Annotated in this window: 105 protein-coding genes and 1 tRNA gene (2 of these 106 running past the window's edge); 68 read left to right on the top strand and 38 right to left on the bottom strand. The window is 73.1% G+C overall.

Features of this window, described 5'->3' with window-relative positions:
• Both ACSSS0_RS04795 and ACSSS0_RS04790 read right to left on the bottom strand, forming a co-directional pair.
• Positions 1–95: the beginning of a hypothetical protein gene (locus ACSSS0_RS04795; protein ID WP_487230250.1), read on the bottom strand. Its footprint begins 1,036 nt before the window's first position; the window shows 95 of its 1,131 coding nt (coding positions 1–95); its start codon is at positions 93–95; its stop codon lies off the left edge, out of view.
• The gene (locus tag ACSSS0_RS04790; protein ID WP_487230249.1) at positions 92–724 is read right to left on the bottom strand and encodes a SigE family RNA polymerase sigma factor; all 633 of its coding nucleotides are present in this window, start codon (positions 722–724) and stop codon (positions 92–94) included. Before ACSSS0_RS04790 ends, ACSSS0_RS04795 begins: the two co-directional genes overlap by 4 nt.
• 138 nt (positions 725–862) lie before the next feature.
• Between ACSSS0_RS04790 and ACSSS0_RS04785 the strand changes: the two genes are divergently transcribed.
• The gene (locus ACSSS0_RS04785; RefSeq protein WP_487230248.1) at positions 863–1,753 is read left to right on the top strand and encodes a PHP domain-containing protein; all 891 of its coding nucleotides are present in this window, start codon (positions 863–865) and stop codon (positions 1,751–1,753) included.
• Positions 1,750–2,364 (top strand): MarC family protein, encoded by a 615-nt coding sequence (locus ACSSS0_RS04780; RefSeq protein ID WP_435985064.1) that lies wholly within the window; start codon positions 1,750–1,752, stop codon positions 2,362–2,364. The genes ACSSS0_RS04785 and ACSSS0_RS04780 overlap by 4 nt, the downstream gene beginning before the upstream one ends.
• Positions 2,365–2,385: 21 nt before the next feature.
• Here the strand turns inward: ACSSS0_RS04780 and ACSSS0_RS04775 are convergent, their stop codons facing one another.
• Positions 2,386–3,615, bottom strand: a complete 1,230-nt coding sequence (locus tag ACSSS0_RS04775; protein ID WP_487230247.1) for an acetyl-CoA C-acyltransferase — start codon at positions 3,613–3,615, stop codon at positions 2,386–2,388.
• Positions 3,616–3,785: 170 nt separating this feature from the next.
• On the opposite strand from ACSSS0_RS04775, the gene ACSSS0_RS04770 reads away from it, so the two are divergent.
• From ACSSS0_RS04770 to ACSSS0_RS04725, 10 genes are all read left to right on the top strand, one after another.
• Positions 3,786–5,036, top strand: coding sequence for an acetyl-CoA acetyltransferase (locus ACSSS0_RS04770; RefSeq protein ID WP_487230246.1), 1,251 nt, complete (start codon positions 3,786–3,788; stop codon positions 5,034–5,036).
• Positions 5,037–5,095: 59 nt separating this feature from the next.
• Positions 5,096–6,613 (top strand): carotenoid oxygenase family protein, encoded by a 1,518-nt coding sequence (locus tag ACSSS0_RS04765; protein ID WP_487230245.1) that lies wholly within the window; start codon positions 5,096–5,098, stop codon positions 6,611–6,613.
• Positions 6,597–7,601, top strand: a complete 1,005-nt coding sequence (locus ACSSS0_RS04760) for a winged helix-turn-helix transcriptional regulator (RefSeq protein ID WP_487230244.1) — start codon at positions 6,597–6,599, stop codon at positions 7,599–7,601. Before ACSSS0_RS04765 ends, ACSSS0_RS04760 begins: the two co-directional genes overlap by 17 nt.
• 109 nt (positions 7,602–7,710) lie before the next feature.
• The gene (locus ACSSS0_RS04755; RefSeq protein WP_487230243.1) at positions 7,711–9,486 is read left to right on the top strand and encodes a class I adenylate-forming enzyme family protein; all 1,776 of its coding nucleotides are present in this window, start codon (positions 7,711–7,713) and stop codon (positions 9,484–9,486) included.
• Entirely contained in the window at positions 9,483–10,508 is a 1,026-nt protein-coding gene (locus ACSSS0_RS04750) for an NAD(P)H-dependent flavin oxidoreductase (protein ID WP_487230242.1), read from the top strand. Before ACSSS0_RS04755 ends, ACSSS0_RS04750 begins: the two co-directional genes overlap by 4 nt.
• A gap of 364 nt (positions 10,509–10,872) precedes the next feature.
• The gene (locus tag ACSSS0_RS04745) at positions 10,873–11,118 is read left to right on the top strand and encodes a hypothetical protein (RefSeq protein ID WP_487230241.1); all 246 of its coding nucleotides are present in this window, start codon (positions 10,873–10,875) and stop codon (positions 11,116–11,118) included.
• 55 nt (positions 11,119–11,173) lie between these two features.
• Positions 11,174–12,058, top strand: coding sequence for a RecB family exonuclease (locus ACSSS0_RS04740; RefSeq protein ID WP_487230240.1), 885 nt, complete (start codon positions 11,174–11,176; stop codon positions 12,056–12,058).
• Positions 12,051–12,728: a maleylpyruvate isomerase N-terminal domain-containing protein gene (locus tag ACSSS0_RS04735; protein ID WP_487230239.1), complete on the top strand. Its 678-nt coding sequence runs from the start codon at positions 12,051–12,053 to the stop codon at positions 12,726–12,728. Before ACSSS0_RS04740 ends, ACSSS0_RS04735 begins: the two co-directional genes overlap by 8 nt.
• Before the next feature lie 26 nt (positions 12,729–12,754).
• Complete coding sequence (locus ACSSS0_RS04730; RefSeq protein ID WP_487230238.1) at positions 12,755–13,585, top strand: ParA family protein; 831 nt, start codon at positions 12,755–12,757, stop codon at positions 13,583–13,585.
• 103 nt (positions 13,586–13,688) lie between these two features.
• Positions 13,689–14,735: an NAD(P)-dependent alcohol dehydrogenase gene (locus ACSSS0_RS04725; protein ID WP_487230237.1), complete on the top strand. Its 1,047-nt coding sequence runs from the start codon at positions 13,689–13,691 to the stop codon at positions 14,733–14,735.
• Between the two features lie 90 nt (positions 14,736–14,825).
• Here ACSSS0_RS04725 and ACSSS0_RS04720 read toward each other — a convergent pair whose 3' ends face one another.
• Positions 14,826–15,392, bottom strand: coding sequence for a pyridoxamine 5'-phosphate oxidase family protein (locus tag ACSSS0_RS04720; RefSeq protein WP_487230236.1), 567 nt, complete (start codon positions 15,390–15,392; stop codon positions 14,826–14,828).
• 203 nt (positions 15,393–15,595) lie between these two features.
• Entirely contained in the window at positions 15,596–17,452 is a 1,857-nt protein-coding gene (locus ACSSS0_RS04715) for a DEAD/DEAH box helicase (protein WP_487230235.1), read from the bottom strand.
• Positions 17,453–17,690: 238 nt separating this feature from the next.
• Here ACSSS0_RS04715 and ACSSS0_RS04710 point away from each other — a divergent pair, with 238 nt between their 5' ends.
• Entirely contained in the window at positions 17,691–18,479 is a 789-nt protein-coding gene (locus ACSSS0_RS04710; protein WP_487230234.1) for a ferritin-like fold-containing protein, read from the top strand.
• A 168-nt stretch (positions 18,480–18,647) separates the two neighbouring features.
• Here ACSSS0_RS04710 and ACSSS0_RS04705 read toward each other — a convergent pair whose 3' ends face one another.
• From ACSSS0_RS04705 to ACSSS0_RS04690, 4 genes are all read right to left on the bottom strand, one after another.
• Entirely contained in the window at positions 18,648–18,911 is a 264-nt protein-coding gene (locus ACSSS0_RS04705; protein ID WP_487230233.1) for a GlsB/YeaQ/YmgE family stress response membrane protein, read from the bottom strand.
• A 192-nt stretch (positions 18,912–19,103) separates the two neighbouring features.
• A complete protein-coding gene (locus tag ACSSS0_RS04700) occupies positions 19,104–19,376 on the bottom strand; it encodes a GlsB/YeaQ/YmgE family stress response membrane protein (protein ID WP_487230232.1) in 273 nt (90 codons plus the stop codon).
• A gap of 286 nt (positions 19,377–19,662) precedes the next feature.
• Positions 19,663–19,884: a DUF3107 domain-containing protein gene (locus ACSSS0_RS04695; RefSeq protein WP_026864027.1), complete on the bottom strand. Its 222-nt coding sequence runs from the start codon at positions 19,882–19,884 to the stop codon at positions 19,663–19,665.
• Between the two features lie 56 nt (positions 19,885–19,940).
• Positions 19,941–20,633 carry a TetR/AcrR family transcriptional regulator gene (locus ACSSS0_RS04690; RefSeq protein ID WP_435985080.1) on the bottom strand — a complete coding sequence of 231 codons (693 nt, stop codon included), beginning with the start codon at positions 20,631–20,633 and terminating at the stop codon, positions 19,941–19,943.
• A 112-nt stretch (positions 20,634–20,745) separates the two neighbouring features.
• Between ACSSS0_RS04690 and moeB the strand changes: the two genes are divergently transcribed.
• The 6 genes from moeB (at position 20,746) to ACSSS0_RS04660 (ending at position 32,523) form a co-directional block, all read left to right on the top strand.
• Positions 20,746–21,924, top strand: a complete 1,179-nt coding sequence (gene moeB, locus ACSSS0_RS04685; protein WP_487230231.1) for a molybdopterin-synthase adenylyltransferase MoeB — start codon at positions 20,746–20,748, stop codon at positions 21,922–21,924.
• A 10-nt stretch (positions 21,925–21,934) separates the two neighbouring features.
• Positions 21,935–22,675: an MGMT family protein gene (locus tag ACSSS0_RS04680; protein ID WP_487230230.1), complete on the top strand. Its 741-nt coding sequence runs from the start codon at positions 21,935–21,937 to the stop codon at positions 22,673–22,675.
• Positions 22,676–22,902: 227 nt separating this feature from the next.
• A complete protein-coding gene (locus ACSSS0_RS04675; RefSeq protein WP_487230229.1) occupies positions 22,903–23,331 on the top strand; it encodes a Fur family transcriptional regulator in 429 nt (142 codons plus the stop codon).
• A gap of 72 nt (positions 23,332–23,403) precedes the next feature.
• Complete coding sequence (gene katG, locus ACSSS0_RS04670; RefSeq protein ID WP_487231186.1) at positions 23,404–25,587, top strand: catalase/peroxidase HPI; 2,184 nt, start codon at positions 23,404–23,406, stop codon at positions 25,585–25,587.
• Between the two features lie 202 nt (positions 25,588–25,789).
• Positions 25,790–29,026, top strand: coding sequence for an ATP-dependent helicase (locus ACSSS0_RS04665; protein WP_487230228.1), 3,237 nt, complete (start codon positions 25,790–25,792; stop codon positions 29,024–29,026).
• Positions 29,023–32,523, top strand: coding sequence for an ATP-dependent helicase (locus tag ACSSS0_RS04660; protein ID WP_487230227.1), 3,501 nt, complete (start codon positions 29,023–29,025; stop codon positions 32,521–32,523). The genes ACSSS0_RS04665 and ACSSS0_RS04660 overlap by 4 nt, the downstream gene beginning before the upstream one ends.
• A 385-nt stretch (positions 32,524–32,908) precedes the next feature.
• Here ACSSS0_RS04660 and ACSSS0_RS04655 read toward each other — a convergent pair whose 3' ends face one another.
• Positions 32,909–34,366: a phosphotransferase gene (locus ACSSS0_RS04655; RefSeq protein ID WP_487230226.1), complete on the bottom strand. Its 1,458-nt coding sequence runs from the start codon at positions 34,364–34,366 to the stop codon at positions 32,909–32,911.
• 118 nt (positions 34,367–34,484) lie between these two features.
• On the opposite strand from ACSSS0_RS04655, the gene nudC reads away from it, so the two are divergent.
• Complete coding sequence (gene nudC, locus ACSSS0_RS04650) at positions 34,485–35,504, top strand: NAD(+) diphosphatase (protein ID WP_487230225.1); 1,020 nt, start codon at positions 34,485–34,487, stop codon at positions 35,502–35,504.
• An 18-nt stretch (positions 35,505–35,522) separates the two neighbouring features.
• On the opposite strand, the gene ACSSS0_RS04645 is transcribed toward nudC, so the two are convergent.
• Entirely contained in the window at positions 35,523–35,792 is a 270-nt protein-coding gene (locus tag ACSSS0_RS04645; RefSeq protein ID WP_435985089.1) for a mycoredoxin, read from the bottom strand.
• 117 nt (positions 35,793–35,909) lie between these two features.
• Between ACSSS0_RS04645 and ppk2 the strand changes: the two genes are divergently transcribed.
• From ppk2 to ACSSS0_RS04615, 6 genes are all read left to right on the top strand, one after another.
• Positions 35,910–36,716, top strand: a complete 807-nt coding sequence (gene ppk2, locus ACSSS0_RS04640) for a polyphosphate kinase 2 (protein ID WP_487230224.1) — start codon at positions 35,910–35,912, stop codon at positions 36,714–36,716.
• A gap of 23 nt (positions 36,717–36,739) precedes the next feature.
• Positions 36,740–38,854 (top strand): ATP-dependent DNA helicase UvrD2, encoded by a 2,115-nt coding sequence (locus ACSSS0_RS04635; RefSeq protein WP_487231185.1) that lies wholly within the window; start codon positions 36,740–36,742, stop codon positions 38,852–38,854.
• Between the two features lie 143 nt (positions 38,855–38,997).
• The gene (locus tag ACSSS0_RS04630; protein WP_435985091.1) at positions 38,998–39,261 is read left to right on the top strand and encodes a hypothetical protein; all 264 of its coding nucleotides are present in this window, start codon (positions 38,998–39,000) and stop codon (positions 39,259–39,261) included.
• Positions 39,262–39,549: 288 nt separating this feature from the next.
• Positions 39,550–39,837, top strand: a complete 288-nt coding sequence (locus ACSSS0_RS04625; protein WP_020143058.1) for a WhiB family transcriptional regulator — start codon at positions 39,550–39,552, stop codon at positions 39,835–39,837.
• Positions 39,838–39,911: 74 nt separating this feature from the next.
• Complete coding sequence (locus ACSSS0_RS04620; protein ID WP_020143057.1) at positions 39,912–40,046, top strand: hypothetical protein; 135 nt, start codon at positions 39,912–39,914, stop codon at positions 40,044–40,046.
• Between the two features lie 215 nt (positions 40,047–40,261).
• A complete protein-coding gene (locus ACSSS0_RS04615; protein ID WP_487230223.1) occupies positions 40,262–40,492 on the top strand; it encodes a hypothetical protein in 231 nt (76 codons plus the stop codon).
• A 58-nt stretch (positions 40,493–40,550) separates the two neighbouring features.
• Here ACSSS0_RS04615 and ACSSS0_RS04610 read toward each other — a convergent pair whose 3' ends face one another.
• The 3 genes from ACSSS0_RS04610 to ACSSS0_RS04600 form a co-directional block, all read right to left on the bottom strand.
• A complete protein-coding gene (locus ACSSS0_RS04610) occupies positions 40,551–41,882 on the bottom strand; it encodes an ABC1 kinase family protein (protein ID WP_487230222.1) in 1,332 nt (443 codons plus the stop codon).
• A 176-nt stretch (positions 41,883–42,058) separates the two neighbouring features.
• Positions 42,059–43,033, bottom strand: a complete 975-nt coding sequence (locus ACSSS0_RS04605; RefSeq protein ID WP_487230221.1) for a hypothetical protein — start codon at positions 43,031–43,033, stop codon at positions 42,059–42,061.
• Positions 43,034–43,236: 203 nt separating this feature from the next.
• On the bottom strand, positions 43,237–43,398 hold the full coding sequence (locus ACSSS0_RS04600) for a DUF5679 domain-containing protein (protein ID WP_020143053.1): 162 nt from the start codon (positions 43,396–43,398) through the stop codon (positions 43,237–43,239).
• Positions 43,399–43,587: 189 nt separating this feature from the next.
• On the opposite strand from ACSSS0_RS04600, the gene ACSSS0_RS04595 reads away from it, so the two are divergent.
• Positions 43,588–44,139 (top strand): YgjP-like metallopeptidase domain-containing protein, encoded by a 552-nt coding sequence (locus ACSSS0_RS04595; RefSeq protein WP_487230220.1) that lies wholly within the window; start codon positions 43,588–43,590, stop codon positions 44,137–44,139.
• Positions 44,140–44,213: 74 nt separating this feature from the next.
• On the opposite strand, the gene ACSSS0_RS04590 is transcribed toward ACSSS0_RS04595, so the two are convergent.
• Both ACSSS0_RS04590 and ACSSS0_RS04585 read right to left on the bottom strand, forming a co-directional pair.
• Positions 44,214–44,837 carry an NUDIX hydrolase gene (locus ACSSS0_RS04590; RefSeq protein WP_487230219.1) on the bottom strand — a complete coding sequence of 208 codons (624 nt, stop codon included), beginning with the start codon at positions 44,835–44,837 and terminating at the stop codon, positions 44,214–44,216.
• Positions 44,834–46,678 carry a zinc-dependent metalloprotease gene (locus tag ACSSS0_RS04585; RefSeq protein ID WP_487230218.1) on the bottom strand — a complete coding sequence of 615 codons (1,845 nt, stop codon included), beginning with the start codon at positions 46,676–46,678 and terminating at the stop codon, positions 44,834–44,836. The genes ACSSS0_RS04590 and ACSSS0_RS04585 overlap by 4 nt, the downstream gene beginning before the upstream one ends.
• Before the next feature lie 149 nt (positions 46,679–46,827).
• On the opposite strand from ACSSS0_RS04585, the gene ACSSS0_RS04580 reads away from it, so the two are divergent.
• Together ACSSS0_RS04580 and ACSSS0_RS04575 are read left to right on the top strand one after the other, a co-directional pair.
• Entirely contained in the window at positions 46,828–47,289 is a 462-nt protein-coding gene (locus ACSSS0_RS04580; protein WP_435985098.1) for a molybdenum cofactor biosynthesis protein MoaE, read from the top strand.
• A gap of 14 nt (positions 47,290–47,303) precedes the next feature.
• Positions 47,304–48,422: a YlbL family protein gene (locus ACSSS0_RS04575; protein WP_487230217.1), complete on the top strand. Its 1,119-nt coding sequence runs from the start codon at positions 47,304–47,306 to the stop codon at positions 48,420–48,422.
• 75 nt (positions 48,423–48,497) lie between these two features.
• On the opposite strand, the gene ACSSS0_RS04570 is transcribed toward ACSSS0_RS04575, so the two are convergent.
• The gene (locus ACSSS0_RS04570; RefSeq protein ID WP_487230216.1) at positions 48,498–49,028 is read right to left on the bottom strand and encodes a PPA1309 family protein; all 531 of its coding nucleotides are present in this window, start codon (positions 49,026–49,028) and stop codon (positions 48,498–48,500) included.
• Between the two features lie 264 nt (positions 49,029–49,292).
• Between ACSSS0_RS04570 and ACSSS0_RS04565 the strand changes: the two genes are divergently transcribed.
• The 3 genes from ACSSS0_RS04565 (at position 49,293) to ACSSS0_RS04555 (ending at position 53,185) form a co-directional block, all read left to right on the top strand.
• Positions 49,293–52,310: a UPF0182 family membrane protein gene (locus ACSSS0_RS04565; protein WP_487230215.1), complete on the top strand. Its 3,018-nt coding sequence runs from the start codon at positions 49,293–49,295 to the stop codon at positions 52,308–52,310.
• Between the two features lie 143 nt (positions 52,311–52,453).
• Positions 52,454–52,527 (top strand) — tRNA-Met (locus ACSSS0_RS04560).
• Between the two features lie 151 nt (positions 52,528–52,678).
• Positions 52,679–53,185: a hypothetical protein gene (locus tag ACSSS0_RS04555; protein WP_435985102.1), complete on the top strand. Its 507-nt coding sequence runs from the start codon at positions 52,679–52,681 to the stop codon at positions 53,183–53,185.
• A gap of 61 nt (positions 53,186–53,246) precedes the next feature.
• On the opposite strand, the gene ACSSS0_RS04550 is transcribed toward ACSSS0_RS04555, so the two are convergent.
• A complete protein-coding gene (locus ACSSS0_RS04550; RefSeq protein ID WP_487230214.1) occupies positions 53,247–53,804 on the bottom strand; it encodes a DUF1990 domain-containing protein in 558 nt (185 codons plus the stop codon).
• Positions 53,805–53,952: 148 nt separating this feature from the next.
• Between ACSSS0_RS04550 and ACSSS0_RS04545 the strand changes: the two genes are divergently transcribed.
• Both ACSSS0_RS04545 and ACSSS0_RS04540 read left to right on the top strand, forming a co-directional pair.
• Positions 53,953–54,885 carry a hypothetical protein gene (locus ACSSS0_RS04545; RefSeq protein WP_487230213.1) on the top strand — a complete coding sequence of 311 codons (933 nt, stop codon included), beginning with the start codon at positions 53,953–53,955 and terminating at the stop codon, positions 54,883–54,885.
• Between the two features lie 112 nt (positions 54,886–54,997).
• On the top strand, positions 54,998–55,897 hold the full coding sequence (locus ACSSS0_RS04540) for an NADP-dependent oxidoreductase (RefSeq protein WP_487230212.1): 900 nt from the start codon (positions 54,998–55,000) through the stop codon (positions 55,895–55,897).
• Positions 55,898–55,915: 18 nt separating this feature from the next.
• On the opposite strand, the gene ACSSS0_RS04535 is transcribed toward ACSSS0_RS04540, so the two are convergent.
• Together ACSSS0_RS04535 and ACSSS0_RS04530 are read right to left on the bottom strand one after the other, a co-directional pair.
• A complete protein-coding gene (locus tag ACSSS0_RS04535; RefSeq protein WP_487230211.1) occupies positions 55,916–57,613 on the bottom strand; it encodes an aminotransferase class V-fold PLP-dependent enzyme in 1,698 nt (565 codons plus the stop codon).
• A gap of 81 nt (positions 57,614–57,694) precedes the next feature.
• Positions 57,695–58,060, bottom strand: a complete 366-nt coding sequence (locus tag ACSSS0_RS04530) for a hypothetical protein (RefSeq protein ID WP_435985107.1) — start codon at positions 58,058–58,060, stop codon at positions 57,695–57,697.
• Positions 58,061–58,217: 157 nt separating this feature from the next.
• On the opposite strand from ACSSS0_RS04530, the gene ACSSS0_RS04525 reads away from it, so the two are divergent.
• Together ACSSS0_RS04525 and ACSSS0_RS04520 are read left to right on the top strand one after the other, a co-directional pair.
• Complete coding sequence (locus ACSSS0_RS04525; RefSeq protein WP_487230210.1) at positions 58,218–59,561, top strand: M16 family metallopeptidase; 1,344 nt, start codon at positions 58,218–58,220, stop codon at positions 59,559–59,561.
• Positions 59,558–60,946 (top strand): M16 family metallopeptidase, encoded by a 1,389-nt coding sequence (locus ACSSS0_RS04520; RefSeq protein ID WP_487230209.1) that lies wholly within the window; start codon positions 59,558–59,560, stop codon positions 60,944–60,946. Before ACSSS0_RS04525 ends, ACSSS0_RS04520 begins: the two co-directional genes overlap by 4 nt.
• A 131-nt stretch (positions 60,947–61,077) precedes the next feature.
• Here ACSSS0_RS04520 and ACSSS0_RS04515 read toward each other — a convergent pair whose 3' ends face one another.
• From ACSSS0_RS04515 to ACSSS0_RS04495, 5 genes are all read right to left on the bottom strand, one after another.
• Positions 61,078–61,662, bottom strand: a complete 585-nt coding sequence (locus tag ACSSS0_RS04515) for a GNAT family N-acetyltransferase (protein WP_487230208.1) — start codon at positions 61,660–61,662, stop codon at positions 61,078–61,080.
• 43 nt (positions 61,663–61,705) lie between these two features.
• A complete protein-coding gene (hisN, locus tag ACSSS0_RS04510) occupies positions 61,706–62,497 on the bottom strand; it encodes a histidinol-phosphatase (RefSeq protein WP_435985111.1) in 792 nt (263 codons plus the stop codon).
• 85 nt (positions 62,498–62,582) lie between these two features.
• A complete protein-coding gene (gene rsgA, locus ACSSS0_RS04505; RefSeq protein ID WP_487230207.1) occupies positions 62,583–63,629 on the bottom strand; it encodes a ribosome small subunit-dependent GTPase A in 1,047 nt (348 codons plus the stop codon).
• On the bottom strand, positions 63,626–64,993 hold the full coding sequence (gene aroA, locus ACSSS0_RS04500; protein WP_487230206.1) for a 3-phosphoshikimate 1-carboxyvinyltransferase: 1,368 nt from the start codon (positions 64,991–64,993) through the stop codon (positions 63,626–63,628). The genes rsgA and aroA overlap by 4 nt, the downstream gene beginning before the upstream one ends.
• A 37-nt stretch (positions 64,994–65,030) precedes the next feature.
• Positions 65,031–65,561 (bottom strand): DoxX family membrane protein, encoded by a 531-nt coding sequence (locus tag ACSSS0_RS04495; RefSeq protein WP_487230205.1) that lies wholly within the window; start codon positions 65,559–65,561, stop codon positions 65,031–65,033.
• A gap of 204 nt (positions 65,562–65,765) precedes the next feature.
• Between ACSSS0_RS04495 and ACSSS0_RS04490 the strand changes: the two genes are divergently transcribed.
• From ACSSS0_RS04490 to rsrA, 4 genes are read left to right on the top strand one after another with little or no spacing between them, the layout of a single operon-like run.
• A complete protein-coding gene (locus ACSSS0_RS04490) occupies positions 65,766–66,611 on the top strand; it encodes an SOS response-associated peptidase (protein ID WP_487230204.1) in 846 nt (281 codons plus the stop codon).
• Positions 66,608–67,249: an alpha/beta hydrolase family protein gene (locus ACSSS0_RS04485; RefSeq protein ID WP_487230203.1), complete on the top strand. Its 642-nt coding sequence runs from the start codon at positions 66,608–66,610 to the stop codon at positions 67,247–67,249. The genes ACSSS0_RS04490 and ACSSS0_RS04485 overlap by 4 nt, the downstream gene beginning before the upstream one ends.
• A 17-nt stretch (positions 67,250–67,266) precedes the next feature.
• Positions 67,267–68,151: a sigma-70 family RNA polymerase sigma factor gene (locus ACSSS0_RS04480; protein WP_435985117.1), complete on the top strand. Its 885-nt coding sequence runs from the start codon at positions 67,267–67,269 to the stop codon at positions 68,149–68,151.
• Positions 68,148–68,447 carry a mycothiol system anti-sigma-R factor gene (gene rsrA, locus ACSSS0_RS04475; RefSeq protein ID WP_435985118.1) on the top strand — a complete coding sequence of 100 codons (300 nt, stop codon included), beginning with the start codon at positions 68,148–68,150 and terminating at the stop codon, positions 68,445–68,447. Before ACSSS0_RS04480 ends, rsrA begins: the two co-directional genes overlap by 4 nt.
• A 101-nt stretch (positions 68,448–68,548) precedes the next feature.
• Here rsrA and ACSSS0_RS04470 read toward each other — a convergent pair whose 3' ends face one another.
• Positions 68,549–68,623: a 50S ribosomal protein bL37 gene (locus ACSSS0_RS04470; protein WP_369791897.1), complete on the bottom strand. Its 75-nt coding sequence runs from the start codon at positions 68,621–68,623 to the stop codon at positions 68,549–68,551.
• 451 nt (positions 68,624–69,074) lie between these two features.
• Here ACSSS0_RS04470 and ACSSS0_RS04465 point away from each other — a divergent pair, with 451 nt between their 5' ends.
• From ACSSS0_RS04465 to ACSSS0_RS04455, 3 genes are all read left to right on the top strand, one after another.
• Complete coding sequence (locus tag ACSSS0_RS04465; RefSeq protein ID WP_487230202.1) at positions 69,075–70,385, top strand: HD-GYP domain-containing protein; 1,311 nt, start codon at positions 69,075–69,077, stop codon at positions 70,383–70,385.
• Complete coding sequence (locus tag ACSSS0_RS04460) at positions 70,382–71,674, top strand: HD-GYP domain-containing protein (RefSeq protein ID WP_487230201.1); 1,293 nt, start codon at positions 70,382–70,384, stop codon at positions 71,672–71,674. Before ACSSS0_RS04465 ends, ACSSS0_RS04460 begins: the two co-directional genes overlap by 4 nt.
• Before the next feature lie 173 nt (positions 71,675–71,847).
• A complete protein-coding gene (locus ACSSS0_RS04455) occupies positions 71,848–73,020 on the top strand; it encodes an NAD(P)-dependent malic enzyme (protein ID WP_435985121.1) in 1,173 nt (390 codons plus the stop codon).
• On the opposite strand, the gene ACSSS0_RS04450 is transcribed toward ACSSS0_RS04455, so the two are convergent.
• From ACSSS0_RS04450 to ACSSS0_RS04440, 3 genes are read right to left on the bottom strand one after another with little or no spacing between them, the layout of a single operon-like run.
• Positions 73,017–73,700: an energy-coupling factor transporter transmembrane component T family protein gene (locus ACSSS0_RS04450; protein ID WP_487230200.1), complete on the bottom strand. Its 684-nt coding sequence runs from the start codon at positions 73,698–73,700 to the stop codon at positions 73,017–73,019. The genes ACSSS0_RS04455 and ACSSS0_RS04450 overlap by 4 nt on opposite strands.
• The gene (locus ACSSS0_RS04445) at positions 73,697–74,407 is read right to left on the bottom strand and encodes an energy-coupling factor ABC transporter ATP-binding protein (RefSeq protein WP_487230199.1); all 711 of its coding nucleotides are present in this window, start codon (positions 74,405–74,407) and stop codon (positions 73,697–73,699) included. Before ACSSS0_RS04445 ends, ACSSS0_RS04450 begins: the two co-directional genes overlap by 4 nt.
• Positions 74,408–74,414: 7 nt before the next feature.
• Positions 74,415–75,191, bottom strand: coding sequence for a biotin transporter BioY (locus tag ACSSS0_RS04440; RefSeq protein WP_487230198.1), 777 nt, complete (start codon positions 75,189–75,191; stop codon positions 74,415–74,417).
• Between the two features lie 52 nt (positions 75,192–75,243).
• Here ACSSS0_RS04440 and ACSSS0_RS04435 point away from each other — a divergent pair, with 52 nt between their 5' ends.
• Positions 75,244–76,215 carry a zinc-binding dehydrogenase gene (locus ACSSS0_RS04435; protein ID WP_487230197.1) on the top strand — a complete coding sequence of 324 codons (972 nt, stop codon included), beginning with the start codon at positions 75,244–75,246 and terminating at the stop codon, positions 76,213–76,215.
• 91 nt (positions 76,216–76,306) lie between these two features.
• Here ACSSS0_RS04435 and ACSSS0_RS04430 read toward each other — a convergent pair whose 3' ends face one another.
• Positions 76,307–77,365, bottom strand: a complete 1,059-nt coding sequence (locus ACSSS0_RS04430) for a coenzyme F420-0:L-glutamate ligase (protein ID WP_487230196.1) — start codon at positions 77,363–77,365, stop codon at positions 76,307–76,309.
• Positions 77,362–78,366 carry a 2-phospho-L-lactate transferase gene (gene cofD, locus ACSSS0_RS04425; protein WP_487230195.1) on the bottom strand — a complete coding sequence of 335 codons (1,005 nt, stop codon included), beginning with the start codon at positions 78,364–78,366 and terminating at the stop codon, positions 77,362–77,364. Before cofD ends, ACSSS0_RS04430 begins: the two co-directional genes overlap by 4 nt.
• 244 nt (positions 78,367–78,610) lie before the next feature.
• On the opposite strand from cofD, the gene ACSSS0_RS04420 reads away from it, so the two are divergent.
• The 3 genes from ACSSS0_RS04420 (at position 78,611) to ACSSS0_RS04410 (ending at position 83,647) form a co-directional block, all read left to right on the top strand.
• A complete protein-coding gene (locus ACSSS0_RS04420; RefSeq protein WP_020143018.1) occupies positions 78,611–78,877 on the top strand; it encodes a WhiB family transcriptional regulator in 267 nt (88 codons plus the stop codon).
• Positions 78,878–79,055: 178 nt separating this feature from the next.
• Positions 79,056–82,184 carry a glycosyltransferase gene (locus tag ACSSS0_RS04415; RefSeq protein WP_487230194.1) on the top strand — a complete coding sequence of 1,043 codons (3,129 nt, stop codon included), beginning with the start codon at positions 79,056–79,058 and terminating at the stop codon, positions 82,182–82,184.
• Complete coding sequence (locus ACSSS0_RS04410; RefSeq protein WP_487230193.1) at positions 82,181–83,647, top strand: DUF5719 family protein; 1,467 nt, start codon at positions 82,181–82,183, stop codon at positions 83,645–83,647. Before ACSSS0_RS04415 ends, ACSSS0_RS04410 begins: the two co-directional genes overlap by 4 nt.
• A gap of 104 nt (positions 83,648–83,751) precedes the next feature.
• Here the strand turns inward: ACSSS0_RS04410 and ACSSS0_RS04405 are convergent, their stop codons facing one another.
• A complete protein-coding gene (locus ACSSS0_RS04405; RefSeq protein WP_435985130.1) occupies positions 83,752–84,186 on the bottom strand; it encodes a metallopeptidase family protein in 435 nt (144 codons plus the stop codon).
• A 128-nt stretch (positions 84,187–84,314) separates the two neighbouring features.
• Between ACSSS0_RS04405 and ACSSS0_RS04400 the strand changes: the two genes are divergently transcribed.
• From ACSSS0_RS04400 to ahcY, 8 genes are all read left to right on the top strand, one after another.
• Entirely contained in the window at positions 84,315–84,707 is a 393-nt protein-coding gene (locus ACSSS0_RS04400; RefSeq protein ID WP_435985131.1) for a DUF3499 domain-containing protein, read from the top strand.
• Between the two features lie 8 nt (positions 84,708–84,715).
• The gene (locus ACSSS0_RS04395; RefSeq protein ID WP_487230192.1) at positions 84,716–86,206 is read left to right on the top strand and encodes a phosphomannomutase/phosphoglucomutase; all 1,491 of its coding nucleotides are present in this window, start codon (positions 84,716–84,718) and stop codon (positions 86,204–86,206) included.
• Positions 86,203–86,433 carry a Trm112 family protein gene (locus tag ACSSS0_RS04390; protein WP_435985133.1) on the top strand — a complete coding sequence of 77 codons (231 nt, stop codon included), beginning with the start codon at positions 86,203–86,205 and terminating at the stop codon, positions 86,431–86,433. The genes ACSSS0_RS04395 and ACSSS0_RS04390 overlap by 4 nt, the downstream gene beginning before the upstream one ends.
• Positions 86,434–86,438: 5 nt before the next feature.
• Positions 86,439–87,587 carry an SIS domain-containing protein gene (locus ACSSS0_RS04385; protein ID WP_435985134.1) on the top strand — a complete coding sequence of 383 codons (1,149 nt, stop codon included), beginning with the start codon at positions 86,439–86,441 and terminating at the stop codon, positions 87,585–87,587.
• A 95-nt stretch (positions 87,588–87,682) separates the two neighbouring features.
• The gene (locus ACSSS0_RS04380; RefSeq protein ID WP_487230191.1) at positions 87,683–89,074 is read left to right on the top strand and encodes a mycothione reductase; all 1,392 of its coding nucleotides are present in this window, start codon (positions 87,683–87,685) and stop codon (positions 89,072–89,074) included.
• A gap of 42 nt (positions 89,075–89,116) precedes the next feature.
• The gene (locus ACSSS0_RS04375; protein WP_435985136.1) at positions 89,117–90,058 is read left to right on the top strand and encodes a DUF808 domain-containing protein; all 942 of its coding nucleotides are present in this window, start codon (positions 89,117–89,119) and stop codon (positions 90,056–90,058) included.
• 353 nt (positions 90,059–90,411) lie between these two features.
• Entirely contained in the window at positions 90,412–91,218 is an 807-nt protein-coding gene (locus ACSSS0_RS04370; protein WP_487230190.1) for a hypothetical protein, read from the top strand.
• 253 nt (positions 91,219–91,471) lie between these two features.
• Positions 91,472–92,908, top strand: coding sequence for an adenosylhomocysteinase (gene ahcY, locus ACSSS0_RS04365; protein WP_487230189.1), 1,437 nt, complete (start codon positions 91,472–91,474; stop codon positions 92,906–92,908).
• A 112-nt stretch (positions 92,909–93,020) separates the two neighbouring features.
• Here ahcY and ACSSS0_RS04360 read toward each other — a convergent pair whose 3' ends face one another.
• Positions 93,021–94,562, bottom strand: coding sequence for a hypothetical protein (locus ACSSS0_RS04360; protein ID WP_487230188.1), 1,542 nt, complete (start codon positions 94,560–94,562; stop codon positions 93,021–93,023).
• A 190-nt stretch (positions 94,563–94,752) separates the two neighbouring features.
• Here ACSSS0_RS04360 and ACSSS0_RS04355 point away from each other — a divergent pair, with 190 nt between their 5' ends.
• The 9 genes from ACSSS0_RS04355 (at position 94,753) to secA (ending at position 106,845) form a co-directional block, all read left to right on the top strand.
• Positions 94,753–95,298, top strand: coding sequence for a hypothetical protein (locus ACSSS0_RS04355; RefSeq protein ID WP_487230187.1), 546 nt, complete (start codon positions 94,753–94,755; stop codon positions 95,296–95,298).
• Between the two features lie 232 nt (positions 95,299–95,530).
• Positions 95,531–96,208, top strand: coding sequence for an MtrAB system response regulator MtrA (mtrA, locus tag ACSSS0_RS04350; RefSeq protein ID WP_435985140.1), 678 nt, complete (start codon positions 95,531–95,533; stop codon positions 96,206–96,208).
• A 1-nt stretch (position 96,209) separates the two neighbouring features.
• Complete coding sequence (gene mtrB, locus ACSSS0_RS04345) at positions 96,210–97,973, top strand: MtrAB system histidine kinase MtrB (RefSeq protein WP_487230186.1); 1,764 nt, start codon at positions 96,210–96,212, stop codon at positions 97,971–97,973.
• Positions 97,970–99,763 carry an LpqB family beta-propeller domain-containing protein gene (locus ACSSS0_RS04340; RefSeq protein ID WP_487230185.1) on the top strand — a complete coding sequence of 598 codons (1,794 nt, stop codon included), beginning with the start codon at positions 97,970–97,972 and terminating at the stop codon, positions 99,761–99,763. Before mtrB ends, ACSSS0_RS04340 begins: the two co-directional genes overlap by 4 nt.
• A gap of 105 nt (positions 99,764–99,868) precedes the next feature.
• The gene (locus ACSSS0_RS04335; RefSeq protein WP_487230184.1) at positions 99,869–100,750 is read left to right on the top strand and encodes a ComF family protein; all 882 of its coding nucleotides are present in this window, start codon (positions 99,869–99,871) and stop codon (positions 100,748–100,750) included.
• 269 nt (positions 100,751–101,019) lie between these two features.
• Positions 101,020–101,673 carry a ribosome hibernation-promoting factor, HPF/YfiA family gene (gene hpf / locus ACSSS0_RS04330; RefSeq protein ID WP_487230183.1) on the top strand — a complete coding sequence of 218 codons (654 nt, stop codon included), beginning with the start codon at positions 101,020–101,022 and terminating at the stop codon, positions 101,671–101,673.
• A gap of 135 nt (positions 101,674–101,808) precedes the next feature.
• On the top strand, positions 101,809–102,492 hold the full coding sequence (locus tag ACSSS0_RS04325; RefSeq protein WP_435985145.1) for a response regulator: 684 nt from the start codon (positions 101,809–101,811) through the stop codon (positions 102,490–102,492).
• A 68-nt stretch (positions 102,493–102,560) separates the two neighbouring features.
• Positions 102,561–103,799, top strand: a complete 1,239-nt coding sequence (locus tag ACSSS0_RS04320; RefSeq protein WP_487230182.1) for a winged helix-turn-helix domain-containing protein — start codon at positions 102,561–102,563, stop codon at positions 103,797–103,799.
• Positions 103,800–104,001: 202 nt separating this feature from the next.
• Positions 104,002–106,845 (top strand): preprotein translocase subunit SecA, encoded by a 2,844-nt coding sequence (gene secA / locus ACSSS0_RS04315; protein WP_487230181.1) that lies wholly within the window; start codon positions 104,002–104,004, stop codon positions 106,843–106,845.
• Between the two features lie 99 nt (positions 106,846–106,944).
• On the opposite strand, the gene ACSSS0_RS04310 is transcribed toward secA, so the two are convergent.
• Positions 106,945–107,484 carry an Rv3235 family protein gene (locus ACSSS0_RS04310; protein ID WP_487230180.1) on the bottom strand — a complete coding sequence of 180 codons (540 nt, stop codon included), beginning with the start codon at positions 107,482–107,484 and terminating at the stop codon, positions 106,945–106,947.
• Positions 107,484–108,623, bottom strand: coding sequence for a LysM peptidoglycan-binding domain-containing protein (locus tag ACSSS0_RS04305; protein ID WP_487230179.1), 1,140 nt, complete (start codon positions 108,621–108,623; stop codon positions 107,484–107,486). Before ACSSS0_RS04305 ends, ACSSS0_RS04310 begins: the two co-directional genes overlap by 1 nt.
• A gap of 98 nt (positions 108,624–108,721) precedes the next feature.
• On the opposite strand from ACSSS0_RS04305, the gene ACSSS0_RS04300 reads away from it, so the two are divergent.
• A complete protein-coding gene (locus ACSSS0_RS04300; RefSeq protein ID WP_487230178.1) occupies positions 108,722–109,267 on the top strand; it encodes a hypothetical protein in 546 nt (181 codons plus the stop codon).
• Positions 109,268–109,287: 20 nt separating this feature from the next.
• On the opposite strand, the gene ACSSS0_RS04295 is transcribed toward ACSSS0_RS04300, so the two are convergent.
• Positions 109,288–109,515, bottom strand: a complete 228-nt coding sequence (locus ACSSS0_RS04295; RefSeq protein WP_020142994.1) for a helix-turn-helix domain-containing protein — start codon at positions 109,513–109,515, stop codon at positions 109,288–109,290.
• 286 nt (positions 109,516–109,801) lie between these two features.
• Between ACSSS0_RS04295 and ACSSS0_RS04290 the strand changes: the two genes are divergently transcribed.
• The gene (locus ACSSS0_RS04290) at positions 109,802–110,464 is read left to right on the top strand and encodes a hypothetical protein (protein ID WP_487230177.1); all 663 of its coding nucleotides are present in this window, start codon (positions 109,802–109,804) and stop codon (positions 110,462–110,464) included.
• Entirely contained in the window at positions 110,461–112,002 is a 1,542-nt protein-coding gene (locus tag ACSSS0_RS04285) for a CpaE/TadZ family protein (RefSeq protein ID WP_487230176.1), read from the top strand. Before ACSSS0_RS04290 ends, ACSSS0_RS04285 begins: the two co-directional genes overlap by 4 nt.
• Positions 112,003–112,017: 15 nt before the next feature.
• Here the strand turns inward: ACSSS0_RS04285 and ACSSS0_RS04280 are convergent, their stop codons facing one another.
• Positions 112,018–113,400 carry a hypothetical protein gene (locus ACSSS0_RS04280; protein WP_487230175.1) on the bottom strand — a complete coding sequence of 461 codons (1,383 nt, stop codon included), beginning with the start codon at positions 113,398–113,400 and terminating at the stop codon, positions 112,018–112,020.
• Positions 113,401–113,402: 2 nt separating this feature from the next.
• Positions 113,403–113,789, bottom strand: coding sequence for a hypothetical protein (locus ACSSS0_RS04275; RefSeq protein WP_487230174.1), 387 nt, complete (start codon positions 113,787–113,789; stop codon positions 113,403–113,405).
• Between the two features lie 40 nt (positions 113,790–113,829).
• On the opposite strand from ACSSS0_RS04275, the gene ACSSS0_RS04270 reads away from it, so the two are divergent.
• Positions 113,830–114,190: the start of a WS/DGAT/MGAT family O-acyltransferase gene (locus ACSSS0_RS04270; RefSeq protein WP_435985155.1), read on the top strand. It continues 1,061 nt past the right edge of the window; 361 of the gene's 1,422 nt are visible here — the first part of the coding sequence; its start codon is at positions 113,830–113,832; its stop codon lies beyond the right edge, outside the window.

Genomic DNA, 114,190 nt, shown 5'->3' with positions numbered 1-114,190 from the left:
TCGGCGAGCACGGCGTCGGGGCTGAAGGTCAGGCCGGCGACATGGGTGGCGTCGTCGAGGGCCGCCCTGATGTCGGTGTCCGGTGCGGCGTTCATCGGGCGCTCCTTCCAGCGTCGGTGGGGGTCTGCGTCGGTGGGGTGGTCGGTCGGGTCGTCGGTGGGGTGCGGTCAGCGAGCGTCTCGGGCCCCCCGGCAGCCTCATCGAGGGCCTCCGCGGTGGCCAGCGCCGACCGCAGCGCCGCGAGGCCGCGCGAGCCGGCGCTCTTGACGGCGCCGACGGAGATCCCGAGCACCTCGGCCGTCGCCTGCTCGGAGAGGTCGGTGTAGTAGCGAAGCACGACGACGGTGCGTTGCTGCTCGGGCAGGGTGCGGAGCAGGCGGACGACGAGGTCGCGGTCGTCGCTCGTCCGCACGGCGTCGCGCCGGGACGTGTCGGGCCTCGTGTCGGGCGTCGTGTCGGGCGGGATGTCCGTGACCAGCTCGCGGCGCGTCGCGCGCCACACGTCGGTGCGGTGGTTGACGAGGACCCGACGGGCGTACGCCAGCGCCTCACCCTCCCGCACGCGCGGCCAGGCGACGTACGTCTTGACGAGCGCGGCCTGCGTCAGCTCCTGCGCCCTGTGGTGGTCGCCCGTCAGCAGCCACGCCGTGCGCAGCAGTGCCGGGCCGGCCTGCTCCATGAAGGCCGTGAAGTCGGCATCGCGCGCAGCGCTGCGGCGGCTCACGTCGTTCCCCTGTCCCTGCTCGTCATGCCCTACCTACGGGCGGTGCCCCGCAAAGGTTGCCAGCAACGGTCACCTGCTGCTCACCCGCACGGACGGGCCGTGGCCGAAGGGGACCGCGGACGCCCCTACGCTGGGGGCGTGACTCCGACCGGGACCGACAGTGCAGGGCACCCGCGCCCGGTCATCGACCTGCACACCCACTCGGCGGTCAGCGACGGCACGGAGACACCGGCCGAGCTCGTCGCCGCCGCGGCCACGGCGGGGGTCGACGTCCTCGCCATCACCGACCACGACACGGTCACCGGCTGGGCCGAGGCCGCCGAGGCCGCCCGCGTCCACGGCGTGACCCTCGTGCGCGGCATCGAGATCTCGTGCGCGTGGCGCCACTCCTCGATCCACCTGCTCGGCTACCTGCCCGACGCCGGTGACCGGCCCCTCATGGAGGAGCTGGCCCGCGCCCGCGACTCCCGGTCCACGCGGCTCGAGCGGATGGTCGCGCTCATGGCGGCGGACGGCATACCTCTGGGCTACGACGAGGTGCTCGCCCAGGTGGGCCCCGACGCCACGCCCGGTCGACCGCACATCGCGGACGCCCTCATCGCCAACGGCACGATCCGTCACCGCGACGAGGCGTTCCGGTCGTGGCTCGGCGACGACTCGCCCTACTACGTCGGCCACTACGCCCCGGACCCCGTGCGCGCCGTCGAGCTCGTCCGGGCGGCGGGCGGCGTGCCGGTCATCGCGCACCCCTTCACGCGCACCCGGTCCGGCGACCTCGACGACGCGCTCGTCGAGCGGATGCGCGACGCCGGGCTCGTCGGGCTCGAGGCGTTCCACCGCGACCACGGCCCCGAGGAGGTCGCGCGGGCGACGGCGCTCGCCGACCGGCTCGGGCTGCTGCTCACGGGGTCGAGCGACTACCACGGCGAGGGCAAGCGCAACCGGCTCGCCGAGAACACGACGGCCCCGGAGGTGCTCGACTCGATCGAGGCGGCCTCGAGCGGGGCCACGGAGGTCCTGAGGCCGTGAGCGTCTTCGACACGACCGTCTTCCTCAGCACCTTCATCACCCTGGTCGTCATCCTCGACCCGCCGGGCGCGGTGCCGATCTTCCTCGCCCTGACCGGGTCGCTGACGAAGGTCCAGCGCCACGTCGCGGCCCGGCGTGCCTCGCTCGTCGCGGTCTTCGTCATCGGGATGTTCGCGCTCTTCGGCAAGAGCATCCTCGACTACCTCCACATCTCGATCGCCGCGCTCCAGGGCGCCGGCGGACTGCTCCTGCTCCTCGTCGCGCTCGAGCTGCTGACGGGCAAGGAGTCCGACTCGCTGGCCGACGCCGGCGTCAACGTCGCCCTGGTGCCGCTCGGCACGCCGCTGCTCGCCGGCCCGGGCGCGATCGTCGCGACGATGCTCGCCGTGCAGGGCTCCGACACGACGGGGGCGTACACCGCGGTCGGCGCCGCCCTCGTCGGCGCGATGCTCGTCGTCTACCTCGTGCTCCGCTTCGCCGGACAGGTGCGCGGGCTGCTGCGCGAGAGCGGCACGATGCTGCTCACCCGCATCGCGGGCCTGCTGCTGTCGGCGATCGCCGTGCAGATGGTTGCCGACTCGGTGCGGGCCTTCGTCAACGGCGAGGGCTGAGGGCCGACGGGCGCATGTCCATCAGCCGTCGACGCGCTCGACGAGGACGGCCGTGCCGAGCCCGGCGGCTCCGCTGACGGCCGCGACGCCCCAGCGCCCGCCGCGACGCTCGAGCGCCTCGATGCACTGGCCGACGAGGATGGCGCCGGTCGCCCCGAAGGCGTGACCCATCGCCATGGTGCCGCCGTCGGGGTTCATCCGGTCCGGCCCGGCGTCGAGGTCGCGGCGGAAGCGCAGGCACAGCGCCGAGAAGGCCTCGGCGAACTCGAAGACGTCGACGTCCCTCGCAGACAAGCCCGCCCGCGCGAGCACCCGCTCGACGGCCGACTGTCCGGCGGTGAGCATGACGACGGGGTCGACAGCGGTCGACGCGGCGGCGACGATGCGCGCCCGCGGCGCGAGGCCTGAGGCCCGGGCGGCCCGGGCCGACCCGACGAGCAGCAGCGCTGCCGCGTCCGCGACGGACGGGGAGGTGCCCACGGTGTGCAGGTGGTCGATCCGGTCGAGAGGGCGTATGCCGTCCGCCGCGGCGAGCGCGACGGCGTCCTGGCCGTCCGCCCCCAGCTGCGCGAAGGCGGGCGTCAGGGCCGCGAGCGACTCGGCGGTCGTGCCGGGTCGGACGAGCTCGTCGTGGTCGAGGCCGGGACCGCGCCCGTCGGCCGGCACCGGCACGAGGGACCGTGCGAAGGCACCTTCCGCCCGCGCCCGCGTCGCCTTGGTCTGCGTCTCGAGGCCGTAGGCGTCGAGCTGCTCGCGGGTGAAGCCCTCGAGGGTCGCGTTGAGGTCGGCGGCGATCCCCATGTGGACCGAGCCGAGGCGGCGCACGAGGGCTGGGTCGGCATACAGCGCCCCACGGTCGGCGAACATCGGCACGCGCGACACGCTCTCGACGCCTCCGGCGACGGCGAGCTCGAGGTCGCCCGCGCGCACCCGGGCCGCGGTCTGGCCGACGGCGTCGATGCCGGACGCGCAGAAGCGGTTGAGGGTGACGCCCGGCACGGAGGGGCCCCAGCCGGCGACGAGCGAGGCGGTGCGGGCGAGGTCGGCCCCCTGCTCGTCGACCTGGGTCGCGCAGCCCAGCGTCACGTCGTCGACGCGTCCCGGGTCGATCCCGGTGCGCTCGACGAGGGCCCGTTGGAGGTGCACGACGAGGTCGATGGCCGTGAGGCCGTGCAGCGAACCGCGTGCGGACGCACGCCCGCGGGGGGTGCGCACGACGTCGAGGACGTACGCGTCGTCACCGTCGCCCATCCGTCCTCCCGATCGGTCCGGCCTGAGCCCGCGAGGGCCGCCGCGCCCGGTGTCGCGCCCGGCCCGGATCCACCTCGTCGCACCCGGCGAGTCACTCTGCTAGTTGTAGTACCGTGCCCGGAGAAGGGCAAGGCTGGGCACCGACGGCGGCGTCGGGAGCGGAGGCGGACATGACGGCCGGCAACGCGAGCACCCCCCGCACGGGACTCTGGGTGCTCGGCGGCTCCCAGACGGACTTCGCGCGCCACCTGACCCGTGAGGGCGGAGACGTCTCCGACCTCGTGGGCGAGATCGTCGACCGCACCCTCGAGGCGAGTCGTGCCGACGCAACCGACGTCGACGTGATCCACGTCGGCAACGCCTTCGGCCAGCTCTTCACCGGCCAGGGCCATCTCGGCGCCATGCCGGCGACGGTCCGTCCCGGCCTCTGGGGCCTGCCCGCTGCGCGGCACGAGGCCGCGTGCGCGTCCGGCGGCGTGGCACTGCTCGCCGCCATGGCCGACCTGCGCGCGGGCCACTACGACTGCGCCCTCGTGCTCGGCGTCGAGCTCGAGAAGACCGTGCCCGGCGACGAGGCCGCCACGCACCTCGGCGCAGCCGCCTGGGTCGGGCACGACGGCGAGGGCGCCCGCTTCATGTGGCCCCACGTCTTCAGCGCCATCGCCGACGAGTACGACCGTCGGCACGGGCTCGACGACACCCACCTGCGCGCCATAGCCGCGCTGAACCTCGCGAACGCCCGGCGCAACCCCAACGCCCAGACCCGCGGCTGGGACGTTCCGGACCTCACCGGACCCGACGCGACCGACGACGTGCGCAACCCCGTCGTCGAAGGCCGGATCCGCCGCTACGACTGCAGCCAGGTCACCGACGGCGCCGCCGGCGTGGTCCTCGTCTCCGACGCCTGGCTGCGCGACCACCCGGGACGCCGACCCGTCGCGCGCATCGAGGGCTGGGGCCACCGCACCGTCGGCCTCGGTCTGCGGCAGAAGCTCGACCGTGACCGCGACGAGCTGTACGTCCTGCCCCACGTGCGCCGGGCCGTGACCGACGCGTTCGACCGGGCCGGCGTCACCCTCGAGGACCTCGACGGCTTCGAGGTGCACGACTGCTTCACCCCGACCGAGTATCTCGCCATCGACCACATCGGCCTCACCGGACCGGGGGAGTCGTGGAAGGCCGTCGAGGACGGCTCCATCGCTCCCGGCGGACGACTGCCCATCAACCCGAGCGGCGGGCTCATCGGCGGCGGCCACCCGGTGGGGGCCAGCGGCATACGCATGCTCGTCGACGCGGCCAAGCAGGTCAGCGACACCGCAGGCGACTACCAGGTGGAGGGTGCCCGCACCTTCGGCACCTTGAACTTCGGCGGCAGCACCGCCACCACCGTCAGCCTCGTCGTCGGCGCCGTCGCCGACTGACCGCTGACTCCCAGCCACTGACCGAACCACGCAAACCACTGCGAGCCAAGGAGACCCGGATGGATGTCGACATCGTCGGTCGGATGCTCTCGACCCTGCCCGCGGACGACGACCACCCCTACCGCACCGGCCCGTGGCAGCCGCAGACGACCGAGTGGAGGGCGGACGACCTCGACGTCGTCGAGGGTGAGGTGCCCACCGACCTCGATGGCGTCTACCTGCGCAACACGGAGAACCCCGTCCATCCGTCGCTCAAGCACTACCACCCGTTCGACGGCGACGGCATGGTCCACGTCGTCGGCTTCCGTGACGGAAAGGCCTTCTACCGCAACCGGTTCGTGCGCACCGACGGCTTCCTCGCCGAGCAGGAGGCCGGGCAGTCGCTGTGGGCCGGTCTCGCCGAGCCGCCCTACCTCTCCCTGCGCGAGGACGGCTGGGGCGCTCGCCGCCAGATGAAGGACGCGTCGTCGACCGACGTCATCGTCCACCGTGGCACGGCCCTCACGAGCTTCTACCAGTGCGGCGACCTCTACCGCGTCGACCCGATGTCGGCCGAGACCCTCGGCAAGGCGACGTGGAACGGCCGCTTCCCCTTCGACTGGGGCGTCTCGGCGCACCCGAAGGTCGACGACCGCACCGGCGAGCTGCTCTTCTTCAACTACAGCAAGGAGGCGCCGTACATGCACTACGGCGTCGTCGACGAGGCGGACGACCTCGTCCACTACGTCGACGTCCCGCTGCCGGGGCCGCGGCTGCCGCACGACATGGCCTTCACCGAGAACTACGTCGTCCTGGGCGACTTCCCCCTCTTCTGGGAGCCGGAGGCCCTCGCCAAGGGCGCGCACGTCGCGCGCTTCCACCGCGACATGCCGAGCCGATTCGCCGTCATCCCGCGGCGGGGGCAGACGAGCGACATCCGCTGGTTCGAGGCCGACCCGACGTACGTCCTCCACTTCGTCAACGCGTACGAGGAGGGCGACGAGATCGTCCTCGACGGCTTCTTCCAGGGCGACCCCGAGCCGAAGGACAACGGCATGGGCGACCGGTGGGAGCGGGCCTTCCGCTTCCTCGCGCTCGACCGCATGCAGGCGCGCCTGCACCGCTGGCGCCTCAACCTCCGCACCGGTCTCGTCACCGAGTCGCCGCTCTCCGACAGCATCACCGAGTTCGGCATGATGAACGGCTCGTATGCCGGTGGGGCCTACCGCTACGCGTACGCCGCGACGGGCAAGCCCGCGTGGTTCCTCTTCGACGGCCTCGTTAAGCACGACCTGCACTCGGGCACGGAGGAGCGGTTCTCCTTCGGGGACAACGTCTTCGGCAGCGAGACGGCGATGGCACCCAGGGTCGGGAGCACCGCCGAGGACGACGGCTACCTCGTGACGCTGACGACCGACATGAACGACGACGCCTCGTACTGCGTCGTCCTCGACGCGGCCCGGGTCTCCGACGGGCCGGTGTGCAAGCTCCGGCTGCCCGAGCGGATCTCGAGCGGCACCCACTCGACATGGGCCCCGGGGGCAGAGCTGCGACGGTGGAGCACGGCGGACACGGCAGCGGATGCGATCGGTCTCTGAGTCGGTGGTCGACGACGTCGACCCCGGCACCGTGGCGACCCGGCTCGACACCGGGTCGACGAACGCCATCGGGCGGATGCTCGGGCTGCTCGGCGACGAGTGGACCCTCCTCATCCTCCAGCGGGCGCTGCGCGGCACGACGCGCTACGGCCAGTTCCTCGACGAGGTCGCCATCTCCAACGCCGTCCTCACCTCCCGGCTCACGACGATGGAGCGCGAGGGCCTGCTCCACCGTGTCGTCTACCAGCAGCGGCCGGTCCGGGCCGAGTACGTCCTGACGCAGCGCGGCCGTGGGCTGTGGCCGGTCACGATCGCGATCTGGGACTGGGAGCGGCGCTGGGTGCCGCGGCACGCCGCCACCCTGCCGGCGATGCGCCACGCCCTGTGCGGCCAGAACTTCGCACCCGTCCTGACGTGCACGGGCTGCCGCGAGGTCGTGCGCTCCTCCGACGTCCACGCCGAGTGGGGGCCGAGCGGCTCGTGGGAGCGGTCCGTCCCGGAGTCGACGACACGGCGGCGGTCCGACCCCCGCACCGAACGGACCTCCGCCGGCCTCTTCCCCGAGACGATGGCGATCTTCGGCAACCGCTGGTCCTCCGCCCTCATCGGCGCCTCCCTGCGGGGGCTGACGCGCTTCGGCGACTTCGAGGAGGCCCTCGGGGCGCCGCCGAGCCTCGTCGCCGAGCGGCTCCGCGCGTTCTGCGACATCGGCGTGCTCGAGCCCAGGGGGCGCCGCACGGGCGGCGGGGACGGCCGCGCCGAGTACCACCTCACCGAGAAGGGCCACGCCTTCTACCCCGTCGTCGCCGTGGCCATCGACTGGGCACACCACTGGTATGCCGCCGAGGAGGGTTCCGCGCTCGTCCAGCAGCACGTGCCGTGCGGGTCTCCGCTCGCCGTCGCGCTCGCCTGCGACCAGTGCTCGGCCGACCTCCACGGCAGCGACATCGAGGTCGTCCCGCGCGCGCACCGTCGGTCCGCCCGCTAGTCCCAGCCAGCCAGTACCGAGGCGAAAGACCCACAGCAGCAACGCAGCTCACACCGAAGCACGTCCCGCACAGACCACCTCACGCCGAACCACGAAGGAGCGCCCAGCCATGGCGAACGCACGCGGACTGCACCCGCCGGAGAAGGTCGCCGACTACCGGGCCAGGGGCTGGTGGGGCGAGGACACGCTGGACGGGCTCTTCGCCGACCGGGTGCAGGCCCGCGGCGACGCGCTCGCCGTCGTCGACCCCGCCAACCGCGAGGCGCTGCTCGGCTCGGCGCCGCGACGGCTGACGTGGCGCGAGCTCGACGACGAGGTCGCGTCCCTCGCCGCCCGCCTGCTGTCCCTCGGCCTCGGTCGAGGCGACGTGCTCGGGGTCCAGCTCGCCAACTCCGTCGAGCTCGTCGAGGTCTACCTCGCGGCCTGGCGCCTCGGGGTCGTCGTGTCGCCGTTGCCCGTGCAGCTGCGCGGGCGCGAGGTGGCCGCCATGTGCGCGAGTGCCGGCGTCACGGCATACCTCAGCAGTGCCCACTTCGGTGACCGCGCCCTGTCGGCGGACGCGGCCACGGCGCTCGGCGACGTCGAGTCGGTGCGTGCCGTCATCGCGTACGGCCCCGAGGAGGAGACGGCCGACGTGCCCATCGGCGTCCGCGTGTGGCACCCCGGTCCCGCCACGGACGCCGATCGAGAGGCCGTCGAGGCGTATGCCGCCGCCGACCCCAACGAGGCCAACGACGCCGTGACGATCTGCTGGACCTCGGGCACCGAGAGCGCACCCAAGGGGGTGCCGCGCTGCCACATGGACTGGCTCGCCGTCGGCGTCGCGACCACCGAGGCGCCGCAGGTCACGGTCGGCGACGTGCTGCTCAACCCCTTCCCGATGATCAACATGGCCGGCATCAGCGGGATGTTCCTGCCGTGGCTGCTCACCGGCTGCGTCCTCGTGCAGCACCACCCCTTCGACCTGCCGACGTTCCTCGGGCAGGTCGCCGTCGAGCGGGCCACCTACACGTGCGCGCCGCCGGCCCTGCTCTGGATGCTGCTCGGCAACGAGGAGCTCATGGCGACGGTCGACGTCAGCAGCCTGACCCGGATCGGCTCCGGCTCTGCGCCGCTGCAGCCGGCGATGGTGCGCGGCTGGCAGGAGCGGCACGGCATCAGCGTCATCAACTTCTTCGGCTCCAACGAGGGGATCGGGCTGCTGTCGAGCCCCGTCGACTTCCCCGACCCCGACGACCGTGCACAGTACTTCCCACGGTTCGGGGCGCCGGGCGTGACGTGGTCGACCCGCGCCGGTGAGTGGACCGACACGCGCCTCGTCGACATCGTGACGGGCGAGGACGTCACCGAGCCCGGCCACCCCGGCGAGCTGCACATCAGCGGACCGAGCGTCTTCGCCGGCTACCTCCACGGCGAGGAGCTGCCGAGCCCGTTCGACGACCGTGGCTACCTCCGCACCGGCGACCTCTTCGAGATCGCGGGGGAGCAGGGCCAGTACCTGCGCTACCTCGACCGGGCCCGCGACCAGGTGATCCGCGGGGGCATGAACATCGCCCCGGCCGAGCTCGGGGGTCTCATCGCCGACCACCCGGCCGTCGCCGACGTCGCCGTCGTCGGCGACCCCGACGAGCGGCTGGGGGAGCGCGTCGCGGCCGTGGTCGTGCTGCGCCCCGGGGCGTCGCTGACCCTCGACGAGCTCGTCGGCTGGCTCCGGGAGCGCAGCATCGCCTCGTTCAAGCTGCCCGAGCGGCTCGAGGTGCGTGACGAGCTGCCCCGCAACCCCGTCGGCAAGGTGCTCAAGCGCCTGCTGCGGCAACCGGACGCGCCCGCGGTCCGCGAGGCGCCCGACGGCGGCGGAGCCGGGACCCCCGGGGCGAGCGGGTGACGCCGCAGGAGCTGCTCGCGGCGCTGCGGCTCCCCGTCGTGGCGGCGCCGATGTTCCTCGTGTCGGGCCCCGAGCTCGTCGTCGCCGCGGCGCGGGCCGGCATCCTCGGAGCGTTCCCGACGCAGAACTGTCGCACGCCCGAGCAGCTCGACGAGTGGCTCGGGGCGATCGCCTCGGGCTCCGGCGGCGCGCCGTGGGCCGTCAACCTCGTGACGCACCGGAGCAACACGCGTCTGGCCGACGACCTCGCGCTCGTCGCGGCGCACCGGCCGCCCGTCGTCATCACGGCCCTCGGCTCGCCCCGGCCCGTCATCGAGACCGTCAAGGGCTACGGCGGGCTCGTCGTGGCCGACGTCATCGACCTCGTCCTCGCCCGCAAGGCGATCGACACGGGCGTCGACGGACTCGCGTGCATCAGCGCGGGCGCCGGCGGGCACACCGGTCATCTCTCTCCCTTCGCCTTCGTGTCGGCCGTGCGCGACCTCTTCGACGGTCTGGTCACCGTCGGGGGAGGCATCGCCGACGGCGCCGGGGTCGCCGGCGCCGTGGCTGCCGGCGCCGACCTCGTCTACATGGGCACCCGTTTCCTCGCGACGACGGAGAGCCGGGCCGTCGACGACTACAAGCAGATGGTCGTCGCGCACGGCCCCGACGACCTCGTCGTCAGCGACGGCATCACGGGGGCGGACGCGTCCTGGCTGCGACCGAGCCTGCGGGCGCACGGGCTCGACCCCGACCACCTCGTGCACGACGGGGTCCGGAGCTACGACACGGCCGAGTCGCCGGCCAGGAAGTGGTCGCAGCTGTGGGCGGCCGGGCAGGGGCTCCAGAGCATCCGTTCGGTGCTGCCGGTCGCCGACGTCGTCGACGCGCTCGAGCGTGAGTTCCGCACGGCTGCAGACCGGCTCACCGAGATCGCCGCGGCTTCGCCACGGGCGCCCGGCCCGCCGGACACCGCTACGTCCCCACCGGAGGCCTCCGGGTCGGCCGACGCGCGTGCGGGTGTGCCGTCCGGCGGCTAGACACGCGACGTGCGCCCGTGAACGGGACGTACGCCTCTGGCGTCGCCTGCGGGTCTCGGCGGAGAGTGGGCGTGTCGAAGGAGCAGGTCATGACCTCCCACGTCCCCACCTCGCGCACGCCTCCCGCGCCGACGGGGCCGTCCCGGCTCGTCACCGGCCGGGGCGCGGCCCGGGTCGCAGCAGCGTCGGCCGCGCTCGTCGCCCTCACCCCCCTCGTGCCGGCGGGGGTGAAGCCGTTGACCTTCTACCCGGGCCTCGCCGGTCTCGCCGTGGCCGCGGTCCTCGCCGTGCTCGCCGGGGTCCCGGTCGCGGGGAGCGGTTCACCGCCCGTCTGCGCGCGGTGTTGGGCTGGGTCGCGGTCGGCATGCTTGTCGTCGGGCTCACTGCGCCGCTCGTCGCCGGTCTCGTGCCGACGACGACCCAGCAGGCGAGCACGGTCCAGAACCTCGTGGTCCAGTGGGGCCTGACCCTGGCGGCGGCGTCGGGCCCGGTCGTGCTGGCGGCGGTCTGGAGGCGCCGGGAGACCTCCCTGCCGGCGGTGGCGCTGTGCCTGCTCGTGAGCTGGCTGTGGCTCTTCGTCGTCCTGGGCTTCACCTTCGCCGCCGCCTAGTCGGTGGTGTGCACGCCTCCCACCGGGTGTCGCACCGGGGTCGTAGGGTGTCGGCGTGACGACGGGACCCGCGCAGCAGACGACCTTCGCGGGCATGCCCACGCCGCTCTACTCCGGCTCGCCGTCGCGACTGCTCGCGTGGCTCGACTGCCCGCGGCGCTACCGCATGCAGTACCTCGACCGCCCGCGCCCGCAGGCCCGCCCGCAGCGTGCCCACACGTCGGTCGGCATCGCGACCCACAACGCGCTGCGCGACTTCTGGGACCTCCCCGCCGACCGCCGCACCCCGGCAGGGGTCGCCGAGCTCGTCCGCTCGTCGTGGATCGACGTCGGCTTCCGCGACCCCGAGCAGTCCGCGGCCTGGCGGCTGCGCGTCCGCGACGCCGTCACCGAGTACCTCCGGGCCAGCGACCGGGACAACCAGCCCGTCGGCATCGAGCGCAGCGTCTCGCTCAAGACCGACGAGGTCGCCATCACCGGTCGCATCGACCGGCTCGACGACCGTGAGGGCGAGCTCGTCGTCGTCGACTACAAGACGGGTCGACAGGTGCCCACCGACGACGACGCGCGCACGTCGCTGCCGCTCGCGTTGTATGCCGTCGCGGCCTCCCGGATGTTCCGCCGGCCGTGCCACCGGGTCGAGCTCCACCACGTGCCCTCCGGCACGGTCGCCGCGCACGAGCACACCGACGAGTCGCTCGCACGCAAGATCGCCGAGGCCGAGTCGATCGCCTCCGACCTGCGCCGCGCCGACTCCGAGTTCAAGGAGGTCGGCGTCGAGTCGACCCGCTTCGCGCCCCGCACCTCGGCGATCTGCTCGTGGTGCGACTTCCGGGCGCACTGCCCCGAGGGCCAGCAGATGGGCCCCGAGAAGTCCGACTGGGCCGGCCTGGAGCCCGCCGGCTACGAGACCACCCCACCGGAGCGCGACGATGCCTGAGCCCAGCAGCCGACCCACCACCCAGCCCACACCCGAGCGCGACCTGCGGCCGGCGTTCCTCGCGGCTGCCGACCACGTCATCGCCATCGTCGCCCGCGAGGACGTCGCCGCCGCCTGGCACCGGCCGAGCGCGCTGCCCGAATGGAGCGTCGGCGGGCTCGTCGCCCATCTCGCCAGCCAGCCCGTCACGGCCCTGACCCTGCTGCGCGCCGAGCCCGCGGTCGACGCCATCGCGCTCGACGAGCACTACGCCCGGTCGGCGTGGGTGTCCGGTGGCCTCGACGACGACGTCAACGTCTCCATCCGGTCCGGCAGCGACGAGCAGGCCGAGGCCGGCCGCGACGTCGTCCTCGCGCGGGTCGTCGCGGCGCGGGCCGAGCTGCCCGACGCGCTCGCCGACCAGCACGCCGACCGGGCCGTCCTCATCCCCTGGACCGGCTGGGCGCTGCGCCGCGACGACTTCCTCACGGGCCGGATGATGGAGGTCGTCGTCCACGGCGAGGACGTCGCCGCCAGCGTCGGCTTCACCGCGCCGAGGCTGCCCGACGACGTGCTAGCCCCCGTCGTGGCCCTGCTGACCCGACTCGCCGCGCGCCGGCACGGGCAGGGCGCCCTGGTGTCGGCTCTGTCACGCTCCGAGCGCGCCCCCCGGACGATCTCGGCCTTCTGACCGGCCGACCTGACACACTGGGCCGCATGGCGTCCCGCACCCGCACCTCCGGCCCGTCCACGGCGCGTCGGGGTGCCGGAGGCTCCTCCGCCGACAGCGGTCCCACGGTCATCGCCCTGGCGAACCAGAAGGGCGGCGTCGCCAAGACGACGTCGGTCGCGAGCATCGGTGCCGCGCTGGCCGAGCTCGGGCAGCGTGTCCTGCTCGTCGACCTCGACCCCCAGGCCTGCCTCACCTTCTCCCTCGGCGTCGACCCCGACACCGTCGAGCGGTCCGTCCACGACGTCCTGACGGGGTCCGCCGAGCTCGGCGACGTCGTCGTCTCGTGCGAGGAGGGCGTCGACCTCGTGCCCTCGGCCATCGATCTCGCCGGTGCCGAGGCCATGCTCCTACCGCGACCCGGCCGCGAGTACGTCCTGCGCTCGGCCCTCGAAGGCGCCGACACGGCATACGACGTCGTGCTGCTCGACTGCTCGCCGAGCCTGGGGGTGCTGACGCTCAACGCGCTCACGGCCGCCGACGCCCTCATCATCCCCATGCCGTGCGAGATGCTGAGCCACCGCGGCGTCGGGCAGCTGCTCGACACCGTCGCCGACGTGCAGAAGATCCTCAACCGCGACCTCGAGGTCTGGGGCATCCTGCCGACCCTCTTCGACGGGCGCAGCAACCACGCCCGCGAGGTGCTCGCCGACGTGGGGGAGCGCTACGACCTGCCCGTTCTCGAGCCGCCGATCCCCAAGACGGTGCGCTTCGCCGAGGCGCCGGCCGTGGGCCGCTCGATCCTCGCGACGGCCCGCACGTCCAAGGGCGCGCAGGCCTACCGCGACGTCGCCGACTCCCTGCTGACGAGGCTGTGACGCAGGTCCCAGACGTTCGACCCGACCAGCAGACGGGGAATGAACCGTGGTGAGGGTGCGCTGCACCAGAGAGCGTCGCCACCCACCACGAAGGAGAATCCCCTTGATTTCCACCCCCGCACTGGTCGCACCGAGCGCCGGAGCCGCCTTCGAGGCCCGGACCGTCGAGCACCGCGACCTGCGAGACGACGACGTCCTCATCGACATCAAGTTCGCCGGCATCTGCCACAGCGACATCCACCAGGTCCGCGAGGAGTGGGGCAGCGCGATCTTTCCCATGGTCCCCGGACACGAGATCGCCGGTGTCGTGTCGGCCGTCGGTGACGGCGTCACGAAGTACAAGGTCGGCGACCGCGTCGGCGTCGGCTGCATGGTCGACTCGTGCGGTGAGTGCGAGTTCTGCAAGGACGGCGAGGAGCAGTTCTGCTCCAAGGGCGCCGTCATGACCTACAACGGCACGGGCTACGACGGCGAGCCGACCAAGGGCGGCTACGCCCAGCAGGTCGTCGTCTCCGAGCGCTTCGCCGTCGGCATCCCCGACGGCATCGAGCTCGACGTCGCCGCCCCGCTGCTCTGCGCCGGCATCACCGTGTGGTCCCCGCTCAAGCGCTGGGGCGCCGGTCCCGGCAAGAAGGTCGCCGTCATCGGCCTCGGCGGCCTCGGCCACATGGCCGTCAAGCTCGCCGCCGCCATGGGCGCCGAGGTCAGCGTGCTGAGCCGCACCGACGCCAAGAAGGGCGACGGCGAGGCCCTCGGCGCGACGCACTACTTCGCCACCGGCGACGAGGGCGTGCTGGGGAGCCTCAAGGGCCGCTTCGACATCATCATCAACACGGTGAGCGCCGACCTGCCCATGCAGACCTACATCGGCCTGCTGCGCCCGCTCGGTGTCATCGCCAACGTCGGGCTGCCCACGGGCAACTACGACTTCGCGCCCGGCGCCGTCGTCGGTGGCAGCCGCGTCGTGGCCGGCTCGAACATCGGCGGCATCCCCGCGACGGCCGAGATGCTGGCCTTCTGCGCCGAGCACGGCATCGGCGCGACGGTCGAGACGATCTCGGCCGACGAGGTCGACGCGGCCTACGACCGCGTCGTCGCCGGCGACGTGCGCTACCGCTTCGTCATCGACACCGCGACGATCAACGCCTGACGCCGAGTGGCTGTCGTCGCAACACACCGAGCAGGTCACGACACCCCGGGATCCGATCCCGGGGTGTCGTGACTGTCACGGGGTGTTGCGTCAGGAGGGGGTGGGGGTGGACGCCGGGTCGAGGGCGGGGAGGCCGTCGATGGAGGTCGCGTTCTTCGTGGCGCGGTAGGTCGCCAGGCCGTCGTCGCCCCGGTTGCCCGCCCACCGGGTCAGCAGGTCACGGTCACCGTCGTGGCTCATGAGGGGCACGGCGTACCCGCACGAGTCGGAGACGCGCTCGACGTCGACGACGACGACGCCCCTGGCTCCCGGGTGGTCGGCGAAGAGCCCGCGGTACGAGTCGAACTCGCTGTCACCGAGCGCGACGTAGCGACCGGTCCCGTGCAGCCGCACGATGTTGGGCGGGCCCTCGAAGGCACAGAACATGACGGTCACGCGACCGTTCTCGCGCAGGTGCGCGACCGTCTCGGCGCCGCTGCCCGTGAGGTCGAGATAGGCGACGGCGTGCTCACCGAGCACGGCGAAGGTGCCGTCGAGACCCTTGGGGGAGAGGTTGACGTGGCCGTCTGCGGCGAGCGGGGCCGTCGCGACGAAGAAGAGGTGCTGCGCCTCGATGAAGGCGCGCAGCCGCGCGTCGATGCCGTCGTGGAGCTTCATGGGTGGGCCTCCTCGGTGCTGGCGTCTCCCACCAGCGTAGGAGCGCGCCGGCCGGCCGCCTCCACCTGACCGCAGCGTGGACCTCCGGTCGCGTGGCGTGCGCGCACGGGACAACGAAGGCCCGGGCTGACACCGTGTGGTGTCGGCCCGGGCCTCTCACGTGCTGGGTGCGACGTCAGCCGTCGTGGCCCGACGTCGCGGCGTCACTCCGCGGCGGCCGTCGCCGGCGCGGACTCGCCCCGACCGGCACCGCCACGACCGGCACCGCCACGACGGCGACGGCGCGGCGGACGCGAGCCACCTTCGGCGGCGTCGGACCCACCCTCGGGGCCGTTGCCGGCGGGAGCCGACGACTCGGCGGCACCGGACTCGCCCGCGGCACCGGCGGCCGCAGCCCCCGCACCACGCGTACGACGGCGGTTGCGGCTGCGACGGGGGCGGCTCTCGCCACCCTCGGCGGCCGGCGTCTCGCCGGAGTCGGACGTGTCGGACGACCCGCTCGCTGCGGCGTCGCCGCGGCCATGGTCGGAGCGCGAGCGCCCACGGTCGCCGCCACGGTCACCACGCTCTCGGTCGCCGCGGTCGCGGTCGCCGCGACCGGCGCCCGCACCGGACTTGCCGTGGCGCTTGCCGGTCTCGCCGAGGTCCTCGATCTCCTCGGCGCCGAGGCCCGCGAGCTTCTGCTGCGAGCGGCGCAGGCGGCCCTTGGCATCGGTGGGGATGTCGAGGTCGCTGTAGAGGTGGTCGGAGCTGGAGTAGGTCTCCTGCGGCTCGGGGATGCCGAGGTCGAGCGTCTTGTTGATGAGCGCCCAGCGGTGCAGGTCGTCCCAGTCGACGAAGGTCACCGCCACACCGGTGTTGCCGGCGCGGGCCGTGCGGCCGATGCGGTGCAGGTAGGTCTTCTCGTCCTCGGGGCACTGGTAGTTGATGACGTGCGTGACGTTCTCGACGTCGATGCCACGGGCCGCGACGTCGGTCGCGACGAGGATGTCGACCTTGCCGTTGCGGAACGCGCGCAGCGCCTGCTCACGGGCGCCCTGGCCGAGGTCGCCGTGGATCGCGGCAGCCGCGAAACCGCGCTCGACGAGCTCGTCGGAGACCTTGGCGGCGGTGCGCTTGGTGCGGCTGAAGATGATCGTCAGGCCGCGGCCGTTGGCCTGGAGCATGCGCGAGAGCATCTCGACCTTGTCCATGGCGTGGGCGCGGTAGACGAACTGCTCGACGGCCTTGACCGTGTGGGCGTTCTCGTTCTCGTCGCCCATGGCACGGATGTGCGTCGGCTGGGACATGTAGCGACGGGCGAGGGCCACGATGGCGCCCGGCATGGTCGCGGAGAAGAGCATCGTCTGGCGCGAGGCCGGCGTCAGCGACATGAGCGTCTCGACGTCCGGCAGGAAGCCGAGGTCGAGCATCTCGTCGGCCTCGTCGAGCACGACGGTGCGTGCCTGCGACAGGTCGAGGTGGCCCTGCTTGGCCAGGTCGATGAGGCGGCCGGGCGTGCCGACGACGACCTCGACGCCCTTCTTCAGGGCCTCGATCTGCGGCTCGTAGGCGCGGCCGCCGTAGACGGTGAGCACACGGACGCCGCGCTTGCGGCCGGCCCGCTCTAGGTCGCTGGCGACCTGAACGGCGAGCTCGCGCGTCGGGGCGACCGCGAGGGCCTGCGGCTTGCCCGGGCGGGCCTGCTCGTCGAAGCCGGCATCGCCGGGGGCGAGGACGCGGTTGAGGATCGGCACGCCGAACCCGAGGGTCTTGCCGGTGCCGGTCTTGGCCTGGCCGATGATGTCGTGGCCGCCGAGGGCGACGGGCAGCGTCATGGCCTGGATGGGGAACGGGTGGACGATCCCGTGCTCGGCGAGCGAGGCGACGATGTCGGGGTGGACGTCGAAGTCGGCGAAGGTCAGCTCGGGGGCGACCGGCTCCTCGGCCGCGGGGGTGAGCGGCTCGGCCGTCTCGGTGGGGGCCTCGGGAGCCGTGTCCGCGACCGTCTCGGCGACGGTGGGCTCGGGCGCGTCCGTGGCGACCCCCGCGTCGGCGGGGGTCTCGTGGGGCTGGGTCATGGGCATCTCTCGATCGGCACGAGCACCCCGACGGTGCGGGAGCTCAGTGGCGCGTGACGGGCCGATCGGAGACTGTCAGGGACGGTGGGTGGCTCTCGCACGTGCGGGCTCCACCGGTGCGCGGGGAGTCCGCGAGCACCATCTGGGCAAACCTTCGGGCCGACCGGGCACCGAGTTGTCAAGCCCAGTCTACCGGCATGCGGGCAGAACGCCCGAACTCGTTCACTAGATTGGGCGCATGAGCGACGACGCGACGTCCGGCCCCCACCTCGACGCGGACGGTGGGAGCCCCGAGGAAGGCAGCGAGCAGAGCCCCGTTGAGAGCCCCGTTGAGAGCCCCGTTGAGAGCCCCGAGGAGAGCACCGACGAGCCCGGCTACCTCGCCGCCGTCACCGACCTGCTCGGTGCGCTCGCGTACGGCGAGCTGCGGGCCTTCAGCCAGCTCGCCAAGGACGCCGAGCTCGCGCCCACGCTGCGTCACAAGTCGGCGCTAGCCGTCCTCGCCGCGCACGAGCTGAAGAACTACTCCGTGCTCACCGAGCGCCTCACGTCCCTCGGCGTCGAGCCGGAGTCGGCCATGGAGCCGTTCGTGCCGGCCGTCGACGCCTTCCACGAGCGCACGGCCGCCTCCGACTTCCTCGAGGGGCTCGTCAAGGCCTACGTCGGCGAGGGCATCGCCCAGGACTTCTACCGGGAGATCTCCCGCTACGTCGACGAGGACACGCGTTCGCTCGTCGTCAGCGTTCTCGAGGACACCGGGCAGGCCGACTTCGCCGTCACCGTCGTCCGCGAGGCGATCACCACCGACCCGCGCCTCGCGGGTCGGCTCGCGCTGTGGGGCCGTCGCCTCGTCGGTGAGGCCATCACCCAGGCCCAGCGCGTCGGGGTCGAGCGCGACGCGCTCGCGAGCATCCTCGTCGGGGCGCCCGGGCGCGCCGGGGCCGACCTCGCCGAGCTCGGCCGCATGTTCGCCCGCCTCACCGACGAGCACTCCCGCCGGATGGAGCGTCTCGGCCTGTCGGCCTGAGGGCGTATGCCGCCCTGCCGCCCCCGGGCGCGGAGGGGGCGCGGAGGGCACGGTCACCCGGGGCCACGACACGGCATACGCCATGGCGCGACGCGCGACGTCCGGACAGGGCCGGACATGCCGAGGGGCCCGACCGCAGACGGTCGGGCCCCTCGGTCAGTGCGTCGGTCAGACCGACTTGTGGCTCATGCGGCCGTACAGCACGATGATGATCGCCGCCACGATGGCGCCGAGGATCAGCGGGATCCAGGCGATACCCGAGTTGTTCGAGTAGCCGAGCTGGCGCACGACGAACGTCACGACGACGTTCGCGACGATGCCGATGAGGATCGTCACGACGAGCGAGATGTTCTGCTTGCCGGGGAGGATGAGCCGACCGAGGGCACCGATGATGGCACCGACGATGATGGCTCCGATGATGGTTGAGACCATGTGACGCTCCTTCTGGCCGTCACGTGGACGGCCGCTTGGTCCGCGAGGGGTGCGGACAACTCTTGCGACGAGATCAATGTCCCACCGCGTGGGGCTGGTGTGGTGGATGTGGCGCGCGCCAATTCCACGGGGATTCGGCCGTGAGGGGACGAAGGGGACAGGCGACCCGGGTCGGGGCGCCCGTCCGAAGCGTCAGCGTGTCTGGCGGTTGCCGGTGATCATGCCGTAGCCGACGATGAGGGCGGCCGCGACGACGACGCCGATGAGGCCGGAGATCCAGTCGATCCCCTTGGTGTCGCTGACACCCGTGGCCTTGTAGTAGATGAAGGCGCCGATGAGGGAGCCGAGGGCTCCGAGGACCACGGTGAGCAGGACACTCATGTTCTGCTTGCCGGGCAGCACCAAGCGGGCGAGCGGTCCCACGATCGCACCCGCGACGAGGGCGGCAAGGATGGTTCCGATCATGTCTACGCTTCCTCCTTCGAGCCCGCTGCGCGGGCGGCGACGACCCGGCGATCCCGGCTCGTTCCCCCACCTTGTACCCGCATGGTCGCTCCGGGCCACACCCCGGAGCAGGGCGAGTCCCGCGGCCGGTCCCACGGGCATGACGAAGGCCGCCGACCACGAGGGTCGGCGGCCTTCGTCATGCCCGGGCAGACCGTCCGGGGACGGTGGTCCGTCGGTGGGTCGCTCGGCGCTAGCCGTGGGCCGGCACCGGGACTGCCAGGGGGGTCGTGCTCCTCGGACGCGTTCAATGAGCGCCGAAACCGACGCCCGACTTGCGCTCGGCACCCGTCGTCACGTAGCCGATCGAGGCGGACGGGACCATGATGCGACCGCCCTTGTCGTCGGTCAGCTCGAGGGCCTCGGAGCCGAGGGACGCCTTGACGGCGGCGAAGATCTCGTCGCTGCTCTGGGTCGTCTCGAAGGTGATCTCGCGCGCCACGTTCTGCACGCCGATGCGGACCTCCACGTCAAACCTGCTTTCTCAGTTCTGGTGGACGCGGTCGACCGCGTCCTGTCGTCACCTTAACGAGCCGGCGTGCCGACCGATTCCCTGGCCGCGCCGCCGGGCCTGTCGCCCTCGTCGCTGCGGCCCTCGCCCCGGCCGACGACCGGGAACGCGCCGAAGCCGCGCCGGATCAGCGCGGCGGTGAGGCGCACGGCCGTCTCCTTGGAGAGCGTAGCCTCGTGGGTCAGCCAGTGGCGGGCCGACGTCTGGGCCAGGCCGACGAAGGCCACGCCGACGAGGACGGCCTCCTCCTGGTCCATCGACGTCTCGCTGCGGATGATCTCGGCCATCGCCTCGGCGCACGTGAGGTCGATCTGGTCGAGGCGCTTGCGGACCTCGGGCTCGTTGGCGAGGTCCGACTCGAAGATGAGACGGAAGGCGGCGCCCTCCTGGCCGACGAAGTCGAAGTAGGCGCGCGTCATCGTGTTGATGCGGGCCTTGTTGTCGGACAGCGCCAGGGCGTCGCGCACGAGCTGCTCGAGCTCGCCGGTGTGCTGGTCGATGAGCGCGAGGTAGAGCTCGAGCTTGCCGGGGAAGTGCTGGTAGAGCACGGGCTTGGAGACCCCGGCCCGCGCGGCGATGTCGTCCATCGCGGCGGCGTGGTAGCCGTTCTCGACGAACACGCCGAGGGCGGCGTCGAGCAGCTGGGCGCGCCGCTCGGAGCGGGGCAGCCGCTGGCCGCGGCCCGGAGGGGTGGTCTCGTCTGCCATGCGGGTCCTCTTCGCCGGTGGGCGCGTTGCTCGTCGGTGCTCGTCGGTCCTCGTCGTCCGCCCCCGCAGACGACGGTGTCGTGCTCACCATACCCAGCAGTACGGTGAGGGCATGTCGACGGATCCGCTGGTCAAGACGGGTCGGCCGCTCAGCAAGGCCGAGACGACGAGGTACGCCCGGCACGTGCTGCTGCCCGACGTCGGCCGTGACGGCCAGGAGCGGCTGGCCGTCTCCCGGGTGCTCGTCGTCGGGGCCGGCGGGCTCGGGTCGCCCGCGCTGCTCTACCTCGCCGCCGCCGGGGTCGGCACCATCGGGGTCGTCGACGCCGACGTCGTCGACCTCACCAACCTGCACCGCCAGGTCATCCACTCCGACGCCGACATCGGCCGACCCAAGACCGAGTCCGCCGAGGCCGCGGTCCACCGCGTCAACCCGCACGTCGAGGTGGTCCGGCACGACGTCGCGCTCGACTCCGCCAACGCGCTGGCGATCATCGGCGACTACGACCTCGTCGTCGACGGCACCGACAACTTCCCGACCCGCTACCTCGTCAACGACGCCTGCGTCATGCTCGGCAAGCCGCACGTGTGGGGCTCGATCCTCCGCTTCGACGGCCAGGTCTCGGTGTGGTGGGCCGGCCGGGGGCCCTGCTACCGCTGCGTGTTCCCCGACCCGCCGCCGCCAGGCTCGGTGCCGAGCTGCGCGGAGGGCGGCGTGCTCGGGGTCCTGTGCGCCGCCATCGGGTCGATCCAGTCGACCGAGGCGATCAAGCTCCTGCTCGGCATCGGCGAGCCGCTCGTCGGGCGGCTCATGGTCCATGACGCGCTGCGCCAGACGTGGGACACCCTGACCGTGCGGGCCGATCCCGAGTGCCCGGTCTGCGGCGACCAGCCGACCGTCACCGAGCTCATCGACTACGTCGAGTTCTGCGGCGTGCCCGGTGCCGCCGCGCACGACGAGGGCGACCTGCCGACCGTCACCGTCCACGAGATGGTGGGCGAGCTCGCGACCGACGAGCCGCCCCTGCTCGTCGACGTCCGCGGCGACGAGGAGCGAGCCATCGCCTCGATCCCCGGCGCCGTCGCGATCCACCTCGACCGCTTCCGCTCGGGTGAGGCGTTCGACGAGCTGCCTTCGGACAGAAGGGTCCTCATCCACTGCAAGGTGGGTGCACGCTCGGCCGAGGCGACGCGACTGGCGCTGCGCGCGGGGCTCACGGACGTCGCGAACGTCGAGGGCGGCATACTCGCCTACCTCCGGGAGATCGACCCGAGCCAGCCCGAGTACTGAGAGGACGCCCGTGCCGCTGGAGGACCACGCCGAGCGCGTGCTCGACCTCGTCGCGACCATCCCCGAGGGGCGGGTCCTCGCCTACGGCGACATCGCCAAGCGGCTCGGCGGCATGGGGCCGCGCACGGTCGGCACGGTGATGAGCCGCTACGGCTCGGACGTGCCGTGGTGGCGGGTCATCCGCTCCGACGGTCGTCCGCCGCAGGGCCTCGAGGACGAGGCCCTCGAGCACTGGCGGGCCGAGGGGACGCCCATGGTGGGCGGGCTCGTCGACGGTGGCCGCGCCGACATGGGCCGGGCTCGCTGGGACTTCGCTGGGGCGCCGGCCGCGTCCGGTGCCGCCGGGGGAGCGGGACCGCGCGGTGGCCTGCACCACGTCGAGATCTGGGTCGACGACATCGCCGCGGCCAAGCGCGAGTGGGGGTGGCTGCTCGGACGCCTCGGCTACCACCTCGGTGACGACTGGGGGCACGGCCAGGCGTGGGAGCTCGGCTCGCTCTACGTCGTCGTCGAGGCCGGACCCGATGTCGTCGCCGGACGCCACGAGCGCACGCGGGCGGGCCTGAACCACCTTGCCTTCCATGGCGGTTCGCGCGCCGAGGTCGACTCGCTCGTCGACGCCTGCGGCGAGGGCGGGTGGACGCTGATGTTCGCGGACACGCACCCGTATGCCGGTGGTCCGCAGCACTACGCCGCCTACCTCGAGAGCGGCGAGGGCTTCGAGGTCGAGGTCGTCGCCGCCGACGCCTGACGCCAGCCTCCCTGACGCCAGCCTCCCGGCGCCCGCCGCCGCGCCACCCGGAAGGTCGGGACCCTGGCCGGGACCTTCGACCCTGCCGCTCCCGGGCGCGGTCGGTGAGGGTGGAGAGCGGCCGTGGGTGCGGGGTGCCCACGAGGTTCACGTCAACCACGTCAGCCACGTCACCGAGGGGACCGGCAAGACTTGATTTGTTCCAGACAAGCCGGGAGACTCGGGGCATGACCGGAGCCGACGTCGAGGTGCAGCTGCGCGAGTCCGGCCTGCGTGTGACGCGCCAGCGTGTCGCCGTCCTCTCGGTCCTGCACGACCACCCGCACACCGACACCGACACCGTCATCCGGCGCGTCCGCGAGGTCGCCGGCGACGTGTCCCACCAGGCCGTCTACGACGTCCTGCGGGCCCTCACCGACGCCGGACTCGTGCGCCGCATCCAGCCGACGGGCTCCGTCGCCCGCTACGAGGTGCGCGTCGGCGACAACCACCACCACGTCGTGTGCCGCTCGTGCGGCTCCATCACCGACGTCGACTGCGCCGTCGGCCACGCCCCTTGCCTCACGGCATCCGACCCCCACGGATTCGTGATCGACGAGGCCGAGGTGACGTACTGGGGCATCTGCCCCGAGTGCGCCGCCGAGGCCGCCTCCTGAAGTTGCCCACCCCAGAAAGAGAAGGACGTCCTCGTGTCTGAGCTCCACCAGCCCAACGCCGAAGTCGGCGAGATGAACGAGCCGGAGGCCAGCAAGTGCCCCGTGGCCCACGACCGGTCGACCCGCCCCGCGGGCACGAGCAACGAGGACTGGTGGCCCAACCGCCTCAACCTCAAGATCCTCGCCAAGAACCCCGCGGTCGCCAACCCGCTCGGTGAGGACTTCGACTACGCCGCGGCCTTCAACAGCCTCGACCTCGCCGCCGTCAAGGCCGACATCGCGGCCGTGCTCACCGACTCGCAGGACTGGTGGCCCGCCGACTTCGGCCACTACGGCCCGTTCATGATCCGCATGGCCTGGCACAGCGCCGGCACCTATCGCGTGCAGGACGGTCGCGGCGGCGCGGGTGCCGGGCAGCAGCGCTTCGCCCCGCTCAACTCCTGGCCCGACAACGGCAACCTCGACAAGGCCCGCCGCCTGCTGTGGCCGGTCAAGAAGAAGTACGGCCAGAAGCTCTCGTGGGCCGACCTCATCGTCCTCACCGGCAACGTCGCCCTCGAGTCGATGGGCTTTACGACCTTCGGCTTCGGCGGCGGACGCGAGGACGTCTGGGAGCCGGACGCCGACGTCTACTGGGGCTCGGAGGCCGAGTGGCTCGGCGACGAGCGCTACACCGGCGACCGCGACCTCGAGAACCCGCTCGCCGCGGTCCAGATGGGCCTCATCTACGTCAACCCCGAGGGTCCCAACGGCAACCCGGACCCCCTGCAGTCCGCCCGCGACATCCGCGAGACGTTCGGCCGCATGGCGATGAACGACGAGGAGACCGTCGCCCTCATCGCCGGCGGTCACACCTTCGGCAAGACGCACGGCGCCGCCGACCCGCTGAAGTACGTCGGCACCGAGCCCGAGGGTGCCCCGCTCGAGGAGCAGGGCCTCGGCTGGAAGCAGTCCTACGGCACCGGCAAGCTCCAGGACGCCATCACGTCCGGCCTCGAGGTCACGTGGACTCCCACGCCGACGCAGTGGGACAACACCTTCTTCGACGTGCTCTTCGGTCACGAGTGGGAGCTGTCGCAGAGCCCCGCGGGCGCGGCCCAGTGGGTCGCCAAGGACGCCGAGGCGATCATCCCGGCTCCGAACGAGGGCGGCGCCAAGCGCCTGCCCACGATGCTGACGACCGACCTGGCCCTGCGCGTCGACCCGGCGTACGAGAAGATCTCGCGCCGCTTCCACGAGAACCCGGCCGAGTTCGCCGACGCCTTCGCGCGTGCCTGGTTCAAGCTGACCCACCGCGACATGGGCCCGGTCGAGCGCTACCTCGGCCCCGAGGTGCCGCAGGAGGAGCTGCTGTGGCAGGACCCGCTCCCCACCGCCGCCGGTGAGCCGATCGGTGCCGACGACATCGCGACGCTCGAGCAGGCCATCGCCGACTCCGACCTCACCGTCACCCAGCTCGTCAAGGCCGCATGGGCGTCCGCGTCGACGTTCCGCAGCAGCGACAAGCGCGGTGGCGCCAACGGTGCGCGCGTGCGTCTCGAGCCGCAGAGCGGCTGGGACGTCAACGACCCCGCCGAGCTGGCGACCGTCCTGCGTGTCCTCGAGGGCATCCAGGCCGACTTCAACGGCCGTGGCGGTGCCACCGTCTCGCTCGCCGACCTCATCGTCCTCGGCGGCAACGTCGCGGTCGAGCAGGCCGCTGCCGCAGGCGGCGTCACCGTCGAGGTGCCCTTCCGCGCCGGTCGCGTCGACGCCACGCAGGAGCAGACCGACGTCGAGTCGTTCGGCTACCTCGAGCCGAAGCACGACGGCTTCCGCAACTACGTCGGCAAGCCGGGTCGCGTGCCCGCCGAGTACCTCCTCCTCGACCGCGCCAACCTGCTCGGCCTCTCGGCCCCGCAGATGACGGTCCTCGTCGGCGGCCTGCGCGTCCTCGGTGCCAACACCGGTGGCTCGACGACGGGTGTCCTCACCGACCGCGTCGGCACGCTGACGAACGACTTCTTCGTCAACCTGCTCGAGCTCGGCACGACGTGGACGGCTGCGAACGAGGGCGCCGACACGTTCACCGCGACGAACGCCGCGGGCGAGCAGACGTGGACCGGCAGCCGCGTCGACCTGCTCTTCGGCTCCAACTCCGAGCTGCGCGCCCTCGCCGAGGTCTACGCCAGCGACGACGCCGCCGAGAAGTTCGTCCACGACTTCGTCGCCGCGTGGTCGCAGGTCATGGAGGCCGACCGCTTCGACGTCAGGTGACGGCCTGACGCACCGCACGGGGCCCGGGATGGCGTATGCCGTCCCGGGCCCTTCGCGCGTCCGCCCGGCCCGGGGGTCCGCTCGCGCCACCGAGGGCCCCAGCCCCCGCCGGGGGGAGAGCGGGCGCGCCGGCGGGTGGGGGCACACGGCACACGCCGTCGGGTCGTGCGCGGGTGTCGGTCGGGCGTGATGGAATCCTCCGGTGGTCATCCTCCGTCGAGCTCCCGCCCTCGCCCCGGCGCAGGTGCGGCTCGACGAGCGGCAGCAGGCCGCTCTCGGCTCCTCCGCCCGGGTGCTGCGGGTCCTCGGCGGGCCGGGCACGGGCAAGTCGACGCTCGCGGTCGAGCTCGTCGTCGACGCCGTGCGGCAGCAGGGGCTGCGGGCCGACGCGTGCCTCGTGCTCACCTCGAGCCGCAGCGCGGCGGGCGAGCTGCGCCAGCAGGTCACGGCGCGACTCGGCGGCACGTCCACCGAGTCGCTCGCGCGCACGTGGCAGGCCTTCGGCTTCGGGGTGCTCCGGGCCGAGGCGGCCCTGCGCGGCGACCCACCCCCGCGGCTGCTCAACGGTCCCGAGCAGGACGTCATCCTGCGCGACCTGCTCGCCGGGCACGCCTCGGGTGAGGTGCGCGGGCCGTCGTGGCCCGAGCAGCTGCGCGAGGCGCTGACGACCCGCGGCTTCCGCAACGAGCTGCGCGACCTGCTCATGCGCTCGGTCGAGCTGGGTCAGGGCCCCGACGACCTCGCCCGGCTCGCCGCCGAGCACGACCGACCCGAGTGGGCGGCGGCCGCGCACGTGCTGCGCGAGTACGACCAGGTCACCTCGTTCAGCCGGCACGGCTCCTACGACCCCGCGTGGGTGCTCACCGCGGTCGCCGAGCTGCTCGACGACGACCCGTCGGCCCTCGACCGGCTCCACGAGCGCATCCGCCTCGTCGTCGTCGACGAGGCCCAGGAGCTGACGTCGGCGGCGGCTCGGCTGCTGCGCGTCGTCGCCCGCCCCGGGGGTCCACGGGTGGTCCTCCTCGGTGACCCCGACGTGGCGGTCCAGACCTTCCGCGGCGCCGACCCGCGCTTCCTCGCCGACGGCTGGACCGACCTCGCGGGGGCCGGCCGCGACCCGCGCTTCGTCGGCGGCCTCTTCGACCTCATCGACGACGCCGGCGACGGCGCGAGCGAGACCGTCGTGCTCGACCGGACCCACCGGCTCGGCGCGGCCATGGTGGGTGTGGCCGACCGCGTCTCGCGGCGCATCGGTGCGCTCGGTGGCGGCGAGCAGCGGCGGATGGCGTCCGCGGCCGCAGACCCGTCGCGCGGCACCGTCGAGGTCGCCCTGCTGCGCTCCGCGGCCCAGGAGACGGCGCACGTCGCGGCGCTGCTGCGCCGGGCGCACCTCGTCGAGGGCGTGCCCTGGACCGACATGGCCGTCATCGTGCGCGGCTCGGGACGCGCCGACGCGATGCGTCGCCTCCTCGGGCAGGCCGGGGTGCCCGTCCAGGCGGGCAGCGCCGAGACGCCGGTGCGCGACGAGAGCGCGGTCCGGCCGCTGCTGCACCTGCTCGAGGAGAGCATCGCCATCGCCCGCGCCGAGCACCGCGGCGAGAGCCACGTCATCGACCCCGTGCGGGCCGCAGACCTCGTGCTGTCGCCGGTCGGGGGGAGCGACACCGTCGGTCTGCGCCGGCTGCGGCGACTGCTCCGGCAGGACGAGCTCGCCTCCGGGGGTGGGCGATCGAGCGACGAGCTGCTCGCCGAGCTGCTCCAGTCACAGCCCCGCGCCCGGATGCTCGGGTCGACCGCGCGCCCCGCCGAGCGCATCGCGACGGCGCTCGCGGCGGGTGCCGCGGCAGCGCGCGTCGCCGACGACGGCCGGTGGGCGCAGGGGGTCACGGCCGAGTCGGTGCTCTGGGCCATCTGGCAGGGCGCGGGCGTGGCCGACGGATGGCGACGACAGGCGCTCTCCGGAGGCACCTCGGGCGAGCGGGCCGACCGCGACCTCGATGCCGTGCTCGCGCTCTTCGACGCCGCGGGTGCGTTCGTCGACCGCCTGCCGACCGCCGGGCCCGACAAGTTCCTCGAGCACATCCAGGGCCAGGACGTCCCGGGCGACACCCTGCTCGTCGGCGGTCAGTCCGGCGGCCGTGTCGCCCTCCTGACGCCGCAGACGGCCGCCGGTCGCGAGTGGCGGATCGTCGTCGTCGCGGGCGTCCAGGAGGGGGTGTGGCCCGACCTGCGCCTCCGTGGCTCGGTCCTCGGGTCCGAGGACCTCGTCGACGTCGTGGCCCAGCGGCCGCTCGGCTTCCGCGCCGCGCAGGCCGCCGTGCGCTACGACGAGACGCGCCTCTTCCTCGTCGCCGTCACCCGCGCCACCGAGCGCCTCCTCGTCACCGCCGTCGGCAACGAGGACGAGCAGCCGTCGGTCTACCTCGACCTCGTCGACCCTCCCGCCACCACGAGGCTCGCCGACGAGGTGCGCCCGCACTCGGAGGTGGCGCGCACCATGACCCTCCCCGGGCTCGTCGGAGAGCTGCGGCGCGAGGCTGTCAGCCCCGACCCCGGTGTCGCCGAGCCCGCCCTCAACCTGCTCGCGGCTGCCGCGCGCGAGGGCGTGCGCGGGGCCGACCCGACGTCGTGGTGGGCGTTGCGCTCGGTGACGAGCGAGCGCCCCGTGCGCCGACCCGACGAGCCGGTCCCCGTGTCGCCGTCGAAGGTCACCTACTTCGCCGAGTGCGGGCTGCGCTGGTTCCTCACCTCGGTCGGCGGGGAGGGCGTCTCCCTCGGCGCTGCCTCGGTCGGCACCTTCGTCCACGACATCGTCGCCGAGCTGCCCGACGCCCCGCTCGAGGAGCTGAAGCACGAGGTCGACGCGCGGTGGGGGCGCCTCGGGCTCAAGCCCGGGTGGGTCACCGACCGAACCCACCAGGAGGCCCACGACATGGTGGCCCGGTTCGTGACCTACCGGACCGCCGCAGAGCGCGACTGGGAGCGCGTCGGGATCGAGGCCGACTTCCGGGTCGAGGTCGGGCGTGCCGTCGTCGCCGGGCGCGTCGACCGCATCGAGCGCGACGCCGAGGGTCGCCTGCGCATCGTCGACCTCAAGACCGGCAAGTCCAAGCCGACCAAGGCCGAGCTCGCCCAGCACGGCCAGCTCGGGGCATACCAGGTGGCCGTCGAGGAGGGCGGGTTCCCCGCGCTCGGCGACCGCAGCGCCGGCGCGGCGCTCGCCTTCATCGGCAAGGGAGGGCTCTCCGGTCTCAAGCCGAGCGTGCTGCCGCAGCCACCGCTGACGAGCAGCGACGACCCGACGTGGGCACGGACGCTCGTCGAGGAGACCGCCGAGGGGATGGGTGCTGCCGAGTTCCGGGCCGCCCAGGGCAAGGCCTGCGAGACGTGCCCGGTCCGGTCGTCGTGCCCCGTCCAGCCCGAGGGGGACGCCCTGTGACGACGACCGAGGCACGTCCCGCCCCGACGGCGTCGCACAGCGCCTTCGACATCGCGACGGCTCTCGAGATGCCGCCGCCCACGGCCGAGCAGGCCGCCGTCATCGAGGCGGGCGCCCGCCCGCTCCTCGTCGTCGCCGGCGCCGGCTCGGGCAAGACCGAGACGATGGCGGCACGCGTCGTGTGGCTCGTCGCCAACGGCCTCGTCGACCCCGACCAGGTGCTGGGCCTGACGTTCACCCGCAAGGCCGCCGCGGAGCTCTCCCAGCGCATCGCCAAGCGTCTGCGCGGCCTCGAACGGGCCGGCATCTGGACGGCGCCCGCCGACGACGGCACGGGCGCCGAGGTGCTCGGCGGCACCCCGACCGTCTCCACCTACCACGCGTATGCCGGCCGGCTCGTCCGCGAGCACGCCCTCCGGGTGGGCATCGAGCCGGAGTTCCGCATCCTCACCGAGGCCGGCGCGTGGCAGCTGGCCGCCGAGGCGGTGTCGCGCTGGGACGGTCCGATGGACGACGTCGTCAAGAGCGAGGCGACCGTGATCCAGGCCGTCATGGCGCTCGCCGGCGAGATGGCCGAGCACGTGCGCACGCCCGTCGAGGTCATGGACCACCTCGACGCCGTGCTCGCGCGCCTCGACGCACTGCCCGACGGCGAGGGACGCGGGTCGCTCACCGCCGCCCGCGACGCGGTCGCCGTCCTGCGCGAGCGCCGCACGGTCCTGCCGATCGTCGAGGCCTTCCTCGCCCTCAAGCGCGAGCGCGAGTCGCTCGACTTCGCCGACCAGATGGCCATCGCCGCCCGCCTGACCCGGTCGGTGCCGGCCGTCGGCGAGATAGAGCGCGAGCGGTTCCGCGCCGTGCTGCTCGACGAGTTCCAGGACACCTCCGAGGCCCAGCTCGAGCTGCTCCGGTCGCTCTTCCACCACCCCGGCGTCGCCCTGACGGCCGTCGGCGACCCCAACCAGTCGATCTACGGCTGGCGAGGGGCGAGCGCGACCACGCTCCTGCGCTTCCCGTCCGAGTTCGGTGGCGACGACGGCCCCGCCGACGTCCTGCCGCTGTCGACGAGCTGGCGCAACGACTCGCTCATCCTCGACGCAGCCAACGCCGTCGCCGCGCCGCTCGCGACCGAGCACGTGCAGCCGCTGCGACCACGGCCGGGCGCCGGGGCGGGGACGATCGAGGTGGCCCGGCTCGGGACCGCCGAGGAGGAGGCCGACCACCTGGCCGCCTGGATCGCCTCGCACTGGTTCAGCACGAGCGGCCGACGCACCGGTCGCAGCGCGGCCGTGCTGTGCCGACGACGCTCGACCTTCCCCGTCGTGCTCGAGGCCTTGCGCCGCCGCCAGCTGCCCGTCGAGGTCGTCGGACTCGGGGGCCTGCTCGTCACTCCCGAGGTCAGCGACCTCGTGGCGGCCCTGTGGGTCGTGCAGGACCCCAGCCGCGGCGACCAGCTGATGCGCCTGCTCACCGGCCCCGTCGTGCGTCTCGGCGCGGCCGACCTGGCCGGGCTGTGGGCGTGGGCGCGTGAGCTGCATGCGCGGACCCCCCGGGTCGGGAGCGCCGTCGCGGAGGCGACGGCGCCAACCGGCCGGCCCGGGGCGGCCAGCGCCGGGGGCCCGGTCGCGCAGGACCCGGGGTCCGTGGCCGCGACCGACGCTCCTGCGGCCACGGGCGCTCCGGCGCCGTCCGCCGGCCCGGCGGCGGACCAGGCCGGCGACGCGACACCCGATGACCCCCGCGGCTCCGACCTCGCCGCCGACAGCGCCGACACCGCCACGCTCGTCGAGGCGCTCGACGACCTGCCCCGGGCCGGCTGGACCGCACGCGACGGCGCGCGCATCGGCGACGAGGCCCTGGCCCGGCTGAAAGACCTCGGCGACGTCGTCCGCCGGCTCCGCCGACTCACGGCGCTGCCCCTCGTCGACCTCGTCGCCGAGGCCGAGGTCGCCATCGGGCTCGACATCGAGGTGCTCTCGCGCCCCGAGCACACGGCGTCGACCGCCCGCGTGCACCTCGACGCCTTCGCCGATGTCGCGGCGCGCTACGCCACCACCGCCGACCGGCCCACGCTCTCCGGCTTCCTCAGCTGGCTCGACGCGGCCCGCGACCAGGAGCGCGGCCTCGACGCCGGGCACACCGAGTCCGACGCCGACGCCGTGCAGGTGCTCACCGTGCACGCGGCCAAGGGTCTCGAGTGGGACGTCGTCGCCGTCCCGACCCTCGTCGAGGGCGTCTTCCCGGCACACGGCGCGACCGCGGTGGCGCCCGTCGCCGACAGCGAGCCCACGGCGTACGCCTGCTCGGGCGACGTCAAGGACAAGGGCTGGCTCATCGGGCTCGACTCGCTGCCCTACGACCTGCGTGGCGACCGGGCCGGCCTGCCGCACCTCGACTGGCGCGGCGTGCCCGACCGCAAGGCGCTGAGCGCCGCCATCGACGCGTTCGTCCTCGACGGCGGGCGCCATGCCGTGGCCGAGGAGCGGCGTCTCGCCTACGTCGCCTTGACGCGTGCGCGGGCCTCGATGCTCCTGACGACCCACCTGTGGGGTGCGACGAAGAAGACCCTCTCCGTGCCCTCGCGCTTCCTCGCCGAGGTGGAGGAGACGCTGCCCGGCTCCGTCGTGCGCACCACCTGGGTGCCGGACCCCGAGCCCGTCGTCGACGACAAGGGCAAGGCGTCCGCGCCCACCAACCCTCACCTCGCCGTGCCGATCTCGCAGCTGTGGCCCCACGACCCGATGGGGGCGCGGCGCGTCGGCCTGCTCGACGCGCACCGCCGGATCGCTGCGCTCGTCGACGCGGGCCCCACTGTGCCCCAGGGGGATCCGCGCGTCGACGACCTCCGCATCCTGCTCGCCGAGCAGGAGGCACGACGGTCCCGCGGTGAGCCTGTCGTCGACGTCCCACGTCACCTCTCGGCGTCCGCCGTCGTCTCGCTGGCCCGCGACGCGGAGGCGTTCGCGATGTCGCTGAGGCGCCCGATGCCGAGCCCGCCGGCCGTCGCCGCCCGGCAGGGCACGGCCTTCCACGCGTGGATCGAGGAGCACTACTCACGCGCCGCCTTCGTCGACCTGCTCGACCTGCCCGGCAGCGCCGACGAGGGGGCGGCCGACGACGGCGACCTCGACGTGATGAAGGAGCGCTTCCTCGCCAGCGAGTGGGCCGACCGCATCCCGGAGGAGATCGAGATGTCGATCGAGACGGTCATCGACGGCATCGCCGTCCGCGGCCGGGTCGACGCCGTCTTCCCGCGCGACGACGGCGGGTGGACGGTCGTCGACTGGAAGACGGGTGCCCGGCCGACCGGGCGCGACGCCACCGTCCGCGCGCTCCAGCTCGGGGCGTATGCCGTCGCCTTCGCCCGGCTGCGCGGCGTCGACGCGTCGCTCGTCGACGCGGCGTTCTACTACGCGGGGGAGGGCGTCACCGTGCGCCCCGACCTCCCGGGCGAAGCCTCCCTCGTCGACCTGCTCCGCACCCTCCCCGACGCGTAGCCCCCGTCGAGCGAGCCCCCAGTCCCACTCGAGTGGCCTCGTCGTCACACCCGTCCGGTCCGTCCGCCCGTCGAGTGGCCTCGTCGTCACACCCGTCCGGTCCGTCCGCTCGTCGAGTGGCCTCGTCGTCACACCGGAGTGGACCCCTCGGACGTGGACGGGCCGTGACGGGTGTGGTCACGCGGCCACTCGAGGTGACCGGAGTTTCCGCCCGGGTGGGGCGGGTGGGGTGGGGCGGGTGGGGTCGGGCGCTCACTCGAGTGGGGTTGAGCGCTCACTCGAGGGGGAGTCAGGCTCGGGCGTCCCGGGGCGGGTGCTCGCGACGGCGGTCGACGGGGACGAAGTCGGAGGCGCCCTCGTGGAGGTCGAGCACCCCGTCGGCGTCCTAGGGAAGGGCCTCGACCTCGTCGATCTCGAACGTCGACGCGTCGGCGTCCGCGGCCATGACCGGCACGGGCTGCGACTCCTCGACCGTCTCGTCGTGCCACGGCGACCGATCCGGCTCGGACGTGTCGTCGGTGGCCGGTGGGCCGTCGTCGTCGTGGTCGGCGTGACCGGGGCTCGCCTCGTCCGCCTCCTGCGGCGTCGTGGACGGCTCGGGCTCCTGCGCGTCCGTCGGGTGCGAGGGCCCGGACGGCAGGGAGGGCCCGGACGGCAGGGAGGGCCCGGACGGTGGTGACGGCGCGGGGGGCTCGGCCGTTCCGGCGGTCCAGGCGACGGGCGCCTGCGGGTCGTCGAGGAGGGAGGTCATCGAGATGGCCTGGGTCTCGCCGAGCATGGGGAAGGGCACGTGGGGCTGGGTCGCGTCCCACTCGGGCTCGGGGCGCTCGGGGTCGTCGGGGTCGAGCACCGCCGCAGCGCGCTCACGGGCCAGTCGCGTGCGCTCGCTGCGCTCGGCGTCCTCCTCCGCATGACGGCGGTCGTCGTCCTCGACCCGGCCGTCCAGGGCACGCAGCTCGTCGGCGGTGCGCTCGACGACGTCGAGCTGTCCCGAGGCGAGGGCGTGGAGCAGAGTCCGCAGCGGCGCCATCTCGGCTGCGAGCCGGGCACGGCGCACGAGGTGGACGTCGGGCCGCTCGATGCGCGACTCGGCGTAGGCCTCGAGCACGGCATCGAGCGTCTCGGCCGGCGCGAGGCTGGCGAGCTCGGCGAAGTCGTCCGCCGGGTCGCCGACGCGGCTCGCCTCCCATGCGAGGACGCCACGCACATGACCGCTCGACGAGTCGTCGTCGTCGTCGAACGACGCGAGGACGTTCTCGCCCGTGAAGGTGCCGTGGACCGTGCTCGGCGCGAAGCGCCACAGCGAGACGTCCTCGAGCGCGTGCTCCCAGCGCGTGAGCAGACCTGTGGGGATGTGCCCCGTCGCGGCGGCCCGGTCGAGCTCGGAGAGCTGGCGCCGGCGGTGTGCCTCGGCGTCATAGCTGGGCCGGTCGGCCTCGTCGTAGAGGAGGTGCTCGACGTTGTGGATGTGGGCGAGCGTCCGCCCGACCTCGGCGGTCAGGGGGCCCGGCCGGAGCCCGCCGAAGTCGAGGGGTCGACCGGGGACGCGCAGGTAGACGGCCGCTCGCCCCTCCGGCACCTGGGCGAAGCCGCGGACCATGGGCATGGCGACGTCGAGCCGCCGACCGAGCAGGCCGGACAGAGTCGAGATGTCGTCGAGCATCGCACCGGCCGCCGACGTGCACGGCGCCTTGACGACCCAGCGGCGGTCCTGGCTGTCCTGCACGTACGCGATCTCGAACAGGTCGCCGGGACGGCTCGGGACGCCCTCCACCGTGACCGGGTCGAGGCCCGGCACGGCCGAGCTCGCCAGGGCGGCGAGGAAGAGCGGGCTGCGCGTCACGTGTCCACCGTAGGTCGAGCAACGCGCCGAGCGTGGGAGGCGACACCCGCGCGGCCCTGTTCGGTGCAGGCTCGACACCGGTGCGACGGTGCCAGGCCGCCGTCCTAGGGTGGGTCGCGTGGCAGTGACCGACGAGACCCTGGCCGACCTCGCGCTCTCGCGCAGCTCACTGGACCGGGTGGCGCTCGAGCGCCGTCGGCCCGAGATCCTCACCGAGCTGCTCGACGACCCGCGCACCCGCGTCGCCGAGGTCCGCGGTGACCGGATGCGCGTCTCCCCGGTCGACGCCCACGGGGCTGTCTCCGGTGACGCCGCCGTCTCCGGCGACGCCGCCGTCTCGGGCGACGCCGACGCGCTGACGCTCGTCCTGCGCGCCCCCGAGCCCGAGGACCGTGCCCGGCTCGGACTGCACCTCGGCCGCGACGGCGACGGGACGGCATACGTGGGCGTCGTCTCGGCGGACGACAGCGCGGCTGCCGGCCCGGGGCCCGAGACGGACGGCTGGCTCACCCTGCGGCAGGCGGGCGAGGCGCTCGCGCCGCGTGACGCCGGCGTCTTCACGACCGCGCTGGCGCTCGCCAACTGGCACGCGACGCACCGCTTCTGCCCGCGCTGCGGCGCGCCGACCGAGCCCCGGCAGGGCGGCTGGGTGCGGCGGTGCGAGCGCGAGGGCAGCGAGCACTACCCACGCACCGACCCGGCGGTCATCATGTCGGTCGTCGACCCCGACGAGCGGCTGCTGCTCGGGCGCGGGGGGCACTGGCCCGAGGGGCGCTTCTCGGTGCTCGCCGGCTTCGTCGAGCCGGGGGAGTCCTTCGAGTCCGCGGTCGCCCGCGAGGTCGCAGAGGAGGTCGGCGTCACCGTCGAGGCGGTGCGCTACCTCGGCAACCAGCCGTGGCCGTTCCCCTCGTCGGTCATGATCGGCTTCGAGGCGACCACGCGCGAGACGGAGCTGACCATCGACCCCGTCGAAATGGCCGAGGCGCGCTGGGTGAGCCGCGAGGAGTACCGCGACCTGCTCCGCGGCGGGTCGATCCGCACGCCGAGCGGCATCTCGATCGCCAAGCGGATCATCGAGCACTGGCTGGGCCAGACGGTCGAGTCGGTCGTCGAGCCGGGCACCCGCACCGGCTTCTGACCGGCGACGCGCGGCGGCTCAGCCGGCGAGGCGCTCGCGGACCTCGGCGAGCGAGGGGTTCGTCGCCGCCGAGCCGTCGGGGAAGACGACCGTCGGGACCGTGCGGTTGCCGCCGTTGACGTGCTCGACGAAGTCGACGTGCTCGGGGTTGGCCTCGAGGTCGATCTCGGTGAACGGCACGCCCTCGCGGGTGAGCTGGCCCTTGAGGCGCGTGCAGTAGCCGCACCACGTGGTCGTGAACATCGTGATCGAGCCCTCGTCGGGCGTGACCTGCGTGGACTCGGGCATCGTTTCCTACTCGTCGTGGCTGCGTCGTGTGCGGAGGTGGGGACGGACCCCACGGGCGTCGTCCCTCGGTGCAAGGATGACCCCATGGCCAAGCGCGGCGCAAAACGATCCCCGAGGATGGACCTCGACGTCTACGAGACCGAGGTCCGTCGTCTGCAGGCCGAGCTCGTGGCGTTCCAGGAGTGGGTGCGCGCGACGGGCCAGCGGGTCGTCGTCGTCTTCGAGGGGCGTGACGCCGCCGGCAAGGGATCGGCGATCAAGCGGATCACCGAGTACCTCAGCCCCCGCGTCGCCCGCATCGCGGCCCTCCCGGCTCCGACCGACCGCGAGAAGACGGAGTGGTACTTCCAGCGCTACATCGCCCACCTTCCCGCGGCCGGCGAGATCGTGCTGTTCGACCGGTCCTGGTACAACCGCGCCGGGGTCGAGCGGGTCATGGGCTTCTGCACCGACGAGCAGTACGCCCGCTTCCTCGAACAGGCGCCGCTCTTCGAGAAGATGCTCGTCGACGACGGCGTCATCCTGCGCAAGTACTGGTTCAGCGTGTCCGACGTCGAGCAGGAGCGCCGCTTCCGCAGCCGGGCCAAGGACCCCATGCGCCAGTGGAAGCTCTCGCCGATGGACCTCGAGTCGATCACCCGCTGGGAGGAATACTCCGAGGCGAAGGACATCATGATGGCCGCGACGAGCACCGACTGGGCGCCGTGGCACGTCGTCGAGTCCGAGGACAAGCGGCGGTCGCGGGTCAATGTCATGCACCACCTGCTCAGCTCGATCCCGCACGCCGCCGTGACGCCCGACGTGCCGCCCGTGCCCAAGCGCCCGGCCCCGCGCGGCTACGAGCGCCCGCCGCAGCACGAGCAGAACTACGTGCCCGACCACGCCGCGAGCGTCCTGGCCACCTCGAAGGGTGATCGCTCCTGAGCGCAGTACCGTCCGCCGACCAGATCCTCGCCGGGCTCGACCCGGAGCAGCGCGAGGTCGCGATGGCCCCGCCGGGGCCGCTGTGCATCCTCGCCGGCGCGGGCACGGGCAAGACGCGGGCCATCACCCATCGCATCGCGTATGCCGTCCACTCGGGTGCGCAGCAGCCGCAACGAGTGCTCGCGCTGACCTTCACGGCCCGCGCCGCCGGCGAGATGCGCACCCGCCTGCGCGGGCTCGGGGTGCAGGGCGTCCAGGCGCGCACCTTCCACGCCGCCGCGCTCCGGCAGCTGCACTTCTTCTGGCCCCAGGCCATCGGGGGCGCGGCCCCCGAGGTGATGAGCCACAAGGCGCCCGCCGTCGCCGAGGCGGCGAGCCGGCTGCGCATGCAGTTCGACCGCACCACCGTCCGCGACCTCGCCGCCGAGATCGAGTGGGCCAAGGTCAACCTGCTGACACCGCAGTCGTATGCCGCCCGAGCCCGTGAGCAGCGCCGGGAGCCTCCTGGCCTCGACCTCACGGCCATGGCACGCCTCTTCGAGGCCTACGAGGACGTCAAGCAGCGGCGTGGCGTCATCGACTTCGAGGACGTCCTGCTGCTGACCGTCGGGATCCTCGACGAGCGCGAGGACATCGCGCGTACGGTCCGCGGCCAGTACCGCCAGTTCGTCGTCGACGAGTACCAGGACGTCAACGACCTCCAGCAGCGGCTCCTCGACCAGTGGCTGGGGGAGCGCAAGGACATCTGCGTCGTCGGCGACCCGGCCCAGACGATCTACTCCTTCACCGGGGCGAGCCCGCGGCACCTCGTCGGCTTCCCCAAGCGCTTCCCGGGCGCACAGGTCGTGCGCCTCGTGCGCAACTACCGCTCCACCCCCCAGATCGTCGGGCTCGCCAACACCATCGTCGCGTCCGGCACGCAGGCGGCCCGCGACGGCGCCGTGCGCCTGCTGGCCCAGTCCGAGCCGGGCCCTGCGCCCGAGCTGACGAGCTACCCGGACGACCCGGCGGAGGCCGCCGCGGTCGCCGACCGCATCCGCACGCTCGTCGCCGGCGGGCACCAGGCTGCCGAGATCGCGATCCTCTTCCGCACCAATGCCCAGTCCGAGGCCTTCGAGGCGGCGCTCACGGACGCCGGGGTGGCCTACCTCGTGCGTGGCGGCGACCGCTTCTTCGCCCGCAAGGAGGTGCGCGACGCCGTCCTGCTGCTCCGCGGTGCCGCCCGCAGCGACGGCGGCGAGAAGCCCCTCGGCGAGATCACGCGCGACGTCATCACGGGCGCGGGCTGGTCGCACGAGCCGCCGTCGGGCAGCGGGGCCACCCGCGAGCGGTGGGAGTCGCTGACCGCGCTCGCGACGCTCGCCGACGACATCGCCGCCGCGGCACCCGAGGCCCGTCTGCCCGAGCTGGTGGCCGAGCTCGAGCGGCGGGCGGCCGAGCAGCACGCCCCGGCGGTGCAGGGCGTGACGCTCGCGAGCCTGCACGCCGCCAAGGGCCTCGAGTGGGACACCGTCTTCCTCGTCGGAGCCTCCGACGGCCTCATGCCGATCTCCATGGCCGAGGGGCCCGACGCGGTCGAGGAGGAGCGGCGCCTGCTCTACGTCGGCCTCACCCGCGCGCGCAAGCAGCTCTTCCTGTCGTGGTCCGGTGCCCGCACGCCCGGAGCCCGGGCCACCCGCCGCGTCTCGAGGTTCCTCGCGCCGGCGGCCGACATCCTCGGCCAGGGCGCCCGCAGCGAGGCGAAGTCGGGCGCGTCCAAGCGGGCCGCGCCCAAGGTCGCGCGCCCGGCCCACTGCCGTGGCTGCGGGGCCGAGCTCGTCTCCGCGGCGCAGCGCAAGACCGGCCGTTGCGACGACTGCCCGCCCACCTACGACGAGGCGACGTTCGAGCGCCTGCGCACGTGGCGGCTCGCCGTCGCGCGCGACGCGAGCGTGCCGCCGTTCGTCGTCTTCACCGACGCCACGCTCATCGCGATCGCCGAGGACGCGCCCTCCGACGAGGGTGGTCTGTCGGTCATCAGCGGGGTCGGCGCGCGCAAGCTCGAGCAGTACGGCAGCGACGTCCTCGCCATCCTGGCGGGCGCCGACCCGGAAGATCTCATCGAAAGCCGTTCTGCAGCAAAGGAATCCGCCGGTTGAGGGCGGCTGCCCAAAATAAGTTCGGAAAACTTCGTTAAATCAGTTGTTCGCCCGCGAGGCGCACGCGTACCCTTGACGAAGTCAAGCCCAGTGGTCTCGGTGGCCAGCTGGGGCCCGTGAGCAGAAGTGAGGAGGTCGGCCTGATGGACAACACCACGATGACGATGAACGCAGTCTCCTGCGTCCTTTCCGTGCGTCTGCGGCCGACCACCGGCGATGTCCGCCTGGCGGCCACCCGCGCTCCGGAGCAGGGGACCACTGTGTCCGTCGCCGCCGTCATGGGCGGCCGTGTCGCCGACTTCCGTGCCCCGATCCAGGGAGACGTCTCGGTCACCGGCCTCACGTTCGCCCCCGCCTACAAGACCCTCGATGTCGTTCGCTCCCGTTCTGGGAGGCCCCCGGTCTGACCAGACCCGAAGCCTCACCTCCAGGCCGCGAACCCGACATCACCGGGTCCGCGGCCTTCGTGTTTCCCGGGGGAGTTCCCCGGCCGAATGCCGCTCCCACACCGCACCACCGACACCGCCAGATGAGCACCCGACCGGGTGCCTGACAGATCAGGGACACAGATGACTCCCCGGATGCCGAGCAGCAGGACCGAGACCCGCACCACCGGTGCAGGCCTGCGGACCAAGCCAGACACGAGTGAGCAGGGGCACCCCACCACGGGCGCCCAGGAGACGGAGGTGAGAACGATGCAGCTGAGCGAACTGATCGACATGAGAACCGAGGCGGAGCAGGTCGGCGAGACCATTCCGTGCCGCGACTACGACGCGGAGCTCTGGTTCGCCGAGCGACCCGAGGACGTCGAGTTCGCCAAGACGCTCTGCGGGCTCTGCCCGGCGCGCGTCCAGTGCCTCGCCGGCGCCCTCGAGCGCCAGGAGCCGTGGGGAGTCTGGGGCGGGCAGCTGCTCGTCCAGGGCGCCATCGTGGCTCGCAAGCGGCCCCGCGGCCGTCCGCGCAAGCACCCCGTGGCTGCCTGAGCCTGCGTGACCACGCATGACCCAGACACCACCGGCCACCACCAGCAACCCTTTCCACAGACCAGGAGATCGTCATGAACCAGCTCGAGATGCTGGCTCGCGAGCGGATCAACCAGCGCAGTCAGCGCCAGGAACGCAGCGGCATCCGTCGCAGCGCCCGGCTGATCGCCCAGGAGATCCGCGCCAGTCGACGCCACAGCCAGAAGTGAACGACCGCGCCATGGGGCGCATTGCAGGACAACTGAATCGAGTGAGCGAGCCGCGGGTGACGCGCACGTCACCCGCGGTTCCTCACGTCCGGGGCCGTTCGCCCCGGCCCTGAAACCCGTGCGCAGCACCCTCCTTGCCCGGCCGGAGATCCCGCGTGGCGCCACGCACGGCCCGCACGTCGGCGGATACTCGAGGAAGGAGAAGGGAGAACCCCGTGAACACCTCTACCGAACCGGCCGGCGCACCCACCACCGACCCCGCAGCGCGTGACGAGACCCTCGTCTGCTCCGCGTGCGGCACGACCCCGCGGCCCGAGGACCAGGCCGCGGCACGGCTCACGTGGAGCCGAGGCACCGACGCCGGTCGCACGACCTGGACGTGCGAGCGCTGCAGCCGCGAGAACCTCCGCTCGATCGAGAGCAAGCTCGACCCCGTCTGGTGGTGACGAGCGGGCGGCGTGACCGCCGGCGCCGATGCGCGCCGTCCGTCCCCGAGGGCGTCCGTCAGTCCGCGTCGCCCACAGGTGGTAGGTCCGCACCCGGGAGCAGCTCGTCGACGATGGCGCGCCCGTGCACGGTGCCGCCGAGCTGGCTGAGCACGCCGATGCCCCCACCCCAGACGCGGTGGATGAGGAGGTACTCCGGCGGCAGGTTGAGCTTGTAGGCCACCGCGTAGTTGGGCTGACGTGGGTCGTTGATGTGCGCGAAGACGCCCCGGAGCCAGTCCCGGCTGAAGGTGAACGTGTCGGTGCGGAACGGCGCCATGAACGGCTCGAGGTAGTCGAGGAGCCGCTGCGGGTCGAGGTCGATGCTGTCCTTGACGAACCCGATCCCGCGCAGGCCCTCGAGGACGTCCTCGGCGCTGCCCTCGAGCCCGGTGGTGAGCAACGGTCCGATCTCGGGCGGCATCCCGTCCGGGAGCCGGTTGACGGCCCCGAAGTCGATGACGCCGAGGCGGCCGTCGGGGGTCATGCGGAAGTTGCCGGGGTGCGGGTCGGCATGCAACAGCCCGGCCCGGGCGGGTCCGGCAAGCAGGAAGCGCAGGTAGAGCTGTGAGGCGGTGTCGCGCTGCTCCTGCGTGCCCTCGGCGATGATCCGTGACAGGGGGAGCCCGTCGAGCCACTCGGAGACGATGACGTGCTCACGGCCGTCGACGACGTGTGGCACGGCGAAGTCGGGGTCGCCGTCGAAGGCGGCCGCGAAGGTCTTTTGGGACTCGGCCTCGAGGCGGTAGTCGAGCTCCTCGGCCATCCGGTCGCGCAGCTCGTCGAGGATCGGCCCGAGCTCGATGCCGGGCACCCAGCTCGCCGCAACCTTGGCGACCCGGCTGATCTGGCGGATGTCGCTCATCAGCGCGGCGCCGGCACCGGGGTACTGGATCTTCACCGCGACGTCGCGGCCGTCCTTCCAGACGGCCCGGTGCACCTGCCCGATCGAGGCGGAGGCCACGGGGTGGTCGTCGAACGACTCGAACCGGCTGCGCCAGCGCGTGCCCATCTGGCTCCGCAGCACGCCGTGGACCGAGGTCGTCGGCATGGGCGGGGCGCTGTCCTGCAGCTTGGTCAGCGTCGTCCGGTAGTGCACGGCGAGGTCCTCGGGCAGGGCCGCCTCGAAGATCGAGAGAGCCTGCCCGAACTTCATGGCGCCGCCCTTGAGCTCGCCGAGAACCTGGAAGAGCTGCTGGGCAGTGCGTGCCTGCAGCTCGGCGGCCACGATCTCCGCGGGGCGACCGCCGAGGCGTTTGCCGAGGCCGAGAGCCGTCCGACCGGCGAAGCCGAGCGGCACGGAGGCGAGCTTGGCCGATCGCACGACAGCCTTGCGTGGCAGGTCGGTCATGGCGCACCTCCTCGGGCGGTTCGGCAGTCTCGTGCGGGCGCGAGTGGTCGGTCCGGCGCCGGCGACCACACTCGATCGCGCGGCGGCGGGTCGACGCCCCACCCTCGACTCTATGTGTACCCGCCCGGGCGGGTACGCCTGACCATCTGTCCAGCCTTGGCGTGACCGGTGACGGGTCAGGCACCCCGGCGGAGCGGCCCGGTCCCGGCCACCGCCGGCGCGCTGACGGGACCGGCGGTGGCGCCGGCGGCAGGGTGTGCCGGACAGAGCGGGTGCGTCGGCCACCGACGGTGGTCCATCCGCGGCCAGGGGAGGCTGACCTCGACCGAGACCCCGGGTGGGGGAGGGTGGCCCTCGAGGACCCCCGTGACGAGCAGGGTCACGCTGCCGACGACGAGCTGCGACAGACCGGGAGCGAGGCCGTCGTGCCGACCCTCCGGTGGCCCGGCGAGCGCGAGTGACCGCGTCGGTGTCGCCTGGCTCATCAGCGTGGGCCATGCGGCGTCGCGGTCGGCGCGGTGACGGTCGAGACACCAGAGGCAGGGCCCCCCGGGCGAGCCGTCGACGAGCGGGCCGACGACCGTGCGCGGGCCGGCCGGCGCCACGGGCAGGTGCGGGACACCGTGGCGCAGCCAGAGGTCACCGCGGCGGGGGTCGACGACGGGCGACCCCACGAGGACGACGAGGTCCGGGCGTGGGTGGAGCGGTGCGGCGACCGCGCGGTCGACCGCGGCGCGGCCGTGCACGACGGTCGTGCCGGCCTGCGTCAGGGCTTCGGCGATGTCGGTGGCGACGGCCCCACAGCCGTCGACGACGACCCGCGTGGGTGCAGGATCCGGCGAGGGCCCCGAGGGGCAGCCGGGCGCCGTCGCGGGCGGCTGCCGGTCGGTGAGCACGCCGAGCTCGGCGACGAGCTCGAGCAGCGCGCGCCACCGTGCGGGACCGATGCCCGCCTCGGCCGCCACCCGGTCGGTCGACGCGAGGGGCAGGGCGCCGTCGAGGCGGCCGAGCAGCTCGGCCTCCGTGTCGCTGACGCCCGTGACGACCGGGCCACCGGGCAGCACGCCGAACTGGACCTCACCGCGTCGTCTCGTCAGTGGCCGGAGCCAGACGGGCACGCGGGGGTGGGGCGGGACGGCAGCAGCGGACATCGGACCTCCAGACCCGGTGGCGCCACCAGCGGGCGCCACCCTCGGTCGTCAGGCTCGCAGCCGCCCCGGCATCCCCGTGGGCGTCGTCCACAGCCCCGAGGTCCGCTCCGGGGGACCGAAGGGAGGCGGGGACGCGCGAGGGGGCGGGACCGTGTGGTCCCGCCCCCTCGATCTGCGGCGTCAGGGACGCCGCCGCGACCTGGTCAGGCCTTGCCCAGAATGCGGTTCAGGTTCGTGCCACAGACGGGGCACTGTCCCTTGGCCATGCGGCGACCGTTGTCGGAAACGACAACCTTGCCCTCGGCCTCGCGCTTCTCCTTGCACTTCACGCAGTAGAACTCGCCCTTGTAGGTCTCGTCAGCCATTGATGTCTCCTTGTAGATGGCACCCATCCGACGGGTGCCTCGACTCGTTCAACCCTAGAGCACGCTGAGCACGAAATCATGCTCATCCCCGCTTGGCGCGCCCGTGCGGGATGAGGTATGACGCGCGAGCGCGGCCGTGTCGCGCCCGTGCTCCGGGGCGTTGTCCCCACGCTGGCCTACCCTGCCCACATGGCGACGGTGCGACGTGAGGTGGTGCACACGGTGGTCGACGGGGTGACCGTCGAGGTCCGTCGCAGCGCCAAGCGTCGCCGCACCGTGTCGGCCTACCGCCAGGAGGGGCGCCTCGTCGTCCTCGTCCCCGCACGAATGAGCCGCGCCGAGGAGGGGGAGTGGGTGCGCACCATGGTGGCCCGGGTCGCCGCGTCCGAGCAGCGCCGCCAGCGCAGCGACGGCGACCTCGAGCAGCGCGCCTTCGCCCTGTCGCGCGAGCACCTCGGCGGACGCGCCGTCCCGGCGAGCGTGCGGTGGGTCTCCAACCAGAACTCCCGTTGGGGTTCGTGCACACCGGCCGAGGGCTCGATTCGCTTGTCCGACAAGCTCCGTGGCATGCCGGGCTGGGTCGTCGACTACGTCCTGCTGCACGAGCTGGCCCACCTGCTGCAGCCCGGGCACGGCCCGGAGTTCTGGGCGCTGCTGCAGGGCTACCCCCGTCTCGAGCGGGCCCGCGGCTACCTCCAGGGCGTCTCGGCCGCCGCCGGCCTCGACCTCAGCGACGAGTGAGCCCGACCACGCGCCCCGCCTGACGGCATACGACCGCGTATGCCGTGACGCCGGCCCGCGTCACGGGCGTCGGGTCAGCGGTGGCGCAGCCTCAGGCCGGCGTCCACGAGGGGGCGCAGGTCCTCCCGCGTGCCCTCCGGGAGGGCGTCCACCGGCCACCACCGGACGTCGATCGACTCGGTGCTGACCGCCGCCTCGGCGGACCTCGTCGTGCGCGCCGCGAAGCGGATGTCGAGGTGCTCGCGGCACGTGCCGAAATCTCCCGAAAGAATGTGCCGATCGAGCTGGGCGATCTCCGGAAAAGCCGAGATGTCCACGATGCCCGACTCCTCACGCGCCTCACGAGTGGCCGCGTGCCACACCGACGCGTCGCCCGGCTCGAAGTGGCCGCCGAACTGGAACCAGGCCCGCGCCCGTCGGTGCAGGGTCAGCAGCGCGGAGCCGCCGTCGTCGTCGAGGACGATGACGCTGCCCGTCAGATGGGCCGGCGGGCCGGCCTTGCTCATCGCGTCGGGGTGGGTGTGGAGGTGGTCGAGGAAGTCGCGCCGGAGGTCCTCCTGCTGCTCGTCGGGCGCCTCCCACGACTCCAGCCGTGCGACGGCGTCGGCGTGCAGCAGGCGCCACGCGGCGGCGTCGGGCCCATCCAGCGGTCCGCGCGCGTCGGGGGGCAGGGACGGAGCGGCGTGCGCCCCGGTCACCGCTGGGGGCCCGCGTCGCCGTCGGTGTCGGTGTCGTCCTCGGAGCGCGTACCGGAGTCGGTGCCGGAGTCGGAGTCGGAGTCCGTGGCGGACGGGTCGCTCCCGGTGCCTGCCCCGCGCTCGCGGTCGGCCTCCTCGAGGATGCCCTGGAGCACGGAGTCGAGCTCGGCGCCGAGCCCGTCACCGAGCCCATCACCTCCCTCGGGCAGCGCGCCCGTGGAGGACGCGCCGGTCGCGCGCTCGACGTAGCCGATCGGGTCGTCGAGGTCGGCCGACGTGGGTGCGAGGTCCGGGTGGGCCCAGCGGCCGTCGCGGAGGGTCGCGCCGCCGGCGCTCTCGAGCGCGGCCCAGAGGTTCGCGGCGTCGCGCAGCCGGCGCGGGCGCAGCTCGAGGCCGACGAGGCCCGCGAACGTCTTCTGCGCCGCCCCGCCCACGCGGCGGCGGCGGATCGTCTCGGCCAGCGCCGCCGACAGCGGCAGGTGCCGTGCCGTCGTGCGGTCCGTGACGTGGTCGACCCAGCCCTCGGCGAGGGCGAGGAGGGTCTCGAGACGGTCGAGCGCGGCGCGCTGGGCCGGGGTGGGCTGCGGGCGGAAGAGGTTGCCCTGCAGGGCCGTGCGCAGCGCCTCGGGGTCCGACGGGTCGATCGTCGACAGGGCCGATTCGATGGCGTCGGTGTCGATCGTGATGTTGCGGGCGTAGTCGGAGACGGCCGAGAGCAGTTGCGGCCCGAGCCACGGCACCTCGGAGAAGAGTCGGACGCGGGCCGCCTCGCGGACCGCGAGATAGAGACGCACCTGGGCGATGTCGATCTCGAGCGACTCGGCGAGCTCGGCGACGTTGCCGGGCAGGAGGGCGACGACGCCCGGCTCGGTGAGCGGGAGGCCGACCTCGGTGCCGGTCACGACCTCGGTGGCGAGCGTCCCGACGGCCTGGCCGAGCTGGGCCGAGAACATCTGGCGGCTGAGGTTGCCGAGCATCGGCGCCCACTGCTCGACCATCTGCCGCGGGTCGAAGCCCTCCGGCAGCCCCTCGGGCAGCGCCTCGCCGAACGCCTCGGGGCCGAGCTCGCCGACCTGCTTGCGCATGGCGTCGGACGTCGCGGCCGTGACGCCGTCGGAGACCGGCTCGATGAGCTCGAACCAGCGCGGCATCGTGGCCTCGACCCACTCAGCGCGGCTCAGGCCGGTCGCGCGCCAGGCCGGGGAGGCGAGGGTGGTCTGCTCGTCGAGCCACAGGGTCGCGACGGCGACGGCGTCGGCGACAGCCCGAGCGGCGGCCTCGTCGTGCACGTCGTTGCCCTGCGCGGCCATGACGTGCCGTCGGGCGACCTCGGTGGCCATGTCGCGCGACCCCGTGGGCGACTCCTGGGCAGCCATGAAGGTGCCGAGCTGGGCCCGCATCGCCGCCTGCGTCGCGGGGTCGGTGGGGTCGACCCCCATGCTCTTCATGACCTCGGCCAGCTCAGGGTTGTCGGCAGCCTCGCCGAGCACCTTCTCGAGCATGGCGCCGAGGTCGGACGGGTCCATCCCGCCGAGGTCCGGCAGGCCGGGGAAGCCCGCACCGAAGCCGCCCCCGAAGCCGCCCCCGAAACCGGACGGGCCGGAACCGGCTGAGCCGCCACCTGGGCGGTTGAGCGGCAGGCCGAAGGGGGAGTCACCGGGCGCCCGACCCACGTCGGAAGGACCCACCTGGTCGTCGGGAGCGCCCTGCTCGCCGGTGTCGCCGGTGTCGCCGGTCTGGTCGGCGGCGTCGCCGTGCTGGCCCGCGTCGCCCGGCTCCTCGCCGGACACGTCGTCCTTGTCGCTGTGGTTGTCGTCACCGCGTCCACGGTCGTCGGCCATGCCTGCTCATCCCCACTCGAACGGATCTCGTGCCGGCCGTCTGGCCGTACACCAAGACAACCACGGATCGACCTCGTTGGTTCCCCACCCTCGCGCACGGGCGCGGGCGCGGGACGCGGGGGCCCGCGCGGCGGCATACGATTGCGGGCGTGACGGTCACCCTTGCCGAGATCCGTGAGACACCTCTGTCGGTCGACGAGGTGCTCACGAGCGTCTCCTCGCCCCGGGCCGGCGGCGTCTGCCTCTTCGTCGGCACGGTACGCGATCACGACGGTCCGGCCGGCGCAGCCGTCGAGGACACGGACGACGGGTCGGACGACAAGACGGTCGCCGCTCTCGACTACTCCGCCCACCCACAGGCCGCGGAGGCGGCCCGGGCGCTCGCCGAGCGTCTGGCGGCCGACGGGCGCTCCGTCCGGCTGGCCGTCGTCCACCGGGTGGGCCACCTCGAGGTCGGTGACGTCGCGGTCGTCGTCGGCGTCAGCGCCGAGCACCGCGGCGAGGCGTTCGACGTCTGCCGCGAGCTCATCGACGAGTTCAAGGCGACGATCCCGATCTGGAAGCACCAGCGCTTCGCCGACGGCGCCGACGAGTGGGTCGGGCTGCCGTGAGGACGATCAAGCGCGTGCCGGAGCAGCCCGGCGCCACCGACCTCCCGACGCGCGCCGAGGTGCTCGAGAGCGAGGACACCGGCAGGCTGACCCGCGGCAACAAGGCGGTCCTGGCGGCGTTCTTCGTCTTCCTCGTCGTCATGGTCCTCGGGTCCGTCGTCCACCTGCCGTATGCCGTCATGAGCCCCGGGCCGACGCAGGACACCCTCGGCACCTCGGGCGCCCAGAACAAGCCGATCATCGCGATCTCGGGGCTGCCGACCTACCCGACCGACGGCGCGCTGCGCTTCACCACGGTGCGCGTCGAGGGCGGACCGGGCTACCCGGTCGACGCGTGGGACATCCTGCAGGCCTGGGTCGACCCGGCCCGTGACGTCTTCCCCGTCGACGACGTCTTCGACCCGCAGGTCACCCAGGAGCAGGTGGCCGAGGAGAACGCCATCCAGATGGAGGGCTCGCAGGAGGAGGCCACGGCCGTCGCGCTGCGCGCGATCGGCGAGGAGGTGCCGACCCACGTCGCCATCGCCGGCATCACTGACTCCTCGAAGGCCAAGGGTCTGCTCAAGGTCGGCGACCGTCTCGACCGCATCGACGACGAGCCGGTGACGACGACGCAGATGCTGCGCGACGCGCTCCAGGAGAAGAAGCCCGGCGAGAGCGTGTCCCTCACGGTCACGCGCGCCGGCAAGGAGCAGACGGTCGACGTCCCGACCGTGGAGGGCCAGGGCGGCCGCACGGCCCTCGGCGTGCTCCTCGGGCTCGACCACGACTTCCCGGCCAAGGTCACCATCGACGCCGGCGCCATCGGCGGTCCGTCCGCGGGGCTCATGTTCTCGCTCGGTATCTACGACAAGCTGACGCCCGGCCCGCTCGCCGGCGGTCGCCAGATCGCGGGCACCGGCACGATCGACGACGAGGGCAAGGTCGGCCCGATCGGCGGCATCCGCCAGAAGCTCGCCGGTGCGCGCTCGGACGGCGCGGCGTACTTCCTTGCCCCGGCCGACAACTGCAACGAGGTCGTCGGACACGTACCCGACGGGCTCGACGTCTTCAAGGTGGGCACGTTCGACCAGGCCCGCACGGCCGTCGAGGCGATCGCCAAGGGCCAGACCGGCTCGCTGCCCCGCTGCTGACTCCCGCCGACGGCGGCTGACGCCCCGGCGAGGGGTGACGCCCCGACGGGGGGAGGCGAGGGCGGCCGCCGGCGCTCAGTCCTCGAAGGTGGCCTTGAGGGCCTCGACGAGCCCGGGTGCGATGTCCTTGCCGGTCGCGACGGCGTCGTCCGAGTCGTGGTCGCGCTGGCGCAGCAGGCAGATCGAGCTGCCGTCGCGCAGGACGGCCACGACGAGCCGCACGTCCTTGCGGTCGGGGTGGGCCGCGAGGTGGTCGACGGCGTCGTCGCCGCGCGAGGGCAGCTCACGCTCGGCCTCCGGTGGGACGACCATGCGCTCGATGGCGAAGGCGCAGCCGTCCACCTCCTCGGGCCAGGCGAGCCGACCGAGCAGCGTCTCGAGCGAGCTCGTCGTCGGCAGGCCCTCCTGCTCGATGGCGGTCAGAGCCCCCTCGGCCAGGTCGGAGGGACCCATCTGGTCGCGCAGCTGCGGCTCGCGCTCGAGCAGGTCGGCCGTGCGCACGAGCGCGAAGAGCCGGGCGGGCTGGTCCCAGCCGGAGGCCGCGACGTGGCGCTCGGTGTCGAGGGCGGCGATGGCGAGGGGGTCGATGACGGGCTGCGCGTTCACGCCCCCATGCTGCCGTATGCCGTGGGGTGGCCGGCGCGCACCCGGCGGGGACCCACGAACGTCCCCGGCGCGCACCCGGCGCGGACCCACGAAGGGCCTCGACGCGTACGCACCCTCGACGCTCGCGGTCTCGTGCCGGTCACGTTGCGCTCTCTCGCGGCAGGTGCTGCGGGAGCGCGGGTTATGGTTGCCGCAGGCGGCCTCAGGAGGCTGCCCACGGGTCCGCCCGACCACCTGCCCGCCCCAGCACCCAAGGCACTCCACGTGAGCGACAGCAACTTCGGCCCCCCGCCGGGCAACTTCAACGACGACGACTCGGGCGCGCCCCGACGACCCGACGCGGCCACGCTGCCGCCGACCCGACGCCCGCTCGTGACCTCGCTCGTCGTGGCGGCCGCGCTGCTCGTGGTCATCGCGATCGTGGCGCAGTTCTGGACCGAGGTGCTGTGGTACCAGTCGGTCGGCTTCGCAGGCGTCTTCAGCACCCAGATCGTCACCAAGCTCCTCCTGGGTCTCGTCGGTGGCCTGCTGACGGCGGCGATGGTGTGGTCGAGCATCCACTTCGCCTTCCGCAACCGCCCGATCTACGCGCCCTCGCCCGACACGCAGGCCATGGAGCACTACCGCCAGCTCGTCGAGCCGATGCGGCGCACGGCGACGATCGCCGCACCGCTCGCGGTCGGCCTCTTCGCCGGCCTGTCGGCGGCGACGCAGTGGGACACCTTCCTGCTGTGGCGCAACGGCAGCCCGTTCGGCACCACCGACCCCGAGTTCGGTCTGGACATCGGCTTCTTCGTCTTCGACCTGCCGTGGATCAACTTCGTCGTCGCGTTCCTGACGATGATCCTCGTCATCGGCTTCATCACGGCCGCCTTCACGCACTACCTCTACGGCGGCATCGTCGCCGGCAACAAGATGCGCTCGACGCAGGCCGCCCGCGTGCACCTGTCGGTCATCGCGGCCGTCCTCGTGCTCGTGCGGGCCGTCGCCTTCTGGATCGACCGCTACAACCTCGCGACCGCCCAGTCGTCGAAGATCACCGGCATCCAGTACACCGAGTCGCACGCGATCATCCCGACGAAGGGCATCCTCGCGCTCGCCGCCGTCATGTGCGCGATCATGTTCCTCACGACGATCTGGACGCGCTCCTGGCGCCTGCCGCTCGTCGGCGTCGCGGTCCTCGCGGTGATCGTCGTCGCGGTCGGCGGCATCTACCCGGCGCTCGTCCAGTCGCTCAAGGTGCGCCCGTCGGAGAAGTCCCTCGAGGTGCCCTACATCCAGCGCAACATCGACGCGACGCGTGCCGCCTACGGCTTCGACCAGATCACGGTCGACTCCTACGACACGAAGACCGTCGCGACCCAGAACGCCCTGCGTGACGACGCGGCCACGGTGCCCGGCATCCGCCTCATCGACCCGAACGTCGTCAGCCCCACCTTCAAGCAGCTCGAGGCGAGCAAGGGCTACTACCAGTTCGCCGACGTGCTCGACGTCGACCGCTACCAGCTCGATGGGAAGTCGCAGGACACCGTCATCGCCGCGCGCGAGCTCGACCTCAACGGCGTGCCCGACGGGCAGCGCAACTGGCTCAACGACCACACCGTCTACACCCACGGCTACGGCGTCGTCGCGGCCAAGGGCAACACGCGTGAGTCCGACGGTCGTCCGACCTTCATCGAGTCGCAGATCGGCACCGAGGGCGCGCTCGGGAAGTACGAGCCGCGCATCTACTTCGGCGAGAACTCGCCGGAGTACTCCGTCGTCGGCGGCAACAAGCAGGAGTTCGACTACCCGGACCCGCAGGGGACGGGGCAGATCAACTACACCTACGCCGGCATCGGCGGCGTGCAGCTCGACGCCGTCAAGCGGCTCGCGTATGCCGTGAAGTACCGCGAGATCAACTTCCTCCTCTCCGACGCGGTGACCAACGACTCGCGCGTCCTCGACCACCGCACCCCGCGCGAGCGCGTCCAGCGGGTCGCGCCGTGGCTGACGCTCGACGGCAACGCCTATCCCGCGGTCGTCGACGGTCGGGTCCAGTGGATCCTCGACGGCTACACGACCTCGGCGAACTACCCGTACTCGCAGACGACGACGCTCGACACGGTGACCGAGGACGCCGTGACGAGCACCCGCAACTCGGTGCGGGCCGTGCAGGCCGGCCAGGTCAACTACGTCCGCAACTCCGTCAAGGCGACGGTGGACGCCTACGACGGCACGGTCTCGCTCTACCAGTGGGACGAGAAGGACCCCGTGCTCAAGGCGTGGATGTCGATCTTCCCGGGCACGGTCAAGCCGCTCAGCGACATCAAGGGCTCGCTCATGGAGCACCTGCGCTACCCGGAGGACCTCTTCAAGGTCCAGCGCACGCTCCTGTCGAAGTACCACGACCAGGACGCGGCGTCCTTCTACGGCGGCCAGAACTTCTGGCGCGTGCCCGAGGACCCGACGCAGCCGGCCGAGAACCTGCCCCAGCCGCCCTACTACCTCTCGCTCGCCATGCCCGACCAGTCGACCCCGGCGTTCTCGTTGACGTCGACGTTCATGCCGACCGGTGACCGCAACGTCCTGTCGGGCTTCCTCGCGGTCGACGGCGACGCCGGGAGCGAGGACGGCAAGAAGTCGCCCAACTACGGCAAGCTGCGGCTGCTCGAGACGACGGGCGGCTCGGTCAACGGGCCGGGTCTCGTCTACAACGACATGCGGACCTCGTCCGTCACCTCGAACGACGCCTCCCTCGGTCGACAGCTGACCCTGGCGCAGTTCATCTCGACGACCTCGTCGACGGGCGCCAGCGTCATCTTCGGCAACCAGCTGACCCTCCCGGTCGGTGGAGGCCTGCTCTACGTCCAGCCGATCTACGTCCAGGCCCGTTCGACCGGCTCGGGCACCTACCCGCGCCTCTCGGCCGTCGCGGTCGCCTTCGGCGACAAGATCGCCTGGGCCGGGTCGCTCGATGCCGCGCTCAACGACCTCTTCGGCGGCTCGTCGGGTGCGCAGGCCGGCGACAACGGCACGACTCCCACGCCGACCCCGACGCCCACGCCGGGCAGCACCGCGACGCCCACCCCGACGCCGTCGTCGACCGCGACGCCGGGCAGCCCCGACGCGGCGGCGCTGTCCAAGGCGCTCAAGGACGCACAGGCGGCCTACGTCGAGGGAGAGGCCGCCCTCAAGCGCGGTGACTTCGCCGCGTACGGCCAGGCGCAGGCGAAGCTCAAGGAGGCGTTGACGCGCGCGGTGGAGGCCTCACCGCGGTCGACGCCGACGGCGACGCCCTGACGGGCGGGCTCGAGCACGACCTGTGGCAGCACGCGAATCGCGTGCTGCCACAGGTCGTTCCGAGCCCGAGCCCGTCGGATCCGAGCACGCCGAGGCCTCGATTTGGTCCTGCGGGAGGTTTCGCGTAACGTTGCTCTTGCCGACGCGGGGTGGAGCAGCTCGGTAGCTCGCCGGGCTCATAACCCGGAGGTCGCAGGTTCAAATCCTGCCCCCGCTACTGATCGCGTCAGCGAAGCACGAAGGGCCCCGGGAGAGATCCGGGGCCCTTCGTCGTTCCCGGGCCCACACCACTGGCGCAATGACGGGTGGTCGCGGCAGGCTGGCCCCGAGGCGCCGCGACCGGTGGCGCACGGTGAGGGGGGGCGACCGTGTCGGAGGAGACGGCGACGGAGCGGGCCACGCGGCTCATCGCGCGGGGCAACCCGGCGGGCCTGCTCTACGGCGCCATCATCACCGGCGCCGTCATGAGCGCGACCGCGAACCACGTACCCTCGACGGCTCGCGTCGTCCTCGCGGCGGTCTTCGTCCTCGCCGTCTACTGGCTCGCCGACGTCTACGTGCGTGCCTTCTCCGACCAGTTCACCCACGCCGGGTCGCCGTTGCCGCGACGGATGGCCGCGGCCGTGCGGCACGAGTCCCGGGTGCTCCTCGGGGGCGTGCCCGCTCTCGTCGTCGTGGTCGTCGCTGCCCTGCTCGGCGCCGACACCGCTCTCGCCGTCAACCTCGCCCTGTGGCTCACCGTCGCCGAGCTGGGCGCGGTGGGCTACCTCGGGGCCCGCTCCGCCGGCTCGAGCCGGCGCACCGCCTTCTGGGAGTCGCTCGCGGCAGCACTCCTGGGTGTCGTCATGGTCGTGGCCAAGACCTTCCTGCACTGACCCCCCCATCGCCGACCCCACGACCGACCCGGCCACGGACGCGATGCAGCCCCACGCCGCCTCAGCGGACGCGGACGAGCGACTCGAGCGACCTCAGATAGCGGTCGGCGACGAGACGCTGGGCCCTGCGGCCGACCGCTCCGCCGACCCGTGCCAGCGTGCTGCCCGGCCGTGAGAACGCCCGCACGGTGAAGGTGACGTCCCCGTCCTCTCCGAGCGACACGACGAAGGACTCCTCGCCCGCCTCGGGGTGGCCGGGGAGCGTGCCGTAGGCGAAGCCGCGCCTGCGCGGTCCGTCGACGACGTCGACGACGCGTACCGGGGCCCTGAGGGACAGCACCCCCGGGCCGACGCGCAGGTCGGCGACCACGGCGGGGAGCACGACCGGGCTGGACGGGACCACACGCATCCCGGCGCCGCGCTGGACCGCCCACGCGAGCAGCGCATCCGTCGCCCGGTCGAGGTCGTCGGCGCCCCGGCCGACGACAGCGCGCCGACGCAGGTGCCCGTAGCCGGCCGGGAGCGGTCCCTTGCGCAGGGTCGCGCCGACCTCGGCGTAGGTCAGGGGTGCGAGGGCGAGCTCGGCGAGGCGGTCGCCGGCGAGAAGGGGCCCGTTCATGCGCCCAGCATGCCCGATCGTCTCGACCGGGTCGCCGGCTCGCCCTGAGTCGGAGCGGTCGAGCCCGTCTCTGACGCATTCACGTCACGGATCGGGCCCACGTCTGGGACATTCGCTCTCTCGGGGCCCGGCACGCAGGAGGTGCGTCATGACAACGAGCCCGCGACCGACAGCCACGCGTCGGCGGTCCCACGCCCGCCGCGGACGGAGCCGCCCCGGGGTGCGGGCCCGGCTCGTCGCCGCGGCTGCGATGCTCGTGCTCATGGTCGGATCGGTGGTGCTGTCGGCCCAGGCGTCGGCGGCCGCCACGACGCCGGGCCGGGCGATGTGGGTGTGGTCGTGGACCGACGCGGGCGCCGTGGTCCAGCTCGCGCAGTCCCGTGGCGTGGGCACGCTCTTCGTCGGGGTGCCACCCGACCTCGCGACGAGCGCCAGCCTGCCGACGGTGCGTGACCTCGTGACCCGAGCCAGGGCGGCCGGGCTGCGCGTCGACGCGCTCGGCGGCGACCCCGGCTGGGTCGACGACCCGACGTGGGCGGTCGACCACTGGGTCAGGCCCACCATCGCGACGGGCCTGTTCACCGGACTGCACGTCGACGTCGAGCCGTGGACCACGTCGGCCTGGACGACCCGCCGGTCGACGACGGTGTCGAAGTACCTCACCCTGCTCGACCGGCTCGTGACCGCCAGTGGTGGCCGCCCCGTCGAGGCCGACATCCCCTTCTGGTTCGGGCAGGTCAAGGCCGGGAAGAAGTCGACCCTCGACCGGGAGACGATGCGTCGCGTCTCGGCCGTGACGATCATGGCCTACCGCAACACGGCCGCCGGCCCGGACGGCACGCTCGCCATCGCGGCTGCCGAGCTCGCGTCCGCCGCGGCGCTCGGCAAGCCGGTCCGCATCGGCCAAGAGACGAACTACCTCGGGCCCGACCCCACGGAGGTCAAGCAGACCTTCTACGGCCAGACCCTGACGCGGATGAGCGACCAGCTCGCACAGGTGGACTCGGGCGCCTCGGCCTACGTGACGTACGCCGGCATCGCCGTCCACGACTCGACGGGGTACGCCGCCGTGGCCCCGTGAGCGGCTGGGAGGTCGCGGTGACCACGGAGCGGACGCGACGGCATACGCCCGCGGTGCGCGCCGTTGTCCGGGTGACGCCGCCCACCGGGCGGCCCCGGCGGCAGGAGAGACCATGAAGGCCATCGTCATCGACCGTTTCGGCGGACCCGAGGAGCTGCACGAGGCGCAGCTGCCCGACCCGCGGCCGGGGCCCGGCGAGGTGCGGGTCCGGGTCGAGGCCGTCGGGGTCAACCCCGCCGACGGCAAGGTCCGCAGCGGCCTCATGGCCTCACCCGACACGGCGTTCCCGCTCGTGCCCGGTCTCGAGGCGGCTGGCGTCGTCGACGCGCTGGGGGAGGGCGTCACCGACGTCGCCGTCGGTGACCGGGTCGTCGGCTTCGCGGAGGGCGGTGCCTACGCCGAGCTCGCCGTGCTGAGCACGTATGCCGCCCTGCCCGACCCGCTCGACGCCACCGTCGCCGTGTCGCTGCCCGTCGCGGGCGAGACCGCCCGGCGCGTCCTGCGCCTGCTCGACGTGCGGGCCGGCGAGACGCTGCTCGTGCACGGGGCTAGCGGCGCGGTCGGCGAGGTCGCGACGCAGCTCGCCGTCGCCGGCGGTGCCACCGTCATCGGCACGGCGTCGGCCGCCAACCAGGACCGTGTCGCGGCCCTCGGAGCCACGCCGACGACGTACGGCGACGGTTGGCTCGACCGCGTGCGCGCACTGGCGCCGGACGGGGTGGACGCCGTGCTCGACGCGAGCGGCGCCGGTGTGCTCGACGAGTCGGTCGAGCTGCTCGGTGGCCCCGACCGGCTCGTCACGATCGCCGACCCGGCCGCCTTCACCACGGGCATCACCTTCAGCGGTGCGTCCGAGCGCTCGGCGCCGGAGCTCGCCGAGCTCGTGGCCCAGCGGGCGTCCGGGGCCGTCACGACGACGATCTCGCGGGTCCTGCCGCTCGCCGAGGCGTCCGCGGCGCAGGCCCTGAGCGACAGCGGCCGCGCCGGCGGCAAGCTCGTGCTCGTCCCCTGACCTCGGGCGGCCGCCCGCTCAGCGCGAGACGCTGCTGACGGGCAGCTCGAACCACCTGAGGTGGTCGAAGTCGACGTTGACGTGCGCCTCGTCGCACCGCTGGGGTGTGGCGGCGGCGAGGACCGCACGCGCGTCGGCGAGGTGTCCCGCGAGCGCGTCCTCCCCGGCCCGCTCGAGCTGCGCGGGGTAGGTCAGGCGACCCTGCTCGAAGCTCACCTGGTGCAGCCGCAGCGGGGGCTCGACCGGGCCTTCCCGGTGTCGCCAGATCCCCGTCGCGGGCTCGAAGTCGTAGTCGCCGAGCAGACGCCAGCCGTCGCGCGCCACGAGGCGGACGGCCTCGATAACGTATTCGGCGACGACGTCGGAGATGAAGTAGTTGAAGTTGACTCGCACCCAGCCCGGCTTGATGCCTTCGCAGCCGCGCCCGATCTCGCGCTCGAACTCGTGCGAGCGCTCGAGGTCGATGCCGAGGAGGTGGTGGCCGTAGGGCCCTGCGCACGAGCAGCCGCCGCGGGCCTGGATGCCGAAAAGGTCGTTGAGCACGGCGACGACGAAGTTGTGGTGGAGGTAGCGCTCGCCCTGGGCGTGGACGACGAACGACACGATCGACAGACGCTCGGCGTCGAGGTTGCCGAGGATCTCGATGGCCGGTTCGTCGCGCCAGGCGGTGACCGCACGCTGGAGGAAGCGGTCCTCGCGGGCGCGGATGGTCTCCACGCCGACGGCCTCCTTGAGCTTGAAGACGAGCCCGGCACGGATGGCCTCGATGATGGCGGGCGTGCCGCCCTCCTCCCGGTGCGCGGGGTCGGTGAGGTAGTCGTGGGCGTCGGGGTTGACGAAGGCGACGGTCCCGCCGCCGGGCACGTCGGGCACCCGGTTGGTCATGAGGTCGCGGCGCACGACGAGGACACCCGGCGTGCTCGGGCCGCCGATGAACTTGTGCGGGCTGAGGAAGACGGCGTCCTTGTAGGCCGTCGGGTCGGCGACGCCTCGCCCGCCCCGGCCGTACATCTCGATGTCGACGTACGGCGCGGCCGCGGCGTAGTCCCAGAACGCGAGCGCGCCGTGCTCGTGCAGGAGCGAGGAGATCGCGTCGGTGTCGGTGACGATGCCGGTGACGTTGCTCGCGGCCGAGAAGGAGCCGATGAGCAGCGGGCGGTCGGCGTGCTCGACGAGCCGCGCGCGGAGCGCCTCGATGTCGACGTGCCCGTCGAGGTCCTGCGGGATGACGACGACGTCGGCGACGCACTCGCGCCACATCACCTCGTTGGAGTGGTGCTCGTAGGGGCCGATGAAGATGACGGGCCGTTGGTCGGCGGGCACGAGATCGCTGGCGTGCCAACGGTCCTCGAAGTTCGACGGGACGCGCAGGCCGAGGATGCCGACGAGCTTGTCGATGGCTCCGGTGCAGCCCGAGCCGGCGAAGACGACGACCGTCTCGTCGTCGCCACCCACGGCGTCGCGGATGGTGCGCCGGGCGTCCTCGCGCAGGCGCGTCGTCTGCAGTCCGGTGCCCGAGCTCTCGGTGTGGGTGTTGGCGTAGCGGGGGAGCACCTCGTCGCGGATGAAGTCCTCGATGAAGGTCAGGCCGCGGCCCGAGGCGGTGTAGTCCGCGTACGTGACGCGGCGCGGGCCGTAGGGGCCGTGCATCACCTGGTCGTCGCCGATGACGCTCGCGCGGATCGTGGTCAGCAGGTCGTCCGGAGCTCCAGCCATGGCACAAGCATACCTCGTGGTGATGCTAGTTCGAATGAGCATAACCATTTGTTACCTGACATCGCACACGACGACAGGCAGCTACTTGATCGGCACCACGCACACGACCGTTCCGGTTCCGCCCTGCGAGACGGCACTAGTGAACGCACGCGTCGAGCCGTGGTCGGCGCAGGTACGGCGGACCGAGGAGTCGTCGGTGAAGGACTCTCGCTGCACGAACACGACCCTGCCGAGAGCGGACGGGTCCGAACAGTCGACGGTCCGCACGTCGCGGGTCGGGTCGGCCGTGACGCACTGGCCCGTGGTGATGTCCTCTGCGGCGTCGTCGGCGGTCACGGCACGGAAGACCAGGAACGCCAGGACTGCGAGGAGCAGGGGGCCGAAGCGCCGCAGGCTCGAGATGCCGGCGGGCTTCGGCATGGAGCCGTCCGGTGGCGGGTCGGTCACGGTGATGACTCCAGTCGAGGCAGGGTGGTTGCGGGGGGGCGCCCCCCCCGCATTCTGCCCGTACTCGGTGCCGTCGTGCGCAGTCGTGCGCCGTCGTGCGCCGTCGTGTGCCGTCGCGACCCCGCACCTCCCGCGCTCCGTCACATAGGGTCGATCCGTGACAGCGATCTCCTACCCGCTCGCGGAGCGCACGCTCGCCAACGGCCTGCGCGTCATCGTCAGCGAGGACCACACGGTGCCCAACGTCGCGGTGAACCTCTGGGTCGGCGTCGGCTCCCGGCACGAGACCCCCGGACGCACCGGCTTCGCCCACCTCTTCGAGCACCTGATGTTCCAGGGCAGCCGCAACGTCGCCTCGGGCGAGCACTTCTCGGCGCTCATGGACGAGGGCGCGCGCCTCAACGCGACGACGTGGTTCGACCGCACGAACTACTTCGAGACGGTGCCCACGGGTGCGCTCGAGCTCGCGCTGTGGCTCGAGGCCGACCGGCACGGCCACCTGCTCGACGCCGTGACCCAGGAGAACCTCGACAACCAGCGCGACGTCGTCAAGGAGGAGAAGCGCCAGCGCTACGACAACGTGCCCTACGGCTCGGCGCTCATCGACATCTACGCGACCGCCTTCCCCGAGGACCACCCCTACCACCACCCCACGATCGGCTCGATGGAAGACCTCGACGCCGCAACGCTCGAGGACGTCCACGCCTTCTTCCGCGCCCACTACGGGCCGAACAACACGGTCCTCACCCTCGTCGGCGACGTGACCCCCGAGGAGGGGTTCGCCGCCGCCGAGACGTACTTCGGCGGTCTCCCGGCCATCGAGCTGCACAGCCGCGAGCGGCACCCGCAGCTGCCCCCGCTCTCGGAGCCGGTCCGGCTCGACCGTGTCGGTGACGTCCCGAACGACCGGATCTACGTCTCCTTCCGGCTCCCGGTCGACACGACGCCCGACTACCTCGGCTGCCAGGTCGCGGTCGACGTCATCGGCGGCCTCGCGAGCTCCCGACTCGTGCGCCGTCTCGTGCGCACCGACGAGACCGCCGTGGCTGTGGGCGGCTGGACCATGGGGCTCGTCGACGGCGTGGGGCTCGGCACCATCACCGTCGACGTGTCCGCCGGCGCCGACGTCGAGCAGGTCGAGGCCGCGGTGTGCGAGGAGATCCGCCGCTTCATCGAGGAGGGGCCGGATGCGGCCGAGCTGGAGTCGGTCATCGCCGACACCGAACGCTCGTGGCTGAGCGCGCTCGCGAGCATCGAGGAGCGCGCCGACCACATCAGCCACCACGCGCTGCTGACGGGCGACCCGGCCTACGTCAACACGTTCGTCGACCGCATCCGCGCGGTGACCGCGGAGCAGGCCCGCGCGGCTGCCGCGACGTGGCTCGACCCCGAGTCGCGCGCAGTCGTGCGCTACCTCGCCGACACGAGCAAGGACGTCGACCAGCCCGACGACACGGACGACGCCGACCGCACCGACAAGGACTCGGAGGAGGCCGCATGACCGCCGTCGCCCGCCCCGTCGTCGCGCCGCCCGAGCCGTGGGACTTCCCCGAGGGCAGCATGCACGACCTGCCCAACGGCCTGCGCCTGCTCACCTACGACGTGCCCGGCCAGTACGTCGTCTCGGTGCGCCTCGGCCTGCCCGTGTCCCTCCGTGACGAGCCGCGCGAGCGCGAGGGCGTGGCCTCGATCATGTCCCGCACCCTCGACGAGGGGACGGCACGGCACACGGCCGAGGAGTTCGCCCGGCTCCTCGAGCGCAAGGGGGTCAGCTTCGGCGCGGGGATGGCCGATGCCGGTCTCTCCCTCGACCTCGACGTCGTCAAGGGCAACCTCGAGCCCGCGCTCGACCTGCTCCGGCAGATCCTCACCGAGCCGGCCTTCCCGCAGACCGAGGTCGCCCGCCAGGTGCGCACGCGCCTGGCCGAGATCGAGCAGGAGCGGTCGGTCGCTGCGCACCGCGCGGGGCTCGAGTTCGTCCGCACGTTCTACGCACCCGACGACCGCTCGTCCCGGCCCACGGGCGGCACGCGCGAGACCGTCTCGTCGATCACGCGCGACGACGTCGCGGCCTTCCACGCCGAGCACGTCGTCGCGGCGGGCGGTACCGTCGTCGTCGCCGGAGACCTCGAGGGACTCGACGTGCCGAGTCTCGTCGAGGCCGCCCTCGGGGACTGGGCCCACGGCCCCCGCGACCGGCAGCGCTACCTCCAGCACGCCGCCGCCCTCGCCCCCGACCGCGGCCGCATCGTGCTCGTGTCCCGCCCGGGTTCGGTGCAGACCGAGTTCGTCATCGGCGCGCCGGGCCCCGACCGATCCGTCGAGGGTGGGTGGGCGCCCTACCCGGTGCTCGGCTTCGTCCTCGGTGGGTCTCCGAACGCCCGCATCGACGCGGTGCTGCGCGAGGAGAAGGGCTACACCTACGGCATCCGGTCCAGCTTCCGCCCGCGCCGTCGCGGCGGCGTGTTCCTCACGTCCGGCTCGGTGCGTGCCGACTCGACCGCAGAGTCGCTGAGGCTTCTCGTCGAGATCCTCGAGAGCGGCCGGGACGGGTTCAGCGACAAGGAGATCCGCTCCGGCGTCGACTTCATCTCCAAGACCGCGCCAGGACGCTACGCCACCGCCGACTCGATCGCCGACGAGGCGGTGGGCATGGCGCTCGACGGGCGCACCACGGCCTTCACCACCGACAACCTCCGCGACCTCGCCACCGTCGACCGCAGCCGGGTCGAGGCGGCCTACGCCCGGTTCGTCGACGGCGCGGGCATCGGCTCGGGCGCCCCCGGTGCGGGGTGGACGATCGTCATGGTCGGTGACGCGGCCGCCCACCTCCCTGCCATCGAGGCCCTCGGGCTAGGCGACGTCACCGTCGTCACCGACGCCTGACCCTTCACCGCTGCGTCTCGCTCCCGCTTCCCCACCGAACGCGGCGTCCGGTCACGAACTCACTGTCACAACGACGAGTTCGGTGCCGAACGCGGCGTTCGGCAAGGGGGTGAGGCCGGCGAGTCGGCTGGCTAGAGCGGGCGCTCCATGACGTAGTCGTCCTCGTAGACCCCACCGACGAGGAAGCGCTTGGTGCCGACCCGCTCGAAGCCGCTCTTGCCGTAGAACCGCTGGGCACGCTCGTTCTGCTGGTTGACGCCCAGCCACACGCCGGCGGCGCCGGAGTCGCGCGCCCAGTCCAGGGCCCGGGTCATGAGCAGGGCCGCAGCGCCCGTGCCGTGGGCCTGCGGCAGGACGTAGATCTTGGACAACTCGACGGTGGGGCGGAGCCGGATCGCGGCACGGACGTCCCCGTCCTGCGGGTCGCCGGCCACGAGCATGGCGTAGCCGTTCGCGGTCCCGTCGCGCTCGGCCAGGAGGACGTGCCGGCGCGGGTCCGCGACGTAGTCCGTGAAGCGCGCGGGGGAGAGGACCTCATCGACGAACGCGTCGACCCGCTCCCGGGTCATCGACGGCGGACACGCGAGCTCGAAGGTCGCCGCAGCGACCGCAGCCAGCGCAGGGACGTCCGCGTTGCCGGCGGGCCGCACCGTGGCGGCGTGGACGGCTGCGTCGGGGGCCGAGGTGCCGGCCGGTCCGGTGGGATCGGTGCTCATACCGAAAGGCTATGCCGGACAGCGCAGCCCGCCCAGCAGGGTCTCATGCCGGCGGCGTGCCGATGCGGGAGAGCACCTCGTCGTGCAGCAGGCCGTTCGTCGCCAGCGCGTTGCCGCTCCAGCAACCGTCCTTGCCGTCGAGGCCGGTGAACCGGCCACCCGCCTCCTGCACGATCGCGACGAGCGCGGCCATGTCGTGGACCGCCAGCTCGGGCTCGGCCGCGATGTCGGCCGCCCCTTCGGCGACGAGCATGTAGGACCAGAAGTCTCCGTAGGCGCGGGTGCGCCAGCAGTCGTCCATGAGGTCGAGGAAGTCGTCGCGTCGCCCACGGACCCGCCACCCCGAGAGGGACGAGTACGACAGCGACGCGTCCCCGAGCCGTCCGACCTGGGACACGGAGATGCGCCGCGCCGACGACAGGGAGCGGCCGCTCCACGCGCCGGAGCCGGTCGCAGCCCACCAGCGGCGCTGCAGGGCCGGTGCGGCGACGAGCCCGAGCACCGGCACGTTGTCGACGACGAGACCGATGAGCGTGGCCCAGACCGGCACGCCGCGGACGAAGTTCTTCGTGCCGTCGATGGGGTCGATGATCCATCGACGCGGACCGTGCCCGGTCGTGTCGAACTCCTCGCCCTCGACGGCGTCGCGGGGTCGGGTGCGCTTCAGCTGGTGCCGGACGAGCTCTTCTGCGGCCCGGTCGGCGTCGGTGACGGGCGTGAGGTCCGGCTTGCTCTCGACGACGAGGTCGGCGGCGCGGAAGCGTGCCATCGTCACCCGCTCGACGGCATCCGCGAGGACATGGGCCAGACGAAGGTCGTCGTCGTAGGAGGTCACCGGCTCAACCTAGCGGCATCGGTCCGAGCAGGGGTGGCGAGCCCGGCGACGGATGCCGCTGCGGCTCAGTGCTCCTCAGTGCTCCTCAGTGCTCCTCGGTGGTGCTCCGGCTGCTGAGCAGGCGACGCAGCGACTCGAGGCGTGACGCGCCGGCGGGCCCGGCGTGTCCGTCGGCAACCCAGGCGTCGAGGGCGCACTCCTCCTCGTCGTGCGTGCAGCCACGGGGGCAGTTGTCGGTGCCCTCGGCGAGGTCGGGGAAGTGGTCGATGATGTGGTCGACGTCGATGTGGGCGAGCCCGAACGACCGGATGCCGGGCGTGTCGATGACCCAGCCGTCGTCGGAGCCGTCGGCACCGTGCAGCCGCAGGGCCACGGCGTTCGTCGACGTGTGGCGCCCGCGGCCGGTCGTGTCGTTGACGACGCCGGTCGCGCGCAGGGCGCCGGGGACGAGCCCGTTGACGAGGGTGCTCTTGCCGACGCCGGAGTGCCCGACGAGGACCGAGACTTTGCCGGAGAGCCTGGCGCGCAGGTCGTCGAGGCCGGAGAAGTCGCCGTCCTTCCACGACGTGACGACGTGCTCGACCTCGAGCGGGGTGTAGTTGGCGAGGAAGTCGCTCGGGTCGACGAGGTCCGCCTTCGTCAGCGCGAGCAGCGGCTCGAGGTCCGCGTCGTAGGCGGCGACGAGGCAGCGGTCGACCATGCGCGGTCGGGGCTCCGGGTCGGCGAGCGCCGTGACGATGACGAGCTGGTCGGCGTTGGCGACGATGATCCGCTCGTAGGGGTCGGTGTCGTCGGCCGTGCGCCGCAGCACCGACCGACGCTCCTCGATGCGCACGATGCGGGCGAGCGCGTCGGGCCCGCCGGCGAGGTCGCCGACGAGGGCGACGTCGTCACCGACGACGACCCGGGTGCGACCGATCTCGCGGGCCTTCATGGCCGTGACGACGCGCTCGGGCTCCTTCTTGCCCAGCGAGCCCTTGGGGATGAGGCACGTGTAGCGGCCCCGGTCGACGCCGATGACCATGGCGACGACGGCGTCCGCGTGGGCCGGGCGCTCCTTGGTGCGAGGCCGGGATCCCTTGCGACTGGGGCGGACCCGGATGTCTCCCTCGTCGAGGTCCCGCCAGCTCATCGCGAGAGCACCACCGGGCGGGTGCCGTCGAGCATGCCCCGCCACAGCCCGACGAAGTCGGGGAGGGTCTTGCGCGTCGTGCCGATGTCCTCGACGTGCACGCCGGGCACGCGCAGCCCGATGATCGCGCCCGCGGTGGCCATGCGATGGTCGTGGTAGGTGCGGAACCGCCCACCGTGCAAGGGTGCCGGTGAGATGCGCAGGCCGTCCTCGGTCTCGGTGACGTGCGACCCGACCCGCCCGAGTTCTGCCGTGAGCGCCGCGAGACGGTCGGTCTCGTGGCCGCGGATGTGGGCCACGCCGCGGATCCACGTCGGGGTCGACGCGAGTGCCGCGAGAGCGGCGACGGTCGGGGTCAGCTCGGCCGCGTCGTGCAGGTCGATGTCGATGCCGACGAGCTCACCGCTGCCGACGACGGTGAGCCCCGAGCGGTCGAGGCGCACGTCGGCGCCCATGGTGTCGAGGATCTCGCGGAGGAGGTCGCCCGCCTGGGTCGTGTGCTGGGGCCACCCGGGCACCCGCACCGTGCCGCCGACGACCAGAGCCGCCGCGACGAAGGGCCCGGCGTTGGACAGGTCCGGCTCGACCGACACGTCGAGGGCGTTGATCTCCGACGGTTCCACGCGCCACGTGTTGGGCTCGCTGTCGTCGACGATCGCGCCCGCGTCGCGCAGGGTCTCGACCGTCATGAGGATGTGCGGCTCGCTGGGCACCGGCTTGCCGTCGTGGTGCACCGTGACGCCCTCGTCGTAGCGCGCCCCGGCGAGGAGCAGCGCCGAGATGAACTGCGACGAGGCCGAGGCGTCCATCGTCACGGACCCGCCCGGCACCCGTCCGCGCCCGCCGACCGTGACCGGCAGGTGCCCGTCGTGGTCGTCGACGTCGACCCCGAGCGCCCGCAGCGCGTCGGTGACCGGCCCCATCGGGCGCACCCGCGCCTGGGGGTCTCCGTCGAGCCGGACCGGCCCGTCTGCGAGCGCGGCCACGGCGGGCAGGAAGCGCATCACCGTGCCGGCCAGGCCACAGTCGACGGTCACGTCACCGCTCAGCGTCTCGGGTGGTGTCACCACCCAGTCGGGCACGGCGCCGACCCCGCCGACCCCGGACTCGCCCTCCGGCGCGACGTCGTCGATGCGTACGCCCAGGGCGCGCAGCGCGTCGGCCATGAGCAGCGTGTCACGCGATCGCAGGGGCGCCCGCAGCCGCGAACGGTCACTCGCGAGCGCGGCGAGCACGAGGTAGCGGTTGGTCAGGGACTTGCTCCCCGGCAGGACGACCGTGGCATCGAGGGGGCCGGGCGCGAGCGGCGCGGCCCAGTCGGGCTCCGCGGTCAGGGGGCCACGGTCGGTGGCACCGTCCGTCACGGACGTCGGGTGGGGCGATGGGTCAGCGGGACTCAACTCAGCTCACGACGTCCTGGGCTCGATGGGCGAGCAGGCGCGCCTCACGCTTGGCGGCCCGCTGGGCGTGACGGGCCTCGCGGCGCGTCGTCTTCGTGGCGTGCTGGGCGCGCCAGGCCAGTCCCGGCCTGCCCTCGGTGTCGACGGCCGCGAGGAGCAGTCCGCCGAGCAGGCCGACGTTCTTGAGGAAGAGGCTGCGGCTCTGCGCCTTGCGCGTCGGGTCGGTCTCCTCCCAGAAGGCGTGCTCGATCGCCGTCGTCGGGACGATCGAGGCGGCAAGCACCGTCGAGGCGAGGCGCGGCATCCGACCGGTCGCGAGCAGGAGCCCTCCGCCGAGCAGGGCGGCGCCGTTGACCCGGACGAAGAGGTCGGGGTCCTTCGCGGCGACCTCGGCCCCCGGCACCTGGTCCGGCACCTTCTGGAGCAGGTGGGCGGCCTGGTCGGTGCGCGCAGCCGGGTGGCGCAGAGCCTCCACGCCTGCGGCGACGAAGACGGATGCGAGCAGCGGGCGGGCGAGACGACGGACGATCATGCGTTTTCCTCCTCTGGCCGCGACCCGTCGGAACGCGTCGTGGCCATCGTGGACCTGTGGACACCTACGGTATCGACATACCCGAGCCACGGGACGTGCCGCCCACTCCTGCCCTCGGGGTCGAGGTCGGGGTCGGGGTGGACGCGACGGACGCGTGTGCCAGCACGGTCCCCGTCGTCGGCCACCCGGCATACGCTGTGGCGCATGTGCGGGAGGTATGCCGCGAGCGCGCGGCCCGACGAGCTCATCGAGGCCTTCGACGTCGACGAGGACCACACCGACGAGCCCGCGCGCAGCGTGCTCAAGAACCCCCAGAGCCCCCCGGCGGGCGAGCCCGACTGGAACATGGCCCCCTCCAAGCAGGCCCCGGTCGTGCTGACCCGCCGGCCACGCGGCGACGGCGACCCCGACGAGCCGGCCGTCCCAGCACGACAGCTCCGGATGCTCACGTGGGGTCTCGTGCCGACGTGGCCCAAGGACGTCTCGACGGGCCTGCGCATGACGAACGCCCGCGCCGAGTCGGTGCTCGGCAAGGGCGCCTTCGCCAAGGCTGCGCTCTCGCGCCGCTGCCTCGTGCCGGCCGACGGCTGGTACGAGTGGCAGGTCTCGCCGACCGCGGTCGACGCCAAGGGCAAGCCGCGCAAGCAGCCGTTCTTCATCCACCGTGCCGACGGCGCGCCCGTCGCCTTCGCCGGGCTCTACGAGTTCTGGCGCGACCGCGAGGTCCCCGAGGGCGACCCGGCGGCCTGGCTGACGACCTTCACGATCATCACGACCGCCGCCGACCCCGGCATGGACCGCATCCACGACCGCCAGCCCCTCGTGCTCGAGCGCGCGCAGTGGGAGCACTGGCTCGACCCCGACGAGAAGGACCCGGCCTACGTCCAGGGCATCCTCGAGTTCGCCGAGCCCGGGCGCTTCGAGGCGTACCCGGTGAGCCGGGCGGTGGGGGCGACGCGCAACAACGGCCCCGCCCTCGTCGAGCCCGTGCCCGAGTCCGAGCTCGAGGGCGTCGTCGACCCGATGACCGGTGAGGTGGTGGGCGCGTGAGCGCCCCGGCCCGCGAGACGGTCCGCGAGATCGAGACGCCTGGCGGCCCGGGACGGGCCCACGTCCAGCGGCCCGCCCGGCCGCGCGGGACCGTCGTCCTCGGGCACGGCGCCGGCGGAGGGCTCGGCGCGATCGACCTCGCGATCGCCCGCGAGGTCCTCGTCGGCGCGGGGTGGGCCGTCGTGCTCGTCGAGCAGCCCTGGCTCGTCGCCGGCCGCAAGGTGGCCGGCCGCCCGCCGACGCTCGACGCCGCGTGGGTCCCGATCGTCGAGGCGCTCGTGACGGGACGAGGCCGCCTGCCGCGGCCACTCGTCGTCGGCGGCCGAAGTGCGGGGGCGCGCGTGGCGTGCCGCACCGCGGGTCCGCTCGAGGCCGACGCGGGGCTCCTGCTGAGCTTCCCGCTCCACCTGCCGGGCCAGCCCGAGAAGCTGCGGGCGCACGAGCTCGCGCTCGCGCCTGACCCCTCGTGGGTCGTGCAGGGCACCCACGACACGTTCGGCACCCCGGACGAGGTGCGCCCGCACCTGTTGGCCGGCACGACGCTCATCGAGGTCCCCGGCGCGCACAGCTTCCCGAAGGGCTCGCGCAGCGCCCTCACCGAGGCCCTCGGCACGATCGCGGGAATGCTCCCCGGCTAGGTGTCGTTGCACGGTGCATGGTCACCTGTCCCACCCGTGAGCCCGAGAGCGTCGCGACCGTGCCGACCGAGCACGGTCTGCTGGCGCAGCCCACCGGTCTAGGCTGGGAGGCGATGGCAAAGGACAAGAAGACCGATCCGAGCGCCGCCCTGCGGCTGCCGGACCCGAGCACCGACACGAGCGCGACGACGGGGGCCACGGCGCCTGCGCCGGTGCTGCCCGCCGACCCGGACGACGTCGCCCGCGCCGACGCGACCGTCGACGTCGCGAGCGAGAGCGAGCACGACCGGCGCGCGCGCTTCGAGCGAGAGGCGATGCCGCTGCTTGACCAGCTCTACAGCGCGGCGCTGCGCACGACGCGCAACCCGAGCGACGCCGAGGACCTCGTGCAGGAGACGTTCGCCAAGGCGTACGCCGCGTTCCACCAGTACAAGCCGGGCACGAACCTCAAGGCGTGGATGTACCGCATCCTCACCAACACCTACATCAACAGCTACCGCAAGAAGCAGCGCCAGCCCCTCGAGTCCGACTCGGCCGAGATCGAGGACTACCAGCTGGCGCGGGCCGAGTCGCACACGTCGGTCGGGCTGCGGTCCGCCGAGGCGGAGGCGCTCGACCACCTCCCCGACAGCGACGTCAAGCGCGCCCTGCAGGCGATCCCCGAGGAGTTCCGCCTGGCGGTCTACTTCGCCGACGTCGAGGGATACGCCTACAAGGAGATCGCCGAGATCATGGACACCCCCATCGGCACCGTCATGAGCCGTCTGCACCGCGGTCGCCGCCAGTTGCGCGAGCTCCTCTCGGAGTATGCCGCCGACCGCGGTTTCGCAGCGGCCGGCACGTCCGAGGGCGCCGGTCTGGGTGCGGGGATGGCTGCGGGCACGGAAGGAAGCCGGTCATGAACGACCACACGACGGGTGGACAGGGTGCGTCGGACGCCGCGATGACGCGTACCGACTGCTCCGAGGCGCTGCTACGGGTCTACGAGTACCTCGATGGCGAGCTGGGACCCGACGAGTGCGCGAAGATCCAGGCGCACCTCGACGAGTGCGGGCCGTGCCTCAAGGAGTACGACCTCGACACGACCCTCAAGTCGCTCATCAAACGTTCGTGCGAGTGCGAGCAGGCGCCCGAGGCGCTGCGCCTGACGATCATGTCGCGCATCTCGATGACCGTGATCCAGGTGGACCGCGGCTGAGGAGCCACCTGTCGCCGTCACGTCGGTCATGCGGGAACTCCTGCGGGAACGACGAAGGCCCGCCCCGAGCTGCTCGGGTGCGGGCCTCTGACGTCTGCGGCTCAGGCGTTGGGCTTGCGGCCGTGGTTGGCGGCGTTGCCCTTGCGGGAGCGGCGCTTGCGGGCGCGCTTGCTCATCGTCGGCTCCTAATGGGTCGTACAGTGGTCTCGGGCCCCGGTGCGGGACACGAAGACACGATTCTTCCACATCGCGCGCGAGCCGCCCAATCTGGTCGCAGGGTTCCTCTGCAAACCTTAAAATCTTCGTATAGATCCGGCATGGATACGCCGGATCTGCTTCCGTGCGCCCGCGCGCGCACGGCATCCTGAGCATCGAGGGAAACCTCTGTTGTTCTGTGCTGCCGCAGCAACGCCCCTCCATGGCGCACGCATCCGGAACATCCATCTATGAAGGAGCCCCCACATGTTCGCTGCCCTCCTGTCGGCACTCGCGTCCAACGACTTCGCCACCCGCGCCATCCTGTCCCTGAGTGGCGTCTGGGGCTGGGGCGGCTGAGCCGCTCCAGAGCCGCTGGACGGCACCGGGGACCCGTGAAGGCCCCGGTGCCGTCGCGCTACCGTGACTGACGTGAGTCAGGCAGCCACTGCAACCGTCCGGTCCAGGTGGCTGCCGGCCTACCTCGCGCTCGTCGTCGCGACCTCGATCGCCACCGGTGTGGTGTCGTGGCTCGTACTGCCCCGACCCGAGCTCGGACCGCTCCTGCTGCTGTGCCTCATGGGCATCGTCAGCTTCCAGATCCGCGAACCCGACGTGGGCCTCCGGATCAGCTTCTCGTTCCTGTCGATCATCCTCGTCGCCTCGGCGGCCATCGTCGGCGTCTTCGGCGCCTGGGTGGTCGGCTCGGTCTCGATGCTCATCGACCGACGCCAGCCCCGGTGGTCGGCGACGATGTTCAACGCCGCCATGTGCGGTCTGCTCGGCGCGGCTGCCGCCCTGACGTACCGCCTGCTCGGCGGCGTCGAGGGAGCCGGCATGAGCCACATGAGCACCGCCGAGCTCGGACTGCGCGTCGGACTGCCCCTGCTCGCGGCGGACGTCGTCGGCTGCCTCGTCAACGCCAGCCTCATCTCCGGCGTCCTGCACCTGGACCAGGGCATCCCCTTCGGCGTCCAGCTGCGGCGCGTCCTCAGCGGATCCGGCGTGGCCTACGTCGGCTACGGGATCATCGGCCTGCTCTTCGTCATCCTCTGGTTCCCCGCCGGCCTCGACGCGTTCAGCGCCCTCCTCGTCCTCGCGCCGCTGCTCGCGGCCCGGTGGGCCTTCATCCAGTACGGCGAGGAGCTGCGTTCGCACGAGCGGACGATCGACACGCTCGTCACCGCCCTCGGCACCAAGGAGCCGGCTGCCGTGGACCGGAGTCGGCGGGCCGCCGTCCTCGCCGAGTGGATCGCCGAGGAGCTCGGCCTGCCACCCGGCCAGATCGGCACCGTGCGGTACGCCGCGACGCTCCACGAGATCGGACACCTGGGCGTGGCCACCCGGCTGCTGCGCCGGTCACCGTCCTCGCTCAGCCCCACCGAACGCCGGGTCATCGACGGCCACTGCGTCGTGGGCGCGAGGATGATCGAGGGCATCGACTTCCTCGAGGACGCCCGTTCCGGCATCCGGCACCAGCACGAGCGCTTCGACGGGACCGGCCGCCCCGACGGCCGGGCCGGCCAGGACATCCCCATCGCCGCACGCATCGTCGCCGTCACGGCCGCGATCGACGACGCCGTGCGCGATCCCGACGCCGCGTCCGTCGTGTCGGTCGCCGACGTGGCGCGCCGGCTGCGTGCCGACCCCGGTCGCTTCGACCCCGACGTCGTGACGGCCGCCGTCGTCGCCCTGGACAAGCATGGGTGGCCCGCTTCCTCACCAGCGGAGGTGGCCTCGTGAACGGTGCCCTACGTCGTGAACCGGTCGCCGGGGTCTTCGGCGTCCTGTGCCTGCTCGCCTCGGCCGTCGTCGCGGTCGAGAGCGGTGACTTCCCCTCGCTGAACGACTCGACCACGGTCTGGGTCGTCGTCGCCTTCGGCGTCACGATCGTGCTGGGTGAGTGGTTCCACATCTCGGCTCCCGGCTTCCGGGGGGCGGCGCCGATCGCGATGGCAGCCGCCTTCGGGCTGGCGCTCACCACGGAGCTCCCGGGCGGGGTGCACGTGCCCTACGGCGCACCGTTCGCGCTCACCGTGACGGCGGCGGCGATGGCGCTCGGGACGACCGTGCGCGTCGCGGCCCGCCGCGACACCAGCCTCGTCGACACGGCCGGCCGGTTCGTGGCCATCGTCGTGGCCACGCTCGTCTACCGCGTCGTGGTGCTGGGGCAGGAGCCCGGCCAGCCGGCCCGCGAGACGCTGGCCGCACCGTGGCAGCAGGCCGCCCTGCTCCTCGGGATCTGCCTGCTGGCCCTCGTCACCGACGCCCTCTTCACCTCCCTGCTGCGCGGGCTCTCGTCGGGTGCGAACGTGCGCCGGACGTTCGTCGAGGAGTTCCGCTCGTCGTTCGCGCTGTCGATCGCCGTCGCCGTCACGGGTGTCCTCATCGCGCTCGCCGCCCCGCCCCTCGGCATCGCGGCCCTGCCGCTCTTCCTCATCCCGCTCGTCCTGACGCTCTTCGCGTTCCGCCGCTACGTGAGCATCCGCGCCACCTACCTCCAGAGCATCCGGACGCTCTCGCGCCTCACCGACGCCGCCGGCTACACCCCGTCCGGGCACTCCGAGCGCGTGGCAGCGTTGTCGGTGCAGGTCGGTCGCGAGCTGGGGCTGTCGGAGCGCGAGCTGCTCGACCTCGAGTACGCCGCGTTGCTGCACGACATCGGACAGGTGGCCCTCGTCGAGCCGATCCCCGGTGGCGCCACGGTCCTCGCGGCGCCGGCCGACCAGCGCCGCATCGAGGCCGACACCGTGGCCATCGTCCGCGAGACCGGCGTCTTCGAGGGAGTCGCGCGGATCCTCGAGCACCAGACGACGCCCTACCGCCAGGTGCGCGAGCTCGGCGAGGAGATCCCCCTGACGAGCCGCATCGTCAAGGTCGTCAACGCCTACGAGGACCTGACGGCCGGAGCCCGCAGCGCTCGGGCGCGCGAGGCCGCCGTCGAGCGCATCTACCTCGGTCTCGGCTACGAGTACGACCCCCGGGTGGTCGACGCCCTCCTCAAGTCGCTGGGCTCCTCGGCCAACGCCTGAGAGAGCCGTCACACCCCGCCGCGGCCCCTTGGGCCGGTGTGTGCCGGCGTGCCATGATGGCGACTTCGGGCAACCCCCGTCGCGAGAACGAAACCTGCAGGCCAGACCCCCGGCACTGTCCACCAGTGAGGGCGCCTGCCCTCTTCGTCTCCATGCGAACGAGGTGTTCCAGCATGAGTGCGTTGCCCACCAGCCAGCTCTTCGACCCCAGTGACCCGGTCTTCCGGGTCCACGTGGGCGGAAAGCTCGGGGTACACGCCACGTCGGAGCTGCGCGACGCTGCCGACCTCTCCCTCCTCTACACGCCGGGGGTCGCGCAGGTCTCCCGCGCGATCGCGGCCGACCCGACCCTGGCGGCGGTCTACACGAGCCGCCGCAACACCGTCGCCGTCGTCAGCGACGGCACGGCGGTCCTCGGGCTCGGCGACGTCGGGCCCCTCGCCGCCATGCCCGTCATGGAGGGCAAGGCGGTGCTCTTCAAGCACTTCGCCGACGTCGACGCCGTCCCGGTGTGCATGGAGACCGGGAGCGTCGACGAGATCGTCGACGCGGTGGCGAGGATCGCCCCGACGTACGGCGGCATCAACCTCGAGGACATCTCGGCGCCCCGGTGCTTCGAGATCGAGCGCCGGCTCCAGGACCGTCTCGACATCCCGGTCTTCCACGACGACCAGCACGGCACGGCGATCGTCGCACTGGCCGCCCTGCTCAACGCGGTCAGGGTCGTCGACAAGGACCTCGCCGACCTCACGGTCGTCGTCTCGGGAGCCGGTGCGGCCGGGGTCGCCGTGAGCCGCATCCTCGTGTCGGCCGGGGTGGGCGACGTCGTCGTCGTCGACTCCCGGGGTGTGCTCGGGCCCGACCGCGACGACCTCGTCGCCCACAAGCGCGAGCTCCGGGAGGTGACGAACCGACGCGGGCTGACCGGCACCATCGGCGACGCGCTCTCCGGGGCCGACGTCCTCATCGGCGTCTCCGGGGGCACGGTCGCCGAGCGGGACCTCATGCGGATGGCGCCGCGGGCGATCATCTTCGCGCTCGCCAACCCCGACCCCGAGGTGCACCCGATCGTCGCAGCCCGCTTCGCCGAGGTGGTGGCGACCGGCCGCTCCGACTTCCCGAACCAGATCAACAACGTCCTCGCCTTCCCCGGCATCTTCCGCGGTGCCCTCGACTCCGGGGCGCGCCGGGTCACGGAGGAGATGAAGCTCGCGGCGGCCCACGCCATCGCCGGGCTCGTCGACGCACCCACGGCCGACCGGATCGTGCCGAGCGTCTTCGACGAGCGCGTGGCGCCCGCCGTGGCCGACGCCGTGTCGGCCCGGGTCCTCGGGGGAGTGCGCTAGCCGGCCCACCCGGACGACGCTCCCGGTCCCTCGGGGCCGGGAGCGTCGTCGACGGCGGGGTCGTCGTCGGAGGGGTCGGTGAGACCCCGGGCGGCGAGCGCCTCACCCGTCGAGCGCGCGAAGGCGACGACGTGCACGACGGTCGGCACCACGACGGCCCGCGGGTCACGGTCGAGACCACGGGCGCGGGCCGACTCGCGCACGCTCGAGAACGACCCGGCCACCCACGGAACCGAGCGCACGACGACGCCGAGGGTGAGCGCCACGACCTCGGGGTCGACGACGCGGCGCAGCGGGCGGGCCGCCCGCACCACACCGTCGAGCAGGTCGGTGACCGGAGTCGTGGCCGTGAGGATGCCGGCCGCGACGAACGCGTTGACGATGCCGAGGACGACGCGGACGGCATACGCAAGGTCTCGGGACCACCACTGGAAGGCCAGCAGCACGACGAGGACGGGGAGGAGCCCGCGCATCGACCGCACGAGGCGGCCGGCCGGCAGACGGGCCGCGAGCACGACGCCGACGAGCGCCAGGGTCGTGAGGCCCAGCGGCCACAGGGACTGCGTGAGCCACGGCGTCATGCCGACGGCGAGGACGCCGACCAGCTTGAGCCACAAGGGCATCCGGTGCACGACCGACGTGCCGGGAACGTGCGCCGTGAACAGGCCCGGAGCGTTCACGGCGCGTCGGTCAGTGCGAGGTAGTGCTCCACCGCCCTCGCCGGTTCGCCGTCGAAGACGACGCGTCCGTCGTCGACGACGAGGGACCGGTCGGCGGCGAGGGCCAGGTCGAGGTCGTGCGTGGCGAGGACCACGGACTGGGGGAGCGAGTCGAGCAGCGAGCGCAGCCGCAGGGTGTTGCGTCGGTCGAGGAGCGTCGTCGGCTCGTCGAGGACGAGCAGGCCGGGCTCCGTCGCGAGGACGACCGCGAGGGCCATGAGCTGCCGCTCGCCGCCGGACAGGTCGTAGACGCTCTGGTCGGCCAGACGGGTCAGCCCGAAGCGGTCGAGCACCTGGTCCGCGGCGGCCCGGCGGTCGGCGCGCGACCGGTGCAGCCGTCGCAGGGAGAGCTCGACGTCCTCGCGCCCGGTCGGCATGACGAGCTGGGAGATCGGGTCGGTGAAGGCGAACGCGACGCGGCGCCGCACCCGCGCGCCGTGGCGCACCGTGTCGAGCCCGTCGACGGTGACCGTGCCCGACGTCGGGGTGACGAGGCCGTTGAGCAGTCGGAGCAGCGTCGACTTGCCCGACCCGTTGGCGCCGATGACCGTCACCCGCGGCTGGGCCAGGACGAGGTCGACGGGGCCGAGGATGGTGCGCGTCCGCTGCCCGTGGGTGCCGTCGACGGGCACGACCACCGTCGCCCCGTCGACGCGGACCTCCGTCACGGTCGGGTCACGCGCGGGGGCGGCGCAGGCGGACGAGGACGTCGGGGAAGGCGCGGTGCACGGCGACGGCGGCGACGACCGCGACGACGTCCTTGACGAGGTCGCCCGGGAGGAAGGGCAGGTCGGCGCTGATCGCGGCCGACAACGGCAGCCGGAGGTTGACCATGAGCCCGACGACGCCGAGCACGTGGACGACCGCGACGGTCGTGGCGAAGGAGGCGACGAGCAGCAGCGGCACCCAGAGGGACCGGTTGGTGCGTCGGACGACGACCCGGGCGGCGAGACCGACGACGACGGCCGCGACGAGGAACGACACGAGGTAGCCGGCGGTCGGTCCGCTCAGCACCTGCAGGCCCGACTGCCCCCGGCTGAAGACCGGTAGCCCGACGAAGCCGAGCAGGAGGTAGAGGAGCACCGCGAGGCCCCCGCGCAGCGGTCCGAGCACGAGCCCGGTGAGCATGACGGCGAGGGTCTGGAGGGTGATCGGCACCCCGAACCCGCCGACGGGGATGCCGGGCACGACCGCGGCCGCGACGAGGAGGGCCGTGAAGACGGCGACGAGGGCGACCGACTGGGCGTCCACCCCGCGGGCTCGCGTGCCGAGGTCGGCTGCTGTCGCGCCGGTCGCGCCGGTCGCGCCGGTCGCGCCCGTCGCGCCCGTCGCGCCCGTCGCGACAGCAGCGGTGGCCTCCCTGCTGGCGGTGGTGGCGGTCGCCGTGGAGCCCTGTCGGGTCGCCGTGGTCGCGTCCGGGGACGCCCGGCGCACGGGGGTGTTGTCGGTCACGGGCAGGACCCTACCGGGGCGCCGTTCGGCCTCCGGTCACTATGGTGCTGGAATGCTCGCTGCCTACGCCGCCGGTCAGTCCGCCTCCGACCCGCTCTCCGGTCTCGTCGTCGGGGACCGTCCCGACCCGGAGGCCCGCCCCGGCTGGACCGTGGTCGACCTGCGGGCCGCCGCGCTCAACCACCACGACGTGTGGTCCCTGCGCGGTGTGGGCCTCGCCCCGGACCGGCTGCCGATGGTCCTGGGCTGTGACGGCGCCGGCGTCGACGCCGACGGCAACGAGGTCATCGTCCACGCCGTCGTCCCCTCGGACGGCTGGCGCGGCGACGAGACCCTCGACCCCCGACGGACGCTTCTGTCCGAGCTGCACGACGGGACCCTCGCCGAGAAGGTCCTCGTGCCCGCGGGCAACGTCGTGCCCAAGCCGGCGTCGATGTCGTGGGAGACGGCCGCGTGCCTCTCGACCGCGTGGCTCACGGCATACCGCATGCTCTTCACCAACTCCGGTGTCCAGCCGGGCGGCACGGTGCTCGTCCAGGGCGCCGGCGGTGGCGTCGCCACCGCGCTGATCCAGCTCGGGTCGGCCGCCGGCTACCGGATGTGGGCCACCTCGCGCGACGAGGCCCGGGGGCGGCGGGCCCTCGAGATCGGCGCCGACCGCGTCTTCGCCTCGGGGGAGCGGCTGCCCGACCGCGTCGACGCCGTCATGGAGACCGTCGGCGCCGCCACGTGGTCGCACTCGGTCAACTCCCTGCGACCCGGGGGGACGATCGTCATCTCGGGAGCGACGTCGGGCGACGCGCCGGCCAAGGCCGAGCTGACGAAGATCTTTTTCAAGCAGCTGCGCGTCGTGGGCTCGACGATGGGCACGCGCGAGGAGCTCGCGCAGCTGGCCCGCCTCGTCGAGCAGGCACGCATCGAGCCCGTGGTCGACTCGGTCCTGCCGCTGGCGCAGGCTCGCGACGGGTTCGCGCGCATGGTCGACGGCGACGTCTTCGGCAAGGTCGTCTTCACCGTCGGCTGATCTCGGCCGAGCCCGCTGAGCCCGCTGAGCCCGCTGAGCTCGGCTGGGCACCACGGGGTCGGGGCGGGCTCGTCCCGCCCGACCCTGCCGGTCAGGACGCGTGCGCGCCCGAGACGTGCACGACCGCCGACAGGCCGTCGGCCGACGGCGGACCGGCCACACCGACCAGCCATTCGCACCACAGGGCGGCCTCCAGCCGGGCGACGAGCTGTCCTAGCTCGTAGGGGCTGTCGGCGCCGAGGGTGACCGAGAGCCGGCCGACGTCGGCCGTGCCGGACTCGACGCCGTGCAGCGCCGCTCGGACCGCCCGCGACACCGCGTCGAGCCGAGTGTCGCTGCCGGTGGGGGCGATGCCCACGGCGACGGCCTCAGCGCTGCCCGGCTCGATGCCCAGGGCGGCGCGCACGGCCTCGACGCGGCCGTAGCCGAACCAGTCGCCGGGCCCGGTGCGCACGAGGTCGCGACCGCGCGGGTGGGACTCGAGGGGCTCGTCGACGAGGATCCCCGGCACCCCGCGCAGCACCGCTGCCGGCACGGCCGACACCTTGCCCTTCGCGAGGTCGGCGGCGGCCGCGATCTCGTCGGCGACCGCGCGGCTCGTCACCTCGAGCGGCTTGCCGTCGGCGTCGGTCCCGCCGCGCAGGTCGTCGAGGACCCGCAGTCCGTGGGCTCCGAGCGCGAAGTCGACCTGCCCCACGCGCCAGGCACGCCCGGCGGTGTCGCTGAGGACGACGCCGACCCGGACGCCGTGCCGCGCGACGAGGGCGTCGTGCACCTGCTCGCAGATGCCGTCGGGGTCGTGGGGGAGGAGCAGCCAGCCGCCCCGCGCTCCCGTGTTGGAGCCGTCGACACCGGCCGCAGCCATGATCGGGCCGGCCTTGGCGCGGACGATCCGGGTGACGCGGTCGCCGACCGAGCGCTCGGCGACGACGTACTCGGTCTCGCCGTGCACGACGCGGTCCTTGTCGGGGTCGTGCGTCACGAGGCCGAGGGCCTTGCTCGCGATCTTGCTCGACACGACGACGACGTCGCCGTCGGCGAGCCGGACGCCCGCGTGGTCGAGACCGACCTGCAGCACGTTGGCGAGGTCGTCCCCCTCGCGCACCTCGGGGATGCCGGTGAGCGGGGTGATCGTGATCGGTGCCGTCACGCCGGGGCCCGTTCGGTGCGCAGCCGCAGACCGAGGTCGAGGGCCGCGCCGGCCATCTCGGCGGCGGCCTCGACCGAGCTCATGAGCAACGGGCGGCGCAGCACCTCGAGGCCGCGGCGGGCGGGCATCGGGTCGTCCTCGTCGACGAGCCAGCCGTCGAGGAAGTCGGCGTAGAGGCCGGCGACTCCGGCGCTCGACTCCTCGACCCCGATCGTGCGCAGGCACACGTCGGCGTGACCTCGCACCGGTCGGCCCCCGACGAGCGGGGAGACCCCGACGACGGGGGCGCGGGTGCCGCGCAGGGCGTCACGCACGCCCGGGACGCCGAGGATGATGCCGATCGAGACGACGGGGTTGCTCGGCGGCAGGATGACGACGTCGGCCTCACGGATCGCGTCGAGCACGCCCGGGGCCGGTGTCGCCCGGTCGAGGCCGGCCACGACGAAACGTTCGGCGGCGAGCTCGGCGCGGTGGCGCACCCACCACTCCTGGAAGTGGATGGCGCGAGACTCGCCGTCCTGCTCGACGACGACGTGGGTCTCGACCGGGGTGTCGGTCATCGGGAGGAGCCGGACCCCGAGCTCACCGAGCCCCCAGCGGGCGGAGAGGCGGTCGACGACCCCGCTCAGCGGCATACCCTGGCCGAGCAGCTGCGAGCGGTAGACGTGGGTCCCGAAGTCCTTGTCGCCCAAGGTGAACCACTGCGGCTCGGCGCCGAGCGCGGCGAGCTCCTCGGCGAGGTGGTGCGACTCGTCGGCGCGGCCCCAGCCCTGTCCTTCGTGGATGCCACCGCCCAGCGTGTAGAGCAGCGTGTCGATGTCGGGGCAGACCCGGAGGCCGAAGAGCGTGATGTCGTCGCCGGTGTTGCCGATGACGGTGAGCTCGAGCGGATCGGCGCGGTCGGGATCGGGGACCAGTGGGTAGGTCTGTCGGGCGTGGTGGAGCAGGCCCCGGAGGAACCGGGCGCCGCCGACTCCTCCGGCCAGGGCGGTGATGCGCATGCGCCGATCCTCTCAGCAGGCCGTTCCCGGCACGTCGTGCGGGGTGGGCCCGCACATTTCGAACCTGCGAATATCACCAACGGGCTTGACGTGGGGCGTATGACACGCATGTAATTTCATTGTTGTATTCGGTCGGGGTTGGATCGCTGGGACTCTTGGACGTATTTGTCCGGAACCTCCGGAGAACGGTGCCGCTCGGTGCGACAGTGCTGACACAAAGTGCAGTCAGGGTCGAGGAGGGGTCATGCACGAGTTGATGGTGGTTTGGTCGGACACGGGCGAGCAGGAGGGTGAGCTCTCCTGGCAGGAGCGTTCGCTCTGCGCCCAGACCGACCCGGAGGCGTTCTTCCCGGAGAAGGGCGGCTCCACGCGCGAGGCCAAGAAGGTCTGCGTGGGTTGCGAGGTGCGATCCGAGTGCCTCGAGTACGCCCTGTCCAATGACGAGAGATTCGGCATCTGGGGCGGACTGTCCGAGCGAGAGCGCCGCAAGCTGAAGAAGCGCGCGGTCTGATCGTGAGGTTCCAGCCCGGCACCTCGCTGGTGTCCGGGTGCAGGTAGCCGCTGTGCCCGACGAGCTCGCCGAAGACCTGAGCACCCCCGCTGGCGCGGGGAGTGCGTCGTCCGTGTCGTTGTCCGCCCCTCCCTCCACCGGGCAGCGACCGAACGGAACGGTCGACGCGATCGTCGTCGTGCACAACGGAGCTGCGTGGCTGGCGCAGTGTCTCGACGGCCTGGCCGCCCAGACACTGCCGCCAGCGCGGCTCGTCATCGTCGACGTCGCGAGCAGCGACACGTCGAACGCCATCGCGCGCGCCCACTCCGGCGTGCGCCGGGCGATCCCGTCCGTCGAGATCGTGCGTCTCGACGGCCGTGTGCCGATCGGGCGCGCCATCGAGTCCGGCATCGCCGCGCTCCCCGTCGGCGCCGACGCCTCGTCGAGCTGGGTGTGGGTGCTCCACGACGACACCGTGCCGCGCGCCAACGCGCTGGCGCAGCTGCTCCAGGCAGGGCTGCGCTCGAAGTCCGTCGGGGTCGCCGGTCCCAAGATCGTCGCCTGGGACGACCCGCGACGGCTCGTCGAGATGGGCATCCAGATCACCCGCACGGGCCGCCGGCTCGCCTCGCCCGCCCGCGGGGAGGCCGACCAGGGCCAGTACGACCACCGCGCGGACGTCCTCGCGGTGAGCACGAGCGGCATGCTCGTGCGACGCTCCGCCTACGACGACATCGGGGGTTTCGACCCCGCGTTCGTCGAGCACGGGGCCGATCTCGACCTCGGCTGGCGGGCCCAGCTCGCCGGTCACCGCGTCATCGTCGTGCCGGGAGCGGTCGTCCGCGACGCGTCCGCCGGCATCGACGGGGAGCGGCCCGGCGTCCCCCGGCCGCGCGAGCTCGAGCGCCGCGGCCGCCGAGCCGCCAGACAGGTCACGCTGGCGCGGTGCTCACCGCTGGCCGCGCCGTTCCTGGCCGTCTGGATGGCCCTGTCCGCCTTCGTCTCGTCGCTGACGCTGCTCGTGGCCAAACGGCCGAGGCAGGCCTGGCGCGAGCTGACCGACGTCAGCGCGTTGCTGCACCCGTTCGCGACCCTCGGAGCCCGCTGGCGCGGACGCCGGACCAAGCGGCTGCGCCGCGACCACCTCGGCACGCTCTTCGTCGCGCCGGCGGTGGCTGCGCGCACCACGATCGACCACATCCAGGACGCCATCACGCCCGAGCGCACCCGCGCGCGGCGCGAGGCGGCCCTCACGACCGAGACCGGTCCCGTCGCCGACGACTCCGAGTCGCTCGACCACCTGCCCGCCTCCCTGCCCCGTCGCATCGTCACGCACCCCGGCTTCATCGCCGTCTTCGCCGTGTTCGTCGCGACGACGGCCGCGTGGCGTGACGCCGTCCGGGCCGGGGCCCTCTCGCCCACGAACGCCGGCGTCGCCGGCGGCGAGCTGCGGCCCGTCACGACCGACGCCTCCGGCCTGTGGCACGCGTTCCGCGACGCCTGGCACGGCGCGGGACTCGGCACCGGAGCCGAGTCCGGCCCGCATCTCGCGGTGCTCTCCGCCCTGACGTGGCTCGCCGAGCGGGTCCCCGGCGTCGCCGAGAGCCGCTCGAGCGCCGGCGTGACCATCGCCTGGCTGCTCTTCCTCACCCCGTTGCTCGCGACGTGGTCGGCCTACCTCGCGGGTCGTGTCGTCACCTCCTCGCGCGTGGCCAGGGCGCTGGTCGCCCTCGCCTGGGGCACGGCCGGTGTCGCCGCGACCGGCATCTCGCAGGGCCGGGTCGGCGTGGCTGTCGTGCACGTGCTGCTGCCCTTCGTCCTCGCCGGCTTCTGCCTCGCGGCCCGCCGCGACGGCACCTTCACCGCGGCCTTCGCGACGGCGCTCGCGACCGCCGTGCTCGGGGCCTTTGCGCCGCCGCTCCTGGCGCTGTCGCTCGTGGCGGCCCTGCTGCTGCTCGTCCTCGGCCCCGGCCTGCGCCGGGCCCGCGCACTCGTGCTGCTCGTCGTGCCCACCGCGCTCCTCGGACCGTGGGTGGCGCGCTTCGTCGAGGACCCGCGTCTGCTCCTGTCGGGACCCGGCCTGGTCGCGACCTCCGACGACCGTGGCCCGTGGGGGGTGCTCGCGCACGTCCTCGGCGAGCCGGGTGCGACCAGCTGGGCCGTGTGGCTCGGTGCGCCGCTCGTCGTCCTCGGGATCATCGGCCTCGCCACGCGCGGGCGCACCCGCGCCGAGTCCGTCGGGCTGCTCGTCGGCGGGGTGCTCGCGCTGCTCGGACTCTCCGTGGCCCTCGTCTCCGAGCGGGTCGTCCTCGGCTCTGCCGAGACCGGCATCGGGCAGTCCGCCGCCGCCCACCTCTGGGCCGGCGTGGGCGTGCAGCTCTGGCTCGCCGGCCTCCTCGTCGGCGTGCTGGCGGGCAGCAGGCCCGTGCTCGCCTCGCTGGTCCGTCCCGGTCGTCGCCGGGGGTTTGCCGCTGCCGTCGCAGCCGCGACGCTGGCGGTCGTCCCGGTCCTGGCCGGCGCCGCTGCCTGGGGGATCCAGGGCATCGGCCGCACGCTCTCGGTCGGGCAGGCAACCCTGCCCGCCGTCGCCATCGAGCAGGGCCGTGGACCGCTGGGCAACCGCCTGCTGCTCCTGCGCCCGTCCGACGACGTCGTCGACTTCGTCCTGGCCGGTCAGGAGCCGGGCGAGCTGCTGCGCGACCTCGACCGCACGCCTGACGCCGACGACGCACCGCTCGTCGACGCCGTGGCCAACCTCGTCGGTGGCCGCGGTGCCGACTCCCTCGACTCCACCGCCCTCGCGCGCCTCGGCGTCGGGTTCGTGCAGGTGCGGGCGACGGCCGACTCCGCCCTCGCTCGCCGCCTCGACTCCTCCGAGGGGCTGAGCAGGCTCGGCACGAGCGAGCGCGGCATCCTCTGGAAGGTCCAACCGCTGCCGGCCGCCGACGGCGGGGTCGCCGCGACCGCACCGTCACGGGCCCGGCTCGTCGACGCCGACGGCGCCCTGCTGCAGGTCGTGCCCACGTCCGGACCGCACGCCGCGGTCGACACGACGCTGCCCGCCGGCACCGCGGCCCGTCTCGTCGTCCTGGCCGAGCCCGCCGAGTGGTCCCAGCAGGCGCTCGTGACCTTCGACGGGCGAGAGCTCAGCCCCGTGGCCGGTACCGCCCAGCCGACGTATGCCGTGCCGCCCACGGCCGGCGACCTCGAGATCGACCTCAACGCGGCCCAGCCGTGGTGGCGCCTCGCTCAGGGTCTGCTGCTCGGCTTCGTCGTCTTCATGGCCGTGCCCTTCGGCAACCGACGCTCGAGGAGGCGCACATGACGAACGTGTCCGGCATGGTCCGGGCTGGTGCCGTGGCGCTCGTCGCGGCGGGCCTCGCGGTCGGCGCCACCCGGGTGAGCGGCTCCGTCCAGCTCGCGACCCCGGGCGAGCAGGCCGGCCTGCCCGAGTCCTCCAACGTCCTGCTCGACGAGGCCTCCCTCGTGTGCCCGGGCCAGCAGCGACTCGGTGCGACCGGGCTGCGTGACGTCGAGGGCACCGTCACCGTCGCTGCGGGGACCCCCGACCAGGGCGTCGTCGCCGGCGCCCCGGCTGACGGCTCCGGCACCGTCGCGCTGCTCGGAGGGCCGTCGTCCACCGGCCTCGCCCAGAGCTCCGACCGCGGAGAGGCGGTCTCGGCCGGCACCACGGCGCCCGACGTCGTCATCGCGAGGGCGCGGGGCGCCTTCGCGCCCGGCCTCGTCGCCACCCAGGTGTGGCGCCACACCGGCGACGACGACCGTGGCCTCGCCGTGACCCCGTGCCAGCTGCCGTCGTCCGACGTGTGGCTCGTCGGCGGCGGCGCAGGCCCCTCGCGCACCGAGCGCGTTATCGTCAGCAACCCCGGCGCCAACGCCGTCTCCGTCTCCCTCGAGGTCCTGGGCCGTGGGGGACCCGTCGATGCCGCGGGCGACCGCAGCATCTCGATCCCCCCGCTCTCGCGCGAGGTCGTCTCGCTCGACGCCGTCGCGCCGGACGAGGCCGGCCCGGTCGTTCACGTCACCGCCACCGGTGGCGTCGTGTCGGCCGTGCTCGACGAGCAGTGGATCCTCGGGGCCACCGGGCGCGGCATCGACGACTCGACGCGCGCCGCCTCGCCGAGCACCGACCTCGTCGTGCCCGGGGTCGAGACGGGTGGCGGGATCTGGCTGCGCCTGGCCAACCCAGGCACCACCGAGGCCCTGGCGCAGGTGCGCCTGCTCACCGACAAGGGGGCGGTCCAGCCCGAGGCCCTCCGGGCCGTGCGCGTGCCCGCGGGCTCGACCCTCGACGTGGCCATCCCGTCCAACGCGGCGGCCATGGGTCTGGGCGTCCGGTCCGACCAGCCGCTCGTGGCGGCGGCCTGGACCGAGCGTCGCGCGACGACCGGTGACCAGATGGGCGACTTCGCCTGGACTCCCGCGACCCCGGCGCTGCGTGGCGTCGCCGGGGTCCTGCTTCCGGGACTCGACGGCACGACGAAACGCCTTCTCCTGACGGCAGGTTCGGCTCCCGCCACGGCGCAGGTGCGCCTCGGCTCCGGTGACGGTGCCCAGGTGTCAACGGTCGACGTGCCCGCCGACTCGACCGTCGCCGTCGATGCGAAGGGCGCGAAGGGCGTGTGGGTGGTGCCGACGAAGGGGACGCTGCGAGGCGCCGTCTCCGTGGCCGGGGTCGACGGGGGAGTCCCGTCCTTCTCGGTGGCCTCGCTCAGCGACGCACCCGTGCGGGCCCTGTCGGTGCCGGTGCGTCAGGTGCGCAACTAGCGACCTGGGTCACCGGCGTCGGCGCCTCACGCGCCGACGCTCACCGGCCCCGTAGGCAGCGGTCGGGAGTGGTCGGGAGCGGCCGGGAGCCGGTGGGCGGAGGGTCACTCCCCGAAGCCGGGGTCGAGCTCCTCGGGCGAGACCCCGAGCAGGCCGGCGACCTGCTCCGTGACGATGTCGGCCACGAGGGCAGCGACGTCCCGGCGGTCGGTGACGCGGGTCTCGACCGGGCGGCGGTAGACGACGATCCGCGCCGGACGGGCGCTCGTCGCCGGGTAGAGGCGCCCGAGCGGCACCTCACGGTGGTCCCACGGGGCGGGCCCACGAGGCACGTCCTCGACCGCGAACTCCACTGCGGGAAAAGCGCGCCCGCACGTCGCCTCGAGACGGGCGGCGGCGTCCAGCACGAAGTCGTCGAACTCGTCGCGGCGCGAGGTCATGGCGGGGACCGGTGGCCAGGCGAGGGGCCCCCGCCGGCCACGACCGTGCCGGTCGCGCCGACGACGACGCCCGGGCGTGCGGGGCGAGGCGGTGTCCACGTCCCCACTCTAGATCGACCCGCGCGGGGAGCGCGGACGCCACCCGGCGGCATACGTCCTCAGTCATCTCGTGCTCGGACGGCGTGGTGATTCGTCCTCTTCGGGAGGGCGGACTAGAGTCCCGGATCGTGGGTCTGACACGTGGTTGCTCGAAGACGGGATGCGCCCGTCCTGCCGTCGCGACCCTGACCTATGCCTACGCCGACCGTGCGGTCGTCGTGGGCCCGCTCGCGACGTACGCCGAGCCGCACACGTACGACCTGTGCCTCGAGCACGCCGAGCGCATGACCGCGCCTCGTGGCTGGGAGGTCGTGCGCGTGGGTGGCGACTTCCCCGAGCCGGCTCTGGCCGCCGACGACCTCCTCGCCCTGGCCGACGCCGTGCGCGAGGCCGGGCGTCCCCGCACGAGCCGCCCGGGCGAGGCCCGCACGACCTCGCGGGGCCAGGCCAACGCCGAGGCCGAGTCCGGGGCCGTCGAGTCCGGCCGCCGCGGACACCTGCGCATCCTCAAGGACTCCTGACCACTAGGGTGTTCGGCGTGCCCCACCTCGCAGACTTCGTCAAGGCCTACGACGTACGTGGAATCGTGCCCGACCAGCTCTCGCCCGACGTGGCCCACGCCATCGGCGCCGCGTTCGCCGAGGTCGTCGCCGTCCCCGACGGAGCGAGCGGGGTCGTCATCGGCCACGACATGCGCCCGAGCTCGCCCGAGCTCTCCGCGGCCTTCGCCGCCGGTGTGACCTCGCGCGGTGTCGACGTGACCGTCATCGGGCTCTGCTCGACCGACGGCCTCTACTACGCCAGCGGGGCCCTCGACCTCCCCGGCGCCATGTTCACCGCGAGCCACAACCCGGCGCAGTACAACGGCATCAAGCTGTGCCGTTCGGCGGCCCGCCCGGTCGGCCAGGACTCCGGCCTCGCCGAGATCCGCGACCTCGCCCAGTGGCTGCTCGACGGCGGCACGGGCCTCGCGCACCCGGCCGGCGGTCCCGGCTCGGTGACGACCCGCGACCTGCTCGGCGACTACGCCGCCTTCCTGCGCGGCCTCGTCGACCTGTCGGGCTCGCGCCCGCTCAAGGTCGTCGTCGACGCCGGCAACGGCATGGGCGGCCACACGGTCCCGGCCGTGCTCGGCACGGGCGGGGGCCTGCCCGAGCTGCCGCTCGAGATCGTCCCGCTCTACTTCGAGCTCGACGGCACCTTCCCGAACCACGAGGCCAACCCTCTCGACCCGGCCAACCTCGTCGACCTGCAGGCGGCCGTGCGCGAGCACGGCGCCGACATCGGCCTCGCCTTCGACGGCGACGCCGACCGCTGCTTCGTCGTCGACGCCGACGGCGAGCCCGTCTCGCCGAGCGCCGTCACCGGGCTCGTCGCGGTCCGCGAGATCCTCCGGGCCCGTGAGGGTGGCGACACCGAGGTGTCGATCGTGCACAACGTCATCTCCAGCGCCGCCGTGCGGGAGATCGTCGCCGAGCACGACGCGACCCCGGTGCGCACGCGCGTCGGACACTCCTTCATCAAGGCCGAGATGGCCCGCGCCGGAGCCGTCTTCGGCGGCGAGCACTCGGCCCACTACTACTTCCGCGACTTCTGGTACGCCGACACCGGCATGCTCGCGGCGATGCACGTGCTCGCGGCCCTCGGCGAGCAGGACGGCCCGCTGTCCGACCTCTGCGACGAGTACGAGCGCTACGTCGCGTCCGGCGAGATCAACTCGACGGTGACCGACCAGGCCGCCGTCGTCGAGCAGGTGCGCGGATGGGCGCAGGTGCGCGGAGCCGGCACGGACGAGCTCGACGGGCTCACCGTCACGAGCCCCGAGGGCGAGGCCCCGATGTGGTGGTTCAACGTGCGCGCCTCCAACACCGAGCCGCTCCTGCGGCTCAACGTCGAGGCCGCCGACCGTGAGACGATGCAGGACGTGCGCGACGAGCTGCTCGCCCTCATCCGGTCGGGCGCCGCCGCGAGCGACGAGACCGGGTCCACCACCGCCCAGGACGCAGGAGACGCTTCGTGAGCCACAGCCAGCAGACCATCGAGCCGTGGCTGCGCGGCATCCTCCGGTGCCCGCAGTGCAAGGGCGAGCTCGTCGACGCGGTGCACGCCGCGAGTGAGCACGCCGGGACCGAGACCGCCGAGACCGAGACCGCCGAGCTGCGCTGCGACACCTGCCACCTCGCCTACCCCGTCGAGGGCGGCGTCCCCGTCCTCCTCGTCGACCTCGCCCGCCGCACCGACGGCTGAGACCCGTGGGCGCCGTGTTCGACGAAGCCCGCCTCGACGACGAGGGCGCCCTGAGCTCCCTCGACTCCAGCGACACGCTGCGCGCCCTCGCCGGCGCCGGCGCCCAGGTCCGACGCACCGTCGCGGCCTCGGCCGAGGCCGGTCTCGACCGTCTGCGTGACGTCGAGCCCCGTGGGGTCGTCGTCGCGGCGGCCGGCGGGTCCGTCGCCGTGGCCGACCTCTTCGAGGCCGTGTCCCGCGGTGCCTCGGCGCTGCCGGTCCAGAGCTGCTCGTCGGGGTCGCTGCCCGGCTGGGTCGGGGCCCTCGACGTCGTCATCGCCGTGTCCCAGTCCGGTCGTGCGGCCGGCACGCTCGCCCTCGCCGCCGAGGCGGCGCGGCGTGGCGCCTTCCTCGTGACCGTCGGGGCGGCCGAGTCGCCGCTGTCCGAGGTTTGCGCGCGGGCCCACGGCGTGCACGTCCCGATCGCGGTCGACGGGGCGTCGTCGCGCACGTCCGTGTGGGCCCAGGCCACGCCGGCGCTGCTCGCCGCCGACGCCATGGGGATCGCGTCCGTCAGCCGCGAGACGCTCGCGGAGCTCGCCGACGTGCTCGACCGCGCGGCCACCGATGCGCGGCCGTCGTCCGAGTCGTTCGTCAACCCCGCCAAGGTGCTCGCGACCGAGCTCGCCGAGTCGACGCCCATCGTGCTCGGCGAGGGCCCCTTCGGCGACGTCACCGCGCGCCGGGCGGCCGCGATGTTCGGCCGCACGGGCCGGGTGCCGGTCGCCCACGGCGCGCTCCCCGACGCGGCGAGCCAGATCGTCGCGTGCTTCGACGGTCCCCTCGCCCCCGGCCAGTCCGGTGGCGGCGGGAGCGACGACATCTTCGCCGACCCGTTCCTCGACGGCCCGAGCCGGCCACCGCTGCGGCTCATCATGCTGCGCGACACCTCGCCGGGCGACCGGCACGGTCTCGCCGACACCGTCGTGTCCGTCGCCGAGGACGCCGGAGTCCGGGTCTCGCTCGTCGACGCCCCCGCCGCCGACCCCCTGCTGCGCCTCGCGCACCACGTGGCCCTCACCGACTTCGCCGCGACCTACCTCGCCCTCGGCTTCGGCTTCGACCCCGCGAACTCGCCCCACGTGCGCCTGCTGCGGGGCGCGCGGGGCGCCTGAGCCCTCCGCCACCACCGAGGGCGTATGCCGTGTGCCGGCCTCGTCGGAGCGGACGCCGTCCCGGGTCGGTCGGGTCTCCCACGTAGGCTGCCACGGTGACGGAGCACTACGACCTGGCCATCATCGGCAGCGGCTCGGGCAACTCGCTCGTGACCCCCGACTTCGACGACAAGCGCGTCGCGATCATCGAGGGCGGGACGTTCGGCGGCACCTGCCTCAACGTCGGCTGCATCCCGACGAAGATGTTCGTCTACGCCGCGGACCTCGCGCGGGACGTGCGCGAGGCCGGCCGCTACGGCGTCGACGCCACGCTCGACGGCGTGCGCTGGACCGACGTCCGCGACCGCGTCTTCGGGCGCATCGACCCCATCTCGGAGGGTGGGCGGCGCTACCGTGTCGAGGGCCCCAACACGACGGCCTACCTCGGGCACGCGCGCTTCACCGGTGAGCGGACGCTCACGGTCAACCTCGGCGACGGCCGCGAGGAGACCCTGACGGCCGACCAGGTGGTCGTGGCCGCGGGCGCCCACCCGGTCGTGCCCGACGTCGTCACCGAGTCGGGCGTGCCGTTCCACACCTCCGACACGATCATGCGCATCGACGCGCTGCCCGAGCGGCTCGCCATCATCGGGGGCGGCTTCATCGCGGCCGAGATGGCCCACGTCTTCGCCTCGTTCGGGGTGCACGTGACGGTCGTCGCACGGTCGTCGCTGCTGCTGCGTCACCTCGACACCGACATCGCGCGGCGCTTCACCGACGTGGCCCGCGAGCAGTGGGACGTGCGCACCGAGACGACGGTCACCGCCGTCGAGGTCGGCGCCGGGGGAGCGGGAGTGCGGCTGCGCCTCGACGACGACACCGCGGTCGACGCCGACCTGCTGCTCGTCGCCACCGGTCGCGTGCCCAACAGCGCCGGGCTCGGTGTCGATGCCGGCGGTCTGACCCTGCTCGACGACGGGCGCGTCGAGGTGGACGCCTACGGCCGCACGGGAGCCCCGGGCGTGTGGGCCCTCGGCGACATCAGCGCTCCCCACCAGCTCAAGCACCTGGCCAACGCCGAGGCGCGGACCATCGCGCACAACCTCGTGCACCCCGACGACCTGCGCCGACTGCCGCACGACAACGTGCCGTCCGGCGTCTTCAGCCACCCCCAGGTCGCCACCGTGGGGCTCACCGAGCAGGAGTGCGTCGAGCAGGGACGCGCGCACACGGCCTACGTCCAGGCCTACGGCGACACGGCATACGGCTGGGCCATGGAGGACACGACGGGCGTCTGCAAGCTCGTGGCCGACCCCACGACGGGCCTGCTCCTGGGAGCCCACCTCATGGGTCCCCAGGCGACCTCCCTCATCCAGCCGCTCGTGCAGGGGATGGCGTTCGGCACGACGGTCCACGACCTCGCCCGCGGGCAGTACTGGATCCACCCGGCGCTCGCGGAGGTCGTCGAGAACGCGTTGCTCGGGCTGAAGCTCGACGACCCGGCCTGAGCACGTTCCCAGCCGACTCCCAGACCACCTTAGGATGACGCCATGGCAGGCGGACTCGTAGCGCTACTCGACGACATCGCGGCACTCGTGAAGCTCGCGGCGGCGTCCGTCGACGACGTGGGCGCGGCCGCCGCGAAGGCCAGCGTCAAGGCGACCGGTGTCGTCGTCGACGACACGGCCGTGACCCCGCGCTACGTGCAGGGCCTGGCGCCCGAGCGCGAGCTGCCGATCATCAAGCGGATCGCCCTCGGCTCGCTGCGCAACAAGCTGCTCATCATCCTCCCCGTGATCATGCTGCTCAGCCAGTTCGTGCCGTGGCTGCTGACGCCGATCCTCATGGTCGGTGGCGCCTACCTCGCCTACGAGGGCGCCGAGAAGGTCTGGGAGATCGTCTCGGGTCACAAGGAGGAGGAGCCCGAGCCCGGCGAGGTCGACGAGAAGGCCGTCGTCTCCGGCGCGATCCGGACCGACTTCATCCTCTCGGCCGAGATCATGGTCATCGCCCTCAACGAGGTCGACACCGAGCCGTTCGTCTCCCGCCTCATCATCCTCGTCATCGTCGCCCTGCTCATCACGGCGCTCGTCTACGGCGTCGTCGGCCTCATCGTCAAGATGGACGACGTCGGCCTGCACCTCGCCCAGCGCGAGTCGGGCGCCTCGCAGCGCATCGGCCGCGGCCTCGTCAAGGGCATGCCGAAGCTGCTCTCGGTCCTGTCGACGGTCGGCATCGCCGCGATGCTCTGGGTCGGTGGCCACATCCTGCTCGTCGGCGTCGACGAGCTGGGCTGGCACGCGCTCTACGACCTCGTCCACCACCTCGAGGAGGGGGTGGCCGGGGTGGCCGGCATCGGTGGCTTCCTCGCGTGGGTCGTCAACACCCTCGCGTCGGCCCTCATCGGTCTCGTCGTCGGCGCCGTCGTCGTCGCGGTCCTGCACGTCATCCCGCGCCGCAAGAAGCACGACGAGGCCGCGACCACGCACTGACGCGCCTGCGTGGTCCAGCCGCGCACCTCGGGGTCGATCACACCGCGTATGCCGTGTGCCGCTGTCCACAAGGTGTGTTCCCGAGTATGGGGTAGCCTCGAGCCTCCGTCCACACCCCGGTCCCGGCACCCGCCGGTGTCCACAGCGGGGGCCGCAGCATCGGGGACGGCGGCGCGTGGCGGGCACCCTGACGGCATGGACCTCGCACCGGCTCTCGTGCCCCACTGCGACGACGACGTCGTCGACGCCGCCCGACTGCACGAGGTCGGCCTGACCTCGCACGACATCGAGCGGCTCTGCCGGGACGGGCGCCTGCACGCCTCGTTCGCGGCGGGTCCGCCACCCGTGAGCCGGTGGACGCCGTCGACCGGCACCTGCTCAGCCTGCGGGCGCTGCTCCGCCACTTCGAGGGCCGGGTCGTGGCCAGCCACCACTCGCGGCTGCTCGCGGTCGGGATCCCGGTCTGGCGAGCCGACCTCTCGCTCGTGCACCTCACCCGGGTCCGCGACCGCGGGTCGAGGTCGCGTCAGGGCTACCGGGTGCATCCCGCCCTACCGGCAGCGCACGTCGGCGAGACCACGGCGGGACCCGTCCTGCCGATCGCCGTCGCGGTGGTGCAGACCGGGATCCTCAACGGCCCGATGGACGCCCTCATCGCCGCCGACGCAGCGCTGCACGCCGAGCTCGTCACGACGCAGGGCATCGAGCAGGCGCTCCGGGTGTTCGCGGGTCGCACCGGGATCGCGCCCGTCCGAGCTGCGCTGGCCCACGCGGACGGCCGGCACGAGTCACCGGGCGAGACCCGGCTCGCAGCGGTGCTGCGCGGGCTGGAGATCCGTGCGACGCCCCAGGTGTGGATCCGGACGAGGCAGGGGCGCAAGCGGGTCGACGCACTGCTCGACGACCATCCCGTCGTCCTCGAGTTCGACGGTCCGGTGAAGTACCGCCCCGCCGCAGGTGCCGTCCGTCCGGGCGGGGGCGGCGTCATGACCGGCCTGCCGGCCGACAACCCCCTCTTCGCGGAGAAGGTCCGCGAGGACGCGATCCGCGACGAGGACTACGAGGTCGTCCGCGTGGTCTGGTCACAGCTCGGTGACCCCGGCGGCATCCGACGCCGGATCGAGAGCGCAGTGCGCCGAGCTGCGCGTCGTGCCGCCTGACCGGCCCGGCGACCACCCCACCGCAGCCGCACACGTCGAGGCCGGCGCCACACCGGGCGCGGTGGGTGGGCGACCGGAGGGTGTGTGGCTGCCGCAGGAGGTGGACACGCAGCCGGCAGGGCTCGACAGGTGATTCGAGCCGGCGCGGCGCGCGGCTAGACTGGGCGACTGCCGGCGTGGGTGATGACCCGCCAGATGAGCCCAGAGGGGCGCGCCGGGTCTGCAGACCGACGATCAAAGGAAACGATCACTCATGTCCTTCGACTACAAGGTTGCCGACCTGAGCCTCGCCGAGGCCGGCCGACACCAGCTCCGACTCGCCGAGCACGAGATGCCCGGCCTGATGGCGATCCGCGAGGAGTACGCCGAGGCCCAGCCCCTCAAGGGCGCGCGCATCGCCGGGTCGCTCCACATGACCGTCCAGACGGCCGTGCTCATCGAGACGCTCACCGCTCTCGGCGCCGAGGTCCGCTGGGCCTCCTGCAACATCTACTCGACGCAGGACGAGGCCGCTGCGGCCGTCGTCGTGGGCCCCAAGGGCAGCGCCGACGACCTCCAGGGCGTCCCCGTCTTCGCCTGGAAGGGCGAGACGCTCCCCGAGTACTGGTGGTGCACCGACCAGATCCTCACGTGGCCCGGCGGTGAGGGTCCGAACATGATCCTCGACGACGGCGGCGACGCGACGATGCTCGTGCACAAGGGCCGCGAGTGGGAGAAGGCCGGCCAGGTGCCGCCGACGACCGAGGATGACTCCGAGGAGTTCGGCGTCTTCAAGGAGCTCGTGCGCCAGACGCTGGCCACCGACCCCCAGAAGTGGACGACGGTCGCCGACGGCATCAAGGGCGTCACCGAGGAGACCACCACCGGTGTCCACCGCCTCTACCAGCTGGCCGAGGCCGGCGAGCTGCTCTTCCCGGCCATCAACGTCAACGACGCGGTGACCAAGAGCAAGTTCGACAACACCTACGGCTGCCGCCACTCGCTCATCGACGGCCTCAACCGCGCCACCGACGTCCTCATCGGTGGCAAGGTCGCCGTCGTCGCCGGCTACGGCGACGTGGGCAAGGGCTGTGCCGAGTCCCTCCGTGGCCAGGGCGCCCGCGTCATCGTCACCGAGATCGACCCGATCTGTGCGCTGCAGGCCGCGATGGAGGGCTTCCAGGTCGCCCGCCTCGAGGACGTCGTCGAGACCGCCGACATCTTCATCACGACGACCGGCTGCTACGACGTCATCACGGCCGAGCACATGACGAAGATGAAGAACAAGGCGATCGTGGCCAACATCGGCCACTTCGACAACGAGATCGACATGGCCGGCCTCGCGCGTGTCCCCGGCATCCAGAAGACCGAGATCAAGCCGCAGGTCCACGAGTGGACGTTCACGTCGGGCAGCTCGATCATCGTGCTCTCCGAGGGGCGCCTCATGAACCTCGGCAACGCGACCGGCCACCCGAGCTTCGTCATGAGCAACTCGTTCTCCAACCAGACGATCGCCCAGATCGAGCTCTTCACGAAGACCGGCGACTACGCCAAGCAGGTCTACACCCTGCCGAAGCACCTCGACGAGAAGGTCGCCCGCCTGCACCTCGACGCCCTCGGCGTCCGGCTCACCGAGCTGACCAAGGGCCAGGCCGAGTACCTCGGCGTCGACGTCGCGGGCCCGTACAAGCCGGAGCACTACCGCTACTGAGCCCACCCGGCGCCCGCCCCGCACCGGGGCGCCCGGCAACGGCGTACGGATGCCGCCCACCTCACGAGGTGGGCGGCATCCGTGTGTCCGGGGGGGCGGGGAGGGTGCCGGGTCAGAGCGGTGCGCGGAGCAGGACGTACTCGGAGCCGCGCTGCACGACCGTCCACCGGGCCTGCTGCGTCAGCGCCTCGACGACCGGCTGGCCCTTGGTGAGCAGGGCGTAGGTGCAGCCCGTCCGGCGCACGTAGGCCTGCCAGCCGGGGGCGGCACGCTCGAAGTCGATGTGCTCCTTGACGTGTCCCGTCGCGTAGACCTCGACGCGTCCGTCGATGGTGGGTCGCACGTTCGGGTGCCGCCAGATGAGCCAGCCCCCGACGCCGTAGTCGTTGCACACGACGGTGCCCTGCGGCAGGGCCGACAGGGGCGCGTCGAGGTCGTTCGCCCCCCACGTCGGGACGGCCGCCCGGGTCGGCAGGACGAGGGCCGCGACGAGCAGTCCGAGCGCCGTGAGCCCGACGGTGAGACCGACCTCGCGCCGCGTCACGGGCTCGCGGTCCGGTGGGAGCAGGCCCTGGATGGTCGCCGCGGCGACCGGGGCGATGACGGCGGCGCCGACGGCGACGGTCCGGCTGTAGAGCAGGGCCAGCCCGATCGCCAGCCCGACGAGGAGGATGTCGGTCCAGCGGGCGCGGTGCCGCGAGCGGGCCCAGACGAGCACGACGGTGCCGGCCAGGGCGAGGAAGGCGAGGAAGCCGGGCTGCCGGAGCGACGGCGGCATCCACTCCTCGATGAACTGCGTCGTCTCGTTGACGGCGAAGGGCGACAGGAGCAGCTCGGGTCCGGTCGGTGTCACGGCGGCTGCGGCGAGGGAGGCCAGGGGCACGAGCGCGAGGCGCAGCCACTGCCGGCGGGTCACCGCACGGTCGAGCGCGATCCCGAGGAGCGCGACGACGCCGATGACGACGCCGAAGAACCACATCCCGTGGGTGCAGGCCCACACCCACGTGACGGGCACGAGCCACCACCGGGGGCGGGCGTCGGTCGCCGAGCGCAGCCACGCGGCCGTGAACGCCACGGCGAAGGCGAACGAGAGCAGGTGCGGGCGCAGCGACAGGCTCTGGCTCATGGCCACGAGCGCGACGGACGTGACGGCGGCCGAGGCGAGGAGCGAGGCCCGCGGACGGGTGGCGCGCCACAGGGTGAGGCCGATGACGGCTCCGCCGAGCGGGAGCAGCCACGCGACACCCGGCAGCCCGAGGAGCTGCTGGACGACGCTCATGAGCAGCTCGGGCAGCCACTCGTGCAGACGCCACGGCTGCGTCGACATCGTGCTCCACGGGTCGGGCCCGTTGAAGGTCCACGTCTCGCGGAGCCGGTCACCGGCCGCGAGGTGCCAGAACGTGTCGGGGTCGCTCACCGGGCGGGCGATCTGGACGACGGCGACGAGGACGACGAGGCCAGGCAGGGCCTGGCGCACGCCGAGGGGCAGCGGGCCGCGCCGTCCGCGCGGAGCAGCCTCCCGGCCTCCGTCGACCGCGCCGTCGACAGCGCCGTCGCCGCCGCCGTCGACCGAGCCGTTCCCGGGGTCGGTGTCCCGGTCGTCGTTCGGTGCCAGCTCGGCGGCCGGGGTGGTTCCCCTCGTGTCGCTCGTCACCGGGCGATCATCCCCGCTCGCCGGACGGAGCGAGGGCTTTTGGGCGGATTGGAGTGCGGCGTGGCGGGTCCCGGGAACACGTCGCGCCGTGCTCTCCCGGTGCTCTCCCGGTGCTCCCCAGCGCTCCTCGGGCGCCCTCCCGTGGGAGGATCGGGGGACTCACCGACCACCCGTCTGGCAGGGACCCTCCATGAAGAAGCTCCTGACCGGTGCACTCGCACTGGCCCTCTCCGTCTCGCTCGCCGCCTGCTCGAAGTCCGTCGACCCGGCAGCCACCCCGTCCACCGCGGCCGGTTCGTCCTCGAGCGCGACCACGCCGTCCGACACGATGTCGTCCGGCACCACCGACGACACGGGCGCCACCGCCTCCGGCACGACGAGCGCGACCGTCGGGCCCGTCGACCAGTCGACGCCCGAGGCCGCGATGACCTCGTGGCTCGGCGCCATGGTCGCCGGCGACGGCAACACCGTGTGCGAGCTCATGGCCACCGGCGGCAAGGCCATCTCGAGCATCCCCGGTGCCGCCGCCGCGTGCGGCAAGACGATCACGCCGATGCTCGACCAGATCAAGGAGCTCGGGGCGGCCTTCCAGGGCCTCAAGATCAGCGGCGCCACCGTCAGCGGCAACAACGCCACGTTCGAGAGCGTCACGACCGAGCCGGCCCTCGCCGCCGACGTCGTCTCGAGCTTCAAGGCCGTCAAGATCGGCGGCAAGTGGTACGTCACGCAGAGCTGAGCGCCTGACGCCGCACCTGTCGACGAGGGGTCCCGACCACGGTCGGGGCCCCTCGTCGCGACCCGAGGGCGTATGCCGTGTGGCGCGCTCCCGGCACGCGGTCGCGGGGGCGCGCGGACGGCATACGACCCCCGGCGGGGACTCGGGAGCGTCAGCAGGTCGTCAGGCGTGTGTGATGATTTGGTCAGGACGTACGGGGCGCGTGGTCCGCGGTCCCGGGAAGGAGTGTGTCGTGAAGGGTCGGGTACTGGTCGTCGACGACGACCTCGCACTCGCCGAGATGCTCGGGATCGTGCTGCGCAACGAGGGGCTCGAGGTCACGCACGTGGCCGACGGCTCCGAGGCGGTCGGCGCCTTCCGTGAGTCGCGGCCCGACCTCGTGCTGCTCGACGTGATGCTCCCGGGGCTCGACGGCATGGAGGTCTGCCGCCGCATCCGTGCCGAGAGCGGGGTGCCCATCGTCATGCTCACCGCACGCACCGACACCGTCGACGTCGTCGTGGGGCTCGAGTCCGGCGCCGACGACTACGTCGTCAAGCCCTTCAAGCCGCAGGAGCTCATCGCCCGCGTCCGCGCCCGGCTGCGCCGCGGCGACGAGCCGGCGCCCGAGAAGCTGTCGATCGGCGACCTCGAGATCGACGTGGCCGGCCACTCCGTCAAGCGTGGCGGCGAGTCGCTGTCCCTGACTCCGCTCGAGTTCGACCTGCTCGTCGCGCTGGCGCGCAAGCCGTGGCAGGTCTTCACCCGCGAGGTGCTCCTCGAGCAGGTGTGGGGCTACCGCCACGCCGGTGACACGCGGCTCGTCAACGTCCACGTGCAGCGCCTGCGTTCCAAGATCGAGCACGACCCCGAGCGGCCCGAGATCGTCGTGACCGTGCGTGGTGTCGGTTACAAGGCCGGCCCGACCTGACATGAGTCAGCCCGCGGCCCGCACCGGACCCGCGAGCCTGGCCTCGCGGGTCGGTTCGGTGCTGCGCGGCGCGTGGCGCCGGCTGCTCCACCTGTGGCGGGCCTCCCTCGGCTTCCGCGTCGTCGTCGTGACGATGCTCCTCGGCATCCTCGTGCTCACCGCGGTCGGGACCTACCTCTACGGCTCGATCGCCCAAGGCCTCGTCGACGGCCGGCAGCGCATCGCCGCCGAGGACAGCCTGCGTGACGCGACCGACGCGCAGGGCCAGTTCGACTCGACCGACCAGACCGACACCCAGGCCAAGCTGACGCAGTTCGCGACGACGCTCATCAACACCTACCGGCGCGACGCCGGCAACGAGACGCGCTACGTCGTGCTGACGCGGTTCGACGACAACGGCTCGCCGTTCATCGTCGGACCGATCGAGAGCGGCAGCGTCGGGGTCCGGTTCATCCCGGACGAGCTGCGCCAGCAGGTCGCGGCCCAGCCCGAGCGCCAGCACCTCCAGGTCGCGACCGTCGAGCAGGGCAACGACAGCATCTCCGCCGTCATCGTCGGCCAGAAGGTCGTGCTCCCGGTAGCCGGCAACTACGGCCTCTACTTCATCTACCCGATGGACCGCGAGCGCGAGATCATCAGCTTCATCGGGCAGACGTTCCTCTTCGGCGGCGCCGCCCTCATCCTGCTCATCGGCGCCATCGCCTTCGTCGTGACGCGGCTCGTGGCCGACCCGGTGCGCCGCGCGGCCGCCGTCGCCGAGCGCTTCGCCGAGGGCAACCTCAACGAGCGCATGCAGGCTAAGGGGGAGGACGACCTCGCGCGACTCGGCACATCCTTCAACGGCATGGCCGCCTCCATCCAGCAGCAGATCGCCCAGCTCGAGAACCTCTCGCGCGTGCAGCAGCGCTTCGTCTCGGACGTGTCGCACGAGCTGCGCACGCCGCTCACGACCATCCGCATGGCCGGAGACCTCATCCACGACTCGCGTGGCGACTTCGAACCCACCGTGGCCCGCTCGGCCGAGCTGCTCCGCGGAGAGCTCGACCGCTTCGAGTCCCTGCTCAGCGACCTGCTCGAGATCTCGCGGTTCGACGCCGGCGCCGCAGTGCTCGAGGTCGAGGCGAGCGACCTGCTCGCCTGCGTCGAGCGGGCCGTCGACGCGCACCGCACCCTGGCTGCCCGAAAGGGCACCCAGCTCGTGGTCAACGCACCGTCGAGCCCCGTCGTCGCCGACATGGACTCGCGGCGGATCGAGCGGATCCTGCGCAACCTCGTGTCCAACGCCGTCGAGCACGGCGAGGGCAAGCCCGTCGAGGTGACGATCGGGTCCAACGACTCCGCCGTGGCCGTGACGGTGCGCGACCACGGTGTCGGGCTCCGTCCGGGTGAGGCGGCGCTCGTCTTCACGCGCTTCTGGCGCGCCGACCCCGCGCGCGCCCGCACGACCGGAGGCACCGGACTCGGCCTCGCCATCGCTCTCGAGGACGCCCGCCTGCACGCCGGCCGCCTCGAGGCGTGGGGCGCCCGCGGCGAGGGGTCGTGCTTCCGCCTCACGCTGCCCCGCCAGGCCGACGCGACGATCACGAGCTCGCCGCTTCCGCTCAGCCCGCTCGCGGCCGAGGCCGCCCGGGCTCGCGCCGCCGGGGGAGGCGACCCGGCGGGTGGCGCGGGTGGCGCGGGCAGCGACGGTGCGTCGGGACCGGGTCGGCCCGCCGACGACGACACGCTGCGCCTGCGCCGCATCGTCGTGGAGCGCGCGCCGTGAGAGCCCGCCGGCTGGTCGGCGTCCTGCTCGTCGCCTCGACCGCGCTCGCGGCCTGCGGCGGGCTGCCGAGCACCGGCCCGGTCGTCGAGGGGCGTGCCCTCGGCGAGGTGCTCAACGAGCCGGTCCGGGTCGTCGCCGTCGGCCCGGTCGACGGTGCGAGCCAGGAGGCCGTCGTCCGCGGCTTCCTCCGGGCGGGCGAGGACACCGACGAGACCCACGCCACCGGGCGCTTGTTCCTCGCGCCCGCGTCGGTCGACCTCTGGCGGTGGTCGAGCGAGGACGTCGTCGTCTACGACGGCGACCTGACCGTGCGCCGGCTGGCCGACGACACCGTCGAGGTCAGCGCGGACGCGCTCGCGCGACTGACGCCGGACGGGCGCTACGTCGAGCAGCCACCGGGCGTCCGGGAGAAGGTCACCTTCGGCCTGACGAAGGTCGGCGGTGAGTGGCGCGTCGAGCTGCCCAGCACCGGGTTCGGTCTGTGGCTCGACAACGACCAGTTCAACCGCGTCTACGTCAACCGGGTCGTGCACTACGCCACGCGTACCGGCCGGGACCTCGTGCCCGACTCGCGGTGGTTCCCGATCGGGACACGGCTGGCCACGACCCTGGCCCGCGCCCAGCTGAGCGCGGTCCCCGGCCACCTGGCGGGCGCCGTCACCACGGGTGTGCCAACGGGCACCCGTCTGGCCGTCAACGCCGTCCCCGTCACCAGCGGGAAGGCCCAGGTCAACCTCAGCAGCGAGGCCCTCTCGGCCGACCCTGCCGCTCGCGCCGCGATGTGGGCCCAGCTGACCAAGACCCTGAGCCAGATCTCGTCCGTGAGCTCGGTGTCGCTCGCCGTCGACAGCACCCAGCTCGAGCTGCCCGGCGGCGTGACGTCGGTGTCCTCGGCCGCGGAGCTCGGCTACGACGTCGTCCCCAAGACCTTCCTCGACACCGCGCAGCTGCGCACGGGCGACGCCCTCCGGCGCTTCGACCCGCGCTACGTGCCCGACACGCAGGACGCGAAGCGACCCGACCTCAAGCCCAAGGACGGGGACATCTCGCGCATCCCCGACACGTGGCGCAGCCTCGCCCTGTCCGTCGACGGCAAGCAGGTCGCCGCCGTGTCGGCGAACCGGCGCGACCTGTCGATCTGGCGGTCCACCGAGCAGCCGAGGTCGGTCGCGCCCTTCGCGACCTCGCTCATCCGACCGGTCTACGACGCCGACGGCTACCTCTGGATCGCCGGCAGCGACGAGCAGGGTGACGACCGGATCTTCGTCCTCGACTCCGTCTCCAGCGACCCCGACTCCGCCCCGAAGCCGATCAGCACGCCGTGGCTCGGCGATCGTCGGGTCAAGGCCGTCGCCGTCGCCGCGGACGCGGCGCGCGTGCTCGTCGTCACCACCGACCGGTCGGGGGGCGACGAGCAGCTCGGTCTCAGCGGCATCGTCAGGGCGACGAACGGCGAGCCCGAGGCGCTGGCGCAGCCCCTGCGCCAGGCGCAGTCCCTGACCCGTATCCAGGACGTCACGTGGCTCGACCCGATCGGCTACGCCGTGCTGGGCCAGGTGCGCAAGGGCGACGCGATGCGCGCGTGGCTCGCGACGATCGGTGCGGGCGTCGACGGCACGCGGTCGGGGGCGGCGCGTCTCAGCGCCGTGCCCGGGGCGGTGACGATCACGACGGTCGGCGGCCCTCGCGGCCTCATCATCGTCACGAGCGACAACCGGGTCCTCGCCCGGGCCGGCTCCAACTGGCCCCTCATCGAGCGCGGCAGCGACGTCCTCGTCCCCGGCGGCTGACGCCTGTTCGTCGGGCCGTCCACATCCCCCGGGACCGGCCGGTCGCCGTCCCCAGTCACGGTCGGACGCCTCGACCCGCGCGCCGTCGTGCGCTGGGCTGGACCCGTGCGAGGGCGTCGCGGGTCGGGGCAGGGGAGCCCGGCGCGCGAGGTCGGGGTCGCGGCGCTCGGGCGTTCGGTCGCGGCAGCCGTGTCGGGCGGCGTGGCCCGGGTGCGTGACAGCGACCTCGTCGACCTCGTCCTGCCGCGCGAGTGCGGCGGGTGTCTTCGTCCGGGCGCCGTCTGGTGCGCTCGCTGTCAGTCCGCCCTCGTCCGTCTGGCCTTCGGGGCACCTGGGTCGCAGGACACGGACGGGCGCTCCACGCACACGCCCGTGGCGCCGGGCGGCGTGCGCGTGCACGGCGGTGGGCCCTGGGTCGTGCCGCACCCGGTCCCGGACGGCATGCCGCCCGTGCACGCCTGGGGCGTCTACGCCGACCCGCTCCGCGCCGCCGTGTCGGCGTGGAAGGACGTGGGCCGACGCGACCTGGAGGCCGTCCTCGTGCCCCTGCTCGCCGCGTCCCTCGACGCGGCGCTGACCGGTGTCGGCTGGGACGACGGGGTCGTGGTCGTCGTCCCGGCGCCCTCCTCGCGACGCGCCGTGCGCGAGCGCGGCGACACGCCGATGACGGGACTGTGTGAGGCAGCGGTCACGCGGCTGGCCGGGCGACCCGGCCCGACGCTCCGGGTCGCGCCCGCGCTGCGCCACGTGCGCAGGGTCGAGGACCAGTCCGGGTTGGGCACGATCGAGCGCCGCGGGAACCTTGCCGGGGCACTGTCCGTGATTCCCCTGTGGCACAGCGTGATCCGGGGACGACGATGCCTGCTCGTGGACGACGTCGTGACCACGGGTGCCACCTTCGCCGAGGCGGCCAGGGCGCTGCGCACGGTCGGCGCCGGGTCCGTCGTGGGCGCCTCCCTGGCCGCCACCCAGCGCACGCGCGGGTGACCTGCGGGGTCCCGCGACGCGCTGACCTGTCCGTTGCATGTGATGTTGCAGGGGGATGCCCGGCACGCCTTCCAGTGGGCGCGTGGCCCAAGTAGTGTCGAGTCGTGGACCCCCGTCCCACGGGGAACGGCCTGCCGGCCGCCTTCCCGGGACGTGATCGACAGGAAGGGGTGGTGCCGCGTCGACCGCGGGCCCGTCCTAGGTGACCAGAGGCCCGGAAACACTCTCACTGCCCGCACGAAGAAGACGTGCGCGATCAAGGAGGAACCGTGGAGATCGTCGTCACTGGACGCCACGTCCAGATCCCCGACCGATTCCGTGAGCAGCTCGACGAGCGACTGGCCAAGGTGCCGGCGCTCGCACCCAAGGTGCACCGCATCGACGTCGTCGTCACCCACGAGCGGGTCGCCCGTGGGTCCGAGAAGGTCGAGATCACGTGCCACGCCAAGGGTCCCGTGATCCGGGCGGAGGCTTGTCTCGACGACAAGTACGCCGCCCTCGACGCGGCCGTGGACAAGCTCATGGACCGCCTGAGGCGGGTGCACGACAAGCGCAAGGTCAGCCGCGGACGACGCATCCCCGAGTCGGTCGCGCAGGCGACCGCCCGCATCGACGCCTCTGCGAACGGTGCGGCCACCGACGACACCTCGTCCGGCGACTCCGGTGACGGCCGGGTCGACGACCTCGAGCGCTTCGGTGCGCTCGGCAACTCGCCCATCGAGGTCCGCGAGAAGATCCACACGGCGGCGCCCATGTCCCTCGAGGACGCCGTGAACCAGATGGAGCTCGTCGGACACGACTTCTTCCTCTTCCACGACGCAGACACCGACCGCCCGAGCGTGGTCTACCGGCGCCGCGGCTGGAGCTACGGGGTGCTGCACCTCGAGACCGACGCGGACGCCGCCGTCGCCGCCACGGGCTGAACCCCTGCTCCCCGGGCATCGACGGCGTCGGGGCGTCCCCTTCGAGGGGGCGCCCCGACGGGCGTCCGGGCCCCGCCGCGCCGACGCGGGCCGTCCAGAGGGCGGCGTGTCCGTGGTCTGGGCCAAGATGGAGCCGTGAACCCGCCCCCCGACGTCATCCGTGTCCTCATCGTCGACGACCACGCCCTCTACCGCCGGGGTCTGCAGACCGTCCTGTCGACGGAGGACGGCATCGAGGTCGTCGGCGAGGCCGCCGACGGGATCGAGGCGGTCGACCAGGCCGAGGAGATCCTGCCCGACGTCATCGTCATGGACGTCGGCATGCCCAAGCGCGGCGGCATCGACGCGTGCCGGGTCATCAAGCAGCGGGTCCCGTCGGCGCGGATCCTCATGCTGACGAGCTCCGACGACGAGGCCAACCTCTTCGAGGCCGTCCGTGCCGGTGCCAACGGCTACCTCCTCAAGGACGTGCCGCCGGAGGAGGTGGCAGCCGGCATCCGGGGCGTCTTCCAGGGGCAGTCGCTGCTCTCGCCCCTCATGGCCTCCAAGCTGCTCGAGGAGTTCAAGGCGATCAGCCAGAAGGACGTGCCGCCCGCGCCCACGCCGGGGCTGGAGCTGCCGCGGCTGACCCACCGCGAGCTCGAGATCCTTCGCAGCGTCGCCAAGGGCAAGCTCAACCGCGAGATCGGCGCCGAGCTGTTCATCTCCGAGAACACCGTGCGCAACCACATCCGCAACATCCTCGACAAGCTGCAGATGCACTCGCGCATGGAGGCGGCGATGTATGCCGTCCGCCAGCGGCTCATCGACCCCGACTGACCCGACCGACCCGACCGACCCCCGACCGAGCCCCGACCGACCCGGCCGAGACGCCAGGAGCGCCGACCATGACCGTTGCCACGCGCGGGATGACCCGGGCGCAGGCGCGCCGCACCGCCATCGCCGCCCAGGGCTTCCTCGACCCGCGTCCCGAGCCCTTCGCCGCGACCATGCGCCACGTGCAGCGGGTCGTCGACCGCGTCGGGGTCGTCCAGATCGACAGCGTCAACGTGCTCGCCCGCAGCCAGTACCTCCCGTTCTTCTCGCGGCTCGGGCCCTACGACCCGGCACTGCTCGACCGGGCCCGCGACCGGGCCCCGAGGCGGCTCGTCGAGTACTGGGCCCACGAGGCGAGCCTCGTCCCGCCGTCGACGTGGCCGCTGCTCGACTTCCGCATGCGCGCCGCCGCCGAGAAGGCGTGGGGCGGCATGCGGCGCATCCTCGAGGAGCGCCCCGACTACGTCGACCTCGTGCGGGCCGAGGTCGAGGCGCGCGGCCCGATGACCGCGCGCGAGGTGGAAGCGGCCCTCCAGCACGACCAGCCCCGGCGCACCGACCACTGGGGCTGGAACTGGTCCGACGTCAAGCAGGCCCTCGAGTACCTCTTCTGGGCCGGGCAGATCAGCTCCGCGGGGCGCACGTCGCAGTTCGAGCGACGCTATGCCGCGCTCGCCGCCACCGCGCCGCCGCCGCTGCGGGCCGCCTGGACCGACCGCCCCGGACCCGAGGCCGATCCCGACCGCTTCCTCGAGCTCGTCCGCATCGCCGCCCGGGCCCACGGCGTCGGCACCGAGCTGTGCCTGGCCGACTACTTCCGGATCAAGCGCGAGGACGCCCGCCCCGCCATCGCCCGCCTCGTCGCGGACGGTGAGCTCATCCCGGTCACGGTGCCGGGCTGGAAGCCGGCCTGGCTCCACGCCGAGGCGCGGCTGCCCCGACGCGTCCACGCCGAGGCCCTGCTGAGCCCCTTCGACTCGCTCGTCTGGCAGCGTGAGCGCATCCACGCCCTCTGGGACTTCCACTACCGCATCGAGATCTACACGCCCGCCGAGAAGCGCGTGCACGGCTACTACGTCCTGCCCTTCCTCCACGGCGAGGCGCTCGTCGCGCGCTGTGACCTCAAGGCGGACCGCGTCGCCGGCGTGCTGCGCTGCCACCGCGTCACCTGGGAGCCCGGGGCACCCGCCGAGGCGCGCCCGGCCCTGCTCGCCAACCTCGAGTCGATGGCCGCCTGGCTCGGGCTGGGTCGCGTCGACCTCCCCGTCGACCGGAACGTCGACCCGGCCACCACCGCCCCGAGCCGCTGAGCGCGCCCGCGGCCACACGGCATACGCCCTCGGTGAGGGGCGGGGCCGGGCCGCTCACGCTCCCGGAACCGGGCCGGGGGCCGATGCGTTGGTCGTTGTGTCCGGAAGGCGGCTAGCCTAGGCGGGTCCCGTGACCCATCACGGGCGATGGAGCCCGCCCACCGGGCGAGTCCACACGTTCAGTCGGGAGTGAGATCACCAGATGGCCGTCATCGAGAAGCTGCTTCGCGCCGGCGAAGGCCGGACCCTGAAGAAGCTCCAGGGCATCGCCAAGCAGGTCAACGCCCTCGAGGCCGACTTCGAGAAGCTCACCGACGAGGAGCTGCGCGACGAGACCAAGGGTTTCCGCGAGCGCCTCGACCGGGGTGAGACCCTCGACATGCTGCTGCCGGAGGCCTTCGCGGCCGTCCGCGAGGCGAGCAAGCGCACCCTCGGCAAGCGTCACTTCGACGTGCAGCTCATGGGTGGCGCCGCCCTCCACCTCGGCAACGTCGCCGAGATGAAGACCGGTGAGGGCAAGACCCTCGTCGCGACCCTGCCGAGCTACCTCAACGCGCTGTCGGGCAAGGGCGTCCACGTCATCACCGTCAACGACTTCCTCGCCGAGTACCAGTCCGAGCTCATGGGCCGCGTCCACCGCGCCCTCGGCATGGAGACCGGCTGCATCCTGAGCCAGATGACGCCCGAGCAGCGGCGCGCCGAGTACGCCAAGGACATCACCTACGGCACGAACAACGAGTTCGGCTTCGACTACCTCCGCGACAACATGGCGTGGGACCCCGCCGAGCTCGTCCAGCGCGGCCACAACTTCTGCATCGTCGACGAGGTCGACTCGATCCTCATCGACGAGGCCCGCACGCCGCTCATCATCTCCGGCCCGGCCGACCTCGCGACGAAGTGGTACGTCGAGTTCGCCCGCATCGCGGCCCGGCTCAACCGCGGCGAGGACGGTCGCGGCGACTACGAGGTCGACGAGAAGAAGCGCACCGTGGGCGTCCTCGAGTCCGGCATCGCGCGCGTCGAGGACCTCCTCGGCATCGACAACCTCTACGACACGGTCAACACGCCGCTCATCGGCTACCTCAACAACTCCATCAAGGCCAAGGAGCTGTTCAAGAAGGACAAGGACTACGTCGTCATGAACGGCGAGATCCTCATCGTCGACGAGCACACCGGCCGCATGCTCCCCGGCCGTCGCTACAACGAGGGCATGCACCAGGCCATCGAGGCGAAGGAGGGCGTCGAGATCAAGAACGAGAACCAGACGCTCGCCACGATCACGCTGCAGAACTACTTCCGCATGTACGACAAGCTCTCGGGCATGACGGGCACGGCCCAGACCGAGGCGGCCGAGCTCAACTCGATCTACAAGCTCGGCGTCATCCCGATCCCGACGAACCGCCCGATGATCCGCAAGGACCAGGCCGACCTCGTCTACCGCACCGAGGTGGCCAAGTACGACGCCGTCGTCGACGACATCGCCGAGAAGTACGCCGTCGGCCAGCCCGTCCTCGTCGGCACCGTGTCGGTCGAGAAGAGCGAGTACCTCTCCCAGCAGCTGAAGAAGCGCGGCATCAAGCACGAGGTCCTCAACGCCAAGCAGCACGAGCGCGAGGCCGCGATCGTCGCCGACGCCGGCCGCAAGGGTGCTGTCACCGTCGCGACGAACATGGCCGGTCGAGGCACCGACATCATGCTCGGCGGCAACTCCGAGTTCCGGGCCGTCGCCGAGCTCAAGCGTCGCGGGCTCGACCCGCACGAGACGCCGGAGGAGTACGAAGCCGCCTGGGACGAGGCCCTCGCCAACGCCGAGCGCGACGTCGCGGCGGAGCACGAGGAGGTCACCGAGCTCGGCGGCCTCTACGTCCTCGGCACCGAGCGTCACGAGTCGCGCCGCATCGACAACCAGCTGCGTGGTCGTTCCGGCCGCCAGGGTGACCCGGGCGAGTCGCGCTTCTACCTCTCGCTCAACGACGACCTCATGCGCCTGTTCAACGCCGGCCTCGTCGACCGCTTCATGCAGACCGCCGGCATGGAGGACGACGTGCCGATCGAGTCCAAGATGGTCACGAACTCGATCCAGAAGGCCCAGGGGTCGGTCGAGGCGCAGAACTACGAGATCCGCAAGAACGTCCTCAAGTACGACGACGTCATGAACCGCCAGCGCCAGGTCATTTACGACGAGCGCCGCGCCGTGCTCATGGGCGAGGACCTCCACGAGCAGCTGCGGCTCTTCGTCAACGACGTCGTCGGTTCCTACGTGGACGCCGCCACGGCCGAGGGCTTCGCGGCCGACTGGGACCTCGAGAAGCTCTGGGAGGCGATGCGCCAGGTCTACCCCGTCTCGCTCAGCATCGAGGCGGTCGAGGACATGGCCGGCGGCCGGCAGGCCATCACGGCCGACCTGCTGCGTGAGCAGCTCATGTCGGACGCGCACCACGCGTACGACCAGCGTGAGGAGACGCTCGGCTCGGAGACGATGCGCGAGGTCGAGCGCCGGGTCGTCCTTTCGGTCCTGGACCGCAAGTGGCGCGAGCACCTCTACGAGATGGACTACCTCCAGGAGGGCATCGGTCTGCGGGCGATGGCCCAGCGCGACCCGCTCATCGAGTACCAGCGCGAGGGCTTCCAGCTCTTCGAGGCGATGATGGAGGCCATCAAGGAGGAGTCGGTCAGCCACCTCTTCTCCGTCGAGGTGCAGCTGCCCGAGGCCGCTGCCGCTCCCGTCGGCGCCGCGCCGATGTCGGTCGGGGACCTCGTCAGCGGTCTCGCCGCCGCGGGGCACGTGGCCGACGACGCGACCGGTGCCGCCGCCCGCAACGGCGAGACCGACGAGGAGGCGGAGGCCGCCGCCGCAGGACGTCGCCCCTTCGGCTCCGGTGTCCGTGTCTCCGGCGTCGACCTCGACCCGGAGGCCCAGCGCCCGGCGACCCTGCACTACACCGCCCCAGGTGAGGACGGCCGTGCCGTCGAGACCGGCGGCCAGCAGACGGTCGAGCGCAAGGCCGACCGTCGCGGCAAGAAGGTCAAGCGCAAGCGCCGCTGACTCACCACGCGAGACGGCCCGGGCCCCCGAGGGTGCCCGGGCCGTCTGCATGCCGGAGCGGACGTATGCCGGGGGCGCGCCCGTCGCTGACGCGTGCCGTCAGCCGATGGTGAGCGCGGTGACGAGCCAGCGTCCGTCGAGGCCCTCGAGCCGCAGGGCCAGGGCGCGGACGCGTCCGTGGGACACGACGACGGCGCACGCCTCGACGATGCCGTCGGCGGGCTCGCACACGCGGACCCGACGTACGACGGCCGCGCGACGCGGGCCTGGTGCGCGACGTCGGCCGGCGACCATGGCCTGCCGCGCGATGACGGAGTAGATGGTCGGCGCCGTGTGCCGGATGAGCTGCGGCGCGGGTCGCTGACCCGACACGACCTCGACGATGGCCTGCGCGAGACGGGCCACGAGCGGGGCCGGCTCCGGGAGCAGGCTCGTGCGGGTCGGCTGCCGGCCGAAGTCCTCGTCGTCACGTGCGCCGAAGAAGTCGAGGGCGAGCGCGTCCTGCGCGTAGGGCGGCTCCCCGTGCCAGGCCTCGTCGGCGCTGATGATCCGGGGCGCCGTCTGGGGGATGCGCCGGACGGTGAAGCCGTCGCGGGCGGGGGTCGGCGTCTGGCCGGACGCGGTCGTCGCTCTGGTCATCACCGGGCTCCCTGCTCCGCCGGGGCGCCGCTGCCGGCACCGACGTGGGTGGTGGACGGGTGGGGCGCGGTGGCGCGGGTCCCGCGCGTTGCCGGGTGCGACGTGCTCGAGGGTGGACGCAGCTGCTGGCCCGGCACGAGCAGGTCGGGGTCGTCGCCCACGACGTCGCGGTTGGCGGCATACCACCTCGGCCACTCCCGGCAGATCTGAGCGTCGGAGGTGCCCGGACCGAGGTGTCGGGCGGCGATCGTCCAGAGGGAGTCGCCGCGTCGGACGGTGACGAGGTCGTGCGCCGACGTCGCGAGGCGCGGGGCCGGAGCCAGGAGCCGCGACCGGTCGGCGTCGAGCACGGGGACCGGTGGCGTAGGGACGTAGCCGGGCCCGTCGAGCAGCCTCGGAGGTGCCGGTGCGACGAGGTCCTGCGGGGTGTGCCCTGGGGTGGGGGAGTAGCCGGGACCGACGACGGCGACCTCCGGGATGTCGGGGAGGTCAGCACCCGAGGCCTGGCCCGAGGGCCCCGAGGGGTCGGCGGACCCGGCGGTCGGCGCATAACCGGGCGTCAGGTCGGTGGGCGCGTAGCCGGGCGCCAGGTCGGGTGCGGACGCCTGCTCGGCCGGGGATGCGTGGCCCTCGGCGCCGCGTGCGCTCGGACCGGAGCCGGCACTCGAGACGGGCGCCGCAGGCAGGGCCATCGAGCCGACCGTGGCGCCCAGCACGAGTGTCAGCACCTTGCGCACCGCGACCGGGGTGACCCGCTCGGCGACGTCACCCGCCACCCGTCCAGCCGCGCCCGGCAGGAGCGAGGCCACGGCGAAGAGGCTCCCGATCGCCAGCCAGGCCGCCAGCAGGACGCCGACCCAGACCATCAGGAGGAGGAGCACGTCGTCCGGGCGAGCAGCGGCCTCGGCCGTGCCGAGACCTCGCCGCGCGACCGTCAGGAGGTACAGCAGCGTCAGCACGGCGACCGCCAGGCCCGCTGCTCCGGCCGCGGCCTCGCGCCCGACCGCGCGGTCCCGACCTTCGGCGGGCCGGCGAGGTCGGTCGTCCCGGACCAAGTGGCCGGCGGCGCCGCCGCCGGCTCGGCCCGTGGCCTGGGCTCGGTGCGTGCCGGTCGTCGCTGACGCTGTTCCCCTGTGCATGCTTTCATTCAATGCAGTTTGCGTACGTTTGGTCAAGTATGGTGTTGGTCAAGAATCGTCGGCTGGCCGAGGACGCCGGCGCAGGGGAGGGTGTGCGCATGCGCTGGGACCGGCTCTTCGACGACCTCGAGGCGCAGCTCGCGCTGGACGACGTCCGCGAGCTCGAGGCCGAGGTCGCCGACCGCACCCGGCGTGAGCGGGCCCTGCTCGACGTGCACACGCGGCTGCTCGCCAACATCGGCCCGACGCAGGTCGGCCTGCGGCTGCGCGGGCGCGTCGTCTCGGGGAGGCTCGTCGACGTCGGGCCCGACTGGGCGCTCGTCGAGACGGCCCCGGGGCGACCGGTCCTCGTCGCGCTCGCGGCGGTCCGTGCGGTGTCAGGACTGCCGCCTGGGGCTCGGACGCCCTCCGTCGTCGCGCGGCGCTTCGCCCTGGGTGCGGCGCTCCGGGCGGTCAGTCGGGACCGTGCCGTCGTCGAGGTGGTCGACGTGGAAGGGCACCCGGCCACGGGGACGATCGACGTCGTCGGGGCCGACCACCTCGAGCTGGCCGAGCACGCGTCCGACGAGGCGCGTCGTGCAGCCAACGTCACCGGGCGGCTGCTCGTGCCCTTCTGGTCACTCGGCTCGGTGCGGCGGCTCTGACGACCCGGGTGCCGGCTGCCTCACTCCTCGGCGGAGCCGCCGAACGGGTGTGCCTGCACGAACGACTTCGTCTCGGCGTACATCCGCTGGATGTAGCCCTCGAGCTCGGTGGCCTCGACGCGCCACTGGCCCCGCCCGCCGATCTTGATGGCCGGCAGCTCCCCGGACCGCACGAGGGCGTACGCCTGGGCGGAGGAGATGTTGAGGATCTCCGACACCTCGGCGAGCTGCAGGAACCGCTGGGCCACGTTGTCTCCTCCTCAGGGCACCGTCTCGTCGACGGCCTCGAACACACCCGTACCCGCCTCGGTGCGTCCGACCACGGCCGGGGCCGCCCGACTCCGGCAGGGCCGCAGATGGACGGCAGGGAACACCCCCATCCTAGGGATCGGTGCCGCGTGTATTGGCCGTCGTCCCCAGCTGTGCACGCTGACGGGCGGTTTGCCCCCGGTTGATGCAAGATGTTGCCGCGTCCGTCCGCTGCCGTGCGGCGGGCGCGCCCAGTCATCGACCGGCGGACCACAGGGGGCCCACATGACCGAGCTGGCCAGTCCCAGCGCCAAGCGCCTGCAGCGACCGTCCTGGCGCGACAGCCGCCTCGTCGTCGGCGTGCTGCTCGTGGTCGTCGCGGCGACGCTGGGTGCCAAGGCCGTCGCCAGCGCCGACGACCGGGTCCCGGTGTGGGTCGCGGCGAGCAACCTCGTCGCCGGCGACGAGGTCGAGGAGGCCTCGTTCGTGCGCGCGGACGTCCGTCTCGCCGACGGGATGAACGCCTACCTCGCCGCCGACGCCCCGGCCCCGACCGGCTCGTTCATGGTGCGCGACGTGCGCGCCGGTGAGCTCGTGCCCGCGTCCGCCGTCGGCGCCGCCGACGCCGTCGCCGTGCAGCGGGTCACCGTCCGTGCCGACGCGATGTCTACGACCGGGCTGGCCCGGGGCAGCCGGGTGGACGTCTTCGTCACCCCCAAGGCCTCGACGGCGGGCGACGAGGCCACCACACCGACGAAGAAGGTCCTCGAGTCCGCAGCGGTCGCCGCGGTGATGACGAGCAGCGGTGGCTTCGGGTCGGGCTCGATGACGTCGGTGCAGATCTACGTGCCGGCCGACAAGGTCCAGCCGCTCGTCGAGGCGGTGGACGGCGAGGCCAAGCTGACTCTCGTCCCGTCCGTCGGGGCGGTCACCGGCGGCGGCGCATGACCGAGGTCCTGACCGCCCTGAGCCACCAGTGGGAGTCGGCGGTCGCCACGACCCTCGAGGGCCTGCGCGACGTGACGGTGACCCGCCGGTGCGCCGACGTGTCCGAGCTGCTGTCGGTGGCCGACGCCGGGCTCGGTGACACCGCCGTCGTCTCCTCCGACCTGCGCGGCCTCGACCTGACGGTCGTGAACCGTCTGCGCGCCAACCGGATCCGCGTGATTGGGGTGCATCCCACCGATGACGAGGGGGCCGAGCGCCGACTGCGACAGCTGACGATCACCGTCACGGTTCCGGTCGAGGCGGGCGCCGACCGGTGGGAGCAGTCGCTGGACGAGGCCGTGGGTGACGTCGACGGCCTCGAGGCATCCCTGCACGGAGACGCGGCCGACGATGCCGCCGGAACGGGACCCGGCGGCCTCCCCGGTGCGGCCCGTCGTCCGGGCGACCAGTCCGACCCGTCCGACCCGTCCGACCCGTCCGACCCTGCGGAGGCCGCCACCGCCGGTGACGCCGCCTGGCGTCCTGCGGGCGCCGCCACCACCGACGGCTGTGAGGCCTCCGGGTCGCGCGGCGCGGGGCGCTCGCCGGACGACGGCGTGGACGCCGGCCGTGCGACCGGTTCGCGGCTCGGCGGCCCGGAGCGTGCGCCCGTCATCGCGGTGTGGGGACCTACCGGTGCACCCGGGCGCACGACCGTCGCGACGACGCTCGCCGCCGAGGTCGCGAGCCGGGGCGTCGAGGTGCTGCTCGTCGACGCCGACACCTACGGGGGCTGCGTCGCGCAGACCCTCGGGCTCCTCGACGAGGCGCCGGGGGTCGCGGCGGCGTGCCGTGCGGCCGACCAGGGTCTGCTCGACCTTCCTGCGCTCTCGCGGATCGCCCCCGTGGTCGTCCCCGGGCTGCGCGTGCTGACCGGGCTGCCCAAGGCCGAGCGGTGGCCAGAGGTGCGGGCTGCCGCGCTCGAGCGGGTGCTCGAGCTGAGCCGCTCGCTCGTGCAGGTCGTCGTCGTCGACTGCGGCTTCTGCCTCGAGGACGACGAGGAGCTGAGCTATGACACCGTGGCCCCGCGACGCAACGAGGCCACGCTGACCTCCTTGGCGGCTTCCGACCTCGTCGTGGCCGTGGGTGGGGCCGACCCGGTCGCGCTCCAGCGCTTCGTCCGGGGACTCCAGGAGCTCGGCACGGTGCCCTCCGGTGACCCCGTGCCCGTCGTCAACCGCGTCCGCAGCGGCGCCGTCGGGTCCCGTCCCGAGTCCCGCATCGCCGACTCGCTCCTGCGGTTCGCGGGACTCGCGTCCGTGCGGTTCGTGCCCGACGACGCGGCCGGCGTCGACGCGGCGCTGCTCGCCGGGCGCTCGGTCGTCGAGCACGCACCGGACTCCCCGGTGCGTCACGCCGTGGCCGACCTCGCCACCGGCCTGCTGCCCTGGACGGCGCCGACGGCGGAGCGCAGGGAGCGCCGTGAGCGCAGGGAGCGAGGCCGCCGACGGGGGCGCCAGGGCCAGGGCCGCCAGGCGTCGAGTGCGGTCGGCGGCTGAGCTGAGGGCGTCCGGTCAGGGCGCGAAGAGGATCGTCAGACCGCCGAGCGTGTAGAAGACCATGACGACCATGAGCGGCACCTGGCCGATGACCGCCGCGCGACGGTCGAGGACCGTGATCGCCCGCTCGTGGGCGGCGAGGACACCGAGCAGGTGCCCGACGACGATGCTCACGGCCTGGATCGTCGCGACGAGCGTCGGCTGGATGAGCAGGTCGTTCGGGGTGAGGCCGGCGGTGCCGAGCAGGTCGGCGCCGGTGCCGAGGGGGTCGGTCAGCAGGCGCCACGCGTACTGCCCCTGGTAGACCCACAGCGACCAGTAGTGCGCGATGACGTAGCCACCGGCGATCGGGATCAGCGACGGCGCGATGTCGCTGACGAAGGAGAAGGAGCGGGCGAAGGGCTCGCCCGCGAGCCGCACCGACACGGCCGAGGCCAGCCAGATCGTCACCGCCACGAGGCCGAAGAAGCCGAGCAGGGTCGCGGTCCGGAGCAGGCCCGACGGCACGCTCGAGGTCTGCACGAACGTCGCCCACGAGAGGTTGGCCGAGAAGCCGTCGTATGCCGTCCCGCCGAGCATGACGGCGACGGTGGGCACGAGCCCCCGCTGGCCGCGCAGGCCGTTGACGCCGTGGAGCGGGGTCCGCAGCACCCACCGGCCGTCGTGACGCCGCCCGAGCGGTGAGAGCAGACCGAGCAGCCGCGACCACGCCTCGAAGGGGTCCGCGTGGTCGAACCACGTGCGGCCGAAGACGGCCGCGCCGAGCAGCGACACGGCGAAGAAGCCGGCCACGAGGACGCGGAGGAAGCCGAGCGAGGTGTTGTCCTCGGCGACGAGCTCGACCCACGTGAAGGTCCCGAGTCCCAGGGCGGCGGGCCACAGGCCCCAGCGGTAGCGCAGGACCGCGAGGTCGGGTGAGACGCGGGCGAGCCGGAGGAGGCCGGCGTGCAGCGCGCGGAGCGGGTTGATGACCCGCCACACCGGGCCGAGGAGCATCGAGGCGAAGGCGAGGCCCACCCACAGCCACACGTAGACGACCTGGGGCACCGGGTTGCGGGCCGAGTCGGGGCCGAACACGAGGGCCGCCAGGGTCCACACCGTGACGATCCCGGCGAGGACGCGGGCCACGACGCGCACCCAGCGCGAGTCGAGCACGGCGGCGACCGGTCCGGGCAGCAGCACCCCGTCGGTGTCGCGCAGACGCGGCTCGCGCCACAGCGTGCCGATGGCCACGAACGAGATGACGAGCGCCGCGACGGCCGCGATGACGAGGGCGCTGAACGGCAGGGGGAGGTCGCCACGGCTCCCGACGCCGTGGGCCGGGACGATGGCGGGCGCGAAGGCCGGGGCGAGGGCGGGCGCGAAGGCCGGGGCGAGGGCGGCCGGGAGCGGCGCCACGGTCAGCGGACGGCGACCGTGAGCAGGGTCAGGGCCGGCTCGTGCGTCTCGACCTCGTAGACGCCCGCCTCGGCCCCGGTGAGGCGCAGCGTGGTCGGGGTGCCGGCCTTGAGCGTCGCCTCGACGTCGAAGCCGTGCGCGTGCAGCTCGTCGTCGTGGTCGCTCGTGACGACGAGCTCGAGGGTCGAGCCGATCGGCAGGTTGATCTGCGCCGGCGCGGGCGTCACGGTCGTCCCCGTGACGGTCACCTCGAGGCGCTTGACGCTGCCCGTCGAGACGACGCCGGTGCCACCGGACGGCCCGGGGTCGGGGGTGCCGGACGAGCAGGCGGCGGCGCCGGCGAGCGCGAGGACGCACACGGCATACGGGAGGGCGCGAAACGTACGCATGGCCACGATCCTAAGCAGGGGCGTCTGGCAGAGTGTGAGCATGTCTGACCGCCTGACCTCGCTCGACGCGTCGTTCCTCTACCTCGAGGAGTCCACCACGTCGATGCACGTCGGGTCGGTCATGGTCTTCCAGCCTCCTCGCGAGGGCTTCGACTACGACCAGCTCGTCCGCATCATCGAGAGCCGGATCGGCGCGATCCCACGCTTCCGGCAGAAGGTCCGCGACGTCCCGGGCCGCATCGGCAACCCCGTGTGGGTCGACGACGAGGCCTTCGACATGGGCTACCACGTGCGCCGCGCGGGCCTTCCTCGACCGGGAAGCGACCGGCAGCTGCAGGACTTCGTCGCCCGGGTCCAGCCGCGCAAGCTCGACCGCACCCGTCCCCTGTGGGAGGTCTACC

The sequence above is a fragment of the Terrabacter sp. R4-6 genome (genome assembly GCF_057529065.1).
This window is presented reverse-complemented; position numbering and strand designations above follow the sequence as displayed.

What these genes read in the sequence shown, in the direction of transcription:
- ACSSS0_RS04775 (WP_487230247.1), bottom strand. Translation starts at nt 3,615, where the DNA reads ATGGGCGACGGTGACGACGCGTACGTCCTCGACGTCGTGCGCACCCCC.
- ACSSS0_RS04770 (WP_487230246.1), top strand. Translation starts at nt 3,786, where the DNA reads ATGACGGCCGGCAACGCGAGCACCCCCCGCACGGGACTCTGGGTGCTC.
- ACSSS0_RS04765 (WP_487230245.1), top strand. Translation starts at nt 5,096, where the DNA reads ATGGATGTCGACATCGTCGGTCGGATGCTCTCGACCCTGCCCGCGGAC.
- ACSSS0_RS04760 (WP_487230244.1), top strand. Translation starts at nt 6,597, where the DNA reads ATGCGATCGGTCTCTGAGTCGGTGGTCGACGACGTCGACCCCGGCACC.
- ACSSS0_RS04755 (WP_487230243.1), top strand. Translation starts at nt 7,711, where the DNA reads ATGGCGAACGCACGCGGACTGCACCCGCCGGAGAAGGTCGCCGACTAC.
- ACSSS0_RS04745 (WP_487230241.1), top strand. Translation starts at nt 10,873, where the DNA reads ATGCTTGTCGTCGGGCTCACTGCGCCGCTCGTCGCCGGTCTCGTGCCG.
- ACSSS0_RS04735 (WP_487230239.1), top strand. Translation starts at nt 12,051, where the DNA reads ATGCCTGAGCCCAGCAGCCGACCCACCACCCAGCCCACACCCGAGCGC.
- ACSSS0_RS04730 (WP_487230238.1), top strand. Translation starts at nt 12,755, where the DNA reads ATGGCGTCCCGCACCCGCACCTCCGGCCCGTCCACGGCGCGTCGGGGT.
- ACSSS0_RS04720 (WP_487230236.1), bottom strand. Translation starts at nt 15,392, where the DNA reads ATGAAGCTCCACGACGGCATCGACGCGCGGCTGCGCGCCTTCATCGAG.
- ACSSS0_RS04715 (WP_487230235.1), bottom strand. Translation starts at nt 17,452, where the DNA reads ATGACCCAGCCCCACGAGACCCCCGCCGACGCGGGGGTCGCCACGGAC.
- ACSSS0_RS04710 (WP_487230234.1), top strand. Translation starts at nt 17,691, where the DNA reads ATGAGCGACGACGCGACGTCCGGCCCCCACCTCGACGCGGACGGTGGG.
- ACSSS0_RS04705 (WP_487230233.1), bottom strand. Translation starts at nt 18,911, where the DNA reads ATGGTCTCAACCATCATCGGAGCCATCATCGTCGGTGCCATCATCGGT.
- ACSSS0_RS04700 (WP_487230232.1), bottom strand. Translation starts at nt 19,376, where the DNA reads ATGATCGGAACCATCCTTGCCGCCCTCGTCGCGGGTGCGATCGTGGGA.
- ACSSS0_RS04690 (WP_435985080.1), bottom strand. Translation starts at nt 20,633, where the DNA reads ATGGCAGACGAGACCACCCCTCCGGGCCGCGGCCAGCGGCTGCCCCGC.
- moeB (WP_487230231.1), top strand. Translation starts at nt 20,746, where the DNA reads ATGTCGACGGATCCGCTGGTCAAGACGGGTCGGCCGCTCAGCAAGGCC.
- ACSSS0_RS04675 (WP_487230229.1), top strand. Translation starts at nt 22,903, where the DNA reads ATGACCGGAGCCGACGTCGAGGTGCAGCTGCGCGAGTCCGGCCTGCGT.
- katG (WP_487231186.1), top strand. Translation starts at nt 23,404, where the DNA reads ATGAACGAGCCGGAGGCCAGCAAGTGCCCCGTGGCCCACGACCGGTCG.
- ACSSS0_RS04645 (WP_435985089.1), bottom strand. Translation starts at nt 35,792, where the DNA reads ATGCCCGAGTCCACGCAGGTCACGCCCGACGAGGGCTCGATCACGATG.
- ppk2 (WP_487230224.1), top strand. Translation starts at nt 35,910, where the DNA reads ATGGACCTCGACGTCTACGAGACCGAGGTCCGTCGTCTGCAGGCCGAG.
- ACSSS0_RS04630 (WP_435985091.1), top strand. Translation starts at nt 38,998, where the DNA reads ATGGACAACACCACGATGACGATGAACGCAGTCTCCTGCGTCCTTTCC.
- ACSSS0_RS04625 (WP_020143058.1), top strand. Translation starts at nt 39,550, where the DNA reads ATGCAGCTGAGCGAACTGATCGACATGAGAACCGAGGCGGAGCAGGTC.
- ACSSS0_RS04620 (WP_020143057.1), top strand. Translation starts at nt 39,912, where the DNA reads ATGAACCAGCTCGAGATGCTGGCTCGCGAGCGGATCAACCAGCGCAGT.
- ACSSS0_RS04610 (WP_487230222.1), bottom strand. Translation starts at nt 41,882, where the DNA reads ATGACCGACCTGCCACGCAAGGCTGTCGTGCGATCGGCCAAGCTCGCC.
- ACSSS0_RS04605 (WP_487230221.1), bottom strand. Translation starts at nt 43,033, where the DNA reads ATGTCCGCTGCTGCCGTCCCGCCCCACCCCCGCGTGCCCGTCTGGCTC.
- ACSSS0_RS04600 (WP_020143053.1), bottom strand. Translation starts at nt 43,398, where the DNA reads ATGGCTGACGAGACCTACAAGGGCGAGTTCTACTGCGTGAAGTGCAAG.
- ACSSS0_RS04595 (WP_487230220.1), top strand. Translation starts at nt 43,588, where the DNA reads ATGGCGACGGTGCGACGTGAGGTGGTGCACACGGTGGTCGACGGGGTG.
- ACSSS0_RS04585 (WP_487230218.1), bottom strand. Translation starts at nt 46,678, where the DNA reads ATGGCCGACGACCGTGGACGCGGTGACGACAACCACAGCGACAAGGAC.
- ACSSS0_RS04550 (WP_487230214.1), bottom strand. Translation starts at nt 53,804, where the DNA reads ATGAACGGGCCCCTTCTCGCCGGCGACCGCCTCGCCGAGCTCGCCCTC.
- ACSSS0_RS04545 (WP_487230213.1), top strand. Translation starts at nt 53,953, where the DNA reads ATGACAACGAGCCCGCGACCGACAGCCACGCGTCGGCGGTCCCACGCC.
- ACSSS0_RS04540 (WP_487230212.1), top strand. Translation starts at nt 54,998, where the DNA reads ATGAAGGCCATCGTCATCGACCGTTTCGGCGGACCCGAGGAGCTGCAC.
- ACSSS0_RS04535 (WP_487230211.1), bottom strand. Translation starts at nt 57,613, where the DNA reads ATGGCTGGAGCTCCGGACGACCTGCTGACCACGATCCGCGCGAGCGTC.
- ACSSS0_RS04520 (WP_487230209.1), top strand. Translation starts at nt 59,558, where the DNA reads ATGACCGCCGTCGCCCGCCCCGTCGTCGCGCCGCCCGAGCCGTGGGAC.
- ACSSS0_RS04515 (WP_487230208.1), bottom strand. Translation starts at nt 61,662, where the DNA reads ATGAGCACCGATCCCACCGGACCGGCCGGCACCTCGGCCCCCGACGCA.
- rsgA (WP_487230207.1), bottom strand. Translation starts at nt 63,629, where the DNA reads ATGAGCTGGCGGGACCTCGACGAGGGAGACATCCGGGTCCGCCCCAGT.
- ACSSS0_RS04495 (WP_487230205.1), bottom strand. Translation starts at nt 65,561, where the DNA reads ATGATCGTCCGTCGTCTCGCCCGCCCGCTGCTCGCATCCGTCTTCGTC.
- ACSSS0_RS04490 (WP_487230204.1), top strand. Translation starts at nt 65,766, where the DNA reads ATGTGCGGGAGGTATGCCGCGAGCGCGCGGCCCGACGAGCTCATCGAG.
- ACSSS0_RS04480 (WP_435985117.1), top strand. Translation starts at nt 67,267, where the DNA reads ATGGTCACCTGTCCCACCCGTGAGCCCGAGAGCGTCGCGACCGTGCCG.
- rsrA (WP_435985118.1), top strand. Translation starts at nt 68,148, where the DNA reads ATGAACGACCACACGACGGGTGGACAGGGTGCGTCGGACGCCGCGATG.
- ACSSS0_RS04455 (WP_435985121.1), top strand. Translation starts at nt 71,848, where the DNA reads ATGAGTGCGTTGCCCACCAGCCAGCTCTTCGACCCCAGTGACCCGGTC.
- ACSSS0_RS04435 (WP_487230197.1), top strand. Translation starts at nt 75,244, where the DNA reads ATGCTCGCTGCCTACGCCGCCGGTCAGTCCGCCTCCGACCCGCTCTCC.
- cofD (WP_487230195.1), bottom strand. Translation starts at nt 78,366, where the DNA reads ATGCGCATCACCGCCCTGGCCGGAGGAGTCGGCGGCGCCCGGTTCCTC.
- ACSSS0_RS04420 (WP_020143018.1), top strand. Translation starts at nt 78,611, where the DNA reads ATGCACGAGTTGATGGTGGTTTGGTCGGACACGGGCGAGCAGGAGGGT.
- ACSSS0_RS04410 (WP_487230193.1), top strand. Translation starts at nt 82,181, where the DNA reads ATGACGAACGTGTCCGGCATGGTCCGGGCTGGTGCCGTGGCGCTCGTC.
- ACSSS0_RS04375 (WP_435985136.1), top strand. Translation starts at nt 89,117, where the DNA reads ATGGCAGGCGGACTCGTAGCGCTACTCGACGACATCGCGGCACTCGTG.
- ahcY (WP_487230189.1), top strand. Translation starts at nt 91,472, where the DNA reads ATGTCCTTCGACTACAAGGTTGCCGACCTGAGCCTCGCCGAGGCCGGC.
- ACSSS0_RS04355 (WP_487230187.1), top strand. Translation starts at nt 94,753, where the DNA reads ATGAAGAAGCTCCTGACCGGTGCACTCGCACTGGCCCTCTCCGTCTCG.
- mtrB (WP_487230186.1), top strand. Translation starts at nt 96,210, where the DNA reads ATGAGTCAGCCCGCGGCCCGCACCGGACCCGCGAGCCTGGCCTCGCGG.
- ACSSS0_RS04320 (WP_487230182.1), top strand. Translation starts at nt 102,561, where the DNA reads ATGACCGTTGCCACGCGCGGGATGACCCGGGCGCAGGCGCGCCGCACC.
- secA (WP_487230181.1), top strand. Translation starts at nt 104,002, where the DNA reads ATGGCCGTCATCGAGAAGCTGCTTCGCGCCGGCGAAGGCCGGACCCTG.
- ACSSS0_RS04310 (WP_487230180.1), bottom strand. Translation starts at nt 107,484, where the DNA reads ATGACCAGAGCGACGACCGCGTCCGGCCAGACGCCGACCCCCGCCCGC.
- ACSSS0_RS04305 (WP_487230179.1), bottom strand. Translation starts at nt 108,623, where the DNA reads ATGCACAGGGGAACAGCGTCAGCGACGACCGGCACGCACCGAGCCCAG.
- ACSSS0_RS04300 (WP_487230178.1), top strand. Translation starts at nt 108,722, where the DNA reads ATGCGCTGGGACCGGCTCTTCGACGACCTCGAGGCGCAGCTCGCGCTG.
- ACSSS0_RS04290 (WP_487230177.1), top strand. Translation starts at nt 109,802, where the DNA reads ATGACCGAGCTGGCCAGTCCCAGCGCCAAGCGCCTGCAGCGACCGTCC.
- ACSSS0_RS04285 (WP_487230176.1), top strand. Translation starts at nt 110,461, where the DNA reads ATGACCGAGGTCCTGACCGCCCTGAGCCACCAGTGGGAGTCGGCGGTC.
- ACSSS0_RS04275 (WP_487230174.1), bottom strand. Translation starts at nt 113,789, where the DNA reads ATGCGTACGTTTCGCGCCCTCCCGTATGCCGTGTGCGTCCTCGCGCTC.